The 114,723-nt window shown below is 56.9% G+C and carries 104 protein-coding genes, 1 tRNA gene and 1 other annotated feature (2 of these 106 only partly in view); of the genes, 58 read left to right on the forward strand and 47 right to left on the reverse strand.

Annotation, left to right across the window (positions count from 1 at the left end; genetic code table 11):
- From yczE to ACSVHP_RS06700, 3 genes are all read left to right on the forward strand, one after another.
- Positions 1-229 carry the 3' end of a membrane protein YczE gene (yczE, locus tag ACSVHP_RS06690; protein ID WP_234675181.1) on the forward strand. Its footprint begins 383 nt before the window's first position, so 229 of the gene's 612 nt are visible here — the last part of the coding sequence; its start codon lies off the left edge, out of view; the stop codon is at positions 227-229.
- Between the two features lie 78 nt (positions 230-307).
- Positions 308-1,378, forward strand: a complete 1,071-nt coding sequence (locus ACSVHP_RS06695; protein WP_447551352.1) for a LacI family DNA-binding transcriptional regulator — start codon at positions 308-310, stop codon at positions 1,376-1,378.
- Between the two features lie 103 nt (positions 1,379-1,481).
- Complete coding sequence (locus ACSVHP_RS06700) at positions 1,482-4,568, forward strand: beta-galactosidase (protein WP_447551353.1); 3,087 nt, start codon at positions 1,482-1,484, stop codon at positions 4,566-4,568.
- Between the two features lie 20 nt (positions 4,569-4,588).
- Here ACSVHP_RS06700 and ACSVHP_RS06705 read toward each other — a convergent pair whose 3' ends face one another.
- A complete protein-coding gene (locus ACSVHP_RS06705; protein WP_447551354.1) occupies positions 4,589-6,148 on the reverse strand; it encodes an EAL domain-containing protein in 1,560 nt (519 codons plus the stop codon).
- 234 nt (positions 6,149-6,382) lie between these two features.
- Here ACSVHP_RS06705 and ACSVHP_RS06710 point away from each other — a divergent pair, with 234 nt between their 5' ends.
- On the forward strand, positions 6,383-6,643 hold the full coding sequence (locus ACSVHP_RS06710; protein WP_234675199.1) for a type B 50S ribosomal protein L31: 261 nt from the start codon (positions 6,383-6,385) through the stop codon (positions 6,641-6,643).
- A gap of 2 nt (positions 6,644-6,645) precedes the next feature.
- Positions 6,646-6,786 (forward strand): type B 50S ribosomal protein L36, encoded by a 141-nt coding sequence (gene ykgO / locus ACSVHP_RS06715; protein WP_003859006.1) that lies wholly within the window; start codon positions 6,646-6,648, stop codon positions 6,784-6,786.
- Here ykgO and ACSVHP_RS06720 read toward each other — a convergent pair.
- Entirely contained in the window at positions 6,783-7,493 is a 711-nt protein-coding gene (locus tag ACSVHP_RS06720) for a GNAT family N-acetyltransferase (protein ID WP_447551355.1), read from the reverse strand. The two genes, ykgO and ACSVHP_RS06720, sit on opposite strands and share 4 nt — an antisense overlap.
- 98 nt (positions 7,494-7,591) lie before the next feature.
- Between ACSVHP_RS06720 and pdxR the strand changes: the two genes are divergently transcribed.
- A complete protein-coding gene (gene pdxR / locus ACSVHP_RS06725) occupies positions 7,592-9,043 on the forward strand; it encodes a MocR-like pyridoxine biosynthesis transcription factor PdxR (RefSeq protein ID WP_447551357.1) in 1,452 nt (483 codons plus the stop codon).
- On the opposite strand, the gene ACSVHP_RS06730 is transcribed toward pdxR, so the two are convergent.
- The 6 genes from ACSVHP_RS06730 to acrA form a co-directional block, all read right to left on the reverse strand.
- A complete protein-coding gene (locus ACSVHP_RS06730; protein ID WP_234675186.1) occupies positions 9,018-9,482 on the reverse strand; it encodes a YlaC family protein in 465 nt (154 codons plus the stop codon). The two genes, pdxR and ACSVHP_RS06730, sit on opposite strands and share 26 nt — an antisense overlap.
- Positions 9,483-9,596: 114 nt before the next feature.
- Positions 9,597-10,148, reverse strand: a complete 552-nt coding sequence (maa, locus tag ACSVHP_RS06735) for a maltose O-acetyltransferase (protein WP_447551358.1) — start codon at positions 10,146-10,148, stop codon at positions 9,597-9,599.
- A 210-nt stretch (positions 10,149-10,358) separates the two neighbouring features.
- The gene (locus tag ACSVHP_RS06740; protein WP_014069157.1) at positions 10,359-10,577 is read right to left on the reverse strand and encodes an HHA domain-containing protein; all 219 of its coding nucleotides are present in this window, start codon (positions 10,575-10,577) and stop codon (positions 10,359-10,361) included.
- A 27-nt stretch (positions 10,578-10,604) separates the two neighbouring features.
- Positions 10,605-10,979 (reverse strand): Hha toxicity modulator TomB, encoded by a 375-nt coding sequence (gene tomB, locus ACSVHP_RS06745; protein WP_176611029.1) that lies wholly within the window; start codon positions 10,977-10,979, stop codon positions 10,605-10,607.
- 513 nt (positions 10,980-11,492) lie between these two features.
- Positions 11,493-14,639, reverse strand: a complete 3,147-nt coding sequence (acrB, locus tag ACSVHP_RS06750; RefSeq protein WP_234675188.1) for a multidrug efflux RND transporter permease subunit AcrB — start codon at positions 14,637-14,639, stop codon at positions 11,493-11,495.
- Between the two features lie 22 nt (positions 14,640-14,661).
- A complete protein-coding gene (gene acrA, locus ACSVHP_RS06755) occupies positions 14,662-15,855 on the reverse strand; it encodes a multidrug efflux RND transporter periplasmic adaptor subunit AcrA (RefSeq protein ID WP_417313653.1) in 1,194 nt (397 codons plus the stop codon).
- 140 nt (positions 15,856-15,995) lie between these two features.
- On the opposite strand from acrA, the gene acrR reads away from it, so the two are divergent.
- Together acrR and mscK are read left to right on the forward strand one after the other, a co-directional pair.
- On the forward strand, positions 15,996-16,649 hold the full coding sequence (acrR, locus tag ACSVHP_RS06760) for a multidrug efflux transporter transcriptional repressor AcrR (protein ID WP_447551359.1): 654 nt from the start codon (positions 15,996-15,998) through the stop codon (positions 16,647-16,649).
- A 108-nt stretch (positions 16,650-16,757) separates the two neighbouring features.
- A complete protein-coding gene (gene mscK / locus ACSVHP_RS06765; RefSeq protein WP_447551361.1) occupies positions 16,758-20,111 on the forward strand; it encodes a mechanosensitive channel MscK in 3,354 nt (1,117 codons plus the stop codon).
- Here the strand turns inward: mscK and rsmS are convergent.
- Together rsmS and priC are read right to left on the reverse strand one after the other, a co-directional pair.
- Positions 20,108-20,305: a pleiotropic regulatory protein RsmS gene (rsmS, locus tag ACSVHP_RS06770; RefSeq protein WP_447551362.1), complete on the reverse strand. Its 198-nt coding sequence runs from the start codon at positions 20,303-20,305 to the stop codon at positions 20,108-20,110. The genes mscK and rsmS overlap by 4 nt on opposite strands.
- Positions 20,306-20,317: 12 nt before the next feature.
- Positions 20,318-20,845: a primosomal replication protein N'' gene (gene priC, locus ACSVHP_RS06775; protein ID WP_417313651.1), complete on the reverse strand. Its 528-nt coding sequence runs from the start codon at positions 20,843-20,845 to the stop codon at positions 20,318-20,320.
- 50 nt (positions 20,846-20,895) lie between these two features.
- Between priC and ACSVHP_RS06780 the strand changes: the two genes are divergently transcribed.
- The 14 genes from ACSVHP_RS06780 to ACSVHP_RS06845 all read left to right on the forward strand — a co-directional run bounded on the left by ACSVHP_RS06780 (position 20,896) and on the right by ACSVHP_RS06845 (position 36,292).
- Positions 20,896-21,273, forward strand: a complete 378-nt coding sequence (locus ACSVHP_RS06780; protein WP_417313650.1) for a DUF454 family protein — start codon at positions 20,896-20,898, stop codon at positions 21,271-21,273.
- A gap of 152 nt (positions 21,274-21,425) precedes the next feature.
- Positions 21,426-21,977, forward strand: coding sequence for an adenine phosphoribosyltransferase (gene apt, locus ACSVHP_RS06785; protein WP_000127359.1), 552 nt, complete (start codon positions 21,426-21,428; stop codon positions 21,975-21,977).
- 88 nt (positions 21,978-22,065) lie between these two features.
- Positions 22,066-23,994, forward strand: a complete 1,929-nt coding sequence (gene dnaX / locus ACSVHP_RS06790) for a DNA polymerase III subunit gamma/tau (protein WP_447551363.1) — start codon at positions 22,066-22,068, stop codon at positions 23,992-23,994.
- Positions 23,324-23,388 (forward strand) — a sequence feature (DnaX frameshifting element). Its footprint overlaps the gene before it by 65 nt.
- A 54-nt stretch (positions 23,995-24,048) precedes the next feature.
- On the forward strand, positions 24,049-24,381 hold the full coding sequence (locus ACSVHP_RS06795; protein WP_010428194.1) for a YbaB/EbfC family nucleoid-associated protein: 333 nt from the start codon (positions 24,049-24,051) through the stop codon (positions 24,379-24,381).
- A gap of 365 nt (positions 24,382-24,746) precedes the next feature.
- Entirely contained in the window at positions 24,747-25,277 is a 531-nt protein-coding gene (locus ACSVHP_RS06800; RefSeq protein WP_447551364.1) for a fimbrial protein, read from the forward strand.
- Between the two features lie 42 nt (positions 25,278-25,319).
- A complete protein-coding gene (locus ACSVHP_RS06805) occupies positions 25,320-26,006 on the forward strand; it encodes a fimbria/pilus periplasmic chaperone (protein ID WP_447551365.1) in 687 nt (228 codons plus the stop codon).
- A 36-nt stretch (positions 26,007-26,042) separates the two neighbouring features.
- Entirely contained in the window at positions 26,043-28,607 is a 2,565-nt protein-coding gene (locus tag ACSVHP_RS06810) for a fimbria/pilus outer membrane usher protein (protein WP_447551366.1), read from the forward strand.
- Between the two features lie 30 nt (positions 28,608-28,637).
- Positions 28,638-29,171, forward strand: a complete 534-nt coding sequence (locus ACSVHP_RS06815) for a fimbrial protein (protein WP_447551368.1) — start codon at positions 28,638-28,640, stop codon at positions 29,169-29,171.
- Positions 29,172-29,191: 20 nt separating this feature from the next.
- Entirely contained in the window at positions 29,192-30,295 is a 1,104-nt protein-coding gene (locus tag ACSVHP_RS06820; protein WP_447551369.1) for a type 1 fimbrial protein, read from the forward strand.
- Positions 30,296-30,372: 77 nt separating this feature from the next.
- Entirely contained in the window at positions 30,373-30,978 is a 606-nt protein-coding gene (gene recR, locus ACSVHP_RS06825) for a recombination mediator RecR (RefSeq protein WP_008499298.1), read from the forward strand.
- Between the two features lie 111 nt (positions 30,979-31,089).
- On the forward strand, positions 31,090-32,964 hold the full coding sequence (gene htpG, locus ACSVHP_RS06830) for a molecular chaperone HtpG (RefSeq protein WP_447551370.1): 1,875 nt from the start codon (positions 31,090-31,092) through the stop codon (positions 32,962-32,964).
- Positions 32,965-33,194: 230 nt separating this feature from the next.
- Complete coding sequence (gene adk / locus ACSVHP_RS06835) at positions 33,195-33,839, forward strand: adenylate kinase (protein WP_014069168.1); 645 nt, start codon at positions 33,195-33,197, stop codon at positions 33,837-33,839.
- A 124-nt stretch (positions 33,840-33,963) separates the two neighbouring features.
- Positions 33,964-34,926, forward strand: coding sequence for a ferrochelatase (gene hemH / locus ACSVHP_RS06840; protein WP_447551373.1), 963 nt, complete (start codon positions 33,964-33,966; stop codon positions 34,924-34,926).
- 61 nt (positions 34,927-34,987) lie between these two features.
- Complete coding sequence (locus ACSVHP_RS06845; RefSeq protein ID WP_234676514.1) at positions 34,988-36,292, forward strand: inosine/guanosine kinase; 1,305 nt, start codon at positions 34,988-34,990, stop codon at positions 36,290-36,292.
- Positions 36,293-36,475: 183 nt separating this feature from the next.
- On the opposite strand, the gene ybaL is transcribed toward ACSVHP_RS06845, so the two are convergent.
- Positions 36,476-38,152 (reverse strand): YbaL family putative K(+) efflux transporter, encoded by a 1,677-nt coding sequence (ybaL, locus tag ACSVHP_RS06850; RefSeq protein ID WP_447551374.1) that lies wholly within the window; start codon positions 38,150-38,152, stop codon positions 36,476-36,478.
- Between the two features lie 231 nt (positions 38,153-38,383).
- A complete protein-coding gene (locus ACSVHP_RS06855; RefSeq protein ID WP_447551375.1) occupies positions 38,384-39,592 on the reverse strand; it encodes an MFS transporter in 1,209 nt (402 codons plus the stop codon).
- Positions 39,593-39,755: 163 nt separating this feature from the next.
- Here ACSVHP_RS06855 and ushA point away from each other — a divergent pair, with 163 nt between their 5' ends.
- The gene (ushA, locus tag ACSVHP_RS06860) at positions 39,756-41,408 is read left to right on the forward strand and encodes a bifunctional UDP-sugar hydrolase/5'-nucleotidase UshA (RefSeq protein WP_447551376.1); all 1,653 of its coding nucleotides are present in this window, start codon (positions 39,756-39,758) and stop codon (positions 41,406-41,408) included.
- 543 nt (positions 41,409-41,951) lie between these two features.
- Here ushA and ybaK read toward each other — a convergent pair.
- The 3 genes from ybaK to copA form a co-directional block, all read right to left on the reverse strand.
- Complete coding sequence (ybaK, locus tag ACSVHP_RS06865; protein ID WP_447551377.1) at positions 41,952-42,431, reverse strand: Cys-tRNA(Pro)/Cys-tRNA(Cys) deacylase YbaK; 480 nt, start codon at positions 42,429-42,431, stop codon at positions 41,952-41,954.
- A gap of 201 nt (positions 42,432-42,632) precedes the next feature.
- A complete protein-coding gene (locus ACSVHP_RS06870) occupies positions 42,633-43,427 on the reverse strand; it encodes a TraB/GumN family protein (RefSeq protein ID WP_447551379.1) in 795 nt (264 codons plus the stop codon).
- A gap of 50 nt (positions 43,428-43,477) precedes the next feature.
- A complete protein-coding gene (gene copA / locus ACSVHP_RS06875; RefSeq protein WP_447551380.1) occupies positions 43,478-45,976 on the reverse strand; it encodes a copper-exporting P-type ATPase CopA in 2,499 nt (832 codons plus the stop codon).
- 107 nt (positions 45,977-46,083) lie between these two features.
- Between copA and cueR the strand changes: the two genes are divergently transcribed.
- Entirely contained in the window at positions 46,084-46,494 is a 411-nt protein-coding gene (gene cueR, locus ACSVHP_RS06880) for a Cu(I)-responsive transcriptional regulator (RefSeq protein ID WP_234674899.1), read from the forward strand.
- Here cueR and ACSVHP_RS06885 read toward each other — a convergent pair.
- The 3 genes from ACSVHP_RS06885 to ACSVHP_RS06895 all read right to left on the reverse strand — a co-directional run bounded on the left by ACSVHP_RS06885 (position 46,491) and on the right by ACSVHP_RS06895 (position 48,846).
- Complete coding sequence (locus ACSVHP_RS06885) at positions 46,491-46,943, reverse strand: NfeD family protein (RefSeq protein ID WP_417313464.1); 453 nt, start codon at positions 46,941-46,943, stop codon at positions 46,491-46,493. The two genes, cueR and ACSVHP_RS06885, sit on opposite strands and share 4 nt — an antisense overlap.
- Positions 46,940-47,854 carry an SPFH domain-containing protein gene (locus tag ACSVHP_RS06890; protein ID WP_234674901.1) on the reverse strand — a complete coding sequence of 305 codons (915 nt, stop codon included), beginning with the start codon at positions 47,852-47,854 and terminating at the stop codon, positions 46,940-46,942. Before ACSVHP_RS06890 ends, ACSVHP_RS06885 begins: the two co-directional genes overlap by 4 nt.
- Before the next feature lie 137 nt (positions 47,855-47,991).
- Positions 47,992-48,846, reverse strand: coding sequence for a hypothetical protein (locus ACSVHP_RS06895; RefSeq protein ID WP_447551381.1), 855 nt, complete (start codon positions 48,844-48,846; stop codon positions 47,992-47,994).
- A 342-nt stretch (positions 48,847-49,188) separates the two neighbouring features.
- On the opposite strand from ACSVHP_RS06895, the gene fetA reads away from it, so the two are divergent.
- Both fetA and fetB read left to right on the forward strand, forming a co-directional pair.
- On the forward strand, positions 49,189-49,866 hold the full coding sequence (gene fetA, locus ACSVHP_RS06900) for an iron efflux ABC transporter ATP-binding subunit FetA (RefSeq protein WP_447551382.1): 678 nt from the start codon (positions 49,189-49,191) through the stop codon (positions 49,864-49,866).
- Entirely contained in the window at positions 49,853-50,635 is a 783-nt protein-coding gene (gene fetB / locus ACSVHP_RS06905) for an iron efflux ABC transporter permease subunit FetB (RefSeq protein WP_234674904.1), read from the forward strand. Before fetA ends, fetB begins: the two co-directional genes overlap by 14 nt.
- Positions 50,636-50,688: 53 nt before the next feature.
- Here fetB and ACSVHP_RS06910 read toward each other — a convergent pair whose 3' ends face one another.
- From ACSVHP_RS06910 to tesA, 3 genes are read right to left on the reverse strand one after another with little or no spacing between them, the layout of a single operon-like run.
- Positions 50,689-51,543, reverse strand: a complete 855-nt coding sequence (locus ACSVHP_RS06910) for a tetratricopeptide repeat protein (RefSeq protein WP_447551383.1) — start codon at positions 51,541-51,543, stop codon at positions 50,689-50,691.
- A 59-nt stretch (positions 51,544-51,602) separates the two neighbouring features.
- Positions 51,603-52,373: an SDR family oxidoreductase gene (locus tag ACSVHP_RS06915; protein ID WP_234674906.1), complete on the reverse strand. Its 771-nt coding sequence runs from the start codon at positions 52,371-52,373 to the stop codon at positions 51,603-51,605.
- Between the two features lie 19 nt (positions 52,374-52,392).
- A complete protein-coding gene (gene tesA, locus ACSVHP_RS06920) occupies positions 52,393-53,028 on the reverse strand; it encodes a multifunctional acyl-CoA thioesterase I/protease I/lysophospholipase L1 (protein ID WP_234674907.1) in 636 nt (211 codons plus the stop codon).
- Between tesA and ybbA the strand changes: the two genes are divergently transcribed.
- The 3 genes from ybbA to ACSVHP_RS06935 all read left to right on the forward strand — a co-directional run bounded on the left by ybbA (position 52,996) and on the right by ACSVHP_RS06935 (position 57,420).
- Positions 52,996-53,682 (forward strand): putative ABC transporter ATP-binding protein YbbA, encoded by a 687-nt coding sequence (ybbA, locus tag ACSVHP_RS06925; protein ID WP_234674908.1) that lies wholly within the window; start codon positions 52,996-52,998, stop codon positions 53,680-53,682. The genes tesA and ybbA overlap by 33 nt on opposite strands.
- Complete coding sequence (gene ybbP, locus ACSVHP_RS06930) at positions 53,679-56,093, forward strand: putative ABC transporter permease subunit YbbP (protein ID WP_447551385.1); 2,415 nt, start codon at positions 53,679-53,681, stop codon at positions 56,091-56,093. The genes ybbA and ybbP overlap by 4 nt, the downstream gene beginning before the upstream one ends.
- A gap of 181 nt (positions 56,094-56,274) precedes the next feature.
- Positions 56,275-57,420 carry a porin gene (locus ACSVHP_RS06935; RefSeq protein WP_234674910.1) on the forward strand — a complete coding sequence of 382 codons (1,146 nt, stop codon included), beginning with the start codon at positions 56,275-56,277 and terminating at the stop codon, positions 57,418-57,420.
- A gap of 123 nt (positions 57,421-57,543) precedes the next feature.
- Here the strand turns inward: ACSVHP_RS06935 and mnmH are convergent, their stop codons facing one another.
- The 7 genes from mnmH to ppiB all read right to left on the reverse strand — a co-directional run bounded on the left by mnmH (position 57,544) and on the right by ppiB (position 62,262).
- Positions 57,544-58,614, reverse strand: coding sequence for a tRNA 2-selenouridine(34) synthase MnmH (gene mnmH / locus ACSVHP_RS06940; RefSeq protein WP_447551387.1), 1,071 nt, complete (start codon positions 58,612-58,614; stop codon positions 57,544-57,546).
- 84 nt (positions 58,615-58,698) lie between these two features.
- Entirely contained in the window at positions 58,699-59,766 is a 1,068-nt protein-coding gene (gene purK, locus ACSVHP_RS06945) for a 5-(carboxyamino)imidazole ribonucleotide synthase (RefSeq protein WP_447551388.1), read from the reverse strand.
- Positions 59,763-60,272, reverse strand: a complete 510-nt coding sequence (gene purE, locus ACSVHP_RS06950) for a 5-(carboxyamino)imidazole ribonucleotide mutase (protein ID WP_234674913.1) — start codon at positions 60,270-60,272, stop codon at positions 59,763-59,765. The genes purK and purE overlap by 4 nt, the downstream gene beginning before the upstream one ends.
- A 163-nt stretch (positions 60,273-60,435) precedes the next feature.
- The gene (locus ACSVHP_RS06955; RefSeq protein ID WP_234674914.1) at positions 60,436-60,621 is read right to left on the reverse strand and encodes a hypothetical protein; all 186 of its coding nucleotides are present in this window, start codon (positions 60,619-60,621) and stop codon (positions 60,436-60,438) included.
- 69 nt (positions 60,622-60,690) lie between these two features.
- Positions 60,691-60,900 carry a YdgH/BhsA/McbA-like domain containing protein gene (locus tag ACSVHP_RS06960; protein WP_234674915.1) on the reverse strand — a complete coding sequence of 70 codons (210 nt, stop codon included), beginning with the start codon at positions 60,898-60,900 and terminating at the stop codon, positions 60,691-60,693.
- Between the two features lie 141 nt (positions 60,901-61,041).
- Complete coding sequence (lpxH, locus tag ACSVHP_RS06965; protein WP_447551389.1) at positions 61,042-61,764, reverse strand: UDP-2,3-diacylglucosamine diphosphatase; 723 nt, start codon at positions 61,762-61,764, stop codon at positions 61,042-61,044.
- A 3-nt stretch (positions 61,765-61,767) separates the two neighbouring features.
- Positions 61,768-62,262, reverse strand: a complete 495-nt coding sequence (ppiB, locus tag ACSVHP_RS06970; protein ID WP_010428247.1) for a peptidylprolyl isomerase B — start codon at positions 62,260-62,262, stop codon at positions 61,768-61,770.
- Between the two features lie 174 nt (positions 62,263-62,436).
- Here ppiB and cysS point away from each other — a divergent pair, with 174 nt between their 5' ends.
- Positions 62,437-63,822, forward strand: coding sequence for a cysteine--tRNA ligase (cysS, locus tag ACSVHP_RS06975; RefSeq protein WP_234674917.1), 1,386 nt, complete (start codon positions 62,437-62,439; stop codon positions 63,820-63,822).
- Positions 63,823-63,922: 100 nt separating this feature from the next.
- Here the strand turns inward: cysS and ACSVHP_RS06980 are convergent, their stop codons facing one another.
- The 6 genes from ACSVHP_RS06980 to folD all read right to left on the reverse strand — a co-directional run bounded on the left by ACSVHP_RS06980 (position 63,923) and on the right by folD (position 69,175).
- Entirely contained in the window at positions 63,923-64,744 is an 822-nt protein-coding gene (locus tag ACSVHP_RS06980; protein ID WP_447551390.1) for a DUF2145 domain-containing protein, read from the reverse strand.
- Positions 64,741-65,178 (reverse strand): STM0539 family protein, encoded by a 438-nt coding sequence (locus tag ACSVHP_RS06985; protein WP_447551392.1) that lies wholly within the window; start codon positions 65,176-65,178, stop codon positions 64,741-64,743. Before ACSVHP_RS06985 ends, ACSVHP_RS06980 begins: the two co-directional genes overlap by 4 nt.
- A gap of 83 nt (positions 65,179-65,261) precedes the next feature.
- Entirely contained in the window at positions 65,262-66,278 is a 1,017-nt protein-coding gene (gene malI, locus ACSVHP_RS06990) for a Mal regulon transcriptional regulator MalI (RefSeq protein ID WP_447551393.1), read from the reverse strand.
- 83 nt (positions 66,279-66,361) lie between these two features.
- Positions 66,362-67,861, reverse strand: coding sequence for a PTS transporter subunit EIIC (locus ACSVHP_RS06995; protein WP_447551394.1), 1,500 nt, complete (start codon positions 67,859-67,861; stop codon positions 66,362-66,364).
- Positions 67,862-68,094: 233 nt separating this feature from the next.
- Complete coding sequence (gene ybcJ / locus ACSVHP_RS07000; RefSeq protein WP_010428256.1) at positions 68,095-68,307, reverse strand: ribosome-associated protein YbcJ; 213 nt, start codon at positions 68,305-68,307, stop codon at positions 68,095-68,097.
- 1 nt (position 68,308) lies between these two features.
- Positions 68,309-69,175, reverse strand: coding sequence for a bifunctional methylenetetrahydrofolate dehydrogenase/methenyltetrahydrofolate cyclohydrolase FolD (gene folD, locus ACSVHP_RS07005; protein ID WP_447551396.1), 867 nt, complete (start codon positions 69,173-69,175; stop codon positions 68,309-68,311).
- 315 nt (positions 69,176-69,490) lie between these two features.
- On the opposite strand from folD, the gene fimA reads away from it, so the two are divergent.
- From fimA to sfmF, 6 genes are all read left to right on the forward strand, one after another.
- Positions 69,491-70,039, forward strand: coding sequence for a type 1 fimbrial major subunit FimA (gene fimA, locus ACSVHP_RS07010; RefSeq protein ID WP_417316283.1), 549 nt, complete (start codon positions 69,491-69,493; stop codon positions 70,037-70,039).
- Positions 70,040-70,104: 65 nt separating this feature from the next.
- A complete protein-coding gene (gene fimI, locus ACSVHP_RS07015) occupies positions 70,105-70,650 on the forward strand; it encodes a type 1 fimbrial protein subunit FimI (protein ID WP_447551398.1) in 546 nt (181 codons plus the stop codon).
- Between the two features lie 43 nt (positions 70,651-70,693).
- Entirely contained in the window at positions 70,694-71,386 is a 693-nt protein-coding gene (fimC, locus tag ACSVHP_RS07020) for a type 1 fimbria chaperone FimC (protein WP_447551400.1), read from the forward strand.
- Between the two features lie 14 nt (positions 71,387-71,400).
- Complete coding sequence (locus ACSVHP_RS07025; protein WP_447551402.1) at positions 71,401-73,965, forward strand: fimbrial biogenesis usher protein; 2,565 nt, start codon at positions 71,401-71,403, stop codon at positions 73,963-73,965.
- Positions 73,958-74,965: a type 1 fimbria D-mannose specific adhesin FimH gene (gene fimH / locus ACSVHP_RS07030; RefSeq protein ID WP_447551403.1), complete on the forward strand. Its 1,008-nt coding sequence runs from the start codon at positions 73,958-73,960 to the stop codon at positions 74,963-74,965. Before ACSVHP_RS07025 ends, fimH begins: the two co-directional genes overlap by 8 nt.
- Positions 74,966-74,979: 14 nt before the next feature.
- Entirely contained in the window at positions 74,980-75,501 is a 522-nt protein-coding gene (gene sfmF / locus ACSVHP_RS07035; RefSeq protein ID WP_417316273.1) for a fimbria assembly protein, read from the forward strand.
- A 52-nt stretch (positions 75,502-75,553) separates the two neighbouring features.
- On the opposite strand, the gene fimZ is transcribed toward sfmF, so the two are convergent.
- From fimZ to ACSVHP_RS07050, 3 genes are all read right to left on the reverse strand, one after another.
- Positions 75,554-76,186, reverse strand: a complete 633-nt coding sequence (gene fimZ / locus ACSVHP_RS07040; RefSeq protein ID WP_417316271.1) for a fimbria biosynthesis transcriptional regulator FimZ — start codon at positions 76,184-76,186, stop codon at positions 75,554-75,556.
- Positions 76,187-76,997: 811 nt separating this feature from the next.
- On the reverse strand, positions 76,998-77,714 hold the full coding sequence (locus ACSVHP_RS07045; protein ID WP_447551405.1) for a helix-turn-helix transcriptional regulator: 717 nt from the start codon (positions 77,712-77,714) through the stop codon (positions 76,998-77,000).
- Positions 77,715-77,738: 24 nt separating this feature from the next.
- Entirely contained in the window at positions 77,739-78,437 is a 699-nt protein-coding gene (locus tag ACSVHP_RS07050) for an EAL domain-containing protein (protein ID WP_447551407.1), read from the reverse strand.
- 268 nt (positions 78,438-78,705) lie between these two features.
- On the opposite strand from ACSVHP_RS07050, the gene ACSVHP_RS07055 reads away from it, so the two are divergent.
- A tRNA-Arg gene (locus ACSVHP_RS07055) sits at positions 78,706-78,782 on the forward strand.
- 233 nt (positions 78,783-79,015) lie between these two features.
- Complete coding sequence (yahO, locus tag ACSVHP_RS07060) at positions 79,016-79,291, forward strand: DUF1471 family periplasmic protein YahO (RefSeq protein WP_447551409.1); 276 nt, start codon at positions 79,016-79,018, stop codon at positions 79,289-79,291.
- Positions 79,292-79,337: 46 nt separating this feature from the next.
- Here the strand turns inward: yahO and ACSVHP_RS07065 are convergent, their stop codons facing one another.
- The 3 genes from ACSVHP_RS07065 to ACSVHP_RS07075 all read right to left on the reverse strand — a co-directional run bounded on the left by ACSVHP_RS07065 (position 79,338) and on the right by ACSVHP_RS07075 (position 82,747).
- Positions 79,338-80,183, reverse strand: a complete 846-nt coding sequence (locus tag ACSVHP_RS07065) for an EAL domain-containing protein (protein ID WP_417314488.1) — start codon at positions 80,181-80,183, stop codon at positions 79,338-79,340.
- A gap of 47 nt (positions 80,184-80,230) precedes the next feature.
- Positions 80,231-82,168, reverse strand: coding sequence for a methyl-accepting chemotaxis protein (locus tag ACSVHP_RS07070; protein ID WP_447551412.1), 1,938 nt, complete (start codon positions 82,166-82,168; stop codon positions 80,231-80,233).
- Positions 82,169-82,306: 138 nt separating this feature from the next.
- Positions 82,307-82,747, reverse strand: coding sequence for a winged helix-turn-helix domain-containing protein (locus ACSVHP_RS07075; RefSeq protein WP_417314484.1), 441 nt, complete (start codon positions 82,745-82,747; stop codon positions 82,307-82,309).
- 560 nt (positions 82,748-83,307) lie between these two features.
- Here ACSVHP_RS07075 and ACSVHP_RS07080 point away from each other — a divergent pair.
- The 9 genes from ACSVHP_RS07080 (at position 83,308) to ACSVHP_RS07120 (ending at position 94,379) form a co-directional block, all read left to right on the forward strand.
- Complete coding sequence (locus tag ACSVHP_RS07080; RefSeq protein WP_447551413.1) at positions 83,308-84,099, forward strand: winged helix-turn-helix domain-containing protein; 792 nt, start codon at positions 83,308-83,310, stop codon at positions 84,097-84,099.
- Positions 84,086-84,550, forward strand: coding sequence for a hypothetical protein (locus tag ACSVHP_RS07085; RefSeq protein ID WP_447551414.1), 465 nt, complete (start codon positions 84,086-84,088; stop codon positions 84,548-84,550). Before ACSVHP_RS07080 ends, ACSVHP_RS07085 begins: the two co-directional genes overlap by 14 nt.
- Before the next feature lie 278 nt (positions 84,551-84,828).
- Positions 84,829-85,911: a YncE family protein gene (locus ACSVHP_RS07090; RefSeq protein ID WP_447551416.1), complete on the forward strand. Its 1,083-nt coding sequence runs from the start codon at positions 84,829-84,831 to the stop codon at positions 85,909-85,911.
- A gap of 51 nt (positions 85,912-85,962) precedes the next feature.
- Positions 85,963-88,149, forward strand: a complete 2,187-nt coding sequence (locus tag ACSVHP_RS07095) for a TonB-dependent receptor (protein ID WP_447551418.1) — start codon at positions 85,963-85,965, stop codon at positions 88,147-88,149.
- A gap of 108 nt (positions 88,150-88,257) precedes the next feature.
- Entirely contained in the window at positions 88,258-89,646 is a 1,389-nt protein-coding gene (pheP, locus tag ACSVHP_RS07100) for a phenylalanine transporter (protein WP_447551456.1), read from the forward strand.
- A gap of 272 nt (positions 89,647-89,918) precedes the next feature.
- Positions 89,919-91,157, forward strand: coding sequence for an MFS transporter (locus ACSVHP_RS07105; protein WP_234674934.1), 1,239 nt, complete (start codon positions 89,919-89,921; stop codon positions 91,155-91,157).
- A gap of 15 nt (positions 91,158-91,172) precedes the next feature.
- On the forward strand, positions 91,173-92,198 hold the full coding sequence (locus ACSVHP_RS07110; RefSeq protein ID WP_447551419.1) for a sugar phosphate isomerase/epimerase family protein: 1,026 nt from the start codon (positions 91,173-91,175) through the stop codon (positions 92,196-92,198).
- Positions 92,191-93,333 carry a Gfo/Idh/MocA family protein gene (locus ACSVHP_RS07115; RefSeq protein ID WP_447551421.1) on the forward strand — a complete coding sequence of 381 codons (1,143 nt, stop codon included), beginning with the start codon at positions 92,191-92,193 and terminating at the stop codon, positions 93,331-93,333. The genes ACSVHP_RS07110 and ACSVHP_RS07115 overlap by 8 nt, the downstream gene beginning before the upstream one ends.
- A 74-nt stretch (positions 93,334-93,407) precedes the next feature.
- Positions 93,408-94,379: a LacI family DNA-binding transcriptional regulator gene (locus ACSVHP_RS07120; RefSeq protein ID WP_447551422.1), complete on the forward strand. Its 972-nt coding sequence runs from the start codon at positions 93,408-93,410 to the stop codon at positions 94,377-94,379.
- Position 94,380: 1 nt separating this feature from the next.
- On the opposite strand, the gene ACSVHP_RS07125 is transcribed toward ACSVHP_RS07120, so the two are convergent.
- Positions 94,381-95,625, reverse strand: coding sequence for a mechanosensitive ion channel family protein (locus ACSVHP_RS07125; protein WP_447551423.1), 1,245 nt, complete (start codon positions 95,623-95,625; stop codon positions 94,381-94,383).
- Between the two features lie 67 nt (positions 95,626-95,692).
- On the reverse strand, positions 95,693-97,129 hold the full coding sequence (locus ACSVHP_RS07130) for an MFS transporter (RefSeq protein WP_447551424.1): 1,437 nt from the start codon (positions 97,127-97,129) through the stop codon (positions 95,693-95,695).
- Positions 97,130-97,236: 107 nt separating this feature from the next.
- On the opposite strand from ACSVHP_RS07130, the gene ACSVHP_RS07135 reads away from it, so the two are divergent.
- The 5 genes from ACSVHP_RS07135 (at position 97,237) to ACSVHP_RS07155 (ending at position 100,485) form a co-directional block, all read left to right on the forward strand.
- The gene (locus ACSVHP_RS07135) at positions 97,237-98,106 is read left to right on the forward strand and encodes a helix-turn-helix transcriptional regulator (RefSeq protein WP_417313049.1); all 870 of its coding nucleotides are present in this window, start codon (positions 97,237-97,239) and stop codon (positions 98,104-98,106) included.
- Positions 98,103-99,137, forward strand: a complete 1,035-nt coding sequence (locus ACSVHP_RS07140; RefSeq protein ID WP_447551426.1) for a DUF2157 domain-containing protein — start codon at positions 98,103-98,105, stop codon at positions 99,135-99,137. Before ACSVHP_RS07135 ends, ACSVHP_RS07140 begins: the two co-directional genes overlap by 4 nt.
- Positions 99,138-99,273: 136 nt before the next feature.
- Positions 99,274-99,612: a type II toxin-antitoxin system RelE/ParE family toxin gene (locus ACSVHP_RS07145; protein WP_447551457.1), complete on the forward strand. Its 339-nt coding sequence runs from the start codon at positions 99,274-99,276 to the stop codon at positions 99,610-99,612.
- A complete protein-coding gene (locus ACSVHP_RS07150; protein ID WP_234674942.1) occupies positions 99,584-99,871 on the forward strand; it encodes a helix-turn-helix domain-containing protein in 288 nt (95 codons plus the stop codon). The genes ACSVHP_RS07145 and ACSVHP_RS07150 overlap by 29 nt, the downstream gene beginning before the upstream one ends.
- Positions 99,872-99,894: 23 nt before the next feature.
- Entirely contained in the window at positions 99,895-100,485 is a 591-nt protein-coding gene (locus ACSVHP_RS07155; protein WP_447551428.1) for a hypothetical protein, read from the forward strand.
- A 28-nt stretch (positions 100,486-100,513) separates the two neighbouring features.
- Here ACSVHP_RS07155 and nfsB read toward each other — a convergent pair whose 3' ends face one another.
- The 3 genes from nfsB to ACSVHP_RS07170 all read right to left on the reverse strand — a co-directional run bounded on the left by nfsB (position 100,514) and on the right by ACSVHP_RS07170 (position 102,234).
- On the reverse strand, positions 100,514-101,167 hold the full coding sequence (nfsB, locus tag ACSVHP_RS07160; RefSeq protein WP_234674944.1) for an oxygen-insensitive NAD(P)H nitroreductase: 654 nt from the start codon (positions 101,165-101,167) through the stop codon (positions 100,514-100,516).
- A 118-nt stretch (positions 101,168-101,285) separates the two neighbouring features.
- Entirely contained in the window at positions 101,286-101,654 is a 369-nt protein-coding gene (locus ACSVHP_RS07165; RefSeq protein ID WP_447551429.1) for an MmcQ/YjbR family DNA-binding protein, read from the reverse strand.
- Positions 101,644-102,234 carry a TetR/AcrR family transcriptional regulator gene (locus ACSVHP_RS07170; RefSeq protein WP_234674946.1) on the reverse strand — a complete coding sequence of 197 codons (591 nt, stop codon included), beginning with the start codon at positions 102,232-102,234 and terminating at the stop codon, positions 101,644-101,646. Before ACSVHP_RS07170 ends, ACSVHP_RS07165 begins: the two co-directional genes overlap by 11 nt.
- A gap of 190 nt (positions 102,235-102,424) precedes the next feature.
- Between ACSVHP_RS07170 and ACSVHP_RS07175 the strand changes: the two genes are divergently transcribed.
- Together ACSVHP_RS07175 and ACSVHP_RS07180 are read left to right on the forward strand one after the other, a co-directional pair.
- A complete protein-coding gene (locus ACSVHP_RS07175) occupies positions 102,425-103,528 on the forward strand; it encodes an MBL fold metallo-hydrolase (protein WP_447551430.1) in 1,104 nt (367 codons plus the stop codon).
- 32 nt (positions 103,529-103,560) lie between these two features.
- The gene (locus ACSVHP_RS07180) at positions 103,561-103,902 is read left to right on the forward strand and encodes a RamA family antibiotic efflux transcriptional regulator (protein ID WP_234674978.1); all 342 of its coding nucleotides are present in this window, start codon (positions 103,561-103,563) and stop codon (positions 103,900-103,902) included.
- 74 nt (positions 103,903-103,976) lie between these two features.
- Here the strand turns inward: ACSVHP_RS07180 and ACSVHP_RS07185 are convergent, their stop codons facing one another.
- Complete coding sequence (locus ACSVHP_RS07185) at positions 103,977-104,225, reverse strand: DUF1158 domain-containing protein (protein WP_234674948.1); 249 nt, start codon at positions 104,223-104,225, stop codon at positions 103,977-103,979.
- Between the two features lie 499 nt (positions 104,226-104,724).
- Here ACSVHP_RS07185 and ACSVHP_RS07190 point away from each other — a divergent pair, with 499 nt between their 5' ends.
- The 3 genes from ACSVHP_RS07190 to ACSVHP_RS07200 all read left to right on the forward strand — a co-directional run bounded on the left by ACSVHP_RS07190 (position 104,725) and on the right by ACSVHP_RS07200 (position 111,772).
- Positions 104,725-107,445 (forward strand): cation-transporting P-type ATPase, encoded by a 2,721-nt coding sequence (locus tag ACSVHP_RS07190; protein WP_447551431.1) that lies wholly within the window; start codon positions 104,725-104,727, stop codon positions 107,443-107,445.
- A gap of 106 nt (positions 107,446-107,551) precedes the next feature.
- Entirely contained in the window at positions 107,552-108,628 is a 1,077-nt protein-coding gene (locus ACSVHP_RS07195; protein ID WP_447551433.1) for an efflux RND transporter periplasmic adaptor subunit, read from the forward strand.
- Positions 108,629-108,637: 9 nt separating this feature from the next.
- The gene (locus tag ACSVHP_RS07200; protein WP_447551435.1) at positions 108,638-111,772 is read left to right on the forward strand and encodes an efflux RND transporter permease subunit; all 3,135 of its coding nucleotides are present in this window, start codon (positions 108,638-108,640) and stop codon (positions 111,770-111,772) included.
- On the opposite strand, the gene ACSVHP_RS07205 is transcribed toward ACSVHP_RS07200, so the two are convergent.
- A complete protein-coding gene (locus ACSVHP_RS07205; RefSeq protein WP_417315204.1) occupies positions 111,723-112,844 on the reverse strand; it encodes a YbdK family carboxylate-amine ligase in 1,122 nt (373 codons plus the stop codon). The genes ACSVHP_RS07200 and ACSVHP_RS07205 overlap by 50 nt on opposite strands.
- A 480-nt stretch (positions 112,845-113,324) precedes the next feature.
- Here ACSVHP_RS07205 and ACSVHP_RS07210 point away from each other — a divergent pair, with 480 nt between their 5' ends.
- Positions 113,325-114,723: the 5' end (the start) of an autotransporter outer membrane beta-barrel domain-containing protein gene (locus ACSVHP_RS07210; protein WP_447551436.1), read on the forward strand. The gene runs 1,409 nt beyond the window's last position; 1,399 of the gene's 2,808 nt are visible here — the first part of the coding sequence; it begins with the start codon at positions 113,325-113,327; the stop codon falls past the right edge of the window.

The following is a 114,723-nucleotide window of genomic DNA, read 5'->3' on the forward strand; positions in this document are numbered from 1 at the left end:
CGACGGCCTGATGACGGGCATTCACGCGCGTTTCGGCTGGTCCATCCGCAGCGTGCGGACGGCCATTGAGGTGTCGGTGCTGCTGATCGGTATCGTGCTGGGCGGATCCTTTGGGTTCGGTACGGTGCTGTATGCCTTAACCATCGGCCCGCTGATCCAGCTCTGTCTGCCCTGGTTCCGCCACAGGCCGCGTGCGCCGAAGATCGCCGAGCCCGAGCGCGTTGTTTAATTTTGCGAAGCGCTCACAGGTAATGCGGGCCGCGCTGTGCCACAATAGCGGGCATCCTTTATCACGATGCCCGAACGCATGAAAACTATCACGCTTTACGACGTTGCCCGCCTCGCGGGCGTGTCCTACCAGACCGTTTCCCGGGTGATTAACGATGCGGCGCATGTCTCCGCCAAAACCCGGGAAAAGGTGCAGCAGGCCATGGCGGAACTGCACTACGTGCCCAACCGCGGCGCGCAGATGCTGGCGGGCAAACGCACCCGCACGCTGGGTCTGATCACCACCGATCTGGCGCTTCACGCCCCTTCCCAAATCGCCTCCGCGGTTAAAACCCGGGCGGGAGAGGAGGGGGCAAGCGTGTTGATTTCGATGGTCGAAAACCCGGGCCACTGCCAGGCGGCGGTGCAGGAGCTTCTGGCGCAGCGCGTCGAGGCGCTGCTGGTTAACGTGCCGCTGGAGGATGCCGATGCGGAGCAACTCAGCGCGCTGGCCTCCCCGGTGCCGGTGCTGTTTCTGGACGTTTCGCCGTCGGCGCGGGTCAATAGCCTGGTTTTTGACGCGCAGCAGGGGGCGAAGCTCGGGGCAGAGCATCTGCTCGGGCTGGGCCACCAGCGCATTGCGCTATTGAGCGGCCCGGAAAGCTCGGTCTCTGCCAGAGCGCGGCGCACGGGCTGGCAGAGCATTCTCTCGGAGGCGGGTCTGGAGCCTGCCGGGATAGCGTACGGTGACTGGAGCGCCGCCTCCGGTTACGAAAAAGGCCATCAGCTGTTAGCGGGACCCACGCTGCCGGACGCTATTCTGGTGGCTAACGATCAGATGGCGCTGGGGGTGATGCGAGCCTGCGCCGAAAAGGGTGTTGCGATACCGGGGCAGATCTCGGTGGTGGGTTTTGATGACACCACGGACAGCGCCTGGTTTTCCCCGCCGCTCACCACGATCCGACAGGCGTTTCGCGAGGCCGGAGAGCGCAGCGTGGAGTGGCTGCTGGCCCCGTCTTCTGGCGAGGCGAACTGGCAACATCAGCTGCCGGTGACGCTGATTGCCCGCCACTCCAGCGCCCGCTGCACGCCGCAGCAGGCGAGCCGCGAGGATCTGGCCCAGCAGCTGAAAAGCCTGGCGCGGCTAGCGGAGCAGCTGGCCCGCGGCTAGGACTTTTGTGATCTCACTCGCTTCGCGGCGATCGATCGCTTTACCATTAAGTGTTTCCCGGGCATGTTGACTAAAATTGTGAGCGCTTCGCAAAGAGGTTATTATGTCCAACACATCGCCGCCGATCCTCAGCACCCTTCTGGCCCGTCGCGACTGGGAAAACCCTGGCGTGACGCAGTGGAACCGTCTGGCTGCCCACGCGCCGTTCCATAGCTGGCGTGATGAAAACGATGCCCAAAACGATCGTCCTTCCCTCAGCAGGCGCTCGCTTAACGGTGAATGGCGCTTCAGGTTTTATAACGCTCCCGAGCAGGTGCCCGAGTCATGGGTGACGGAAGATTGCGCCGATTCAGTCCCTATGCCCGTGCCGTCTAACTGGCAAATGCAGGGTTTTGATACGCCCATCTACACCAACGTAACCTATCCCTTTGCGGTGAACCCGCCGTTCGTCCCGCAACAAAATCCGACGGGCTGTTATTCGCTCACATTTGATGTGGACGAGGCCTGGCTTGAGCGTGGGCAAACCCGCATTGTTTTCGACGGGGTGAACTCGGCGTTTTACCTGTGGTGCAACGGCAGCTGGGTAGGCTATTCCCAGGACAGCCGCCTGCCAGCGGAGTTTGATCTCAGCGCGGTGCTAAAGCCCGGGCAAAACCGGCTGGCGGTGATGGTCCTGCGCTGGTGCGACGGCAGCTACCTGGAAGACCAGGACATGTGGCGCATGAGCGGGATCTTCCGCGACGTCACGCTGCTGCATAAGCCCGATACCCGCATTGCGGATTATCACTACGCCACCGAACTGAACGCCGAATGCGATCGGGCGATGCTCAGGGTTGAGGTTGCGCTGGAGGGGGCACAGTACGCCGAATGCGCGGTTGCCGTGACCCTGTGGCGCCACGACGAGAAGTGCGCCAGCGCGACCGCGCATCCTGGCTCGGCGATTGTTGATGAACGCGGCGGCTGGGCCGAGCGCGTTACGCTGTCGATGCCGGTGGTAGATCCAGAACTATGGAGCGCGGAAATCCCGTCGCTCTACCGCCTGACGATAACGCTGGTTGACGCGCAGGGGCAGGTGATTGAGTACGAGGCCTGCGACGTGGGCTTCCGAAAGGTGGAAATCAGCAACGGCCTGCTCAGGCTTAACGGTAAACCGCTGCTGATCCGCGGGGTGAACCGTCACGAGCACCATCCGGAAAACGGGCAGGTGATGGACGAAGCGACCATGCGCCGCGACATCGAACTGATGAAGCAGCACAACTTTAACGCCGTGCGCTGCTCCCATTATCCCAACCATCCCCTGTGGTACAGGCTCTGCGATCGCTACGGCCTGTACGTGGTTGACGAGGCCAATATCGAAACCCACGGCATGGTGCCGATGAGCCGCCTGGCGGACGATCCGCGCTGGCTGCCGGCCATGAGCGAGCGCGTCACCCGCATGGTGCAGCGCGATCGCAATCATCCGTCGATTATTATCTGGTCGCTGGGAAACGAGTCGGGCCACGGCGCAAACCACGATGCGCTTTACCGCTGGCTGAAAACCACTGATCCGACCCGCCCGGTGCAGTATGAGGGCGGCGGAGCGAACACGGCGGCAACCGATATTGTTTGCCCGATGTACGCCCGTGTCGATCAGGATCAGCCGTTCCCGGCGGTGCCTAAATGGTCCATCAAAAAGTGGATCGGCATGCCGGAGGAAACGCGCCCGCTGATCCTCTGTGAATACGCGCATGCAATGGGCAACAGCTTTGGCGGCTTTGCGAAGTACTGGGAGGCGTTTCGCCGCCATCCGCGCTTGCAGGGCGGGTTTGTCTGGGACTGGGTTGACCAGGCACTCAGCAAAAAAGACGAGCAGGGCAATGCCTTCTGGGCCTACGGCGGGGATTTTGGCGATACGCCAAACGACCGTCAGTTCTGCCTGAACGGGCTGGTGTTCCCGGATCGCACTCCGCATCCGGCGCTGTTTGAAGCCCAGCGCGCGCAGCAGTTCTTCACCTTTACTCTGGTGAGCACGTCGCCGCTGGTCATTGAGATCGCCAGCGATTATCTGTTCCGCACGGCCGATAACGAACGTCTTTCGTGGACGATGACGCGCGATGGCGAGGTCATCGAGCGCGGCGAGGTCGCGCTTTCGATTGCGCCGCAGGGGACACAGCGTCTGGCGATCCCTGTGCCCGCGCTGCCGCCGCTGCCCGGCGAGGTGTGGCTCAACGTGGAGATCGTCCAGACCCGCGCAACGCCGTGGTCAACGGCAAACCATCGCTGCGCCTGGACGCAGTGGCAGCTTCCCGCGCCGCTGTACGTTGCGCCCGCGAAGTCGGCGGGCACCGCGCCCGTATTAACGGTTAACGACCACCAGTTTGAGATTGCCCATCGGGAGCAGCGCTGGATCTTCGATCGCAAGACCGGAAACCTGATCCAGTGGTGGAATGCGGGGCGCGAAACCCTGCTGTCGCCGCTTGAAGATAACGTCACCCGCGCGCCGCTGGATAACGATATTGGCGTAAGCGAGGCGACGCGGATCGATCCGAATGCCTGGGTTGAGCGCTGGAAAGCGGCGGGAATGTACGAGCTTACCGCCCGCCTGGTGCAGTGCGACGCGCAGCAGCTGGGTCAGGAGGTGTTGATAACCACGCTTCATCTCATCGAATATCGCGATAAGGCGCTGTTTGTCAGCCGCAAGGCCTGGCGCATTGACGGTCACGGCGTGCTGCACGGGGATGTGCAGGTCGAGGTGGCATCGGATATTCCGAAACCGGCGCGTATCGGCCTGACCTGCCAGCTGGCACAAACGCCCGACAGCGTGCGCTGGCTGGGGCTGGGCCCGCTTGAAAACTACCCGGATCGTAAGCTGGCGGCGCAGCAGGGGCGCTGGGAATTACCGCTGGAGGCGATGCAGACCCCGTATATCTTCCCGACGGAAAACGGTCTGCGGTGCGACGTGCGCGAGCTTGAATTCGGTGCGCACAGGCTCGCCGGGGATTTCCACTTCTCTCTCAGCCGCTACGGCCAGCGTCAGCTTCATGACGCGTCCCACTGGCATTTGCTGCGTGAAGAGCCGGGCTGCTGGCTGAACCTGGATGCCTTCCACATGGGCGTGGGGGGCGATGACTCCTGGAGCCCGAGCGTGTCGTCGGAATTTCTCCTGCCTCGTCGCCAGCTGCGTTACACCTTCAGCTGGCGTCAAAAATAGTCTCTCTGTGCGCACCCGGACTACGGGTGCGCGAGATTGGTTTCAGCCCACAGAATAAATTCCGTTTTCGGCAGCGCCTTGCTGTAAAACCAGCCCTGGCCGTACTGCACGCCGTGTCGATGCAGCCAGGCAAGCTGTCCCGCCGTTTCAATGCCCTCGGCCACCATCGCCAGATCCAGTGATTTCGCCATTTCGATAATGTGCGGCGTCACGTTTTTGTACTCCAGCGCATCAACGAAAGACTTATCGATTTTCAGGGTATCGACGTCCAGATCCTGAAGGTAGCTGAGGCTGGAATAGCCCGTTCCAAAATCATCAATGTGTACCGCATGGCCCGCACGGCGAAACGCGGCGATGGCGGGGGCGCTGATTTTCGGGTCGGCAAATCCGCGCTCGGTAAGCTCCAGCGCAATCTGCTGCGGATGCAGGTGCCACTTATTCAGCAGCCGACTCAACAGCGGCAACAGCTTGCCGGAGAGCAGATCGGCAGGTGCAAGGTTAATGGAGATATGCTGATCAGGATGTTGCTGTAACCAGCCGCCCATATCTTCGAAGACCTTCTCAATAACCAGCTGGGTGAGCTGGGTGATCAGCCCGGTCTGCTCGGCCAGCGGGACAAAAATATCGGGCGACAGATGGCTCCCGTCCGGCTGCGGCCAGCGGATGAGCGCCTCGGCCCCGACCAGCTTTCCGCTGCCGAGTGCCACAATCGGCTGATAATGAACCACAATTTCGCGGCTGTTGATCGCATCCAGCAGGCGATTTCGCGGAGATTGCAGGCGTCGCAGAATGCGCAAAACAAACAGCGCGGCAACCAGGCTGACCAGAAAACCAAACGGCAGCCAGAAGAGCAGCTGCTCATGCCAGTTTTTATCGAGTGGCTGAAGGGTTGCCCAGGCGACGACGGTTAAGCCCAGTTCAGGCACTGGCTTTGAGATATACATCGAGCCTTTATATTGCAGACGCGTCGCGTCTTTATTTTCCAGCTGCTTACGCACATGAGGATCCAGCGGATTGCTGCTGGCGAACACGAGGTTACTGGCGGTGCCGATCAGCGCCGCGTTGATGGGAAGCGCGCCAAAGGGGATAACGTCGACCAGCGATGAGGGATCGACCATCACCACGTAATTTCCCCGCCCGAGCGCGGCCATGTAGTGATGTAAGCCGAGATCGTTTTGCTGCGTAAGCCAGGCGTTGTAACCGTCGCTGGTGATTCGCATCGGCGGAGGATACGGCGCTGAATGGCTGGCGACTTCCAGCGAGGAACAGACGGGCCTGAGATTGTCGAGGTACATCACCTCCTGGATATAGCGCCAGGAGAAGGCCACCCGGCGCATCTCGCGCAGATGCGGGCGGCTGCACGGCAGGCCGGTAAAGTTGTGGAGTTCCGTCAGCGCGTCTTTGGCCTGCTGCACCACCCTATCCGTGCGGATCAGTACGCGCGACGAGTAGCTGTCCAGCGCGTCGATAAATATCTCTTCAGCCTGTCGGTGCGCCAGCCAGACGCTGAGGCAAATGGGAACCAGCACGGAAAAGATCAGAATGCCGGTCACCAGGCTGACCAAATGTCGGGTTCTCATGCAGCAATGTCCTTTCTCGAATGCCCGCTCCCGGAGCATTGAGCCTGCGCGCCAGAGGAGAAATAATTTATCGCGAAATGATACAGTTATAGCACGTGGCGGGGGGACGTTTTTAGTCCGGGACGAGATTATCAGAAAAAAGATCGGTTGAGCGATCTGCCGGGCAGGGGTTGTTTTTGTAAAATGACTCGGGTAGTATTTTGTTATGTTATAACAATACATGAAGAGGCTATGATGAAACCTGGTATCCACCCGGCCTATCGCACCGTTGTGTTTCACGACACCAGCGCGAATGAATATTTTAAAGTAGGTTCGACCATTAAAACCGACCGCGTGATTGAACTCGACGGCGAAACGTTTCCCTACATCACCATCGAGGTGTCGTCAAAATCGCATCCGTACTATACCGGCAAGCAGAAAACCTTCTCGACGGAAGGCAGTGCGGCGCGCTTCCGTCAGCGTTTTGGCGGCTTCCTTAATGCGAAACGAGGCTAACCATGCAGGTACTTAACTCGCTGCGCAGCGCCAAACAGCGCCATCCCGACTGCCAGATAGTCAAACGCAAAGGTCGCCTGTACGTCATTTGCAAATCCAATCCGCGCTTTAAAGCCGTACAGGGACGTAAGAAAAGACGCTAAAAGCGCGTTTCTCGCCAGCTTTCCAGGGATCGTACCTGCTTGCCATCGGCGGTAAAATTGTCGGTGGCAAGCCAGCTTTCAAAGGCGCTTTCCAGCGCAGGCCACTCTTTATCAATAATTGAAAACCAGTCGGTATCCCGGTTGTGTCCTTTAATTACCAGCGCCTGACGAAAACGTCCTTCATACTGAAACCCCAGACGCAGCGCCGCCCGGCGTGACGGCTCGTTGAAGCTATTACACTTCCACTCATAGCGGCGATAGCCCAGCGTCGTGAACGCGTAACGCATCAGCAGAAACTGCGCCTCTGTCGACATTGGCGTGCGGCTCAGCAGCGGGGAGAAATGCACGTGCCCGACTTCCATCACGCCATTTTTAGGATCGATTCGCATCAGCGCCAGCGATCCCACCGGCGCGCCCGTCTGGTTGTCGATCACCGCCAAATGGATCGGATCGGGTAAATCGCAGACGCTGGCGATCCACTGTGCAAATTCACCGACCGTTGCATCCGGCTCGCGCAGCAGCCACGTCCAGCTGCGGGTATCTTCTGCCCGCTGGTGGGCGGTGAACAGCGCTTCGGCGTGCTCCACACGCAGCGGCTCCAGGCGGCAGTAGCGCCCGTTAAGCTGCACTCTGGACGGATGCTGGCGCGGCTGCCAGTCAACAAGCGGCTCTCCGACAGGTTGCCCAAACTGATTGAATGTATTCATGTTATTCCCCGTGGCGTTGAAAGAAACTCAGGTTAGGCAATTACTGGTTCCATAAGAAGATCCACCAGGCTATGTTTTTATGGAACCACGGAGGAGAAATGAACATACCCGGCGACGATTTTTATGCACTGCTTTTGGAAACGCTGAACGCGCGGGGAGCCGACACCCTGCAACGCACGCTCTACCTCGGCCTGCGGGAGGCCATCCTGAGCGGCAGGTTACAGGCGGAGAGCCGTCTGCCCGGCTCCCGGGTTATCGCCGGGCAGCTTGGGCTGTCGCGCAACACCGTCAACGCCGCGCTGGAACAGCTCACGCTCGAAGGGTATTTGATGCGAAGCCGCCAGGGCACGCGGGTGACCCGCCTCGCACCGCGCGAAATTACGCAGGAAGTGCCTGCCGTGACCCTCGCAACGCGCGTTGCCCGTCTTCCCGCGCCCACGCCGCGCGGCACGCCGGTCCCCGCGTTTACGCCGGGCACGCCCGCAATCAACTATTTCCCGCTGCCGCTCTGGCGACGGCTCTACGACCGCGTTCTGCGTGAAGAGGGGAGCGCGCTGCTGGGCTATGGCGATCCGGCGGGCGAGCCCTCCCTGCGCGAGGCCATTGCCCGCCATCTTGCCCTGTCGCGCGGCATTAACTGCGATGCCAGCCAGATTGTCATCACCGAAGGGGCGCTCGAAGGGGTCAATCTTTGCACTCTGCTGCTGAGTGAACCGGGGGATACGGCGTGGGTTGAGGATCCCGGCTATGCGGGGGCGAAAACCGCCTTTTCCAGAACCGGATTGACGATGGTCGGAATGCCCGTTGATGAGGAAGGGATGTGCTGGGAAGGGCGGCAGGCGAGCCGCCCGAGGCTCATTTTTACCTCGCCATCGCACCAGTTTCCTTACGGCAGCGTGCTCAGCGCGCGCCGTCGCCTGGCCCTGCTGACCCTGGCGCAGCAGCAGGACGCCTGGATCGTCGAAGACGATTACGACAGCGAGTTTCGCTACAGCGGGGAGCCGGTTCCGGCGATGTCGGGCATGGTCAAACAGGCGCCGGTGGTCTATCTGGGCACCTTCAGCAAAACGCTGTTTCCGTCCCTGCGCATCGGTTTTATGGTATTGCCCCCGTCGCTTGCGAAGGCCGCGAGTCCGGCGATTGGGTCGTTGCTGCGGGGTGGACACCGGGCCGAGCAGCGAACGCTGGCGCTGTTTATCGAAGAGGGACATTACGCGCGGCATCTGGCCGCGATGCGTCGGTTATATCGCAAGCGCTATCGACAGTTACGCGAGGTGTTGAACGCCGAACTGCACGTTAGCCATCGCGTGCTGGCGGGAGAGGGGGGAATGCATCTGACGGTGGCGATAGACGGTATCGATGATAACGCGATTGTGCAGCAGGCAAAGGCGTATCACCTCGCGCCTGCCGCATTGAGCGGGTATTACCTTGATTCATCAACCGGACAAACCGGCCTGGTGCTGGGCTACGGCAATACCTCGGCGTCTCAGTTCACGCCGGGGATCCGGCGTTTACAAACGCTCATTACGCAGCAGCGCGGGAGAGCGTAAAGACGTCATAAAACGACAGGTCGCCTTTGGTGGAGACCATTTTCTGGAGCTTCTCTTTTTGCCCGCTATCGACCTGCGGCGAACGCAGAATGCTGTCGATAAGCTCCGACGGCACGTAGCGGGTGTTGTACCACTCGCCGTTATAGCAGACGCGAAAATCGAGCACGTCGATATCCTCGTAGCGATAGCGCGGGTTGACGTCAAAAAAGAAGAACGCGTTGAACACCACAAACAGCACCACCAGAAGCCAGACGGAATCGACCAGCGTTTCGGAGCGCAGCATCACAATCAGGGTGGCCAGCCAGGCGGCGTACATCGCCACGAAGAGGCCCGGATGTTTGCGGATAAAGCTGATGCTAAAGCGCGGGCGATTGTCGCGCTTTTCGCGGATATTAAGGTCGTCGATGGTGGCGGTGAGCAGGCGCTGTATCTCGGTCATTTTTTGCCTTCATGAGTAATAAAATACAGGGATCTGCCTAGTGTAAGGGAGCCGATGGGGTGAAAAAAGTAACAGTTACGCGGGGAAAGATCATAACAGTTACCCGGCACGGCCTCAGAGCATTTTTATGATTCTGGCGGGGTTACCGCCCACCACCGCGTTAGCCGGAACATCTTTCGTGACCACCGCCCCGGAGGCCACCACGACATTATCGCCAATCGTCACGCCGGGGTTAATCACCGCGCGTCCACCGATCCAGACGTTATGCCCGATGGTGACCGGCTTGCCGAATTCCAGGCCGCTGTTTCGCTCGGTTGGGTCCAGCGGATGGGTTGCGGTATAGATATGCACGCCCGGCGCCAGCATACAGTTGTCGCCAATGTGGATAGGGCAGACGTCGAGCATCACGCAGTCAAAGTTCGCGTAGAACGCTTTGCCGAGGTAAATATTGTAACCATAATCACAGCGGAAGCTGGGTTCGATATAAGCACCTTCACTTTTTCCGAGTAATTCGGCAAGGATCTCACTGCGCACTTTTTTATCATCAGGCGCGGTGTGGTTATAGCGGTGGATCAGATGGCGAGCGCGCAGGCGATCCGCGCGTAGCGTTTCGTCGCCAGGGCGATAAAGTTCCCCGGCAATCATCTTCTGTTTTTCTTCACTCATGGAAGCCTCCTGGTTAATGTCATCCTCTATAACCTACTGAGGCTTAACCAGAAAGGGAACGTTCCCGACAGAGTGATGTGATGACAATCACAACATTGTTGCTGATGAGCACATTTGGTACGGGGGCCTGTCTGATAAACAGGAATCGTCATGCGAAAGGTGAATTCAGCTTAAAAAGTGGTGTACTGCCTCAAAGGTCAATATTCGTCATTAACGAACAAACTTCCATACAGAAGAGGGAATTTTGTCATAAAGCTTATTCATGGTGAGCTCGGCAAGACGATGGTCAGCGGCTGAATAAAATACAGCCAGTTCATTATCTGAAAGCTCGTATTTGTTTTTTTCAATAACACGTTCGAGGGTGTCAATTGACTGACAACGTCGCAAGCGCAGCAAATAATCGATTTTAGTGAGTGGTTTATCAGACATAAATTTACCTTAAACTTTGTAATAATTTTAACAGGAAAGGCTAACAGGATTGGCTCTGCTCACGTTGGTAAAACAGCGGAATAGGCGATTTCCTGATTTACGCCATTTCTGCAAATCCTGTGCGTTAATGCCGTAGCTGCTGAACAACATAAAGGTGTCATCCAGGTATTCGTCAATTTGCTCAATCAGCTTATTATCTTCATTGTACTTAATTTTATAATTAAGTGCGAAGGTCGCAATATGCTCGATCAACTCATTTAACTGTAAATTGATAGCAGAGGTCGGGTCGTTCACCCAGCCGTGATTACTTTCATCAAGATTGGCAAGACAGTCATGGTACAAGGATTCGCAGAGAAATTTCAACTGCGCGATATCATGCCTTTTTGGCGAGTACTCGTCCATAGCGCATCCCCTTTTGAGTGATTTCTTACTCACCGAGCATTTATGTCGGGATGGATACAACTTGCTTAGCCGCAACGGGTGCTGTGTTCCTGATAGCTTAACTATAAGCCACTCCTTTCAAGATTTCACCGCGCTATTACGAAAAATTACAAATAAAAGGCGTGGTTGCGGACGCTTAGTCAGGAGGCAAAGGCAAATGTACCTTTTAAATCGTAATCCGGGCAGGCTTGTTTTGCCCTTCCTTATGATTCATCGGGTTAGTGTAAAGCTTCAAATGGAGTATTTTTTCGGACTTCCTGCAAATTCTTTGATTTGTTAGGAATATTCCTAATAATCTACGGTAAGAATTATAATTAAAAAAACCTTAAGATTGTCGATTAAGTTAAGTCTTAAATATGATATGTCTTATTTGGATTGCAGAAAATAAATAGACTTGCAATAAGTGTATTTTATGAATTTTCCTGAAAAAGAAAAAGGCCGCAAATGCGGCCTTTTTTAGGTATGAAACCGGTATCAGTGGTGTTCTACTGAGTGGGTGTGCTCAATATCTTCATTCTTGCGGCTAAAGCGGCGGCGTACCACCACGAAGAACACCGGCACGAAGAAGATCGCAAGCACCGTCGCGGTGACCATACCGCCCATTACGCCTGTACCTACTGCGTTCTGCGCGCCGGAGCCCGCACCCGAGCTGATAACCAGCGGCATAACGCCGAGGATGAACGCCAGGGAGGTCATCAGAATTGGACGCAGACGCATACGTACCGCATCCAGCGTCGCCTCAATCAGCCCTTTACCCTCTTTCTCCATCAGATCCTTGGCGAATTCTACGATAAGTATCGCGTTCTTCGCCGACAGGCCAATGGTTGTCAGCAGGCCCACCTGGAAGTAAACGTCGTTCGTCAGGCCACGGAAGGTGGCGGCAAGCAGCGCACCGATAACCCCCAGCGGAACCACCAGCATAACGGAGAACGGAATCGACCAGCTCTCGTACAGCGCTGCCAGACACAGGAACACCACAATCAGTGAAATGGCGTACAGGGCAGGGGCCTGGTTACCGGACAGACGTTCCTGATAGGACATCCCCGTCCAGTCATAGCCGATACCCGCAGGCAGTTTGCCCGCCAGCTCTTCCATCAGGTTCATCGCTTCACCGGTGCTTCGACCCGGTGCCGCCTGACCCAGGATTTCCATGGATGGCAGACCGTTATAGCGTTCCAGACGCGGTGAACCGTATTCCCAGTGCGAGGTCGAGAAGGCCGAGAACGGCACCATCTGCCCGTTGCTGCCGCGCACGTACCAGTTGTTGATATCGTTCGGCAACATACGGTATTCCGCTTCGGACATCACGTACACCTTCTTCACACGACCGCGGTCGATGAAGTCGTTGACGTAGCTACCGCCCCAGGCCGCGCCCAGCGTGGTGTTGATGTCGCTGATGGAAACGCCCAGCGCCTGCGCTTTTTCCTGGTCGATATCGATTTTGTACTGCGGCGTATCTTCCAGGCCGTTAGGACGCACGCCGACCAGCAGGTCAGGGTGTTTCGCCACTTCGCCGAAGAGCTGGTTACGCGCCTGCGTCAGTTTTTCGTGACCCAGACCGCCCTGGTCGATCAGCTGGAAGTCAAAGCCGGTCGCCGTACCCAGTTCAACAATCGCTGGCAGGTTAAAGGCGAAGACCATCGCATCTTTGATCTGCGAGAAGGCGCCCATTGCGCGGCCGGTTATCGCTTCAACTTTGTTCTCTGAACCCGGACGATCCGCCCAGTCTTTCAGGGATACGAAGGCAATACCGGTGTTCTGACCACGACCCGCAAAGCCAAAGCCGTTAACCGCAAACACGGATTCAACGTTCGCTTTTTCTTTGGTGAGGTAGTAATCGGTCACTTCATCCAGCACTTTCTGGGTACGCTCTTGCGATGCACCCGCCGGAAGCTGCGCCATCGTCAGGAACACGCCCTGGTCTTCGTCAGGCAGGAACGAGCTTGGCAGACGAACGAACAGGAACGCCATGCCCACCACGATGATGATATAGAGCAGCAGATAACGACCGGTGCTGCGCAGGATGTTGCCCACGCTGTCGGTGTAGTGGTGCGTGCTCTTATCAAACATGCGGTTAAACCAGCCAAAGAAGCCTTTATGCTCGCCGTGACCGCCTTTCTGAATCGGCTTCAGCATGGTCGCACACAGCGCTGGCGTCAGGATCAACGCAACCAGCACCGACAGCGCCATCGCCGACACGATGGTGATGGAGAACTGACGGTAAATCGCACCGGTGGAGCCACCGAAGAAGGCCATCGGGATAAATACCGCCGACAGCACCATCGCGATACCGACCAGCGCGCCCTGGATCTGACCCATAGATTTACGGGTCGCTTCCTTCGGCGGCAGGCCTTCTTCCGACATCACACGCTCGACGTTCTCGACCACCACGATGGCGTCATCCACCAGCAGGCCGATGGCGAGCACCATCCCGAACATCGTCAGGGTGTTTATCGAGTAGCCAAACAGCGACAGGATCGCGAAGGTCCCGAGCAGTACCACCGGCACGGCGATGGTTGGGATCAGCGTCGCGCGGAAGTTTTGCAGGAACAGATACATCACCAGGAATACCAGGATGATCGCCTCTACCAGCGTTTTAACCACTTCGTGAATCGAGATTTTAACGAACGGCGTGGTGTCATACGGGTAAACGATTTTCAGACCTGACGGGAAGAAGGGTTCCATCTTCTTCAGCTCTGCACGGATCGCCGTCGCGGTGTCGAGGGCGTTCGCCCCGGTCGCCAGTTTGATACCCAGACCCGACGCAGGCTTACCGTTGAACTTAGCGATTACGTCGTAGTTTTCACCGCCCAGCTCCACTTTTGCCACGTCACGCAGGCGAACCTGAGAACCGTCCTGATTCACCTTCAGCAGAATTTTGCTGAACTCATCGGCGGAAGTCAGACGGGTCTGCGCAATGATAGAGGCGTTAAGCTGCTGGCCTTTCACCGGCGGCGTACCGCCTAGCTGACCGGCGGCCACCTGGGCGTTCTGCGCTTTAATGGCGCTGATCACGTCAACCGGCGTCAGCTGGAAGTTGTTCAGTTTGTTCGGATCCATCCAGATACGCATCGCGTACTGGGAACCGAACAGCTGCACGTCACCCACACCAGAAGTACGGCTGATGGCGTCCTTCATGTTGGCGCCCACGTAGTCGGAAATATCCTCCTGCGTCATGGTGCCGTTGGTGTTGATAACGCCGACAACCATCAGGAAGCTGCTGGACGATTTCTCGACGCTCACGCCCTGCTGTTGTACTTCCTGCGGCAGCAACGGCATTGCCAGTTGCAGTTTGTTCTGCACCTGAACCTGCGCGATATCCGCGTCAGTGCCTGACTGGAAGGTCAGGGTGATCTGAACGGTACCGGTTGAGTCACTGTTTGAGGACATGTACATCAGGTTATCGATACCGTTCATGTTCTGTTCGATAACCTGCGTAACGGTATCCTGCACCGTTTTCGCATCAGCACCCGGGTAGGTTGCGGAGATTGTCACCGCCGGTGGCGCAATCGTTGGATATTGCGCGACAGGCAGCTTCAGGATCGCAAGTCCCCCGGCTAGCATGATGATTATGGCGATCACCCATGCGAATATGGGGCGATCGATAAAGAAATTAGGCATGTCTTAACGGCTCCTGTTTAAGTTAAGACTTGGTTTGTTCTGACTGACCGTTGGCTGCGGCTTTTTGTTGATTGTCAGAAGCGACTTCCTGCGCTTTTACCTGGGCGCCAGGGCGGACTTTTTGCAGACCAGTGATAATGACGCGATCGCCATCTTTCAGACCTTCCGTCACCAGCCATTTATCGCCAATCGCCTGCGTTGCAGTGATATTGCGCGTTTCGACTTTGTTATCAGCACCCACCACCAGCGCGCTCGCATCGCCACGCGGCGTACGGGTCACACCCTGCTGAGGCACCAGAATGGCGTTCGGATTAGTCCCTTCTTCCAGACGTGCGCGAACGAACATCCCTGGCAGCAGATTCTTATCCGGGTTAGGGAAAATCGCACGCAGGGTGATCGAACCGGTAGTCTGGTCGACGGTCACATCAGAAAATTCCAGTGTGCCCGTTTGGGAGAACTTGATACCGTCATTGGTAATCAGCTCCACTTTGGCTTTGCCGTTTTCTTGCTTCAGCGTGCCGTTAGCCAGCTCTTGCTTCAGACGCAGGAAATCGTTGCTGGATTGAGTGACGTCAACGTAGATAGGATCAAGCTGCTGAACGGTAGCCAGCGCATTGGTTTGGCCGTTCTGTACCAGCGCACCTTCCGTGACGGAAGATTTACCCACGCGACCGCTGATAGGGGAGGTCACTTTGGTATACGCCAGGTTGATACGGGCAGTTTCAACAGCCGCTTTTGCCGCAACAACGGCAGCGCTGGTCTGTTGTGCATCGGCCAGGGCAGTATCGTAATCCTGTTGGCTGATGTACTGCGTACCGAGCAGCTTTTTGTAACGGTTCAGCGTGACCTGAGAGATTTTCGCAGCGGCTTCAGCCTTCGCTAAATCGCCTTTGGCGCTTTCATAAGACGCCTGATAGGTTGCTGGATCAATCTGATACAGAGACTCACCGGCTTTCACGTCACCGCCTTCGGTGAAGTTACGTTTCAGGATGATGCCACTCACCTGAGGACGAACTTCAGCAATGCGGTAAGCGCTGGTGCGGCCGGGTAATTCTGTTGTGATTTGTAGAGGTTCGGATTTGAGCGTAACGACACCAACTTCTGGCGCCTGCTGTTCTCCCTGTTGAGCCTGTTTCTCATCACATCCTGTTAGCGCTAAGCTGCCTGAGAGCATCAGAACGACCGCCAGAGGCGTTAACCCTCTGTTTTTGTTCATATGTAAACCTCGAGTGTCCGATTTCAAATTGATCAATGGTCCTAAGTCAAAAACCCATTGCTGCGTTTATATTATCGTCATGCTATGGTACATACATTCATAAATGTATGTAAATCTGACTCCTGTAAATTCACTCACCTATGGCACGAAAAACCAAACAACAAGCGCTTGAAACTCGTCAACACATACTTGATGTGGCGATGCGTTTGTTCTCTCAGCAAGGTGTCTCGTCAACCTCACTGGCTCAGATTGCTCAGGCCGCGGGTGTTACGCGGGGGGCGATTTACTGGCACTTCAAAGACAAATCAGATCTGTTTAGTGAGATTTGGGAACTTTCAGAATCCAGCATTAGCGACTTAGAAACTGAGTATCGGGCAAAATTCCCCGACGATCCACTCTCAGTATTGAGAGAAATTCTAGTATATATCCTTGAAGCCACGGTCGTTGAAGAGCGTCGTCGCCTTATGATGGAAATTATCTATCATAAATGTGAGTTTGTTGGCGAAATGGCGGTGGTTCAGCAGGCACAACGCAGCCTGTGCCTGGAAAGCTACGACCGCATCGAATATACGCTAAATGAATGTATTCAGGCAAAATTGTTACCCGCAAATTTGCTCACCCGCCGGGCGGCCATCTTAATGCGCAGCTACGTGTCGGGACTGATGGAAAACTGGCTTTTCTCCCCCCAGTCATTTGACCTGAAAAATGAAGCCCGCGATTACGTCGCCATTTTGCTGGAAATGTATCAGTTCTGCCCAACGCTTCGCGGCGAGTCGCCTTCGCTGTCCGCCTGAGTTTTTCCAGGAAATATCTCATAGATTCAGTATCGCGCTATTCTGCTTAAGACGGGCGTGATATTCTGCACGCCGGACTATTTTCGGTCATTCTCAGACATCCAATTCATGACTATGCTGCACTTTAGATGCTCGCAAAACCCTGTTTTTGCTTTTGTTTTTCTCATGCTGTTTTTCTTCGCGGCAACCCCTTCTTCCTATGCTCGTTCGGACAGCGCAACGGATATTCCTTCGCGTGCGGATGTCCAGGCGCAGCTTGATTCTCTGAGCAAACAAAAAGCGCTGTCTCCACAGGACAAGCTTGTTCAGCAGGACTTAACCGAAACGCTTGAAACGCTTGATAAAATTGAGCGAGTTAAGGCCGAAACTATCCAGCTGCGGCAAAAAGTGGCGCAGGCGCCGGACGTGATGCGTAAAGCCACCGACGCGCTGAGTGCGTTAAGCGATGTGGATAGCGATGATGAAACGCGGAAAACGCTGGCCACGCTCTCCCTGCGCCAGCTTGAGTCGCGCGTTGCCCAGCTGCTGGACGATCTGCAAACCGCGCAGTCCGATCTCTCCACCTACAACAGCCAGCTTGTATCGCTGCAAACCCAGCCGGAGCGCGTGCAGAACGCGATGTACTCGGCTTCCCAGCAGCTTCAGCAAATTCGTAATCGTCTGAACGGCACCACGGTGGGGGACGGGGCGTTACGTCCGACCCAGCAAACGTTGCTCCTCGTTCAGCAGTCTCTGCTCAACGCGCAAATTGAACAGCAGCGTAAGAGCCTGGAAGGAAATACGGTTTTACAGGATACGCTGCAAAAACAGCGCGATTATGTGACCGCCAATATCAACCGTCTTGAGCATCAGCTCCAGCTTTTACAGGAGGCGGTTAACAGCAAACGCCTGACCTTGACGGAAAAAACGGCGCAGGAGGCGGTATCGCCGGACGAAACGGCCCGCATTCAGGCCAATCCGCTGGTTAAGCAGGAGCTGGACGTTAACCATCAGCTCAGCCAGCGCCTGATCCAGGCGACGGAAAACGGCAACTCGCTGGTTCAGCAGAATATTAAGGTCAAAAACTGGCTGGACCGCGCGCTCCAGGCCGAACGCAATATTAAAGAGCAGATCGCGGTACTGAAGGGCAGCCTGCTGCTGTCGCGCATTCTCTACCAGCAGCAGCAGACGCTGCCGTCCGCCGATGAGCTGGAGGACATGACCAACCGCATCGCGGATTTACGTCTGGAGCAGTTCGACGTTAACCAGCAGCGCGACGCGCTTTTCCAGAGCGACAGCTTTGTCGCCAAAGTGGAAGAGGGCCATTCCAGCGAGGTCAATCCTGAAGTTCACGACGCGCTGTTGCAGGTTGTCGATATGCGCCGCGAGCTCCTCGACCAGCTCAACAAGCAGCTTGGCAACCAGCTGATGATGGCCATCAACCTGCAAATCAACCAGCAGCAGCTGGTGAGCGTATCGAAAAACCTCCAGGAGATCCTGACCCAGCAGATTTTCTGGGTAAACAGCAACAAACCGATGGACTGGGACTGGATCAAGTCCTTCCCGGAAACGCTTAAATCCCAGATTAAAAGCATGAAAATCACCGTGAACTGGGAGAAAGCCTGGCCAGCGGTGATGATCGCGTTCCTGGCTGGACTGCCGTTACTGCTGATTGCCGGACTGATCCGCTGGCGTCTGGGATGGCTAAAACAGTACCAGGCGAAGCTGGCGCATGAGGTGGGGCAGCTGCGTAACGACAGCCAGCTGCATACGCCAAAGGCGATCCTGATTGATTTAATCCGCGCGCTGCCGGTGTGCCTGCTTATTCTGGCGGCGGGTCTGATCCTGCTCACCATGCAGCTGAATATCAGCGATCTGCTGTGGGCGTTCAGTAAAAAGCTGGCGCTGTTCTGGCTGGTGTTCGGCCTGTGCTGGAAGGTGCTGGAAAAAGACGGCGTGGCGGTGCGCCATTTCAACATGCCGGAACAGCTGACCAGCCACTGGCGTCGTCAGATTGTCCGCGTCAGCCTGGCGCTGCTGCCGCTGCACTTCTGGTCGGTGGTCTCTGAGCTCTCCCCGCTGCATCTGATGGATGACGTGCTGGGACAGCTGGTGATTTTCCTGAACCTGCTGCTGATCGCCGTGCTGATGTGGCCGATGTGCCGCGACAGCTGGCGCGATAAAGAGTCGCACAATATGCGTCTGATCACCGTGACCGTACTGGCGATTATTCCGCTGGCGCTGATGGTGCTGACCGCAACGGGGTATTTCTATACTACCCTGCGTCTGGCGGGCCGCTGGATTGAAACCGTCTACCTGGTGATTATCTGGAACCTGCTGTTCCAGACCGTGCTGCGCGGTCTGAGCGTGGCCGCGCGCCGCATTGCCTATCGCCGCGCCATTGCGCGTCGTCAGAATCAGGTGAAAGAGGGTGCGGAAGGCGCAGAGCCGCAGGAAGAGCCGACGATTGCCCTTGAGCAGGTCAACCAGCAGACGATGCGTATCACCATGCTGGTGATGGTGGCGCTGTTCGCGGTGATGTTCTGGGCGATCTGGTCCGATTTAATCACCGTGTTTGCTTATCTCGACAGCATTACCCTGTGGCAGTACAGCGGCACGGAAGCGGGTGCCTCGGTCATGAAGAGCGTCACCATGGGCAGCCTGCTGTTTGCCATTGTGTCGTCGATGGTCGCCTGGGCGTTGATCCGCAACCTGCCGGGGCTGCTGGAAGTGCTGGTGCTGTCGCGACTGAACATGCGCCAGGGCTCCTCCTACGCTATCACCACCATCCTGAACTACGTGATCCTGGTGGTGGGGGCGATGACGGTCTTCGGCTCGCTTGGGGTGTCTTGGGACAAGCTGCAATGGCTGGCGGCGGCGCTCTCGGTTGGTCTGGGCTTTGGCTTGCAGGAGATCTTCGGTAACTTCGTTTCCGGCCTGATTATTCTGTTCGAACGTCCAGTGCGCATTGGCGATACCGTGACTATCGGGACCTTCTCCGGGACGGTCAGCAAGATCCGTATTCGTGCGACCACCATTACCGACTTCGATCGTAAAGAGGTGATCATCCCGAACAAGGCGTTCGTGACCGAGCGCCTGATCAACTGGTCGCTCTCTGATACCGTTACCCGCGTGGTGATCCGCCTCGGCGTGGCCTACGGATCGGATCTGGATAAGGTAAAAGAGGTGCTGCTGCGCGCGGCGATGGAACATCCGAAGGTGATGCACGATCCGGCGCCGTCGGTCTTCTTCACCACCTTTGGCGCCAGCACGCTGGATCACGAGTTACGTCTGTACGTGCGTGAACTGCGCGACCGCAGCTACGCCGTGGACGAACTGAACCGCACTATCGATCGTCTGTGTCGTGAAAATAACATCAACATCGCCTTCAACCAGCTTGAAGTCCATCTGCATAACGAGAAGGGTGACGAGCATACGGAAGTGAAGCGCGAGATTAAGGGTGATGACCCCACTCCGGCTTAATCTTTTTTCCCTTTTCCCTCTCCCTGTGGGAGAGGGTTAGGGTGAGGACAGCAGGCCTTCACCTTTCCTTCAAAATCTCTGCGCACAATCTCCAGCGCCTTAAGCACCGTTTCCGCCGGCAGTTCATGGTTTTCCAGCAGCATAATTAAGTCCACGGCCAGCTTTACTTCATCCGGGGCGTTTTCCAGCGACATCAGGTGCTCCTTTTAGCGGGTCAGTCGTTCTATGACGCGTTCAATCTCATCCAGCGCCTGACGGCAGCGAACGATGCGTCCTTCCAGTGCGGTGATTTCCCGCATTAATAATTGCTGTTCTTCCAGCGTTTCGCTGTTATTCAGCCGGGCTTCGCGCTCGCGCTTCATCTCGAACAGGCGGCGCTCGAACTCCTGATTTTCCAGCCGCTTGCGCTGCCATTTGCCGAGGCCCGGCGACGGCGAGTCCCAGGCGCGGAGCGGCCAGGCCGCAATCTCACGGTGCAACGCGGTGACCTGTTCGGTCAGATGCTCCGCAAGCCAGGCAACCTGCTCCTGCTGTCCGCTCTCGACCGCATGGCGGAGTTCATCAAGGTTTGTCTGCGCTTCAGCGAGGTAATCCTGAATCAGCGTGCTGCGTGTGCGAAAAAGCTGTCGGTCGAAGCGCGGTTTCAGCGTCGCGTGCCCCATCAGCGGGGTGGCCTGCTCACGCAGGAGGGCCAGCTGATTTTGCAGCGTATTCAGAAGCAAGGCTGTTTTCAATGCGCTCTCCAGTGGTAAAGTAGCCGTTCAGTTTGATAACGATTCGCATTATGCAGCGTACTATTTTAATCATCATTGGCTGGCTCGCGGTAGTGCTTGGCACGCTGGGCGTGGTTTTGCCGCTACTGCCCACCACGCCGTTTATTCTGCTGGCGGCCTGGTGCTTCGCCCGCTCGTCGCCGCGCTTTCACCACTGGCTGCTGTATCGCTCATGGTTTGGCGGCTACCTGCGCCACTGGCAAAAACACCGCGCGATGCCGCCTGGCGCAAAGCCGCGCGCGATCCTTTTCATCCTGGTGACCTTCGCCATCTCGCTCTGGATGGTGAAGATGATGTGGGTGCGGATCCTGCTGCTGGTGATCCTCACCGGCCTGCTACTCTTTATGTGGCGGATCCCCGTGGTGGATGAAAAGCAACAAAAGCACTAACGCCTCATAATGTCTGTTGCAATTATCCCGCGCAGCCAGTAAATTCGACCGTTTTCGAGCACAGGCGCACCTGGTTAAAGGTTAATCAATTGTTACTTTAACCCCTCTTCGCGTGCCCTGTGAGTAACACTGTTTCATTTAGGCACAAACCGATGACCGCAACTGCACAGCAGCTTGAATATCTGAAAAACAGCATCAAAAGCATCCAGGATTATCCAAAGCCTGGCATTCTTTTCCGTGATGTCACCAGCTTGCTGGAAGACCCGAAAGCGTACGCGCTCAGCATTGAACTGCTGGTCGAGCGTTATAAGAACGCCGGGATCACCAAAGTAGTAGGGACTGAAGCCCGTGGCTTCCTGTTTGGCGCACCGGTTGCGCTGGCGATGGGCGTGGGTTTTGTGCCGGTTCGTAAACCGCGCAAGCTGCCGCGCGAAACGATCGCCGAGAGCTACGAGCTGGAATACGGCACCGATCAGCTGGAGATCCACGTTGATGCGATCAAACCAGGCGACAAAGTGCTGGTGGTGGACGATCTGCTGGCGACCGGCGGCACTATCGAAGCAACCGTGAAGCTGATCCGCCGTCTGGGTGGGGAAGTGACCGACGCCGCATTCATCATTAACCTGTTCGATCTGGGCGGCGAGCAGCGCCTCGAAAAACAAGGTATTACCAGCTACAGCCTTGTGCCATTCCCGGGGCATTGATCCCGATTGTCACAACCTCGCTCAATGGGTGAGGTTGTGATAGCATTCCCCTCCATAAATTCACCTTCCAGCGTTGCAGAGCCTGCCCATGAGTTATCAGGTGTTAGCCCGTAAATGGCGACCACAAACCTTTGCTGACGTTGTCGGTCAGGAACATGTGCTGACGGCCCTGGCGAACGGCTTGTCGCTAGGTCGCATCCATCACGCCTATCTTTTCTCCGGTACCCGCGGTGTCGGTAAAACCTCTATCGCCCGTTTGCTGGCGAAAGGTCTGAACTGCGAAACCGGGATCACCGCCACGCCGTGTGGCGTGTGCGACAACTGCCGTGAAATCGAGCAGGGCCGTTTTGTCGATCTGATTGAGATCGATGCCGCGTCGCGCACCAAAGTGGAAGATACCCGTGACCTGCTGGATAACGTCCAGTACGCCCCGGCGCGAGGCCGCTTCAAGGTCTACCTGATCGATGAAGTTCACATGCTGTCGCGCCACAGCTTCAACGCCCTGTTGAAAACGCTGGAAGAGCCGCCCGCGCACGTGAAGTTCCTGCTGGCGACCACCGATCCGCAAAAGCTGCCGGTGACGATCCTGTCGCGCTGCCTTCAGTTCCATCTCAAGGCGCTGGACGTTGAACAGATCCGCGCCCAGCTTGAGCACATTCTCGACGAAGAGAAGATTGTCCACGAGCCGCGCGCGCTGCAACTGCTGGCGCGTGCCGCAGACGGCAGCCTGCGCGACGCCTTAAGTCTTACCGATCAGGCGATTGCCAGCGGTGACGGAAAGCTTTCAACCGATGCCGTGAGCACCATGCTCGGCACCCTGGACGACGATCAGGCGCTGTCGCTCATTGAAGCGATGATTGCCGCCAACGGCGAGCGCGTAATGTCGCTGGTCAACGCGGCGGCCGCGCGCGGCGTCGAGTGGGAAGGACTGCTGGTTGAAATGCAGAGCCTGCTGCACCGCGTGGCGATGCTGCAACTCTCTCCGTCGGCGATTGGCGCGGACATGGCGACCATCGAACAGCGTATGCGCGAGCTGGCGCGTACCGTGCCGCCAGCCGACGTGCAGCTTTATTACCAGACGCTGCTGATTGGCCGTAAAGAGCTGCCGTTCGCTCCTGACCGCCGCATGGGGGTTGAAATGACCCTGCTGCGCGCGCTGGCGTTCCACCCGCGTAAACCGTTGCCGGAGCCGGAAGTGCCGCGGCAATCCTTCGCCCCGGTGGAGCCGACGGCGGTGATGTCGCCGCAGCAGGTATCGCCACAGCCGACGCCGCCGCCGCAGCAAAACGTGCCGCTGTCGGATGCCACCAGTTCGGTACTTGCCGCACGAAGCCAGTTGCAGCGTGCGCAGGGAGTAACCAAACCAAAAAAGAGTGAACCGGCAGCGCCAGGACGAGCGCGGCCGGTGAACAACGCCGCGCTTGAACGACTGGCTTCGGTAACGGAGCGCGTTCAGTCGCGCCCTGCGCCCACCGCGTTCGAGCAAAAAGCCCCGGTGAAGGAAGAGGCTTACCGCTGGAAAGCGACCACTATTATCGAAACGGTAAAAGAAGAGGTCGCCACGCCGAAAGCGCTGAAAAGGGCGCTGGAGCATGAAAAAACGCCAGAGCTGTCGGCGAAGCTGGCTGAAGAATCTATCGAGCGCGACGCCTGGGCCGCTGAGGTCAGCAAACTCCAGCTGCCGAAGCTGGTGGAGCAGGTCGCGCTCAACGCCTGGAAAGAGCAGGAGGGCAATCAGGTCCGCCTGCATCTGCGTCCGGGCCAGCGCCATCTCAATTCCCCTGGCGCACAGAAAGCGCTGGCCGAGGCGCTTGCCGCATTACAGGGGGCGCCGGTTGAATTGACTATCATTGAAGATGATAATCCGGCGGTGCGAACGCCGCTTGAGTGGCGGCAGGCGATTTATGAAGAAAAACTCGCGCAGGCGCGTGAGTCGATTATTGCGGATAACAACATCCAGACCCTGCGTCGTTTCTTCGATGCCGATCTGGATGAAGAGAGTATTCGCCCCATTTGATCGTGAGTCTGACTTACGGTTGTAATCATTAAACGTGAAAGAAGAGAGAAGCCTATGTTTGGTGGTAAAGGCGGTCTGGGTGGACTGATGAAGCAGGCCCAGCAGATGCAGGAAAAAATGCAGAAGATGCAGGAAGAGATCGCTCAGCTGGAAGTCACGGGCGAATCTGGCGCGGGTCTGGTCAAAGTGACCATCAACGGTGCGCACAACTGCCGCCGCGTTGAAATCGATCCAAGCCTGCTCGAAGACGACAAAGATATGCTGGAAGATCTGGTCGCGGCGGCATTTAACGATGCAGCGCGCCGTATCGACGAAACCCAGAAAGAGAAAATGGCCTCTGTCTCCAGCGGTATGCAGCTGCCGCCTGGCTTCAAAATGCCATTCTGATGAAAAAAGCGGCGTTCAACGCCGCTTTTTTTTAACCTCATTTTTTACCCTGCGCCTTCCCCTCACGTTTTTTAATCTGCGACATAAATACTTTCGATCATTATATAAATCTGGATGATCAATATTTCCTGGTAATAGAATATAAATATTGTGAATATGTTCGATTTTTTCAGTGCAAAACGCTGTTTGAACTATCAATAACTGTCTTTTTTTCCGTAAAGCGGATCTAAAATGCTAATTTAGCGGCTGGTGTAAATATTCATTTTACGCAAAGGTTTTTTGAGGATTATTATATTTCCCGTGCTTCGAAGCAACGTTCTATCTATTCTACGAATATTAAATATTGTTCTAATAAAGGATTTATTATGAAACTTAACCTGTTAAATGGTTCTTGTCTTTTCATCGCAGCCTCTCTGGGATATTCCTCATTAAGTCTTGCAGCAGATAATCAAATAACGTTTACCGGAAAAGTTCTGGATACCGCTTGTACGGTAACCGTTAATGGTGGCAATTCAAAGGTCGATTTAGGGGGCACGTTAAAATCGGATATTAGTAAACAAGGCAATACCGGCGCGCCAAAAAGCTTTACCATCGCATTAAGCGCGTGCCCTGCGGATGGCCCAACCGGCGCTTATATTAAATTCTCCGGTGAAACTGACGGGAATAGCAGTTGGTTCAAAAATACCGAAACCAATTCTCCCGCGACTAAGGTTGCGGTATTAATTAAACAAGGTAATACGACGGTAAGTGCTGATGATGGTAATGATGTTATTTCTATTCCGGCGACCGGTGGCGATGTGAATGTCGATTATACCGCACAATTAATTGCGACAGCGGATGGCGCAACAAAAGGCGGCGTATCAAGCACCCTGACTTATAACATTTCCTACCAGTAAGAAGATAAGGGAGGGGGATGCCCCCTCCCTGAAGGATAGTTTATGAAAGTAAATACACTGGCGACCGGGCTTACACTCGCGCTATTTATTACGCTTCCCGCCAAAGCAAGTTTGCTGATTGGTGGAACCCGTCTGGTGTTTGATGGGGCCCGCCAGGCGGCCACGCTGTCTGTTGAAAACAAAGATCCGGTCACGAATCTCGTCCAATCGTGGCTTTCCGCTACGGATAGCACGTCCCCCGGAAAAGACGCTTTTATTATTACGCCCCCGCTGTTCCGCCTGGCGTCAGGGGAGCAGGCGGCTATTCGGGTTGTGCGTTCAGGCAAACCGCTGCCTGAAGATCGTGAATCAATGCTGTGGCTTAACGTCAAAGGAATTCCCGCGTCAACGGAGGGAGTCGAGAAAAATGCGCTACAGATTGCGATTAATTCACGCATTAAACTGATTTACCGCCCGGCCATGCTACAAGGAATGACTCCTGCTCGTTCTGCGGACAAATTAGAATGGCGTGTTAACGGCACCGCGCTTGAGGTGAGCAATACCACACCGCATTATATGAATTTCTCCTCTCTGACCGTGAACGGAGAAGTGCTCTCCGAACTTTATTTCGTTGCACCGTTCTCGAAAATGACGATCGATAAGAGAAAGTTCCCTGCTCATGGAAAAGTGACATGGAAAATATTGGATGATTATGGCATGAGCACTAAAGCATATTCACAAACGTACTGATTTGTTAAATGGAAGAAACAGGTTTGGACGGATTTTATGAGTCTGATCGCCCGATACACCGCATTCTCAATTTTAAAATGCTGGCCAATGATTTTTCTGTCCCAGACTGATGCTGTCGCAAAAGAATTTTTCAATCCGCATCTTCTTGAGACAACGGATACATCCGTTCCTGAATTGGATCTCTCTTTATTTGCTCAGGATAATGCGCCGCCAGGAGATTACAATGTCGATATCTTTATTAATGACAGTTATGTCGATACCCGAACGTTAACCTTTACCCAGTCTGTTGAGGAAAAGGGAATGCCACCCGTCCTGAGGGCCTGTCTTGAACCCGCACTCCTCCGGCAGTGGAATATACGCACCGATAAATATCCAGAGCTGTCTCAAACGGCTCGGGGCTGTGCGCCGTTGCATATTATTCAGGACGTGAAAGAGCATCTGGATATTACTCGCCAGCGTTATACGCTCTCCGTGCCGCAGGTCGATATGCAGAACACGACGCGGGGATATGTATCAGAAGATCGTTGGGATGACGGTATTTCAGCCGGATTGCTGAATTACAGCCTGTCCGGGCAAGTGGTTACGCCACGGCAGAGCGGCACCAGTACGAACAGTCAGTTTCTTTCTCTCCAGCCCGGTTTTAATGCAGGCCCCTGGAGGTTGCGAAATTACTCTACCTGGAGCCATGACGAGGACGGTCAACGCTGGAACAGTGTTTACACCTATCTTTCCCGGGATATCCACGCTTTGCGAAGCCAGATGGTGGTTGGCGAAAGTAATACCCGGTCAGATATTTTCGACAGTATGGGCTTTACGGGTGTGATGCTTTATTCAGATACAGAAATGCTGCCCGACAGTTTGCAGGGGTTTGCCCCCGTAGTGCGGGGGATTGCCCAAACAAATGCCGAAGTGTCGATTTATCAAAATGGATACGTGATTTATAAAACAGCGGTTTCACCTGGTGCATTTGCCATCAGCGATATCTATCCGACCGGGAGTTCTGGCGATCTCCTGGTGGTGGTCAAAGAGTCCGACGGATCTGAGAAACGATTTTCAGTGCCCTATGCCTCTTTGGCCATTTTGCAGCGTGAAGGTCAGGGCCGTTATTCCGCTGTAGTGGGTAAAACGCGCAGTGAAAGCCAGCAATTCCGGGCGTTTAACTTCGTTCAGGCTTCCGGAGCAAGAGGCATTCGTGGCGGGGTTACGCTGTACGGTGGATTTATCCAGGCTGAAGATCGCTACACCAACCTGCTGGTCGGGGGCGGACTGAATCTGGGGGAGGCGGGGGCGTTTTCACTGGATGCTTCGCAGGCCTGGGCTCTACTCACGTCTGAAACGTCAGCCCAACCTCCGCGCGCGCAAGGGCAGTCTTATCGTCTGCGCTACAGCAAAACGCTACAGGCTACGGATACCGCCTTATCCGTTGCAGGCTATCGCTATTCATCCAATGGATATTATTCATTTCAGGATTTTAGCGATAGCTGGAATTCAGGAAACGATACGAATGATGTTGGCAGACAACACCGTCGCGTTGATGCATCCGTTTCACAAAGCACCGACTGGGGCGGCTTCACCCTGTCGCTGATCAGAGAAACGTTCCGGGATCGATCGCGAACGGATTCGTTAAGCATTGGGTATAGCAATACCATCGGGAAGCTTTCGTATTTTATTAACTATGCCCATAACAAAAACGATGCGTGGGAAAACCGTGACGATGCCACCAGTGATGATGCTATCGCCATCAACGTGAGTCTGCCGTTTAGCGCATTCAGTCACGATGACCAATGGCAGCAGGTCTCGGCCAATTATTCTCTTAATACCGATGCTAATCATCACGCGACGCATAATGTGGGTCTGAGCGGCGCTCTGCTGAAAGACAACGCATTAAGCTGGCAGGCGTCAGAGGGCTATGCTGCCAGTTCGAAAAAATCCAACGGCAATCTTAGCGGCAGCTATCAGGGCGGGTATGCCGATATCTCCGCTGGCTATGGATACGATGAATACAATAACCGTTACAGCTATGGCGTCAGGGGCGGGGCGGTTATCCATTCTGGAGGCGTTACCTTTGCGCGGGCATTAAATGAAAGCATCGCGTTAGTACAGGCGCCAGGCGTGGTGAACGTGCCGGTGGCCGGGCAGACGAACGTTCATACTGACTGGCTGGGCAATGCGGTGATCCCCTATGTCAGGCCTTACCATATCAACGACGTTACACTGGACGCGTCTGATAACGATATTGCTCATGCCGACATGGATAACATGAATAAAAAGCTCGTTCCGACCCGCGGGGCGATTGTGCTCGCACGGTATAAAACCTGGATCGGCTATAAATCGATGATGACCCTCCGTTATCGGGGGAGGGCAGTCCCATTTGGTGCCATCGTGACGACGGAAAATAGTGATAACGAACCGGCACGTACCAATATTGTGGGTGATGATGGCCAGGTTTATCTGGTGGGGCTACCGGCGAAAGGGACATTACAGGTTAAATGGGGCGATACGTCGGATAAACAATGCTGGGTTGATTATCAACTGCCGAAAGCGGGATCCCTTAATAATATTATTTTTTATCAGGGACAGTGTCGTTCGTTTGGGGCGTAAGTAAATAAAAGAAATACAGGAAGGGGTGATATGACGCTGTGGCGATATGGAATGCTTTTATTATTGATATATGCCTGGCCGGGGGCTGCTTTTAATAGCCAGGATACGGTTAACTTTACGGTGAAGGGCAATATTATTCAGCCTCTGTGCACGGTGAATGTCCCCTCACGGATTGATTTAGGCAGCTATGCGCGTCAGGATCTGTCCGTGGCGGGTGCTAACAGCGCCAATGTGCCGTTTACTATCACTCTGACGGACTGTTCCAGGGGGCTAACGCAGGCTGTCGTTTCCTTCTCAGGTACGCCCTATGACGATGGCGCATGGGGAACCGCGCTGTATGCAAATCAGGTGGCAGAAGGGGCAAAGGGACTGGGCTTGCAGCTCTATAACAACGACGGCAACGCGCGGGTCAATCTTGCCAATGGGGTGAGCTACCCCTTTCAAATTGATGAGCAGACGGCAGGCGGAGCATTACATATTATTGCCCGAATGTATTCACCCGAAGGTAAACCCACCGCCGGGGATTTTCACACCGCTATCACGCTTAATTTTTCCTATCACTAACGCATCGCAGGAGAAAACCCATGCAGTTTATTTATCTGTTGGGCATCGTCTTATTTTTATTATCGTTTTCGTCCCATGCAGACTGCACGCGTGATAAGAACGATGGCGTGTCGGTTTCAACCATTTCCTTGCCCGACCATATATTGATTAACAGCGGGAGTTATACCAGAGGAACGATTTTATACGATTCAGGATTTATTGCGGGCAGCGACGGTAAAGTGACCATAAAAGATTGTTACCAGAACTATTATGTCGGATTTATTTATCTTTCTGCTCCGCAAACGGGAAGTATGATTGGAGAAAATATCTACCCGACAAATCTTGAGGGGGTGGGTGTCAGGGTTTATACCCTTAACCAGGCCGGGCCTTACGACAGCTCACGGGCAATTGATAATAGCTGGCAGGCTGGCGACGGAGGGATGTTGTACTCAAGCCACACCCTGAATAATTCATCCTATCAGCTGCAACTGGTTGCCACAGGAGGCGCTATTCGCAGCGGTACGTTAACGCTGCCGTCACCGCTCGCAAGAGTGGATTTCCGGGAAAACAAAACGATGACCAGTTCGGGTGACGTTGCATCGAGCCTGTCCGTGTCTGGCAGCCAGGTCGATGTGAAAGCAATGGGATGCATTGCCGATCGCGCCGCGCTAAATTTTGATATGTCCGATATCAACGTAACGCGGTTTAACACCGCATCGCGCGTGGGGGGCGTGACGCAGGCACTCACTCTGTCCTGCGAGCCAGGTACCAACGTCGCAGTCACCGTTCAGGCGCCGTCGGTCACTGACGGGGATAATCAGAATAATACCCTGATTGCGCTATCAGAGAGCGGAGCATCCGGTGTGGCGCAGGGCGTCGGGGTACAACTCAATTTGCGGCTGGCGTCAGGACGCTATGACAGTGGGCAAAACGGCCTCCCTCTCAATACGCCTGTCGCCATCCTGACCTCGCAGCGCGTCACCCACGGTAGCGAGGGTTACACGGCGTTTTCTGATCCGGGGGAACCGGGGGGCGCATTAGCCAGTGAAACGCTGACCTTTACGGCGGATTATTACAAAACGCAATCTACCGTGACGCCGGGTAAGGCCAATGCGGCGGGCACGCTGAACTTCATCTACAACTGAGCGATGTTTTGTGGAGTGACAGATGCTACTCTATGCCACTTTATTTCTTGTATCCAGCTTCAGAAAGGAAGGCTTTCATGCAAACCAGTCCGCTGCTCACGCAGTTAATGGAAGCATTGCGCTGTCTGCCGGGCGTCGGTCCGAAGTCGGCGCAGCGCATGGCGTTTACGCTGTTACAGCGCGACCGCAGCGGCGGGATGCGCCTGGCGCAGGCCTTGACCCGCGCCATGTCAGAAATCGGTCACTGTGCGGATTGCCGCACCTTTACCGAGCAGGACGTGTGTAACATCTGCACTAACCCGCGTCGCCAGGAAAACGGTCAGATTTGCGTGGTAGAGAGTCCGGCGGACATCTATGCCATCGAGCAGACAGGGCAGTTTTCTGGCCGCTACTTCGTGCTGATGGGGCATCTCTCTCCGCTGGACGGCATCGGCCCGGACGATATCGGTCTCGATCGTCTGGAGCAGCGCCTTGAATCGGAAACGATCAAAGAGGTGATCCTCGCCACCAACCCGACGGTGGAAGGGGAGGCAACCGCCAACTACATCGCTGAACTGTGCTCGCAGTACGGCGTTGACGCCAGCCGTATTGCCCACGGCGTACCGGTGGGCGGCGAGCTGGAGATGGTCGACGGCACCACGCTGTCGCACTCCCTGGCCGGCCGTCACAAGATTATTTTCTGACCAAACGGAGGTTGCATTCGTGGCCTCCGCTTGAAATTTTCCCCGCTTATCCCCATCTCACACTCAACGTTTTTAAAACCCCATTAAATGGCATTGTTGAGGTCGAAATAGATGAAAGGACAAGAAACCCGTGGTTTCCAGTCAGAAGTAAAACAGCTTCTGCACCTGATGATCCATTCCCTTTATTCCAATAAAGAAATCTTTCTGCGCGAGCTGATTTCCAACGCCTCCGATGCGGCGGACAAGCTGCGTTTCCGCGCGCTGTCTAACCCGGATCTGTACGAAGGCGACGGCGATCTGCGCGTGCGTGTCTCCTTTAACAAAGAAGACCGCACCCTGACCATTGCCGATAACGGCATCGGGATGACCCGCGACGAGGTGATCGATCACCTGGGCACCATCGCCAAATCCGGCACCAAAGCGTTCCTGCAATCGATGGGTTCTGACCAGGCGAAAGACAGCCAGCTGATCGGTCAGTTCGGCGTGGGCTTCTACTCGGCGTTTATCGTGGCGGACAAAGTGACCGTCCGTACCCGCGCGGCGGGCGAGAGCGCGGAGAGCGGCGTATTCTGGGAATCTCAGGGCGAAGGCGAATACACCGTTGCAGATATCACCAAAGCGGATCGCGGAACCGAAATTACCCTGCATCTGCGCGAAGGCGAAGACGATTTCCTCAACGACTGGCGCGTGCGCTCCATCATCAGCAAATATTCCGACCACATCGCGCTGCCGGTTGAAATTGAAAAACAGGAAGAAAAAGACGGCGAAACCGTCATCTCCTGGGAGAAAATCAACAAGGCGCAGGCGCTGTGGACGCGTAACAAGTCTGAAATTAAAGACGAAGAATACAACGAATTCTACAAGCACATCGCCCACGACTTTACCGATCCGCTGACCTGGAGCCACAACCGCGTGGAAGGTAAGCAGGAGTACACCAGCCTGCTGTACATCCCGGCGCAGGCGCCGTGGGATATGTGGAACCGCGATCACAAGCACGGCCTGAAGCTGTACGTGCAGCGCGTGTTCATCATGGATGAAGCCGAACAGTTCATGCCGAACTACCTGCGCTTTACCCGCGGGCTGATCGACTCCAACGATCTGCCGCTGAACGTGTCCCGTGAAATCCTCCAGGACAGCACCGTGACCCGCAACCTGCGTAACGCGTTGACCAAGCGTACCTTGCAGATGCTGGAGAAACTGGCGAAAGACGACGCGGAAAAATATCTGACCTTCTGGAAACAGTTCGGCCTGGTGCTGAAAGAAGGCCCGGCGGAAGACACGGCGAACGTGGAAACGATCGCCAAACTGCTGCGCTTCGCCTCTACGCATAATGACTCTTCCGAGCAGAACGTGTCGCTGGAAGAGTACATCTCCCGCATGAAAGAGGGTCAGGAGAAGATTTACTACATCACCGCCGACAGCTACGCGGCGGCGAAGAGCAGCCCGCACCTGGAGCTGCTGCGCAAGAAGGGCATCGAAGTGCTGCTGCTTTCTGACCGCATCGATGAGTGGATGATGAACTACCTGACCGAGTTCGACGGTAAAACTTTCCAGTCCGTTGCCAAAGCCGACGAGTCTATCGACAAGCTGGCCGACGAGGTGGACGAAAGCGCGAAAGAAGCTGAAAAAGCGCTGGAGCCGTTCGTTGAGCGCGTCAAAACTCTGCTGGGCGACCGTGTGAAAGAGGTACGCTTCACCCACCGTCTGACCGACACCCCGGCGATTGTCACCACCGACGCCGACGAAATGGGCACCCAGATGGCGAAGCTGTTCGCCGCGGCGGGCCAGGCGGTACCGGAAGTGAAATACATCTTCGAGCTGAACCCGGATCACCCGCTGGTGAAACGCGCGGCGGATACCCAGGACGAAACCCGCTTCGCCGAGTGGGTCGAGCTGCTGCTGGATCAGTCCCTGCTGGCCGAGCGCGGCACGCTGGAAGATCCTAACCTGTTCATTAAACGTGTGAATGCGCTGCTGCTGGCGTAATGAAACACCTGCCCCTCACCCTGCCCTCTCCCCACGGGGGAGAGGGTGTTCAAATTCCCTCTCCCCCGTGGGGAGAGGGTTAGGGTGAGGGGACATCAGACAGCACCCTCCCAAATTATCTCCCTCCATTAACCGTTTCAGCTTCCGCGCCTTCCTTGAGCCACGTCCGTTCTGATGGTATTGTTTAGCGCTTTTGAAAAATTGAACCAACTTTTGAGGGGATTTTCGCAATGCGTATTATTCTGCTTGGCGCTCCGGGCGCGGGTAAAGGAACTCAGGCTCAGTTCATCATGGAGAAATACGGTATTCCGCAAATCTCTACCGGTGACATGCTGCGTGCCGCAGTTAAATCTGGCTCCGAGCTGGGTAAACAGGCTAAAGACATTATGGACGCGGGCAAGCTGGTAACCGACGAACTGGTTATCGCGCTGGTGAAAGAGCGTATTGCTCAGGAAGACTGCCGCAACGGTTTCCTGCTGGACGGCTTCCCACGCACCATCCCTCAGGCTGACGCCATGAAAGAAGCGGGCATCAACGTTGACTACGTTCTGGAATTTGATGTACCAGACGAGCTGATCGTTGACCGTATCGTTGGCCGTCGCGTTCACGCTGCATCAGGCCGCGTTTACCACATCAAATTCAACCCGCCTAAGGTTGAAGGCAAAGACGACGTGACCGGCGAAGAGCTGACCACCCGTAAAGACGATCAGGAAGAGACCGTGCGTAAGCGCCTGGTGGAATACCATCAGATGACCGCACCGCTGATCGGCTACTACTCTAAAGAAGCGCAGGCGGGTAACACCAAATACGCGAAAGTCGACGGCACCCAGGCCGTGGCTGACGTCCGTGCAGAGCTGGAAAAAATCCTCGGCTAATAGCACCGTTCTCACCCGGGTTCTCCGGGTGAGAAAATTTCTCATTTTCCTTTCGCTGTAATTGGTTTCGTTTAACCGCATTTCCGCTACAATTGACAACCATTCAAATGGTTAAGAGGCGTGAATGAGTCAGGCGAAAACCGGCATCTTGCTTGCCAATCTGGGCACCCCAGAAGCACCCACCCCTGAAGCGGTAAAACGCTATCTGCGGCAGTTTTTAAGCGATACCCGCGTTGTGGATACCCCAAGATTGCTGTGGTGGCCGCTGCTGCGCGGCGTCATTCTGCCGATCCGCGCCCCGCGCGTGGCAAAACTGTATCAGTCCGTCTGGATGGAAGAAGGCTCTCCGCTGATGGTTTACAGCCGTCGTCAGGAAAAAGCGCTGGCCGCCCGCCTGCCGGATATGCCCGTTGCGCTGGGGATGAGCTACGGCAAACCTTCCCTTGCCAGCGCGGTGGACGTACTGCTTTCGCAGGGCGTTGAGCATATCGTCGTGCTGGCGCTCTATCCGCAGTACTCCTGCTCGACGGTTGCCGCCGTCTGGGACGAGCTGGCGCGGATCATGGCGACGCGTCGCCGTATTCCGGCCATCACCTTTATTCGCGATTACGCCGATAACGAACTGTATATCAACGCCCTCGCCAGCAGCGCCCGCGCGTCGTTTGAAAAACACGGCGAGCCGGACCTGCTCCTGCTCTCCTATCACGGCATTCCTCAGCGTTTCGCCGACGAAGGGGACGACTATCCGCAGCGCTGTCGCGATACTACCCGCGAGCTGGTCTCCGCCCTTGGCCTGCCGCCTGAAAAGGTGATGATGACCTTCCAGTCGCGCTTTGGCCGCGAGCCGTGGCTCACGCCCTACACCGATGAAACGCTCAAAATGCTGGGCGAAAAAGGCATCAAGCACATTCAGGTGATGTCGCCGGGCTTCTCGGCGGACTGTCTTGAAACGCTGGAAGAGATCGCCGTGCAAAACAAAGAGTTCTTCCTGGAAGCGGGCGGGGGAAAGTACGAATACATTCCTGCGCTTAACGACTCCCCTGAGCATATCGAGATGATGGCGTCGCTGGTGAAGAACAGCCGCTGATCGCGCTTATGGCCGGGTTTGTGCTACCATTCCCGGCCCATATTCTTGCAAAGCTCAGACCATGAAATTTCCCGGTAAACGCAAATCTAAACACTACTTTCCCGTCAACGCCCGCGATCCGCTGCTGCAACAAATTCAGCCGGTAAACGAAACCAGCGCCGCCTGGGTAGTGGGTATCGATCAGACGCTGGTGGATATCGAAGCGAAAGTGGATGATGCGTTTGTCGCGCGCTACGGTCTGAGCGCCGGGCACTCGCTGGTGATTGAAGACGACGTCGCCGAAGCGCTGTATCAGGAGCTGGTACGCGAAAATCTCATCACCCACCAGTTTGCGGGCGGCACCATCGGCAACACCATGCACAACTACTCCGTGCTGGCCGACGACCGTTCCGTGCTGCTCGGCGTGATGTGCAGCAACATCGAAATCGGCGGCTATGCCTACCGCTATCTGTGCAATACCTCCAGCCGTACCGATCTCAACTACCTGCAAGGCGTCGATGGCCCAATTGGCCGCTGCTTCACGCTGATCAGCGACTCCGGCGAGCGCACCTTTGCCATCAGCCCGGGCCATATGAATAAGCTGCGCGCCGAGAGCATTCCGGAAGCGGTGATCGCGGGGGCGTCTGCCCTGGTGTTGACCTCCTATCTGGTGCGCTGCAAGCCCGGCGAGCCGATGCCCGAAGCCACTATGAAGGCGGTGGAATACGCTAAGAAATACAACGTGCCGGTGGTGCTGACGCTCGGCACCAAGTTTGTGATTGCCGATAACCCGGAGTGGTGGCAGGCGTTCCTGAAAGAGCATGTCTCGATTCTGGCGATGAACGAAGAAGAGGCCGAAGCCTTAACCGGCGAAAGCGATCCGCTGCTGGCCTCAGATAAAGCGCTGGACTGGGTGGATCTGGTGCTCTGTACCGCCGGGCCGGTCGGTCTGTACATGGCGGGCTTCACTGAGGAAGAGAGCAAGCGTAAAACCCAGCACCCGCTGCTGCCGGGAGCGATTGCCGAGTTCAACCAGTACGAGTTCAGCCGCGCGATGCGCCATAAAGATTGCGAGCATCCGCTGCGCATCTACTCGCACATCGCCCCATACATGGGCGGGCCTGAGAAGATCATGAACACCAACGGCGCGGGCGATGGCGCGCTGGCGGCGCTGCTGCACGACATCACCGCTAACGCCTATCACAAAACCAACGTGCCGAACTCCAGCAAGCACAAATTCAGCTGGCTGACCTATTCGTCGCTGGCGCAGGTGTGTAAATACGCGAACCGCGTGAGTTATCAGGTGCTGAACCAGCACTCTCCGCGCTTAACGCGCGGCCTGCCGGAAAGGGAAGACAGCCTCGAAGAGGCGTACTGGGACAGGTAAAAGCAAAACGGCAACGTGGTTGCCGTTTTTAATGTTTGTTCCCTCTCCCTGTGGGAGAGGGCCAGGGTGAGGGCATCAGACCGCACAAGGTAAAAGCAAAACGGCAACTTCGGTTGCCGTTTTTAATGTTTGTTCCCTCTCCCTGTGGGAGAGTGCCAGGGTGAGGGCATCAGACCGCACAGGCTAACCCGTCACCACCTCACCAACCGGCGGCTTCTCCAGCAGCGTCAGCATCGTATTCGCAATCTCACGCTCGCCCATCACCACCTGATTCGCACCGCGCTCGGTAATATACTCAACCTCGTCGTCGTAATGCGCGCGGGCGATAATCTCAATGGTCGGGCACTTCTCGCGGGCAGAAGCGACAATTTCCCCGGCCTCGTAGCCGTTCGGGATGGTCAGCAGCAGCCAGCGGGCGCAGTCCAGATGCGCCAGATTCATGATCTCTTCGTTAGCCGCATTGCCCAGCACCGCGCGGATCCCACGGGCGCGCAGCTCGTCGACGCGGGTGCGGGACGTTTCAATCACCACCAGCGGAATGCCCTGCGCCATCAATTTTTCGCCCAGCAGGCTGCCGACGCGGCCAAAGCCCACCAGCAGCGCGTGGTTACAAATATCTACCGGGATCTGCTTCTCTTCTTCAATCGCCTCTTCCAGCGTCTGCTCTTCGAGGGTTTCGGTTTTTTCGAGGTATTTTTCCAGCAGGGCGAACAGCACCGGGTTCAGCATGATGGAGAGGATCGCCCCGGCCAGCACCAGATTCTGTCCGGTCTGCGGCAGCAGGTTCAGCGCCATGCCGAGGCCCGCGAGGATAAAGGCAAACTCACCGATCTGCGCAAGGCTGGCGGCAATCGTCAGGGCGGTACGCGGCGAGTGGCCAAACATGCGCACCAGGAAGAAGGCCGCCACCGACTTGCCGAAGATGATAATTGCCAGCGTCCCCAGCACGGCCAGCGGCTGCTCTACGAGGATCATCGGGTCAAACAGCATGCCGACGGAGACAAAGAACAGCACGGCGAACGCGTCGCGCAGCGGCAGGGTATCGTGAGCGGCGCGGTGGCTCAGCTCGGATTCGTTCAGCACCATCCCGGCGAAGAACGCGCCGAGGGCGAAGGAGACATCGAACAGCTCAACCGCCCCGAAGGCGATGCCCAGCGCCAGCGCAAGAACCGAGAGCGTAAACAGCTCGCGGGAGCCGGTAGCGGCGCTGCGGGACATGATCCACGGCACCAGTCGACGCCCCACCAGCATCATGATGGCGATAAACGCCACTACCTTGCCGATGGTGATGCTCATATCCAGCGCCAGCGAGGCAAAGCCGATGTTATCTTTTTCCATCATCCCGGCAACGGCAGGCAGCAGCACCAGCGTCAGCACCATCACCAGATCTTCAACAATCAGCCAGCCAATTGCGATTTGCCCGCGCTGGCTGTCAATGAGCTGCCTCTCCTCAAGCGCGCGCAGCAGCACCACGGTGCTGGCGGTGGAAAGACACAGACCAAACACGATACCGGTCATCAAAGACCAGCCAAGCAGGGCCGAAAGCGCCATCCCCAGCAGCGTCGCCACCCCTATCTGGGCGATAGCGCCGGGTATGGCGATATTCTTTACCGCCATCAAATCCTTCAGTGAGAAGTGCAGACCCACGCCGAACATCAGCAAAATCACGCCCAGCTCCGCCAGTTCAGGTGCCAGTTTGGTATCCGCCACAAAACCTGGCGTAAACGGCCCCGCCAGCACGCCCGCTAACAAATAGCCCACAAGAGGAGAAATACGCAGTTTATTGGCAATCATGCCGAGGATAAAGGCGAGCACAAGACCACCAACAATGGTGGTGATAAGCGGTGTGGCGTGATGCATTCGTTCTCCTTTCGTTTGGGTGATCCATATCTGGCGTAAATACCAAAAGGGCTAGTAATAGTTTATGACAATTTTTATCGTTATGTTTATGAACAATTGTTGAAATTTGAATAAAACAGCAATAAGCGTGAAAAAAAGCAGATTTTGATAAATTCAGAGGGGGGAAAGAGGAAAAAGCCTTACGGCATCAGGCAGTTTGGTCGCCAAAGTAAAACTTTGGCGACCGAAAAATTACGCTTTGTGACGGTTGTCAGGCAGGAATATGGTCAACATCCCTAAAAGAGGCAGGAAAGCGCAGATTTTATAGACCAGGAAGATACTGGTGTGATCGGCAACCATACCCAGCACGGCGGCCCCTAAGCCACCCATGCCAAACGCGAAGCCAAAGAACAGGCCAGAAACCATGCCGATACGCCCCGGCAGCAGCTCCTGCGCGTAGACCAATATCGCAGAGAAGGCCGACGCGAGGATAAAGCCAATGATCACGGTTAAAATCCCGGTCCATTCCAGGCTGGCGTAGGGTAAAACAAGCGTAAACGGCGCGACGCCGAGGATAGAGCCCCAAATCACGTATTTGCGCCCAATCTTATCGCCCACAGGCCCGCCAATCACCGTCCCGGCAGCAACGGCAAACAGGAAGGCAAACAGGTGGAACTGGGCGTTTTGCACCGATAATCCGAACTTTTGCATCAGATAAAAGGTGTAATAGCTGCTGATGCTCGCCATATAGAAGTATTTCGAGAAAATCAGCACCAGCAGGACCGATACCGCCAGCACGACCTTATTGCGCGGTAGCGGATTCACCACTTTCACGACCGGTTTGCCCTTATTAACGCGATGCTGCGCGGCGTACCAGCGGCTGATCTGCGCCAGCACCACAATCGCCAGCAGCGCCGCCAGGACGAACCACGCCACGTTGCCCTTGCCGTAAGGAGCGATGATCACCGCCGCCAGCAGCGGGCCGAGGGAGCTGCCGAAGTTACCGCCCACCTGGAACAGGGACTGCGCCAGCCCGTGACGGCCGCCGGACGCCATTCGCGCCACGCGTGACGACTCCGGATGGAATACCGACGAACCCGTACCCACCAGCGCGGCGGCAATAAGAACGGCTTCGAAGCTGCCCGCCATCGCCAGCAAAACAAGACCGCTCAGGGTGAAGCACATGCCAATCGGCAGCGACCACGGCATCGGATATTTATCCGTCCAGTAGCCTACGACCGGCTGTAGCAGCGACGAGGCCAGCTGGAAGGTCAGGGTGATCATACCGATCTGGACGAAGGTTAATGAAAACTCGGACTGCAACAGCGGATAGATAGCCAGAATTAATGACTGAATCATATCGTTGAGCAGATGCGAGAGGCTGATTGCGCCTAATACTTTGAAAGACGTGCGCGACGCCGCAGCGCCCGGCGCGGGCTGGGTTGATTCACTGATTGCCATAAATACCACGTTAATTGTTATTAGAGATGCAGGGTGTAATTATTATCCGACTAACATACCCGCCCGCGACATTTGAAGAAAGTCGCAATTCTGAAAACATATTTGTCTATTCTTGTGAGTCACTGTAATTTTTGCGTTTATCTATGGGTCAGGGAGAGAAGAGATGAAGTTAATGAAGCGTGCCGTTGCGCTGGCGCTGCTTGCCGCATGGGGGCTGACAAGCCTGCCGGCGCAGGCATACGAAAAAGATAAAACCTATAAAATCACGATCCTGCATACCAACGATCACCACGGCCATTTCTGGCGCAGTGAATACGGCGAGTATGGCCTGTCTGCGCAAAAAACGCTGGTGGACGGCATTCGCAAAGAGGTGGCAGCCGAAGGCGGCAGCGTGCTGCTGCTGTCGGGCGGTGATATTAACACCGGTGTGCCGGAGTCTGATTTACAGGATGCCGAGCCCGATTTTCGCGGCATGAACCTGATTGGCTATGACGCGATGGCGGTCGGCAACCACGAGTTTGATAACCCGCTGAGCGTGCTGCGCCAGCAGGAGAAGTGGTCTAAATTCCCGTTCCTCTCTGCCAATATTTACCAGAAAAGCACCGGCGAGCGCCTGTTCAAACCCTACGCGCTGTTTAAGCGTCAGGATCTGAAAATCGCGGTTATCGGTCTCACCACCGACGACACGGCGAAGATCGGCAATCCCGAATATTTTACCGACATCGAATTCCGCAAACCGGCCGACGAGGCGAAGCTGGTTATCCAGGAATTGCAGATGAACGAAAAGCCGGACGTGATTATCGCGACTACCCATATGGGGCACTACGATAACGGCAACCACGGCTCGAACGCGCCGGGCGACGTGGAGATGGCGCGCAGCCTGCCCGCTGGCTCGCTGGCAATGATTGTGGGTGGTCACTCGCAGGATCCGGTCTGCATGGCCTCCGAGAATAAAAAGCAGGTGGATTACGTGCCGGGCACGCCGTGCGCACCGGACCGTCAGAACGGTATCTGGATCGTTCAGGCGCACGAGTGGGGCAAATACGTGGGGCGTGCGGACTTCGAATTCCGCAACGGCGAGATGAAGATGGTGCACTACCAGCTTATCCCGGTGAACCTGAAGAAGAAAGTGACCTATCAGGACGGGAAGAGCGAGCGCGTGCTCTATACACCGGAAATCGCCGAGAACCCGCAGATGCTCTCCCTGCTGACGCCGTTCCAGAACAAAGGCAAAGCGCAGCTGGACGTGAAAATCGGCACGCTTAACGGTCGTCTGGAAGGGGATCGCAGCAAAGTCCGCTTCGTGCAGACCAACATGGGTCACCTGATCCTGGCGGCGCAAATCGCGCGCACCGGGGCCGATTTCGGCGTGATGAGCGGCGGCGGTATTCGTGACTCCATCGAAGGCGGCAACATCACCTATAAAGACGTGCTGAAGGTGCAGCCGTTTGGCAACGTGGTGGTCTATGCCGACATGAGCGGCAAAGAGGTGATTGATTATCTGACCGCCGTGGCGCAGATGAAGCCGGACTCCGGCGCCTATCCGCAGTTTGCCAACGTCAGCTTTGTGGCCAAAGAGGGCAAGCTTAACGATTTGAAAATCAAAGGTGAGCCGGTCGATCCTGTGAAGACCTACCGTATGGCGACCCTAAGCTTTAACGCCACCGGCGGCGACGGGTATCCCCATATCGATGACAAACCGGGCTACGTGAATACCGGCTTTATCGATGCGGAGGTGTTGAAGCAGTTTATTCAGCAGAACTCGCCGATTGACGTGAATGCGTACGAACCGAAAGGTGAGGTGAGCTGGCAGTAGTGTTGTGCGGCCTGATGCCCTCACCCTGGCCCTCTCCCACAGGGCTTCCCCACCAAATGTAGGCGCTAAACCATTCCCTCTCCCCTTGGGAGAGGGTTAGGGTGAGGGGGAACATACGGCTCTGTTGGTCATTCCGTTCACCTTGGGTTCCTTGCTTCTCTGTCACCACACTACTTGTGAACGTGCCATGGGGGCTCGCCGCCGCCCCCCTGGCAACCCGGGCTCCCGGCAAGAAAATCGCCGCTTCGCGGTACCCTCAGCTTATTCCTTCATGCTATCGGGTCGGGCACCAGCCTGCATCCATGCAGGCTATGCCCTCTCGGCGCGTCCATGCGCCTCGCCCCGGCATTACGGAAACGCTTCGGCGATTTACAGCCGGACCAGGGTGTTGCTGTAACGCTGTTATCTATATGAAATTATTCTCATCGCTTTATGAGAAAAATTACTGAGGAACCCTCTCCCACCGGGAGAGGGCGCAAACACAAAAAACGGTAACGCCTGTTACCGTTTTGCTTTTACCTCGTAGCCGCCACCCGGCTTTTTTTACTCCCGACGCGCGATATCCGCAAATTTCGCATCCAGCATTTTCGCCAGATCTGCCGCCGCCAGTTCGATATCCAGCCCGCGCTTGCCGCCGGAGATAAAGATGGTGCTAAATTCCTGCGAAGGGGCGTCAATCAGCGTTGGCAGGCGCTTTTTCTGTCCCAGCGGGCTGATCCCGCCCACCAGATACCCGGTCGTGCGTTGCGCAACCATCGGGTCGGCCATATCAACCTTTTTCGCCCCTAATGCTTTAGCGACCTTCTTCAGATCGAGCTGCCCGGCAACGGGGGTGACCGCAACGGCGAGGTGCTTCATATCCCCGTTCACCGCGACCAGCAGCGTCTTGTAGACCTGGTCGGCGTTCAGCCCCAGCTTGCGCACCACTTCGTCGCCAAAATTGGTTTCATTTGGATCGTGATCGTAAGTGTGGATCCGGAAGGTGATTTTGTTTTTTTCGAGTAATTTAACGGCGGGAGTCATACCTATCCTTCTTACGACAGACGATTTATGCGTAAAGCATACGCCTGACGTTTGTCTAAAAAATAGCACCATCTTGCGCATATAGTGTTGGCAGTGATGGTCACTTTGAGCGACAATCGGCTCAACCGAAGGTCTCCTTCGGCATAATAAAAACGATGAAATTCCTCTTTGACGGGCCAATAGAGATATTGGCCATTTTTTTTATTTCAGCAACGACGGCAAATTTCCTTCTCCGTACAAATGCAGCGCCCCGACGGCCACCACGTAGCGCCCGGCGGGCAGGGCATACAGCGTTTCTCGCCAGGCCCGGTTACGCTCGTTCATCAGCACATCGTACAGCGACTGGCTGAAGGTGGCGGGCAGCACGGGCTTATCATCCGCAGGTGGCGACTCCAGCCACCAGCCCACCATTACCTGCAATAACCGCGCGTTGGTATGCCAGTGCGTCAGGGTGTCGTCCAGCAGCAGCAGGCCATCGTCCGGAAGCTGGCGCAGCAAATCAACCTGACTGTCCGCCCCTTCAAGCTCGATAATCGGCAGATCCTGCGCGCGGGCGACGTTGAGCAACTGGTAATCAATGCCGTATTCCCCGCGCAGGCCCAGACGCTGCGCCTGGGTCGCCTGGAGCACCATCGCAATTTGCCACAGGGGCTGGGTTTCCAGCATCGACAGGGATAAACCGAGCTCGTCCGCCGCGCGGGTCAGCCCGGCAAGCTGGTCTTCGCTCAGGCGTTCATTCAGCGGGGGAGGAATGTCCAGCCCGGCAAAGGGAGATTCGCTGCCGGAAATATCCGCTTCGACCACCAGCGCATCGGCTTTGCGCAACAGGTTGAGCAGAGCGGGCGGGAGAGGCGACATCCCGGAGGTGCCCATATGGATGCTGCCGACCAGATGCAGATGCTGCCCGCCGGGCAGTGAAATATCGATGCCGGGCCAGGCGTAGCGACGGGGAAACAGGGCGCGAAACGAGGTTTTTATACGATTAAACAGGCTCATACGCGCTCCATAAACGGAAAGGTTCATGCTAGCGCGTACGAGTACAAGGTTCAATCTTTCGGTTTAAACCGCAGCAGGCGGTTGGCGTTGCTCACCACGGTGATGGAGGAGAGCGCCATCGCCGCACCCGCCACCACCGGGTTCAGCAGCGTGCCGGTCAGCGGCCATAAAATCCCGGCGGCAATCGGAATGCCGAGAGAGTTATAGACAAAGGCCCCGAGCAGGTTTTGCTTCATGTTGCGCAACGTCGCTTTCGCGATAGACAGCGCGTCGGCTACCCCCATCAGGCTGTGGCGCATCAGGGTAATGGCGGCGGTTTCAATGGCGACATCGCTGCCGCCGCCCATCGCAATCCCCACGTCCGCCTGCGCCAGCGCCGGGGCATCGTTAATGCCGTCACCGACCATCGCCACCTGACGTCCCTGGCCTTGCAGCTTTTTGATGGCATCGGCTTTGCCGTCCGGCAGCACGCCCGCAATCACCTCATCAATACCCGCCTCTTTCGCGATAGCGTTGGCGGTGGTCGGGTTATCCCCGGTCAGCATTACCAGACGATAGCCCGCGCGGTGCAGACGCTGTAGCGCCTCGACGCTGTCCTGACGCAGCGGGTCGCGAACGGCAAACAGCGCGGCGGCTTTACCGTCAACGGCCAGCAGCACCGGCGTTGCGCCCCGTGAGGCCTGCGCTTTCAGCGCATCGTCAAGCGCGGCGGTCTCAATACCGTTCTCGTGCAGCAGTGCCTGGTTGCCGAGCAGCAGCGCGTGATTGTCCACGTCACCGCTTACCCCCAGCCCGCGCAGGGTGCGGAAATTATTGACCTGCGGCAGCGAAGGCTCTGCCGCTTTATCCAGAATGGCGCGCGCCAGCGGGTGGCTGGAACCCTGCTCCAGCGCGGCGGCGAGGCGCAATGCGCCGGCTTCGCTAATGCCTGCGGTGGTGATCGCCACGACCTGCGGTTTCCCTTCGGTCAGCGTGCCGGTTTTATCAAATACCAGCGTATCGAGGGTGCTTGCGCGTTGCAGGGCGTCGGCGTCACGAACCAGTACGCCAAATTCGGCGGCGCGACCGACGCCGGAAATAATCGACATCGGCGTTGCCAGACCCAGCGCGCAAGGGCAGGCGATAATCAGCACCGTGGTGGCAATCACCAGGGTGTACACAATCTGCGGTGCCGGGCCAAAGACGTACCAGATAGCGGCGCTCAGCAGGGCAATACCCACCACCACCGGCACGAAAATGGCGGAGATTTTATCGGCGAGCTGGCCGATTTCCGGCTTGCTGCTCTGCGCCTGGCGCACCATGCGAATAATGCGCGACAGCGTGGTGTGGCTGCCGACGGCGCTGGCGCGAAACAGCACGCTCCCGTCTTGCACGACCGTCCCGGCGTGAACCGCATCGCCTGTGGATTTCTGCTGCGGAACCGGCTCCCCGGTAAGCATGGCTTCATCCAGCCAGGCTTCTCCCTGGGTGATTTCACCGTCAACCGGGACGCGATCCCCGGTGGTCAGGCGCAGCGTCATGCCCGGCTGCACGTCAGCCAGCGGGACGCTCTTTTCTCCTGCATCCGTGACGACGCGCGCCGTCGGCGGGGTTAAATCGAGCAATCTTTCCAGCGCCTTCGAGGAGCGCTGACGCGCCCGCGCTTCAAGCATATGGCCGAGGTTAATCAGACCGATAATCATCGCGCTGGCTTCGTAATAAAGGTGGCGCGCCTCCATCGGGAACCACTGCGGCCAGACGTTGACGCTCATGGAGTAGAGCCACGCCGCGCCCGTACCGAGGGCAACCAGCGTATCCATCGTCGCGGTGCGGTTTTTCAAACTTTTCCAGGCGCTGGTATAGAAGTGACCGCCCGCGAAGACCATCACGGCGAGGGTAATCAGCCCGATCGCCAGCCACAGGGAACGGTTATCGTCGGTGACCATCATGTTGTCGCCGATCATTCCCCAGACCATCACCGGGATCCCCACCAGCAGCGCGACAATCGCCTGCCAGCGGAAGCGTTTCATGGTGGCGATGGCGGTTTCCTGCTGGCGCTCGCGGCGTTTGGCGTCATCCTCGATGGCCTCTGCGCCGTAGCCCGCTTTTTCTACCGCCTGCACTAAATCTGCGGTGGAGGCACTGCCCATCACCAGCGCAGTACGCTCCGCAAGATTGACCCGTGCCTGCGCGACACCCGGCACCGCCTGCAAGGCGTTTTGTACCCGGGAAACGCAGCTGGCGCAGCTCATGCCGTTGATCAGCAGCTGTTGGCTGTCATCAATATCATCAGCTACCGGAAGCTCAGGAGTGGCCGCTGTCAGTGCTTCCGACGGGAGTGATGACTCTGCCAGCGGTTTAGCCTTTGGGTGGCTTAGCTCCGCCCCGTAACCGGCCTGTTTAATGGTCTCGATCAGCGCGTCGGCGCTGGCGCTACCGATTACCGCAGCGTGATCGATCGTCACGTCCGCGCTTTCAACGTCAGGACGCTGTTCCAGACTTTCTTTAACGCGTTTGACGCAGTGGCCGCAGGAGAGGCCGTCCAGCGTCAGATCAATGGTGTGAGACATAATAAAACTCCCGTATAATGACTGGTCAGTTATTGACCTTTTTAACGCTTTTCGCTAACTGTTATAAAGGTTAAACCTTCCATCAAGGGGAAGGTCAAGGGGGAAATGTGAATATCAGTGACGTTGCGAAAAAAACCGGATTAACCAGCAAAGCGATTCGCTTTTACGAAGAGAAGGGGCTGGTCACGCCGCCGCTGCGCAGTGAAAACGGCTACCGCAGCTATACGCAGCTGCATCTCGACGAGCTGACGCTGCTGCGCCAGGCCCGGCAGGTGGGGTTTAATCTGGAAGAGTGCGGCGAGCTGGTGCAGCTGTTTAACGATCCGAAGCGCCACAGCGCGGACGTAAAAAAACGCACGCTGGAAAAGGTGGCGGAAATCGAACGCCACATTGCCGAGCTACAGGAGATGCGCACCCAGCTGCTGTCCCTGGCGGCGTCCTGTCCGGGCGATGACAGCGCCGACTGCCCGATTATCGACAATCTTTCCGGCTGCTGCCACCGCAAGGCCCACGCTTAACGGGCTTTCACCCGCAGGGTGATCCCCTCTACCGCAATGACCTCTACCCGCGTCCCCGCGCTGAGGTCATCGTCTGCGACTACCGGCCAGGAGCTGTCCCCCACGCGCATGTGGCCGCGCCCGTTAACCAGCGTAGTATCCAGCGTAAAGTGCTTACCGATAATCTGCTGCCCGCGCTGGTTAAGATACGCGTCGGCGGGTTTTTGCTCTTTCACCTGGCGGTTCAGCCAGCGCCACCACAGCCACGCGGCCACCAGCGTCAGCACCGCAAACATCGCTCCCTGCCATGCCCAGTCGAGGGGCAGCAGCCAGACGAGCAGCCCGGTTAACACTGCCGCGACGCCGCTCCAGAGCAAATAGCCGTTGCCGCCGAGCATCTCGGCGGCCAGCAGCAGGCCGCCAAGACTCAGCCAGAAGGCATGAGGATGTGCGACGATGAGTTCAATCATTTTCTGCGCTCGTTTCCGCTGTCTTTGATCAGTTCAGAGATACCGGCAATCGACCCCATCAGGCTGCTGGCATCGAGCGGCATCATCACCACTTTGCTGTTGTTCGCAGAGCCGATCTCTTTCAGGGCATCGGTATATTTCTGCGCGACGAAGTAGTTCACGGCCTGAATATCCCCGGCGGCAATCGCTTCGGACACCATCTGGGTCGCGCGGGCTTCCGCCTCTGCCGAACGTTCACGCGCTTCGGCTTGCAGGAAGGCAGACTGGCGCTCCCCCTCGGCTTTGAGGATCTGCGACTGTTTTTCCCCTTCGGCCTTCAGGATCTCCGCCTGACGCACGCCTTCGGCCTCAAGAATATAGGCGCGCTTGGTACGCTCGGCTTTCATCTGGGCGTTCATGGAGGCGATCAGCTCCGCCGGTGGGCGCACGTCGCGGATCTCAATACGGGTGACTTTGATCCCCCACGGGTTCGTCGCCTGATCGACGATGTGCAGCAGGCGGGTGTTGATGCTGTCGCGCTGTGAAAGCATCTCGTCCAGTTCCATTGAGCCGAGGACCGTTCGAATATTTGTCATCGTGAGGTTTACGATAGCGAGTTCGAGGTTGCTGACCTCATAGGCGGCCTTTGGCGCGTCGATCACCTGAATAAAACAGACCGCATCGATGGTGACGTTGGCGTTGTCCTTGGAGATCACTTCCTGGGAAGGAATATCCAGCACCTGCTCCATCATGTTGATTTTACGACCAATCCGGTCCATGAAGGGGACGATAAGGCTCAGGCCAGGCTGAAGCGTTTTGGTGTAGCGGCCAAAGCGTTCGACGGTCCACTGATAGCCCTGCGGAACAATTTTGACGCCCGCGCCAACGATAACCAGCGCGACGAAGATAAGGACAGGAATAACGATGAGCATAAAACCTCCTGTTTTGAATGCTGCAAAGAGAAACTGCGGGAGTGTTAGCCGTAAGTATATCGGCTATCGCTCAGAAATTCGCCCCTGTAAAGAGGTGGGAAAACGGACAGCCCCGCCCGATGAGCAGGGCGTGGGGGTTACGCTTCGGAATGGGTATAGCTGAAATCGGTAATGAACCCGTCACCCGCCTCGGCGATGGCCCGGGAAAGTCCCTGATAATAATTTTCCAGCCCGATGGCCTCGATCTGCTGGATCTGCTCGCGAATAGGTGCGCAGAACAGCACCGCGTTCCCCGCTTCTACGCGTTTGTTGTTTGGCGGGAGATCGCCTGCAATGGCTTTAAACCAGGTTCGGATCCCCTGCTTTAAGTTGTTCGGCGCTTTGGCCAGATTATCGATCCCGGTCAGGACTTGCAGGGTCGGGAACTCGTCGGCGAAAACGGCGGTTTTCATGCGATCGAAGAACTGGCTGAACAGCTCGAAGGATCCGAGGTCGGTCACGCGCGGTTTGGTGGTTTTGCCGTTCTTGTTGCCGATTTTACTGGTGGTGTAGGCCGGTGACGGCACCGCATTGAACTTCTCCAGCTCCAGCCCGAACAGCAAATTACAGTGGGCGCGACGTTCTTTAAGCGGGTAGGAGAGAAGCACATCAATAAACTGGGTCGCTTTTACATCCGCGAGGTCATGGTTGATAAGCCACTGGGTGCGGGAAAACTCGGCCGGAGACACAAACCAGGCGGGCACCTCGGTGAAGCGTCTGGATTTCCCTTTACCATCAAATTCAAGGAACTCAGAACCATTATTAAAGGCGAAATAGCAATTTTTAAAACTGCCAATAGTGGTATTGACGATAAGCGCTTTCTTCACAAAATCGACGACTTCTGCACCGATGACAAAACGTGTGAGTTCCGAGGTTTTGATGACTTCCATTAATGTTTCTACATCAGGAACGCCTGGCTTAAGGGAAGGGAACTCATAAAATATATGTGTCATGTTGCATACTTCCTATAGTTATAAGAATGACATATTGCTGGCGAAAAATTCTAACACTACTCACTGTCTGAGGCCATGCGCCCCCGTGGCGAGAAAACCGGCGAGATCACAAATGGAAGAAATACGTTACTTTTTAATGTCAACATGTCAAACCTTGTTGACATCATGAAGACTAATATTTTTAAACACTATGTGTCTTTTGAGTGTTTTGATGGCGTTAACGTTAAACACTTAAGTAAGTCTGATGGAAGAAACGTAAAAAGATAAGCCGCAGATATTGAGGACTTATTCAATAAGCCGCGCGCATAATAGCGCTTCTGGGATGCAGTGAATGGAAATACGATGAGTGATAAAAACATTATTTTGCATATCAAGGATGTAGGCTATCGCGTTGGCGAAAACAGGATCCTTGAACACGTTAACTTTTGCCTTTCGCCGGGTGAGTTCAAGCTGATCACCGGCCCGTCAGGCTGTGGCAAGAGCACGTTACTTAAGATAGTGGCCTCGCTGCTTAGCCCAACGGAGGGTTGCGTGCTGTTTGAGGGCGAGGACGTCAGCGCGCTTTCACCGGAGCGCTATCGCCAGCAGGTCTCGTATTCGGTGCAAACGCCTTCGCTGTTCGGCAACACGGTCTACGACAACCTTATTTTTCCCTGGCAGATCCGCCAGAAAACCCCGGAGCCTGAGAAGTTTATCGACGACCTGGCCCGCTTTGGGCTCTCTCAGGAGACGCTTACCAAAGCCGTTAACGAGCTGTCCGGCGGCGAAAAGCAGCGCGTTTCCCTGATCCGAAACCTTCAGTTTTTACCGAAGGTTCTGCTGCTGGACGAAGTCACCAGCGCGCTGGACGAGCACAACAAGCAGAACGTGAACGAGATAATTCACCGCTACGCGCGCGAGCAAAATATTGCCGTGCTGTGGGTGACGCACGATTCAAACGAAATTAGCCATGCGGATGACGTCATCAGGCTTCAGGTGCAGGGCGGAAAAATGCAGGAGGCAGACCGTGGACGGGCATAACATCACCAACGAATCGCTGGCGTTTTCAATGGTGCTGGTGCTGGTGGCGATTCTGATCAGCTACCGCGAAAAGCTGGGGCTGGAGAAGGATATCGTCTGGAGCATCTGCCGGGCGGTGGTTCAGCTCATTATTGTCGGCTACGTGCTGAAGTACATTTTCAACGTCAACCACGCGGTGTTAACGCTGCTGATGGTTCTGTTTATCTGCTTCAACGCCGCCTGGAACGCGCAAAAGCGCAGTAAGTACATCGATAAGGCGTTTATCTCGTCGTTTATCGCCATTACCACCGGTACGGCGCTCACGCTTACCGTGCTGGTACTTTCTGGCTCTATTGAGTTCGCGCCGATGCAGGTAATCCCGATTTCCGGGATGATCGCCGGGAACGCGATGGTGGCGGTCGGGCTGTGCTACAACAATCTCGGCCAGCGCTTTAGCAGCGAACAGCAGCAGATCCAGGAGAAGCTCAGCCTGGGCGCCACGCCGAAGATGGCCTCAGCCCGGCTTATCCGCGAGAGCATTCGCTCTTCGCTGATCCCAACGGTGGATTCGGCGAAAACGGTCGGGCTGGTAAGCCTGCCGGGAATGATGTCGGGGCTGATTTTTGCGGGGATCGATCCGGTTAAAGCGATTAAGTATCAGATTATGGTGACCTTTATGCTGCTCTCAACGGCGAGCCTGTCGACCATTATTGCCTGCTATTTGACCTATCGGAAGTTCTACAATTCCCGCCATCAGCTGGTGGTGACGCAGTTGAAACAAACGAAATGAAGTGAAGTAGGTTTTGTAGGCCCGGTAAGCGCAAGCGCCACCGGGCTTTTTTATCAATACAACAGCGCGTACAGCTGACGACGGTACTTCGACGCCAGCGCATCACCCGTCCCCAGAGCCGCAAGAATTTCCTGGAACATCTTGCGCGCCTGGCCGTCGGCGGCGGTTAAATCCTTCTTCAGATGGCTGAACAGCAGCTCCAGCGCCTCTTCGTTACGGCCCACCTGATGCAGCTGTAAAGCCAGCTGGCTGGCAAGCGCCGCGTCGTCCGGGTTATCGGCCACCTGCTGCTGCAACTGCTGGATTTCCGGCGTATCCGCCGCCTGCTTCAGCAGCTCAATCTGCGCTACCAGTCCCTGATAGCGGGTGTCCTGATCCTGCATCGGCACGGTTTTCAGCACCGCTTCCGCGTCGTCCGGACGGTGCAGGGCGATCTGGGTTTCCGCCAGCAGTAGGCCAATTTGGCTGTCCTGGTTTGACAGCTGCCAGGCGTCTTTCAGCAGCGGAAGCGCCTCTTCGTATTTGCCTTCCTGCATTAGCGCCGCGGCCTCCTGCGCTTTCAGCTCCTCTTCGCGCGGCAGCACCTTATCCAGCAGGGCGCGAACGGCCTCTTCCGGCTGCGGACCCTGGAAGCCATCAACGGGCTGACCGTTCTGGAACAGATAGACCGTTGGGATCGCGCGCAGGCCAAACTGAGAGGCCACCATCGGCTCGGCGTCGCAGTCCAGCTTCGCCAGAATGAACTGACCGTTGTACTGCGCGGCAAGGCTTTCCAGAACCGGCGTCAGCTGCTGGCAGTGTTGGCTGCGTTCAGACCAGAAGTAGAACAGCACCGGTTTGGTCATCGACTGTTCGAGGGTCTGATGCAGGTTAGCTTCAGTAATGTTTACGATATTCTGTGCGGACATACGTCATTCTCTGTTTATCAGTTTGTTCTTACATGGGGGACAAGCCGCGAGGCTTCAACTCAACCCTGCAAAATTTTGTCCATCATCCGGCCAGGCAGCAGGCGTTTCAGCCAGCCTACCGCGTGAGTCACCAGCGTGACCGGATAACGCATTTTCGGACGATCGCTTTCAAAAGCATGGCGCACTTTGGCGACAACCGCTTCCGGACCGAGGGTAAAACGTGCGGCAATGCCGGGATTTTCAACCGGTTTATCCGCCTGCGTCTGGTTAACATTCTCGGTGAAACGGGTGCGGATTGGGCCAGGCTCAATCAGGCTGACGTTGATCCCGCTGTGGCGCAGCTCCATGCGCAGGGCGTCGGACCAGGCTTCCAGCGCATATTTGCTGGCGGCATAGGCGCCACGGCCCGGCGTGGAGATAAGCCCCATCACGGACGAGGTCATCACGATCCGCCCCTCGCCGTGAGGGAGCATGGCGGGCAGTAAGCGCATGGTGAGCTGATGCACGCCGAAGAAATTGGACGAGAACTGCTGCTCCAGCTGGTCGCGGGAGAGGGTTTGCAGCGGGCCGTAAACGCCGTAGCCCGCATTGTTGAAAAGACCGTATAAACGGTTGTCGGTCAGAGCGATGACCTTATCAGCCGCTTGCTCTACGCTTTCGGGGGAGTCCAGATCCAGCTGCACGCCGGTAAAACCCATCCCGTTCATGCGCTCGACGTCTTCGGGTTTGCGGCAGGCCGCCAGAACCCAAAATCCCTGCCGTTTTAACTCAAGGGCGCTTTCAAGGCCAATTCCGCTGGAACATCCTGTTATTAAGACCGATTTTTGCATAACTTTACCTGTCAGGATCTCAGCTGTTTGACGAGTCGTGTTTAACTAAAGGAGCCAGCCGCGTTGCCATCCAGTCGGCAATAAACGGCTGCGCATCGCGATTGGGGTGAATACCGTCGTCCTGCATCCACTGGGGTTTGAGATAGACCTCTTCCATGAAAAATGGCAGCAGCGGAATATCAAACTCTTTGGCAAGCTTAGGGTAAATCGCGCTAAAGGCTTCATTATACCGACGACCGTAGTTGGCAGGCAGACGAATTTGCATCAGCAGCGGTTTGGCGTTGGCGGCCTTGATGTCCTGCAAAATGGTGCGCAGCGTTTGCTCCGTTTGCTGAGGCTGGAAGCCGCGTAACCCGTCGTTACCGCCCAGCTCCACCAGCACCCAGCGCGGCTGATGCTGTTTGAGCAGGGCAGGCAGGCGCGACAGACCCTGCTGCGAGGTATCGCCGCTGATGCTGGCGTTGATAACGGTCGTTTTGGCCTGCCATTTATCGTTGAGCAGCGCAGGCCACGCGGCGGTGGCCGCCATGCGATAACCCGCGCTCAGGCTGTCGCCCAGAACCAGTAACGTATCCGCCGCTGCCGCGCGGAAGGTCATCAGAATCAAAAAAAGGAAGGGCAAATGCCAGCGGAAAACATTGTTGAAGTTCATCATCTTAAGAAGTCCGTGGGTCAGGGGGAACACCAGCTGTCCATCCTCACCGGAGTTGAACTGGTTGTCAAACGCGCTGAAAGCATTGCGCTGATCGGCGAGTCGGGTTCCGGTAAATCCACGCTGCTGGCGATTTTAGCCGGGCTGGATGACGGCAGCAGCGGCGAGGTGAATCTTGTCGGCAAGCCGCTGCACGCGCTGGACGAAGAGGCGCGCGCCGCCCTGCGCGCCAGACATATCGGCTTTGTTTTTCAGTCCTTCATGCTCATTCCTACGCTTAATGCGCTGGAAAACGTCGAGCTGCCCGGCCTGCTGCGCGGGGAAAATACCCGCGAAAGCCGGGAACATGCCAAAGCGCTGCTGGAACAGCTCGGGCTGGGCAAGCGCCTTGACCATCTCCCGGCGCAGCTTTCCGGCGGCGAGCAGCAGCGCGTGGCGCTGGCGCGCGCGTTCAACGGCCGCCCGGAGGTGCTGTTTGCCGATGAACCGACCGGCAACCTCGATCGCCAGACCGGGGACAAGATCGCCGATCTGCTGTTCTCGCTTAACCGCGAGCACGGCACCACGCTGATTCTGGTGACGCACGATCCGCAGCTTGCCGCCCGCTGCGACCGCCGCCTGCGTCTGGTGAACGGCCTGCTCCAGGAGGAAGCATGATAGCCCGCTGGTTCTGGCGCGAATGGCGCTCGCCTTCGCTGCTGATCGTCTGGCTGGCGCTAAGCCTCGCGGTGGCCTGCGTGCTGGCGCTCGGCAGCATCAGCGATCGCATGGAGAAAGGCTTAAGCCAGCAAAGCCGTGAATTTATGGCCGGTGACCGGGCGCTGCAAAGCTCGCGTACCGTGCCCGCCGCCTGGATTGACGAGGCGCGCAAGCAGGGGCTGAAGGTCGGGGAGCAGATTACGTTCCAGACCATGACCTTTGCCGCCGACACGCCGCAGCTGGCGAGCGTGAAGGCCGTGGATGATATCTACCCGATGTACGGCGAGCTGCAAACCAGCCCGCCGGGGCTGAAGCCCGAGCCCGGCACGGTGCTGCTCGCCCCGCGCCTGATGGCGCTGCTGAACCTGAAAGCGGGCGACAGCATTGACGTCGGGGACGCCACGCTCAAAATTGCAGGGGAGGTGGTGCAGGAGCCGGACTCGGGCTTTAACCCGTTCCAGCTTGCGCCGCGCCTGCTGATGAACACCGCTGACGTGGCGAAAACCAACGCCGTGCAGCCGGGCAGCCGCGTGACCTGGCGCTATAAGTTTGGCGGCACGCCCGCACAGCTCGACGCGTACGAGAAATGGCTGCTGCCGCAGTTAAAACCGGAGCATCGCTGGTACGGGCTGGAGCAGGACGAAGGGGCGCTGGGCAAATCCCTTGAGCGTTCCCAGCAGTTCCTGCTGCTCTCGGCGCTGCTCACCCTGCTGCTGGCCGTGGCGGCCGTCGCGGTGGCGATGGGGCACTACTGCCGCAGCCGCTACGATCTGGTGGCTATCCTCAAAACCCTCGGCGCGGGCAGGGCGCAGCTGCGCAAGCTGATTGTCGGCCAGTGGCTGATGGTGCTGGCGCTGGCGGCGGCGACCGGCGGCGCGATGGGGCTGCTGTTTGAAAAGGCGCTGATGGTGCTGCTAAAACCGGTGCTGCCCGCCGCGCTGCCACCCGCGAGCCTCTGGCCGTGGCTGTGGGCGGTAGGGGCGATGGTGGTGATTTCCCTGCTGGTGGGGCTGCGCCCTTATCGCCTGCTGCTCGCCACGCAGCCGCTGCGCGTTCTGCGTCGCGACGTGGTTGCCAGCGTCTGGCCGCTGAAATATTACCTGCCCGCCATTGTGGCGGTCACGGTCGGGCTGCTTGCCTGGCTGATGGGTGGCAGCACGCTTCTGTGGGCGGTGCTGGCGGGGGCGGTAGTCCTGGCGCTGCTGTGCGGCGTAGTGGGCTGGCTGCTGCTTAACGTGCTGAAAACGCTCACCGTCAAATCGCTGCCGGTGCGCCTGGCGGTGAACCGTCTGCTGCGCCAGCCGTGGTCGACGCTGAGCCAGCTTTCTGCGTTCTCGCTGTCGTTTATGCTGCTGGCGCTGCTGCTGGTGCTGCGCGGCGATCTGCTCGACCGCTGGCAGCAGCAGCTGCCGTCGGAAAGCCCGAACTATTTCCTGATCAACATCGCCCCGGAGCAGGTGACGCCGCTGAAAGCGTTTCTCTCTGAGCACCACATCGTGCCGGAGTCGTTTTACCCGATCGTCCGCGCCCGTCTGACGCAAATCAACGGCCAGTCGACGGAGGGCAATAAAGACGAGTCGCTCAACCGCGAGCTGAACCTGACCTGGCAGGATAAACGCCCGGATCACAATCCGATTGTCGCCGGAACCTGGCCGCCGAAGGCCGGAGAGGTGTCGATAGAGGAGGGGCTGGCGAAGCGTCTGAACATCGGACTGGGAGACAGCGTGACCTTTACCGGCGATACCCAGGACTTCAGCGCTAAAGTGACCAGCCTGCGCAAGGTTGACTGGGAGAGCCTGCGGCCAAACTTCTTCTTTATCTTCCCGACGGGGGCGCTGGACGGGCAGCCGCAGAGCTGGCTGACCAGCTTCCGCTGGGAGAAAGGCAACGGGATGCTGACCCAGCTTAACCGCGAGTTCCCGACCATCAGCCTGCTGGATATCGGCGCGATCCTCAAACAGGTCGGGCAGGTGCTGGAGCAGGTGAGTCGGGCGCTGGAGGTGATGGTGGTGCTGGTAACGATCTGCGGCGTGCTGTTGCTGCTGGCGCAGGTGCAGGTGGGGATGCGCCAGCGCCATCAGGAGCTGGTGGTTTACCGCACGCTCGGCGCGGGCAAGCGGCTGCTGCGCACCACGCTGTGGTGTGAATTCGCCCTCCTCGGGCTGGTGGCGGGGCTGGTGGCGGCCATCGGCGCGGAAACGGCGCTGGCGGTGTTACAGACCAGAGTGTTCGACTTCCCGTGGGAACCTGACTGGCGTCTGTGGATTACGCTGCCAATCTGCGGCGCGGTGCTGCTCTCCCTGTGCGGCGGCTGGCTGGGGACGCGCCTGTTGAAAGGCAAAGCGCTGTTCCGTCAGTTTGTCAGTTAGTTCAATGCCGTGATGATTACGCACCGGTTTATATGCTGGTGCGTAATCACTTAACAGCACAAATCGATAATACCCTCTCTTTTAGTAGCACAAATCATTAAAAACCCGCCCACACAGACTGGTTAATTCCAGTTAATATTTACGCGCTAATTTTTAGCTGCGTGTTTCTCAAGGAAAAATAATGACTATAAAAAAAACAGCGCTGGCGGCAACGATCGGCGCGGCAGTGGCATTAACGTCTTTCGCAACGCAAGCGGAAATCACTGTTCTTAAACAAGATCCTCAGGCGGGCGATCCGCTGAGCCGTTTAAACTTCACCGTTGGCGGCAGTATCCGTCCACAGTTCCAGAACATGACCGGCGATGACGGTAAAAACAGCTACAAGCGCAACGGCTTTGACGGCGGTACCCGTTTCCGTTTCGCGGCTGATTATTACCTGTTTGATGACATCAGCTGGGTGAGCTACTACGAGCTGGGCGTGAACATTCCTGCGCAGTTCAACTGGGATCACCACTACGCTGAAGGCGCACACGACACCTCTCGTCGTATGCTTTATACCGGTCTGAAGAGCGATACCTGGGGTACGCTGACCTTCGGTCAACAGAACAGCGTTTACTATGATGTGGTTGGCGCGAAAACCGATATCTGGGACTACGACATGATTGGTCAGGCTCCAGGTAACGGCATCAACGGCGACTACGACGGCTCTTATCGTTCACGCAAGATGCTGAAATATAAGAAAACCGTGGGCGATGCTGACATTTATGCATCCTACCTGTTTGAAGACAGCGAATACCTGCCGGGCAACGGCCTGCGCTACAAGCGTAAAGGCGGCGGTTCACTGGGTCTGGATTATCACCTGACCACCGACCTGACCTGGGGCGCAGCATGGAACTATACCCGTGCGGACATGCGTAACCCGGACAACGGCGACAGCAAGGCTTATGACCAGAACATCCTCGGTACAGCGCTGAGCTGGACGCCGGATAACTGGACCTTCTCCGCAGGCGGCGGCTGGTATCAGAACTTCCTGACCACCAAAAAAGTGTCCACCAACGACTACTTTGCCGGTGACGCATGGGGTATTGAGTACTTCGCGGGCTACAAATTCCCAATCGGCCAGTATGCGGTTAAATCCATCCAGCCTTACTTCATGGGCGATCGCATCGAGTACGTGAACGGTCGTAACTACCAGCGTATCGACAACGGCGTGGGTATCAGCTTCCAGCTGGACTACGGCTTCCGTGTGGATTACGAGCACGTGTTCACGTCAAGCACCGACAACCTGGGCGACATGAACCTGGTGCGTCTGCGCTACGACTTCTAAGCCGTTATGTTGGGTGCGGTCTGATGCCCTCACCCTGACCCTCTCCCGCGGGGAGAGGGAACAAACATTAAAAACGGCAACCTGGGTTGCCGTTTTGCTTTTACCTCACCACCCGGCTTTTTTTCAGCGATTAAGCCAGTCGGCGACCTCGCCGTACGTCCCGCGATACACAATCTTCTCCGCCTTTTTCTCCAGCTGATAGCCGTACATCGGGTCGTAATAGTCTTCCAGAAGCGGCGCAAGCCAGCTGAAGTGCGCGTCGGTGCTGCCGGTGCGCCGCTGATCTGCGAGCGAGGAATCTAACAGCGCGGTGAACTCCGCATACCGTTGCAGCCCCAGACGGCGGCGGATGGCGTACAGGCCGTGGTGCAGATACTCGCTGTACTCTTTCCAGCCTGCTTCCTCGCCGTACGCGGCGGAAAAATCCGCCCACATATGGTCGAAATACTCCTCGCGCAGGCGTTCAAGGCGGATATCAAACGGATCCTCGACAACCACAATCGGGGCCTCAACCATGCGGTCGCGCAGGCACTCCGGCAGGTGGTTGGAGCCGATCATCCGGCCTTCGTCTTCCAGCACCCAGCGCGCCGCGTCTTTTTTCAACAGCTCGACGGCAAGGTGGTTTTCAAAGCTCGCCTGGGAAAGCTGCGGCGTCAGCGTGCGGCCAAACGACGAGCCGCGATGGTGCGCCAGCCCTTCCAGATCCACGCCCTGAGCGTGCTGTTTCACCAGCAGCGTCTTGCCGCTGCCCGTGCAGCCGCCAATCAACACCATCGGCTTTTGCACCTGTTCCTCGGTGGCGCGCATCGCCGCCTGGCGCAGCATCTTATAGCCGCCTTTAACCAGCGGATATTCAACGCCCGCCGCTTTCAGCCAGGCCTGGGTGATGTGCGAGCGCTGGCCGCCGCGGGCGCAGCAGAGATAGCCGTCCGGATGTTGCAGACACGCATCGCGCCAGGCAGCGATCCGATCCTCACGGGTCTGGCCGTTCACCAGGCTGTGACCGAGCGCCAGCGCGGCCTCTGGCCCCTGGCGTTTATAGCAGGTGCCCACGGCGGCGCGTTCGTCGTCGTTCATCAGCGGCAGGTTAAGGGCGGCGGGCATCGCGCCCTGTGCAAATTCGATCGGCGCGCGAACGTCGATTAAAGGGGTATCGGACGCGAGGATCGCGCGATAGTCCGTTCCATCGTTCATGGTTATTCCAGAAGAAAACTAAGCAGCAATGGGCGGGATTGTACGCCGGGGAAAGGGGAGGTCAACTCCCCGGCGGAAGGCGGGCTATTTAAGCTTTGACTGCGCCCAGACAATACCGCTCGCGTATTCTGGCGGCAGCAGCGGCACGATGGCCTCCAGCGTGGCGCTCAGGCGGTCGGTATCGGTGTCGTTCAGGTTGAGATGACCCACCTTACGACCCGGCCGCACCTCTTTGTCGTACCAGTGCAGATGCACCAGCGGCAGCTTCAGCCAGGCGTAGTTCAGATCGGTGCCGATCAGGTTGATCATCACCGACGGGCTGTTCACCACCGGCTGCGGCAGCGGCAGGTCGGTAATGGCGCGCAGGTGCAGCTCGAACTGGCTAATGGACGCGCCGTTCTGGGTCCAGTGGCCGCTGTTGTGTACGCGCGGCGCCAGCTCGTTGATCAGCAGCCCGGCAGGGGTGACAAAGCACTCCATCGCCATCACGCCTACGTAACCGAGTTCATGCATGATGGCAGAGAGCATCTCTTCCGCCTGCGCCTGCTGCCCGGCATTGGCCTGCGGGAAGGCGACGCTGGTGCGCAGAATGCCGTCCTGATGCAGGTTGTGGGTCAGCGGATAGAACACGGTGCTGCCGTCGTGCGCGCATGCGCCCACCAGCGACACTTCACCGCTAAAGTTAATGCCCTGCTCGACGATGCACTCGCCGTAGCAGTCGTCCGGCAGTTCTGCGATTTCGTTCTCACGCAGGCGCCACTGGCCGCGACCGTCGTAACCGCCCACGCGGCGTTTGACGATAGCCAGCTCGCCCAGCATGGCGAAGACGTCATTCCACTCGCTTTTATCGGACAGGAGCTGCCACGGGGCGGTCGGCAGACCGAGCTTATCGAACAGCTGCTTTTGCGTCAGGCGGTCGGCAATGATTGGGAAAACGTCGCGGTTCACAAAGGCGTTATGACGCGCCAGCTCGCGGGTCAGCGCGGTTTCCGGCCAGCGTTCGATTTCGGCGGTGATGACGCTCTGGTGAAACGGCACGGCTTCCGGCTCCGCGTCCAGCCCGACGGGCCAGACGGCAATGCCCAGCGGCTCGCCGGCCTGGCGCAGCATCCGGCCTAACTGACCGTTACCGAGGACGCAAACCTGCTTCATGCCTCACCTCGCGGATCCGGGTTATCCAGCACCTCGTCGGTCTGGGCTTTACGCCAGTCCGCCAGACGCTGATGCAGTTCGCTATCGTGGGTGGCCAGAATTTGCGCGGCGAGCAGCGCGGCGTTGGCGGCACCGGCTTTGCCGATCGCCAGCGTACCGACGGGAATACCGCGCGGCATCTGAACAATAGAGTAGAGGCTGTCGACACCGCTCAGCGCGGCGCTCTGTACCGGTACGCCCAGTACCGGCACCAGCGTTTTGGCGGCAATCATGCCAGGCAGATGTGCTGCGCCGCCCGCGCCCGCGATAATCACCTCGTAGCCGTTCTCTTCGGCGCTTTCGGCGAAGCTGAACAGCTTATCGGGAGTGCGGTGTGCAGAAACCACTTCAACGTGGTGCGGAACATTCAGGATTTCGAAGATTTCGGCGGCGAACTGCATGGTAGCCCAGTCGCTTTTGGACCCCATCACGATGGCGACACGCGCCGGATTATTGCGGGAAGACATGCGTCTTAAAACTCCTGTGGTGCGAAACACACTGCTTTCGAGGGCACAGAGAATAGCATGTAATACCGGCAAGGAAAACGGTTGCGCGGTTAAAACTTAAGCCGTTGGCGACCAACTTACATAACAAAACAGACCGCATTTGGGCGGTCTGTTTAGCGGGGTTTTACTGAAGATTACCTGCGGTCAGGTTCTTTTTATCGAAGGCGTGTCCGACGTCAATATGGTTCACCATGCTGGTGTCGAGATTTGAACCCGCTTCCGGGGTGGCGACGTGTTTCTCTGCCGCCATCGCGCCCGTTGACAGGACAGCCGTCAGAAGCAGGGCGCTCGCGATGCTGATATTTTTCATTCTCTTTTCCTTCTTCATCATCTTGTCGCTGTCGCGCGTCTGTTTCCTGGCGGCACGGCAATCAGGGGATTATTTAGTCAGTTCGGCAGTCATGTGAACGCGGTTGTTGAACTGCGCGCTGGTGATTTTATAAGACGCACCTTCCTGCGCTGCCTGGGCCGCGATTTTGGCTTCTGCGCGGTCAAGGGTGGACGCTGTTGCGCTCACGCTTTGAGCGAAAGAACCGAAAGAGATCAGAGACAGAGCGGCAACTGCAACGAAAGTTTTGATGGATTTCATGGTCGTATTCCTTAAGTGGTTTGTCTTGGGTAGGGCGTGTTGCCCTGATGTGATAAATAATAGACCCACCACGGACTGATTAAAATCGAAACAATTTGCCGATATCGTTCAAAAAATTAGAATGAATATTGCGCGGGATATTCAGAAGGGAAAGGCGATGAGCTCGACGTTTTCAGGCGTGATTTTGATCATCGATCCTTCGCTGTGCCACGCGCCCAGAACCACGCGATGCGCGGGCTCGCCGTTGGCCGTCAGGCTGTGAACGTCGGGTCGATGGGTGTGACCGTGGAGCAGCCACTGGACGCGGTGCTTTTCCATGACGTTCACCACCGCCTGCGGGTTAACGTCCATGATGGACATCGATTTGCTGCTGTTGGCGGCTTTGCTGCCCGCGCGCATCTTCGCGGCGATACGATTGCGGATAAACAGCGGCAGGGCCAGGAACAGCGTCTGGATCCACGGCGTGTGGACTTTGGCGCGAAACGCCAGGTAGCCGGTATCGTCGGTGCAGAGCGTGTCGCCGTGCATGATCAGCACCTTGCGGCCATAGAGGTCGAGCACCTGTTCTTCCGGCAGCAGCGTCATGCCGCTTTCGCGAGCGTAGCGCTTGCCGAGCAGGAAATCGCGGTTGCCGTGAATGAAGTAGCAGGGGACGCCGGAATCCGTGAGCGCCTTCAGGGCGGCGGCGATGTCACGGTGAAGCGGAATGGGATCGTCATCGCCGATCCAGGCTTCAAAGAGGTCGCCGAGAATGTAGAGCGCGTCGGCGCTTTTCGCTTCACCGCGTAAAAAACGCAGAAAACCGGCGGTGATCGCCGGTTCTTCTGTTTGCAGATGCAGATCCGCAATAAAGAGTGTCGCCACGAATTACTCGCTGACGGTCACGCTTGTAATCACAACGTCTTCTTTAGGAACGTCCTGGTGCATACCGCTGCGGCCGGTAGAAACGGCTTTGATCTTGTCAACCACGTCCATGCCTTCAACCACTTCTGCGAATACGCAGTAGCCCCAACCTTGCAGGCTTTCGCCGGAGAAGTTCAGGAAGTCGTTGTCAGCCACGTTGATGAAGAACTGCGCGGTTGCAGAGTGAGGCGCCTGAGTACGGGCCATTGCCAGCGTACCACGGGTGTTTTTCAGACCGTTGTTGGCTTCGTTTTTGATCGCTTCTTTCGTTTCTTTCTGGTTCATGCCAGGTTCGAAACCGCCGCCCTGGATCATAAAGCCATTGATCACACGGTGGAAGATGGTGTTGTTGTAGAAACCTTCGCGGCAGTAGTCCAGGAAGTTTTTAACTGTTTCAGGCGCTTTGTCATCAAAGGTCTTGATTACGATATCGCCATGATTAGTGTGGAAAGTAACCATTTTTGCATCCTGTTCCGTTATTGTGGTGCGTCGACCCGCATTTGGGTCACATATAGGGGCTTGTTATAGCATAACCACAGGATGCGATCACCTTGCATTGTGTGCTGCTTCGGGTTTGAATTACGGGTAGAATACCCGGTTTTCGTCCACACACGTGTTTACATGGAATCTTCGATGTTAAAAATCTTTAATACAATGACGCGCCAGAAAGAGGAATTTAAACCTATCCATGCCGGGGAAGTCGGCATGTACGTGTGTGGTATTACGGTTTACGATCTCTGTCATATCGGCCATGGCCGTACCTTTGTGGCGTTTGACGTGGTGTCCCGCTACCTGCGTTTTCTGGGCTACAACCTGAAGTACGTGCGCAACATCACCGATATCGACGACAAAATTATCAAGCGCGCTAATGAAAACGGCGAAAGCTTTGTCGCGCTGGTGGACCGTATGATCGTTGAGATGCACAAGGATTTTGACGCCCTCAACATTCTGCGTCCGGATAGCGAGCCGCGCGCGACCCACCATATTCATGAAATTATCGACATCACCGAAAAGCTGATCGAACGCGGTCACGCCTACGTGGCGGACAACGGCGACGTAATGTTCTCCGTGCCGACCGATCCGGCCTACGGCAAGCTCTCGCGTCAGGATCTGGACCAGCTCCAGGCCGGCGCGCGCGTTGACGTGGTTGACGTGAAGCGTAACCCGATGGACTTCGTGCTGTGGAAGATGTCGAAAGAGGGCGAGCCAAGCTGGCCATCCCCGTGGGGCGAAGGGCGTCCGGGCTGGCACATTGAGTGCTCGGCGATGAACTGCAAACAGCTGGGTAAACATTTCGATATTCACGGCGGCGGTTCAGATCTGATGTTCCCGCACCACGAAAACGAAATCGCCCAGTCCACCTGCGCCCACGGCGGCGAGTACGTTAACTACTGGATGCACTCCGGCATGGTGATGGTTGACCGCGAGAAGATGTCTAAATCGCTGGGCAACTTCTTTACCGTGCGCGACGTGCTGAAGTACTACGACGCGGAAACCGTGCGCTACTTCCTGATGTCCGGACACTATCGCAGCCAGCTGAACTACAGCGAAGAGAACCTGAAGCAGGCGCGCTCTGCGCTGGAGCGTCTGTACACCGCGCTGCGCGGCACCGACAAGTCCGTGGCAGCGGCGGGTGGCGACGCCTTCGAAGCGCGCTTTGTTGAGGTGATGAACGACGATTTCAACACCCCGGAAGCCTACTCCGTACTGTTCGACATGGCGCGTGAAGTGAACCGCCTGAAGTCAGAAGATATGGCGGCGGCCAACGCGCTGGCGTCGCATCTGCGTAAACTCTCTTCCGTGCTCGGCCTGCTGGAGCAGGAGCCGGACGTGTTCCTGCAAAGCGGTGCGCAGGCGGACGACGGCGAAGTGGCGGAGATTGAAGCGTTGATTAAGGCGCGTCTGGAAGCGCGTCAGGCGAAAGACTGGGCGGCGGCCGATGCGGCGCGTAACCGTCTTACCGAGATGGGCATTATTCTGGAAGATGGCCCGCAGGGCACGACCTGGCGTCGTAAGTAAGATTGTCCCGCCCGGTGGCGCTTACGCTTACCGGGCCTACAACATCACGAACGTAGGCCGGGTAAGGCGTAGCCGCCACCCGGCTTTTTTCTGCGCAGAATTACAACGATTCTACGGGCTGCCAGACGCAGACCCGCTCCCCCAGATTCCGATGCTCACATTCAGGTATTTCCCGGCTGTAGCGGGCCATAAAATGAATGAGGCTATCGCCACTGTTTAACCCCACTTTCCCCTCTTTTAACAGCTCTGTTGGCTGATCGTCAGTAAACACATTGCGGGTAAAAAGCCTGGCCCCTAAGCGTTCAGCGGTGCTGACGCTGACGATGGAGGGCTGGTAGCCCTGATCCAATAGCCAGCGGCGAGCATCGTTACGCGACCAGAGGTTTCCATCATTTGCGCGAGCAAATACCTCAAGCATCCAGCCGTTCGAATTCTGGTACACCCCGGAGAAAGGCCATGCGACAAGATTGTAACGGCGGCTGTGGAAGAGGTTCAGCTTTATCGGGCTGTTCATGAGCGTCTGTAATGCCGCGCCGAGTGCGGGATGGGGCCGCAATATCGCAATCTGTGGGTTCACCAGATCGTCTGCCAAAAACTCATACAATCCTTGCACGAAGAGCGAAGAATCTGCGGTGCCGCAGAGATTCAGGCTGTGATAAACCCGCCAGCTATTATTTGCCTGCTTCAGGGCATAACCTGCATGTGACCAGGTTAAATTGCGGCTGGACATATCCTGCCCCTGGCGAACCAGGATCGCGACTGGCTCAGGTTGGCTATTTAATGCCTCTTTTAGCTGTTGAGCCTGATGCATTACGGTTGCTACCACCTCAGGGGCGTTGTCTGTAGGATGACAATCCGCGCTATAAGCATACGCGTTGAGCGAAGCGCTACTCAGCCAGGCGGCCAGTAAAAGCCGCTTCATTTTGCAGGTAGGGGTTGGTTATCAGAGAGCGATGAATCTTCCTGATTAACCATATGGCTCAGCACTTTTCCGTCTTTTTTCAGATATGCACCTGTGCCATCTGGGGTCTTCTCAAGCATCAGGGTGTCACCTTTCTTGAGCTTGCCCTCTTCAGCGACGGTCAGTGGCACTGCCAATTTAATCTCCTTCCGATCGGGGGTGACGGCGGTGAGTACCGCTGTTTTCTGCGTTTGGTTTTTTTCGACGGATTTCATAACAAGCGTGATGGGCAAAACGACAGGGGACAGGATAATACCGCTGACTAAAGCCGAAGCGCCAATGCTGGCAATGCCAGAGGAGAGGGCATAGATCGAAGCAGACGAGGCATCCCGGCTATGACTCGCGCTGGAAAACGTCAGCAACGCCAGCATGGCGGCAAATACCGATTTACGCATAATAATTCCCTTTATTGTTTTGGTCTCGAAGCACGGAAATATAGCAGAGCGCCGCAGAATTCAGGACCGGGCGTAATTCCGATTTACGCCGACTCCCGCGCAATCAGCTGCCCTGACAGCGTAATGCGCTGGGTTTCCAGCCCCGGCTCTTTCAGCTTGCGGATAATCAGCCCGGCGGCCTGACGCCCGGTTTCTTCACTGGCGGATGAAACGTAGGTGAACGAGGGGGAGGTGAGGTTGACGTGCAGCATATCTTCAAAGCCGACCAGCGCGACCTGCTGGGTTAAAAATACATCTTTGCCGACGGTGCGCCCCACCTGATGAATGCCGGAGATTGAGCCGATCATTGCATCGGGGGAGTGGCAGAGCAGGGCGGTAATGGTGTTGTTTTTGTCCAGCAGCTGGCGCGTGATAGCCCCTGCCGCCTGGGTATCGTCGCTACAGGCCGGGGCGGACTCTTCCCGATTCACCAGCCCGTACTGCGCCATCGCGCTGCGAAAGCCGAGCAGGCGCTGTTCGCGGATAAGACAGCCTTCCCGTCCGCCAATGTAGGCGATGTTGCGGTGGCCTCGCTCAATCAGATAGCGGGTGGCGAGACTCGCCGCCTGGCGGTTATCCCGCATCACCAGATTGCACGGCTCATTGAGCAGCGACTGGGAGACCACCACCAGCGGCAGCGGGCAGTCGCGGATTTGCGCGGGCAGGGTAGAGGTGCGGGTGTCCGAGGCCAGATAAACCACCCCGGCGACGCCCTGCTGTTTAAACGACAGCAGGGTGCGCTCAAGATGTTCATGGTCGTTTAGCGGCTGGCCGAGAAAAACCATAAATCCCTGTTTTTCCAGCTCCTGAACGATGCTCGCCATCACTTTGATGGAGAAGCTGTCGCTGAAATCACGCAGGATCAGGCCGATAAGGTTGGAGGTGTTGGCGCGAAGATTGGCGGCAGCGGTATTGTGGACATAGCCAAGCGCATTGATGGCAGCATGAACTTTCTCAATCGTCGCCTCTGAGATTTTCCCTTTCTGGCGCAGGACCAGCGACACGGTGGAGACCGACACGCCCGCCTGCTTTGCGACATCAATAATGCTGACTTTCTTCAAAACCGCTCCCTGTAATGTGCTGATTATCAGCCAGATAAAACACGTCCTCCAGAGTACAGAAGACGTGTCTTTCAGGCATCTTATTATTTGCCGATCATGGTGGACATGGTCTGGGCGATAAACTGTGCTCTGGCACCGAAAATCACCTGAATCCCCTTGTCACCGACGAAGACCACGCCGCGCGCGCCGAGTCCGTTAAGGCCGTCTTTATCCACCTCGTCGCTTTTCGCTACTTCAAGACGCAGACGGGTGATGCAGGAGCCCACGGAGTCGATATTCTGCGCGCCGCCCAGCAGGCCGATGATTTCCGTCGCAAGCTCAGTGTCGGTCTTATCGTTGGCGTTGGCGGTCACTTCGGTGCGGCCCGGCGTTTTCACGTCGAAGCGGCGGATCACTAAGCGGAAGGTGAAGTAGTAAATCAACGCCATCGGAATACCGATGATAATGGCGCTCAGGAAGTTGGTCTGATAGCCGTTAAACGACGGCAGGATGCCGAATGACAGGTAGTCGATAAAGCCCGCCGAGAAGGATTTGGCGATATGCGCATGGAGCAGGTACATGGTCATGTACGCCAGGCCCGCCATGATGGCGTTAAAGATATAAAGAATTGGGGCGACGAAGATAAAGGTGAACTCCACCGGCTCGGTGATCCCGGTCAGGAAGCAGGTCAGCGCCGCAGAGAACAGAATACCGGCCGCGATTTTTTTGTTCCTGGTGTGCGCCTCGTGGTACATCGCGAGGCAGGCCGCAGGCAGCGCGAACAGCATCAGCGGGAACTCACCCTGCATGAACTTACCGGCATTCTGGTAGGTATCGCTGCTGAAGGATTTCACCCCTTCTTCCAGCATCTTGAACCAGATGGTCTGGTCGCCGTGGATCACCTGGCCCGCCTGGGTGGTGTAATCCCCGAATGAATACCAGAAAGAGGGATACCAGATATGGTGCAGGCCGAGCGGGATCAGCGCGCGTTCAACAAGACCAAAGATAAAGGTCGATGCCGCCTGGTTATCGCCGTTGACCACCACGGACAGCGCGTCGATGCCGGACTGAATATGCTGCCAGACGTAGGGCAGCAGCAGGCCGAGCACGAACGACAGAAACGCGGTGGCGATGGCGACAAAGCGCTTACCGGAGAAGAAGCCGAGGAATTCCGGCAGCTGCATGGTGTGGAAGCGGTTGTAGCACCAGGCGGCGAGGATGCCGCAGATCAGGCCGCCGAAGACGCCCATCTGCAAGGTCGGGATGCCGACCACCATCGCGTATTTCCCGCCCTGGGACGCCATCTCCGGCGTGATGCTCAGCACCGTGCTGATGGTAATGTTGGTGACGAACACCGAGACCGCCGCCGACAGCGCGGCAATGCCGGACTCCGACGCCAGACCCACGGCGGAGCCAATGGCGAACAGCATTGGCAGGTTATCAAAGATCACCCCGCCCGCGTTCATCATCAGCGGCAGGTGGAATTTATCGCCGAAGGCCAAAAGCAGACCGGCGGCGGGAAGCAGTGAGATTGGCAGCATTAAGGCGCGGCCAATCATCGATAACTTAGACAACGATTTAACAAACCCTGATATCAGACTCATGCTGACTTCCCCCGAGAAGCGCTTTTTTAGCGCTGTTATTGTAAGTAGAACGTTTTAGTAGAACGTTCTACTTATCGTGGGGAAAGCGTGAAAAACGTGCAACTTAATTTTCACATTTCAACAAACGAAATAGTGATTATTTGAAGTGGATCGATAATTAACCGTGATGGGTATGGGGGGATTTTTATCCCCTCTCCCGGTGGGAGAGGGTTAGGGTGAGGGCATCAGACGGCTCAGGCAGTAACGGTCACGCTCTGGCCTTCAAAGCTCACGGTCTGGCCCGCGACAATCTTGCAGCGCTTGCGGGTTTCTACCGCGCCGTCGACTTTCACGCGCCCGTCGGCGATAACGATTTTCGCCTGCGCGCCGCTTTCGCTCCAGCCTTCCAGCTTCAGCAGATCGCACAGCTCAACGTGCGGGTGTTTACCTAATGAAAAAGTTGCCATGTTACGCGTCCTCTACGTCGTGATACTCCTCGCATGCCTGCAAGGTATTCTGAATCAAAGTTGCAACGGTCATCGGGCCTACGCCGCCCGGGACCGGGGTAATGTATGATGCGCGCGCCGCGGCGTCTTCGAAGACGACATCGCCCACCACTTTGCCGCTCTCCAGTCGGTTAATGCCGACGTCCACCACAATCGCACTCTCTTTGATCCACTCGCCGGGAATAAAGCCCGGCTTACCAACTGCCACGACCAGCAGGTCGGCGTTTTCAACGTGGTGGCGCAGGTTTTTGGTGAAGCGGTGGGTCACGGTGGTGGTGCAGCCCGCCAGCAGCAGCTCCATGCTCATCGGACGCCCGACGATATTGGATGCGCCAATCACCACGGCGTTCAGGCCGTAAGTATCGATATTGTAACGCTCCAGCAGGGTGACGATGCCGCGCGGGGTACACGGACGCAGGCGCGGTGCGCGCTGGCACAGGCGACCGACGTTATACGGGTGGAAGCCGTCAACGTCTTTGTCCGGCGCGATACGCTCCAGCACCTTCACGTTGTCGATGCCCGCAGGCAGCGGCAGCTGAACCAGAATGCCGTCGATCTCGCGGTCAGCGTTCAGGGTGTCAATAAGTTCCAGCAGTTCGGCTTCGCTGGTGGTTTCCGGCAGATCGTAAGAGCGGGAAAGAAAGCCCACCTCCTCACACGCTTTGCGTTTGCTGCCGACATAAATCTGCGAGGCCGGGTTGCTGCCAACCAGCACAACAGCCAACCCTGGAGCGCGTTTTCCGGCCGCTCTGCGCGCCTTCACTTTTTCCGCAACCTCAGAGCGCACCTGCTGCGCAATCGTTTTACCGTCAATAATCTTTGCTGCCATCAGAGAGAAGATTCCGTCTGTAACGTTAGAAGGGGGGATTGCCTATATTTTGTCAGAAGCGAGCGCCGCTGTCAGTCACCCATTGCGAGATTTCGATTTTCTCTTTCCCGTCCGCACGCAAAGTCCCCGTGCTTATCAGGGTAATTTCCTAACCGGAAATAGGACGTTGCCAGGATAACCCACAGTCTTTTGACATATTTAAACATGGCGTAGCAGGCTACTTTATTACTCAGGAAATAACTCTCATATCAGGCAGAGATATTTCTATTTCCGGAATATACCGGGAAGGACATTTCTAATATTAAAGGAATAGTTATGAAAATCAGCAATATTGCTTGTGCCGTTTTTGCGACGCTGGCTATGGCAAGTGCAGCGAATGCAGCAACCACAACTGTAAACGGTGGCACAGTCCATTTTAAAGGCGAATTAGTGAATGCCGCGTGTTCGGTAAATACTAAATCAGCCGATCAGACGGTAAACCTGGGACAATATCGTACTGCACACTTCACGAAAGTGGGTGATACCTCTACGAATGTGCCGTTCACTATCGAACTGAACGACTGCGATCCTGCCGTAGCGTCTACCGCTGCCGTTGCGTTCACCGGTCAGACTGACGCTACCGACAAAACGCTGCTGGCTATCTCTTCTGGCTCTAACGCCAACAGCGCAACCGGCGTGGGTATCGAAATCCTCGACACCACTTCCGCAACGCTGACCCCGGATGGTTCAACCTTCTCTGCTGCACAGACTCTGATCGAAGGGACTAACACCCTGAACTTTGCTGCACGCTATAAAGCGACCGCTGCAACGACCGAGCCTGGCCAGGCGAACGCTGACGCCACCTTCGTAATGAAATACGAATAAAACCGCTTTCAGGGACGGACCGGGTCTCACGGATGAGACCATCTACGTGCGAACGAGGGCTACGGATGACCTTTGTCAGGTGGTTTATTTTGCTTTGTCTGGTGGCTGCCACCCCGGCAATGGCGCACCGGGTCGTGGTTGACGGCGGGAAAGTGCATATGAAAGGCGAGCTGGTCAATGGTGCCTGCGCCGTTGCGCCGGAAAGCCAAAATCTGCGTGTGGATATGGGGCAGTACCGCACCAATGCCTTTACGGGCGTGGGCAGCTTTTCTACGGTCAACGTGCCTTTCACGCTAAGGCTGGTGGATTGCAGTGCCGACGTGTCGCAAACGGTAGGAGTGATGTTTCAGGGCATAACGCCAGCTGAAGATCCTCAGGTGTTTCTGGCGACCTCCGGACCCGGTGAAAACCCGTCAAGCAGCGGCGTAGGGCTGGCGATTTTTGACCCGCAGCAGCAGCTGATTATCCCCAACGTGCCGGCGAATTATGGGCTGCCCATCACCACCAGCGATCTGGCGTTTCACTTTAGCGCCCGCTATCGGGCCGTTTCCGAACATCTGGTTCCGGGAAATATCCAGACCGACGTTTGGTTTGCGTTGATTTATCCATAACAGCGAATTCACCTGAGAATAAATAATAAAAGGACGAGTTGGAATGACGACTTTAATTAAACCAGGACTGTTTCTCTCCTTTATTTTGATAGCATTTTCGACAACGGCTCAGGCATCCGGCGGTATTGCGCTGGGGGCGACGCGCGTTATTTACGACGCGGATGCAAAACAGACGTCGCTTGCCGTAACTAACAGCAGCAAGGAAGAGCGTTATTTAATTAACGCGTGGATCGAAAACGACCGCGAGCAGAAAGATAAAAGCTTTCTGGTCACGCCGCCGCTCTTCGTCAGCGAGCCAAAAAGTGAAAATACCCTGCGCATTATTTATACCGGTCCACAGCTGCCTGCGGATCGTGAATCGCTCTTTTACATGAACGTAAAAGCCATCCCGTCGGTGGATAAGGCCAATCTTGAGGGTAAAAATGTCCTTCAGCTGGCGATTCTTTCCCGCATCAAGCTGTTTGTACGCCCGAAAAATCTGGCGATGGAGCCGGAAGATGCGCTGTCGAACCTGCACTTTGAACGCGTGGGGAACCACCTGAAGGTGAGCAACGCCTCGCCGTATTACATCACGCTGGTCAATCTGCAAATGGGCGGCAAGAAGCTCAGCAACCTGATGGTTGCGCCAAAAAACTCCACCCAGCAGGCGCTCCCGGCAGGGGCGGGCGGCACGCTGTTGTGGCAGAGCGTCAATGATTATGGTGCGATTACACCGACGCGCAGCGTCAGCCTATAAGCAGAGGCTGAATTATGAATCTTCAGGGATGGCGCTACTGCCCGGTTGCACTGGCTGTAATGGCCTCGTTCATGCCGCAGACTGGCCGGGGCGAGAGCTACTTCAACCCTGCCTTTTTGTCTGACGAAACGGCAAACGTCGCGGATCTGTCGCGCTTTGAGAAAGGCCACCACCAGGCGCCCGGCGTGTATCGCGTCGACATCTGGCTTAACGACGACTTTTTCGCCACACAGGACGTTAATTTTGAGTCGGCGACGGAGAAGGTCCAGCCGCTCGCGGGCGGGCTGTCGCCGTGCATCACGCGCGGGATGCTGGAGCGCTTCGGGGTCAACCTTACCGCGTTTCCTGAACTGGCAGAGGCCGACAAGCAGAGCTGCGTGCCGCTTCAGACCGCCATTCCCGGCAGTGAAATCGCCTTTAACTTCGCCTCACTGCGCCTGAACATCAACCTGCCGCAGGTGGCGATGCAGAACAGCGTGCGCGGCTATATTCCCCCGGAACAGTGGGACGAGGGGATAACGGCGGCGCTGTTTAACTACAGCTTTACCGGCAACCGGGGGAGCGAGGACGACAGCTATTATCTGAACCTGCAAAGCGGGCTGAACTACGGGGCCTGGCGGCTGCGCAACAACGGCGCGTGGCGCTATAGCAGCGGCAACAGCTCGCACTCCAGCCGCTGGCAAAATATCGGCACCTCGTTGCAGCGCACGGTGATCCCGCTGCGAAGCGATCTGGTGCTGGGCGACAGCAACACCGGCAACGACGTGTTCGACAGCATGGGCTTTCGCGGGGCGCGGCTCTACTCCTCCGACAGCATGTATCCGGACAGCATGCAGGGCTACGCGCCTACCGTTCGCGGGATCGCGCGCACCCCGGCAAAAGTGGTGATCCGCCAGAACGGCTACGTGATCTACCAAAGCTACGTGCAGGCCGGGGCTTTTGCCATATCCGATCTGAACCCTACTTCGTCAAGCGGTGACCTCGACGTGACCGTTGAAGAGAAGGACGGGAGCCAGCAGCGCTACAGCGTGCCGTACTCCACCGTGCCGCTGCTCCAGCGTGAAGGACGTCTGAAATATGACGTCGTCACCGGGAATTACCGCAGCGGTAACAAGGATCAGGACACGCCGTACTTTACTCAGGGCACGCTGATCGCCGGTTTACCGGAAGGTTACACCGCCTATGGCGGTACGCAGCTCGCGTCTGACTACACCGCGCTGGCGCTCGGGTTAGGTAAAAACCTGGGCGACTGGGGGGCAGTCTCCTTTGATATCACCCACGCGCGCAGCCAGCTCGCGGATGACAGCCGCCACGAAGGGCAATCCCTGCGTTTCCTGTACGCAAAATCCCTCAACGGATTCGGCACAAACTTCCAGCTGCTGGGTTATCGCTATTCGACCAAAGGGTTCTACACCCTGGACGATGTGGCCTGGCGCTCGATGGAAGGCTACCAGTACGGCGATACCAAAGATGAAAACGGCGTGCCGGAGGTGCAGAGCTATCACAACCTGCGCTGGAATAAAAAAGGGCGCTTGCAGGTCAACATCTCCCAGTCGCTGGGGGATTACGGCTCAATGTATCTTTCCGGCAGCGAGCAGTCCTACTGGGGAACCAGCGACGTCAGCGCCTGGTATCAGCTGGGCTATGCGGGCGGATTCAAAGGCGTGAGCTACTCCCTCTCCTGGTCGTGGAACCAGGCGCTCGGCATGAGCGGCACCGACAAAATTATCTCGTTTAACGTGTCCGTGCCGTTAAGCCTGTTCACCGGTCACGGGTATCACCGCGAAACCGCCATCGACCGCGCCTATGCGACCACCTCCGTCAGCCGCAACAGCGAAGGAGAGAGCAGCTGGCAGGCCGGGGTGAGCGGAACCCTGCTTGAAGACCGAAACCTGAACTACAGCGTGATGCAGGGCCACTCCAGCCACAACGGTGCGAGCGGCAACGCCACGGCGAACTGGCAGGCGACCTACGGCACCCTCGGGGCCGGGTACAACTACAGCCACAACCAGCACGATCTTAACTGGCAGCTCTCTGGCGGCATCGTGGGTCATGCCGATGGCGTAACCTTCAGCCAGCCGCTCGGCGACACCAACGTGCTGATCAAAGCCCCCGGCGCGTCGGGCGTGAGCGTCGAAAACCAGACCGGGGTCAAAACCGACTGGCGCGGTTACGCCGTGATGCCGTACGCCACCGTCTATCGCTACAACCGTATTGCACTGAACACCGACACCATGAGCAACAGCATTGATATTGAAGATAACGTCAGCAGCGTCGTGCCAACCAAAGGCGCGCTGGTGCGGGCAAACTTTGATGCACACGTCGGCGTACGCGCCCTGTTTACCGTACTGCGTGCCAACCAGCCGGCGCCGTTCGGTGCGGTAGTGCGTGAGAACACGAGCGGCGTGACCAGCATGGTCGGGGACGAGGGGCAGATCTACCTGAGCGGCCTGCCGCTCGTGGGCGAACTGCTTGTGCAGTGGGGCAATGGGGCAAATTCCCAGTGCCGCGCGCCTTACTCCCTGCCGGAAACGAGCCTGCAACAGGCCATTACACTTAAGGAGCTCCGCTGTGAGTAAACTGCGTACCCTGATCCTGGCGCTGCTGGTGTCTCTGCCAGCCACCCAGGCGCTGGCGACCGTTTGCCGAAACTCGACCGGGGTTGCAACGGACATCTATTACGATCTCTCTAACACGTTTAACGCGTCGAACAACCAGATTGGCAGTATCGTCACGCTGGCACAGAAATCGCAGTTGATCGGTGTTTATGCGACCTGCCCGGCGGGGACAACGGGCACGACCACCAAGCGTAGCTACGTCACCGATTTTCCCGTGACCACGACAATTGATGGTTATAAATATCTGCGTCTTAACGAATATCTTGACGGCGCGATGAAAATCACCGACAGCTATGCCGGGGCGTTTTATCCGCCTGCCAACTATATCCAGATGGGGAGTGACGCGAACGTGCCGAGGCAGCAGCCGTTTGCGGTGGAGGATTCCAATCTGGTGTTCCGCTTAAAGGTTACCCGCCGGTTTATCAACATGGTGGTGATACCACGCACGGTGATGTTCCGCGTCTATGTGACCACGACCGCTGGCGATCCGCTCTCCACGCCGGTCTATACCATCAGCTACAGCGGGACGATTAACGTGCCGCAAAAATGCGAGATCAACGTCGGCAGCATCGTGGAGTTTGATTTTGGCGATATCGGCGCCTCGCTGTTTAGCGCGGCGGGGGCGGGAAATCGGCCGGAAGGGATCAACAAGCAGAGCAAAACCATCGGCATTAAATGTACCAACGTTGAAGCGAAAGCCTATCTGACGATGCGCGTTGAGGCGGAAAAATCCTCCGGGAATATGATGGTGTCAGATAACCCGGACGTCGGGTTTATTGTCGCCGATTCGTCCGGCACGCCGCTGACGCCTAACAATATCAGCAGCGTGATCCCGTTCCGCCTGGATGATAACGCCACGGCGCAGGTAGCCATTACCGCGTGGCCGGTGAGCGTGACCGGCAAAAAACCGGCGGAAGGGCGCTTTACCTCGCGCGGCTATCTGCGCGTCGACTATCAATAAGGGAGGCGCATAGAATGCATAAACTCTTAACCTGCGCGCTGGCGGCGGGCGCGCTGTGGCTTCCGCTCGCTCAGGCGGCTAACCCGCTGGGGGAAATTAACATTCAGCTTTACGGCAACGTGGTTGATTTTACCTGCGTGGCGGAGGGCAGCGACGCCAGCAAAACGGTGCCGTTAGGCACCTGGGCCACAAAACAGCTCAAAACCGCAGGCAGCAAAACGCAGGCGATGCCCTTTACGCTGAAGCTGACCGGCTGCCCGCCGGGGGCCGCGTCGATTACCTTCTCCGGGAAAGCGAACGCCCAGGACACTCAGCTGCTGGCGCTTAACGACGCGAGCAACGCGACCAACGTTGCGGTGGAGATCCTGGACGGGGATAAAACGCGGCTGCCGCTGCTCCAGGCCAGCCGGGAGGTGGTAATCGATGCCAATGGCGACGCGGAACTCTCTTTTTATGCCCACTACATTGCCACTGCAAATAACCCGCAGCCAGGCCGCGCCGACGCCGATGCAACATTTATGATTAATTATAATTAAATTCAGAATGCTCCCTGAAACGTAAAGGCGAAACAGGGAGTATTCTTAAATATTAAAGCAGCTCATGATCTTTAGCATAATCGATTAGCTCAACGATAGACTGCAATCCTAATTTTGAATAGATATTCGATTTATGTGCGCTAATAGTTTTGTTGCTAAGTAATAGCTGCTGTGCAATTTCCTTGTTGGACATTCCATTTGCCAGGTAGCGCAGCACGGTCAATTCCCGATTCGATAATGGCATATCGCCGGTGGCACCATGCTGGTTAGTCAGATGATTAATAAAGCTTAATGTGTCGGATGGGAAGAATGAATATCCGGATAAAATCATCTCGACCGCATTATAGATATCCCCCAAATCCTTTCTCTTGCTGACAAAACCATTTGCACCGGCTCGCATAGCGCGTCCGGCATAAAATGCTTCAGACTTGGAAGACAGAAATAGTACTTTGATGTCTTTATTTAAGTTCCTGATTCTCTTGAGTAAAGAGAAGCCATCAATGCCGGACATTTCGATATCCATGATCACCAGATCGATGGGGTGATTACGAATACAATCAAGCACTTCATGGCTGTCGCCGGACTTGAGCTTGACCACGATGTTTTTATTCTTCTCCAGCAGAACTTCTATCGACATTCTGACTATGGGGTGTTCGTCCATGATGATAACGGATGCCGGTTTCATTTTTTTATGCCTCAGATTGTTAAAAGCGTTATGCAGAGTTTGCTGAAACTCTCGGAAGGCCGGAAGGATAATTAACGAGATCCTTATACGGTAGTATTTCCCTGGAAAATCGAGAGCGTCCTTTGTTTTCTTACGATGATGATGTTGTCATTTCACAATTAACCCGTATCGATGACGGTGGTAGAAAGTCTTTTCTTATTCATATTTGGAACGCGTCTTATTATAACGTGTAAGTTTTCTCCGAAAAGCCTGTAAATTATTGAAAGCTTATTGTTATGTATTATCTTCTGGATCTCACAGAGTAATTTTTCAAAATTAGTTGAAATAACCCTCTATTGCATTTAATGCCGTTTATCATCTTTATGTAATAACAAAAAATAACAGATATCCCTGTATGTTGATCGTTTGTTAATAACGGAAGGACTTTTAGCGACGCCAGGGCCCTGGATGTTAACAGACTTTTCGCCCCCCAACTCGCGTAACACCTTCATTTGAAGGCCGCTCTTCTGGGCGGTAAAAACAGCATTATTCAACAGCGAGATATATCAGGCACGAGTCTTTGCGATCGTCACGATGGCTGCCGATCTGCTTGTTTTTACATCGTTATCATCTCATTAACTCAATAAATAAATCCTTAACGCTTGGGTGAAAAAACTGCATGTTAATCCTTTTCCAGTATTAAGCGTTGCCAAATGATGAAAATTAGGAATAGTTTTACTTTTGATATTTTTGTTAAAAATTTACATAAAATTAACAATATGTATAAGTAAATTCCTAAAGGTCTTTAGGAATGAAGAGGTTAGTGACCAGGTTAAAAGGTAAATTCAGTCAGGTGAGTGAGAAGGTGGAATAGCTCCTGGCGATGAGTCAGCCCCAGTTTTTTTAAGATGCATCCCAGACGATAGATAATGCGGCTGTAGGGATGGTTTTGCAGCAGGGCAATCTCACGTAAGGATTTTCCCTGCGCTAACAGCTGGAGAAGGGGCCACTCGTGGCGGGAGAACCACTCGTTGCGCGAAGGCGCGGCGGCGGGAGGCTCAAGCAGGGCATGCTGAAGCGCCTGCGCGGTAAGCTGGCGCTCCATGACGTGAAAAGGGCCGGCGGCTTTGCAAAACAGGCGTGCGTCATAGTCATCGGCCCTGATAAGCAGATGGGGCGTGAGAAAGGGCGCATACAGGCTTTGCCGTCTGAGCGCGTCCAGCATCTCAATCAGCGTCGTGGTGCGGCTGTCGATATCCACCAGCAGCCTGGCAGAGGGCCAGTGGCTGGCCGCACCAAGCGCCTCATCCAGCGTTTCATAGTCCAGGCATTGATTGAGTAGCGATTGCCCCTGCAACAGCCCGACGCGAAGGTAATTATCCCGGGTCACCAGAACCAGAAAGGGGGCGTCGGTTTTGCGCGTCTGGCGTATTGACTGGCTTAAGAACTCAAGGCGGTCGAAGAGAGGAGGAGGATACAGTGCCTGCGTAAATCCCGGCGAATCACCTCCAGTTCGACGCCGCCTGTAGCGGCGTACGGTCATTCGCATGGCTTCCCTCCTGGCGATGACGGGCTAATTCTCCGGCCAGTGCCAGGCGGGCCAGTGATAGCCCTGACCCAGTCCTGCTCCTGCCTGAAGCGCGCATGTGCGGTCGTGCTCTGTTTCTATCCCTTCAATGAGAACCTGATCGGCAATCGTCGAGCAGAGAGTGACCAGTGATGAGAGCGCGGGTGTAGCGCGCAGCCGCCAGAATGCGAACTTATCGATTTTGACGCCGCACAAAGGCAGCTGCGAGGATAAAAACGGATGAATCAATGCTTCATCAACGTCATCCAGCCAGATGCGATGGCCCTGCATCGTTAACTGTTGCAGACGCCGGGCAACGCGCGCGGATAATTCGGCAGACAGGCTAAAAAGACAGCCCGGATCGACGATCTCAATATTCAGCGGTGGGCAGTTAAGCTCCAGCAATTGCTGAAAAATGTCGCCTCTTGTAAATACGGTTATCGGCAGGTTGATAAAAAGGTTGCTGGCATTTCTGGCGTTTTTAAGCGCGGCGAGCTGCGCGTCCAGCAGCCTGAGCGACTGCTCGGCCGTTTGATCGCTAAAGAAACATTCGCTTTGAGCGTCGGGCGACAGCACGCTGAGCACTTCTGCGCCCACCGGGCGAGAAGAGGAGAGGGACACGATAGGTTCAAGTTTAATGCCGATAATGTCGCGGGAAATATGCTGTAAGCGAGGGGAGGTATAGGTCTGATTTGGCTCTGCCACGCCGTTGTCCTGTTGTCTGCAAATCCAGGATACAGTGTGGCGAGAGCGGATGTCAGATAACACCAGGCGTTACTTAATTGCAGCCAGGCTTTTTCGCAACGACAACCCCCGCACAAAAGCGGAAAATGGAGAAAAAACAGACGTATTAACAGCTAAGTAGCGGGGTTCGACACAGAAGAGCGGCAATCACGCCGAAAGGCATTGACTCACTTGCCATTGACCGTATAATTCCACGCGTTTCACCGCCACGAAGTACACACTTCTCAGTGCGCCCTTAGCTCAGTTGGATAGAGCAACGGCCTTCTAAGCCGTAGGTCGTAGGTTCGAATCCTACAGGGCGTGCCATTCTGATCCAGACACTTACGCCTCTCTGCTTCCTCTGTGGACATATTTGGGACACCAACCCCGAAAATCGAGTCAATCTGCTTCGCATGCTCCGTTACCCGCTCATTCTCCTTAACGATCGTTAGTATTTTCCTCCACATGGTAATTCCTGGGTTTCTCAACCATGCTGATTAAACCTCGCTATTTTCGGTGAGGTTTTTTGTTGTTGCTGATTAATCTCAAGGAAAAAGGTTATGAAAAAGACGACTGCTATTTTGTTGGGAACGGCGTTCCTGTTTGCTACCAATGCCTTTGCTGCTGAACTGCTGACGAAAAACGAGTTCGAGAAAGTGGAATCTCAGTACACCAAAATCGGGACGGTAAACACCTCCGGTGAAGTGTCGGTAGATGACGCGAAAAAAGAGCTGATTGAAAAAGCGGATAAAGAGGGCGCGGATGTGCTGGTGCTGACGTCCGGCAATACCAACAACAAAATCCACGGTACGGCGAACATCTACAAGAAAAAATAATTAATGCCCCATCCCGGACGGCGGGGTGGGGCGTTGCTCATGCGGTCTAACTGGCGTAGCCGTGCTGCGCCACCGTCATTCTGATCAGCTCACCCGCCGGAATCGGCCTGGCAAAATAGTAGCCCTGCATAAACGCGATCGCTTTTTCCCGCAGGTAGTCCACCTGATGCTGCGTTTCTACCCCTTCGGCAATCACCGTCAGCTGCATTTTTCTCGCCAGCTCAATCAGCCCCTCCACCAGTCGCGTATCGCCGTTCTCGATAATCTGGCTGATAAACAGCTTATCAATTTTGATGAATTCCGGGGCCAGGGCGGCTATCCACGACAGGTTCGAATACCCGGTTCCAAAATCATCCAGCGCGATAGCGATATTGGCTCTGCGCAGGGTGGCAAACCACTCGCACAGCTCCGGGGTGAAATGCAGCGGATGTTTCTCGGTGATTTCAATAACCAGCTGAACCTGGCTGGCGGCAAGGCGCTGGAGCAGCTCGACGGTATCGGTTTCAAAACGCGGGTCGAGGCAGTTCCAGGCGCTCAGATTCAGCGAGATATACATCCCTTTTGGAAACAGATGAATGTGGTATTGCAGATCCGAAATCACCTGCTGGATAAGCTGATGGGTCAGCGGGGCGATAAGGTTTTGCTTCTCGGCCAGCGGAATAAAGGTGTCCGGGGAGATGTGACCGTACAGCGGATGCCTCCATCGCGCGAGCACTTCAACCCCGGCGATTTTACCCGTCTGGCTGTCGATAATCGGCTGGTAGACGGGCGTTATCTGGCGCTGAGCGATAGCGGAAGCGAGCGCATTTGCCGGGGCAAGGGCAAAGAAACGGGCCATCAGCGAGCTAACGCCCGTGAGCAGGGCAGGGTACTGTTTGGTTGAGGTCATCATCGCGAGGTTCCGTTGCGGTTGCCTGGGGCAGGCAACCGCGAGTGTTATCAGAATTTGACCCAGTCATCCTGGTCTTGAGTCGAAGGGCGTTTTACCGGGTTTAACACAGACACCGTGCCCCCTCCGGTGCGACGCGCTTCGCCGCGCGCGCTCGGGTTTTTCGACACGCGGAAGATAGACACCACTTTTTCAAGCTGGACGGCCTGATCTTCCAGCGAGCTGGCCGCGGCAGAAGACTCCTCAACCAGCGCGGCGTTTTGCTGGGTGGTGGTGTCCATCTCGGCCATCGCCTGGGCAATCTGGGCAATTCCCCGGCTTTGCTCGTCGGTGGCGGCGGCAATTTCGCCCATGATGTCGCGCACCTGCGCCACGGAGGTCTCAATTTTGGACATCGCCTCGCCCGCGCTTTCAACCAGGTTAAACCCGGTATCCACGTGCACCACCGACTCGTTGATCAGGTTTTCGATCTCTTTGGCGGACTGGGCGCTGCGCTGGGCGAGGGTGCGCACTTCGGCGGCTACTACGGCAAAGCCCTTACCCTGATCCCCCGCGCGCGCCGCTTCTACGGCGGCATTCAGCGCCAGAATATTGGTCTGGAAAGCGATGCTGTTAATCACGGTGGTTATCTCAGAAATACGGTGCGAGCTGCTGCGCACGTTTTTCATGGTGTCGATAACCTTGTGCGAAATCTGGCTGCCCTGGCTGGCGTTTTGCGACGCTTCTTCTGCCAGCAGGCGCGCATGGTTAGCGTTTTCCGCGTTCAGCGCCACGGTAGAGGTCAGCTCTTCCATGCTGGCGGCGGTTTCAACCACGGCGGCAGACTGCTGCTCGGTTCGCGCAGAGAGATCCATATTCCCGGCGGCAATTTCCGAGGAAGAGCGGGCCACGCTGTCCACGCCGTCGTGTACCTCGTTGATGATCCGCTTTAGATTTTCGTTCATGGTGGACACCGCCTGCATCAGCAGACCCGGCTCGTCGCTGCGGCTGCTGGTCAGCGTGCTGGTTAAATCGCCTTGTGCAATGCTTTCAGCCACGTGCAGCGTTTCGTTGAGCGGACGCGTGATGGAGCGGGTGATCGCCAGCGCCAGCAGCAGGCCTAAGATAATCCCAATCGCCGCGACGATAATCATCTGAGTCTGAATGCTATCAACGGTATCAAACACTTTTTGCTGCTGGCTGGCGAACAGATCCTGAATGGATTTCGTCAGGGTAAGGGCTTTTCCGGTGAGGGCGTCCGACAAGGCGCTCTGCGTGCTCCAGACGTTGCTGTAATTGTCCAGCTCGCCGCCGACGCGCTTCATATCGACAACGGCAGACTCAAGCCAGGCTTTTTGCGCGTCGGGCACGGCAGAGATCAGCTCATCGGCGTCTTTTTTACCCGCTTCCAGGCGCTTAAGAATGCCCTGACGCAGCGCATCCGTCGGGTGCTGTTTGTACAAGCTCACCTGAGAATCGATGTCGCTCAGAATGAAAGACATCTGGGCGGCAAGCAGCGATATCGCCGGCGGCAGGCTGCTGTCCTGTCCAAGCAGGGATGCGCTATCACCGTTATCACACAGATTTTGCGTGTTCAGCTTGCCTTCACTCACCTTCTTTTCGCCCAGGGCTTTGGTGAAAAGCGACAGCGTGTCAACGTAGCTGTTCATGGCGTTTGCGGTAGCGTCGAGCCTGGCTTTTCCGTCCGGCGTCCAAGTGAATTTTTCCAGTTCAGACACCGAGCCCTGCATACGCTGGATAGCCGCGTTGACCTGGTCCAGATATTTTTGATCCAGCGTGTACTGATAGTTAGTCCGGTTAAGCCGCACGGCGGAAAGGGCATTGAACAGGTCGGTGGTGTGACCGTTCTTATCCACTTTGTCCTGAATATTAAGTAATCCAAACAGGCCGGTCGTCAGGATCGCGAGAGTGATTAACAGAACTGTTGCGAAGCCGAAAAATAATTTCTTACTGACTTTTAAATTGATAAAGCGGTTTACGATATTCATATTGTTTTCCAGTCCCGGAAATTACCGGGCAATAGAGCTGTTGGTGCTATCATCAAAGGGAGATAAACGAGTCGGATGAAAGAAGATAAAAAAATGCCCCTCACACTTACATGATCAGGGCGAATGCCTGAGTTGACATCACTCACTCAGGGTATCTGTCTTCTCCTCTTTTTTAACAGAATGAGCCGGGAGTTCACTCATCCTATAATAAACCGGGATTACATCCGGATAATTCACGATGTAACCACGACCTCTAATGTTTTGTATAAAATTCCCTGGCAGGCCCAGCTGGCTCAATTTACCGTTCAGATTATGAAGAACTTGCCATAAGCGCTGCGTTGAGGGGCTAAGATCGTGCGCCTCCCAAATCTCTTCAAACAGTTCTTCTTTTGTTATAGGTTGCGTTCTGCCATTTATCAGAAGATAAAGAAAAAGCCTTAACATCGTTTCATTAAAATAGATCGACGCAAACGCAATGCTCTTATCCGCGTGGCTGCCCGACAGTCGGTAAAGCCTGCGATTCGCAATATCAAAATGAATTTCATCACCGATCATAAATCCATACAGACGATAGCCCATCTTATATACCTGCATTAATTTGTGACTTAACCGTACCACGACATATAAGGGTGGTGAAAATCCATACGCTTTGTGTGGGGGATTATATTGCTGCCCTCCAGGCTTTCCAATCCACAACCCGATGCATTATATGAAACCGTTCGTTTAGCATCCGTTGATGATATGTTTGACGTTATAAATCAAATTTCCCACTTTTTGTTCTGCCGTTAAATTCCCGGTTGACTGTTTATTCTGATTTTGCGTTATGAGCGCGTTGCTCAACATTAAATTCCGAATTTGATTATCTTTACAGGATAAGAACGAACTTGCCGCCCGCTGCCTTGAAGAGAAACCCGGCGTTATACTTGATGGACACCACAATAGACCCGAAGCGCCTTCAGGAGGAGTGATGTTATTTGATTTATACTGATTCATAACGGGCCGGGCGACGTGAGCGCCGGGCAGGATGTGAATTTTAACTCTATGGTTTATAATGATAAAAATCTGAATCAGAGTTTATTCCCGCGCGATCGGCTTAGCGTGAACACGATGTTCTTCTGCAAGATGCACATGGTCATGTCATGAAAAACGTTTTTCTTATTAACGAAACGATCCTCTTTGAGCCGGAACATCGTCGCCTGGGGCCGCGAAAAGAGTATCCGCAGCGGGCCCTTACCCTGCATGGCCCGGTAAACGAATGCCTGCTGCAACTGCTTGAGCACAATGAGCAAGTGCTTACTCAGCGCTATCTCTTTTCTGCCGTATGGGAAAAGCAGGGCGCGGTGGTGACCACAAACGCGCTTTATCAGACGATTGCCTCCATCCGCAAAGCGCTCAAAACGGCCGGGCTGGAAGAGGACATTATTAAAACCCTGCCCAAAGAGGGCTTTAAGTGCATCGCGCGGATCCGGACCGGCGAATTAGCCGACTTCTCTGAACCGCAGAAAATCGCAGAAGAGCCGCGACCAGACGTCACATCCTCCAAAATCGCAGAAACCGCCGCTATCGCCAGAAAAATGCCATTACGCCCGCTGTTCTATTCTCTGGCAGGGCTGCTGTTTATTATATCCTGCGGGGTGTTTTACTGGACCTGGAAAAGCGAGCCGCCTGCGTTAGCGAAATATCATCCTGTCGGTCGGCTTAACGGCTGTGAAGTTTTCTCCTCCTGGTACGATCGGGATAAAAGCCAGCGCGCCTTTCAGACATTATCCCGCCGTTATCCGTTGCAGTGTCAGCCCGGCGAGCGCGCCTATATAACCCTCAGCCATGCCCAGCGCGGCGTCACCGTTATTATTTGTGATAATGATCCGCAGGATAGTCAGGCACGCTGTCACTCTATTTATTACAGGCAGATATATCATGAAGATGAATAAGGACATCCTGTACGGGGCGCTGGCGGGCGCGGCAATTATTTTGCCGCTGTTGGGGGCGGGCTATATCCACTACCAGCGGGATAATTACAGCTGCGAGATCCACACCGTTATTGTTGACGAAAACAGAGTGCTGGACGTTATTCTTAACTTTAACTTCGATCACGGTACGGGGTTTTATGAATCCGCCGGGGAGCTAAATGAAAAGGGCGAGCCGCCGACCTCGGTCAGTAATAAAATTCTCTTTAACTACTGGCGTGAAGATGGGGCGGTGATCCTGGTGTCGGACGAAACCAATCCGCTGCCCACGCGCTATCAAAAATTCAGAAAAGATATTCCCGATTTCTTCCAGCATCGCGAGCGCGGCCTTCGCGTTCAAATAACCCCGGCCAATGCGGTCAGCGATATTTTCACCTACGGCGGCGCGCCCGTTTTTTATTGTTCAAAAAGCTAACACGGGGGGAAAACCACGCCTGGTCTGCGGCTATTTTGTTAATCCCCTGAACTATTTACGCTTGCTTACAGAAGAAGAATGAGTATAGTTCTCATTCTCTTTAGTGTTTGCGGCCACGATGGATCTCTCCCGCAGCAGCAGTGAGTGCCTGGCTCACAGGGAACACTGAGTAAATACGGTGGACTTTGCACTGGCCTCGGCGCCCGTCATGACACAGATCGCATAGCGACATACGACGCAAATTCCCGCCCGACTTTCTACGATAAAGGATGTTCCTGATGACCCAAAAAATGTCTGCGCTGGCATTGCTTGTTGCTGTCTCGCTTTCCGGCTGTGCGGCTTCGCACACTGCCTCTACGCCTGCGCCTGCGGCGAAAACCACGGTAACGGCCCCTGAGAATACCGCCGTGATAAAACGCGATCTGGCCGACGGTCTGTACGAGATGGTGCTCAACCAGAAGGGCGATGCGCTGTACGTTGCCAGTTCAGAAGGGTTTAAGGACGTGCAGGGTGGGGTGATCTATAAGCTCGATCCCGCCACGCTGAAAACGCTTGGTCGCAGCCATACTGACCTGAAAAACTTCGCGATGACGATTTCCCCGGACGGCCAGACGGTGTACGTCACCAACTCGCTTGACGGCGGTATCAGCGCCATCAGCACCGCCGACGGCAAAATCAAAAAGCGCCTGATGTTTACCGAGCGCAATAAAGAGGGCTTCCCGTTCGGCGCGCGTGAAATTCTGCTGCACGACGGGCTGCTGTACGTCGGCGGCGTGGGCGATCCGGCGGTGATTTGGGTGGTCGATGCCGACAGCCTGAAGCTCAAGAAAACCATCAAAAACGCGGGGCAGTGGGTGACCGGCCTGCTGTGGTCTGCGCAGACGAACAGGCTGTACGCGGCCAACGGCGGCGGCGAGATCCTGGTGATTAACCCGCACAGCAACAAAATCGAAAAACGCTGGAAGCCGCTCGGCGACAAGCCTGCGCTGCTGCTGAACATGGCGGAAGATCCCGCCACCGGGCGTCTGTTCGTGACCGATAACTCCAAAGCTAAAACCACCCTGGTGCTGAACATCCGCACGGGCGAAACGATCAAACAGCTGGACGTGGGCGATTCGCTGGCGGTGAAATTCAACGCCAAACGCAACGAGCTGTACATCACCCAGCGCGAAAGCGGCAAGCTGCTGAGCCTGGACGCGACCACCTACGCCGTGAAGCAATCCTGGGATCTGCCGCCGAATCCGAACAGCCTGCTGCTGTCGGCGGACGGCCAGACCCTGTACGTCACCGTTAAGCAGGCTTTCAACAAAGACCATTCGACTAACGGGCCGGACAGCGTTGTCCGTATTGCACTTCACTAAATATTCAGGCCCGGCGACGGGCCATTTTTGCGCGATTTTAATGAGTTAATGATGAACAACACCAATATGCATAAAACGCTTCTGGCGCTGGCTATCGGCGCGGTTACGCACTCCGCCTTCGCGGCGGACGGCAAAAAAGAGGACACCATCGTTGTCCAGTCCGCGCCTGCCGGCGATTTCAAACCCGGCGGCGATAATCTTGTTCCGGCCTTCCTGGACGGGCAGGTGGCAAACGGCGGACGCATGGGGATGCTCGGCCAGCAGAACACGATGGACGTGCCGTTCAACATCATCAGCTACACCTCAAAGCTGGTGGAAGATCAGCAGGCGAAAACCATTGCCGACGTGGTCGCTAACGACGCGGGCGTGCAGTACGTTCAGGGCTACGGGAACAGCGCCGAAAGCTTCCGCATTCGCGGCCTGAAGTTTGACGGCGATGACATGACCTTCGGCGGCCTGTCCGGCGTGCTGCCGCGTCAGGTGGTGGACGCGCAGATGGTGGAACGTATTGAGATCTTCAAAGGGGCGAACTCGCTGATGAACGGCGCGGCCAGCTCCGGCGTGGGCGGGATGATCAACCTGGAGCCGAAGCACGCGGGCGAAACCCCGCAGGCGAAGATAGGCGTCGATTACACCTCCGATTCGCAGATTGGCACTACGCTCGATGCGGGTCGCCGCTTTGGCGACAGCGACCAGTTCGGCGCGCGCGTAAACCTGGTTCACCGCGAAGGGGAAACCGGGATCCCGAACGACCGTCGTCGCACCACGCTGCTCTCCACCGGGCTGGATTACAAAGGCGACAACTTCCGCACCTCGCTGGACGTGGGCTATCAGAAGAAGACCTTCCACGGCAGCCCGACCAGCGTCAATATTTCTGCGGTGGATTTCGTGCCGGAGCCGCCGAAAAACGACCGCAACTTCTCGCAGAAGTGGGCGTATAGCGATATCGAAAACGAATTCGGCATGTGGCGCAGCGAGTACGACATCACCGATAGCTGGACGGCCTACACCGGGCTGGGGGCGCAGCACGCGCACGAAGAGGGGCTGTACAGCGCACCAAAACTGCTGGATAAGAGCGGTACGGCGACCGCCAGCCGCCTCGACACCAACCGCATCAGCGACTCCGTCAGCGGGATGGCGGGCATTCGCGGCAGCTTCGATACCGGGTTTATCTCCCACAAGGTCAACGTCGGCTATTCGGCGATGACCAAAAACGAAAAAATAGCGTGGAAGATGTCGGCGGCGGCGGATAACCCGACCACCAACATCTACCACAACACCGGCGTGAACGCCCCGGACAGCACCAACTTCAACGGCTCCGGCGGCAAATACAGCGATCCGCTGACCAGCGGGCGCACCCGCACCCAGGGCTGGCTGCTGAGCGATACCCTCGGCGTGCTCGACGACAAACTGCTGTTCACCGCCGGGGCGCGCCATCAGAAAGTGGTGATCCGCGGCTATAACAAAATCACCGGCGCGGAAAACGACGCGGACGGCTTCGACGGCAGCCGCTGGATGCCAACCTACGGCGTGGTATACAAGCCGTGGGAGCAGATCTCACTTTACGCCAACCACACCGAAGCGTTGCAGCCTGGCAAGACCGCGCCAAACACCGCCACCAACTACGGCCAGAGTACCGGGATCGTCCACTCTAAGCAGAACGAGGTCGGGGTGAAGGCCGACTTCGGGCGCGTGGGCGGCTCGCTGGCGCTGTTCGAGATCAAAATGCCGTCGGCTATTCTCGACAGCGAAACCAAACACTACGGCCTGGATGCGGAGCAGCGTAACCGCGGGGTGGAGCTGAACGTCTTTGGCGAGCCGATGCTCGGCATGCGTCTGAACGCCAGCGCCACCTGGTTGCAGGCGGAGCTGACCAAAACCAACAACGGGCTGAACCAGGGCAACGACGCCATCGGCGTGCCGAACTTCTACGCGGTGCTGGGCGCGGAGTACGACATCAAGCCGATCGACGGGCTGACCGCCACCGCGCGCGTCAACCACTCCGGCTCGCAGTACGCCGATCTGGCGAACAGCAAAAAGCTCGACAGCTATACCACGCTGGATCTGGGCGTGCGCTATCGCTTCGCGGTGAACCACAATGAGAATCAGATGACGCTTCGCGCGGGCATCGACAACGTAACCGACGAAAACTACTGGGCATCCGTGGACGATTCCGGTACCTACGTCACTCAGGGCGAACCGCGCACCTTTAAGGTGTCGGTTGGCTACGAGTTCTGAGTTCCACCCTCGTTATCCGGGGCAGGGAAGCCCCAATCCTTTCAGCTTGCTACCACCAGCATGAAGTGTTAAAACGTGCCCCTTCTAAAAAAGAGACAGGGAATGGATGTGAAAGACGCGTCATCCGCTTCAGGCAGTGAGAGCCCTGAAGCCTCGTCGGAACAAAATCCGACGCTGCAACGTGGTTTGCAAAATCGACATATTCAATTAATTGCCCTCGGCGGCGCCATCGGTACAGGACTGTTTCTGGGGATTGGTCCTGCGATCCAGATGGCGGGGCCGGCGGTACTGCTGGGTTACGGCATCGCCGGGATTATCGCCTTTCTGATCATGCGCCAGCTCGGTGAGATGGTCGTTGAAGAGCCGGTGTCAGGCTCCTTCGCCCACTTCGCCTACAAATACTGGGGCCCGTTTGCCGGGTTCCTCTCCGGCTGGAACTACTGGGTAATGTTCGTGCTGGTGGGAATGGCCGAGCTGACCGCCGCTGGCATCTATATGCAGTACTGGCTGCCGGACGTGCCGACCTGGGTCTGGGCCGCCGCCTTCTTTATTATCATCAACGCCGTTAACCTGGTGAACGTGCGCATGTACGGTGAAACCGAGTTCTGGTTTGCGCTGATCAAGGTGCTGGCGATTATCGGCATGATCGGCTTTGGCCTGTGGCTGCTGTTCTCCGGCCACGGCGGCGAGCGCGCTACTCTCGACAACCTGTGGCAGCACGGCGGCTTCCTCGCGACGGGCTGGAAGGGGCTTATTCTGTCGCTGGCGGTGATCATGTTCTCCTTTGGCGGGCTTGAGCTGATTGGTATTACCGCCGCCGAAGCGCGCGATCCGCAGAAGAGCATTCCGAAAGCGGTGAATCAAGTGGTGTACCGCATTCTGCTGTTCTATATCGGTTCGCTGGTGGTGCTGCTGGCGCTGTACCCGTGGGTAGAAGTCAAATCCGACAGCAGTCCGTTCGTGATGATTTTCCACGATCTAAACAGCAACGTGGTGGCATCGGCGCTTAACTTCGTCATTCTGGTCGCTTCTCTGTCCGTTTATAACAGCGGCGTGTACTCCAACAGCCGTATGCTGTTCGGCCTCTCCGTGCAGGGCAACGCGCCGAAGTTCCTGACCCGCGTCAGCCGTCGCGGCGTGCCGGTGAACTCGCTGATGCTGTCGGGCGCGATTACGTCGCTGGTGGTGCTGATCAACTACCTGCTGCCAAAGTCCGCCTTTGGCCTGCTGATGGCGCTGGTTGTCGCCACTCTGTTACTGAACTGGGTCATGATCTGCCTCGCGCACCTGCGTTTTCGCGCCGCGATGCGCCGCAAAGGGCGTGAAACCCAGTTCAAAGCGCTGCTCTACCCGGCGGGGAACTACCTCTGCATCGCCTTCCTGGCGATGATCCTCGTGCTGATGTGTACGATGGACGGTATGCGCCTGTCGGCCATGCTGCTGCCGGTGTGGGTGGTGTTCCTGTTTGTGGCGTTTAAGCTGTCCCGTAAAAAGTGATCTTCGTTTTCCCCTCTCCCTGTGGGAGAGGGTCAGGGTGAGGGCAACAGACCGCACCTCGTTTTGCCCGGTGGCGCTGCGCTTACCGGGCCTACAGCCACCACGTAGGCCCGGTAAGGCCTCGCCGCCACCCGGCCCTTCCCACACTGCTCCCATCTTTATCGTGACCCCCCTCCCAAATCTGTTTCGATCCGCAGGATCTTTATTTTGTAATCGATTACTTTTTATCTGAACTGTTTTGTAATCGATTACTTTTGCGGGTGAGGCTCATCATGGTGTCAACAACTGAAAGTAGTGAGAAGGCGATAGTGCAGCACCGGATGCTGGTGCCGCGCCTGTCGCTGATGATGTTTATGCAGTTTTTTATCTGGGGTAGCTGGTCGGTCACGCTCGGGCTGGTGATGACCCAGCACAACATGTCGCTGCTGATTGGCGATGCGTTCTCCGCCGGGCCAATCGCCTCTATCCTCTCGCCGTTTGTGCTCGGGATGCTGGTGGATCGCTTCTTTGCCTCGCAGAAGGTGATGGCTGTGATGCACCTCGCCGGGGCAGCGATCCTGTGGTTTGTGCCGGGGGCGCTGATCGCAGAAAACGGCGCGCTGCTGATTGGCCTTCTGTTTGGCTACACGCTCTGCTATATGCCGACGCTGGCGCTCACCAACAACATCGCGTTTCACAGCCTGCGCAACGTGGATAAAACCTTCCCGGTGGTGCGCGTGTTCGGCACTATCGGCTGGATTGTCGCGGGGATCTTCATCGGCGTCACCGGCGTGGCCTCAAGCGTAACCATCTTCAGGGTTGCGGCGACCTGCTCCGTGCTGCTGGCAATCTACAGCCTGACGCTGCCCCACACGCCAGCGCCCGCCAAAGGGCTGCCGGTCAAGGTGCGCGATCTGTTCTGCGCCGACGCCTTTGCGCTGCTCAAAACCCGCCACTTCTTTATCTTCTCGCTCTGCGCGATGCTGATTTCCGTCCCGCTGGGTACCTACTACGCCTACACCGCCTCCTATCTGGCGGATGCCGGGATCGCGGACGTCAGTACCGCCATGTCCTTCGGGCAGATGTCTGAAATCTTCTTCATGCTGATCATCCCGCTGCTGTTCCGCCGTCTGGGGGTGAAAATCATGCTGCTGATCGGGATGCTGGCGTGGTTCGTGCGCTACGCCATGTTTGCCCTCGGCGTGAGCGAAGAGGGGCGCATCCTGCTCTATCTCGGCATTCTGCTCCACGGCGTGTGCTATGACTTCTTCTTTGTGGTCGGCTTTATCTATACCGACCGCGTGGCGGGCGAAAAGGTAAAAGGGCAGGCGCAGAGCATGATCGTGATGTTTACCTACGGGATCGGGATGCTGCTTGGCTCGCAGATTTCGGGCGCGCTGTATAACCAGCTGGTGGCGGGCCAAACCGTGCCGCAGGCGTGGGTGACGTTCTGGTGGATCCCAGCGGTGGCCGCCGCCGTGATTGCACTGATCTTCATGCTGACGTTTAAGTACGACGACGACAAAGCGTAATTCTCAGGAGGCGGTATGAGAACGATTAAGGGACCGGGCATTTTTCTCTCGCAGTTTATCGGGGCGCAGCCGCCGTTTAACTCGCTGGACGGGCTGGCGGGCTGGGCCGCCGAAAAGGGCTACAAGGCCCTGCAAATTCCCTGCAACCATCCGCACATTTTTGATGTGGAAAAAGCGGCCGAAAGCCAGGCGTACTGCGATGAGATAACCGCCCGGCTGGCGCACTATGGGCTGGCGATCAGTGAACTGTCGACGCATCTGGAAGGACAGCTGATGGCGGTTAACGAGGCTTACAGCGACGCCTTCGATCACTTTGCCCCGGCGTCGGTGCGCGGCAACGATGACGCGCGACGGGCGTGGGCAACGGAGAAACTGAAGCAGGCGGCGAAGGCCTCGGCAAGGCTTGGGCTCACCGCGCACGCGACCTTTTCCGGCTCGCTGGCCTGGCCCTTTTTCTACCCCTGGCCGCCGCACAACGCGCAGCGTTTTGAGGAGGCGTTTGAGGAGCTTGCCCGCCGCTGGCGACCGATTCTTGATGCGTTTGACGAGCAGGGCGTGAACGTCTGTTTTGAGCTACATCCGGGCGAAGATCTGCACGATGGCGTCACCTTCGAGCGTTTTCTGGCGCTGGTGGACAACCATCCGCGCTGCAACATTCTCTTTGACCCAAGCCATATGCTACTGCAACAGATGGATTATCTGCGCTTTATCGATATCTACCATTCACGTATTAAGGCGTTTCACGTCAAGGACGCCGAATTCAGGGCGAGCGGACGCAGCGGGGTATACGGCGGCTATCAGCCGTGGATCCACCGCGCCGGACGCTTTCGCTCGCTGGGCGACGGGCAGATCGATTTCAAAGGCATCTTCAGCAAGCTCACCGAGTACGACTACGACGGCTGGGCGGTGCTGGAGTGGGAGTGCTGCCTGAAAGAGGGCGACGCCGGGGCCAGCGAGGGGAGCGCGTTTATCCGCCGCCACATTATCCCGGTTTCGGATCGGGCATTTGATGATTTCGCCGCCGGAGGCCGCCATGATTAACGTCGGCATTATCGGCAGCGGGTTTATCGGCCCGGCGCACATCGAAGCCCTGCGCCGCCTCGGGTTCGTGCAGGTCGTTGCCCTGTGCGACGGCTCTCTTGCACAGGCGCAGGAGAAGGCGCGTCTGCTTAACGTGCCGCACGCCTACGCCAGCGTGGAGGCGCTGCTCGCCCATCCCGATCTTCACGTCGTTCACAACTGCACGCCGAACCATCTGCACGCGGAGATCAACCGGCAGATTTTACGCGCGGGCAAGCACCTCTTTTCCGAAAAGCCGCTGTGCATGACCCCGGACGAGGCGCGCGAGCTGGTAGTGCTGGCGGAGCAGGCGGGCGTTATCCACGGCGTCAGCTTTGTCTATCGCCAGTTTGCGATGGTGCGCCAGGCCGCCAGCATGATGCGACATGGCAGCGTCGGACGGCTGTTTGCCGCGCACGGTAGCTATTTGCAGGACTGGATGCTGCTGGAAACCGACTACAACTGGCGGGTAGATGCCGCGCTCGGCGGGGCGTCGCGCGCGGTGGCGGATATCGGCTCCCACTGGTGCGACACGGTGCAGTTTGTCACCGGGCGGCGTATCACCGAGGTGATGGCGGATCTCGCTATCGTCTGGTCAACGCGTAAAGCCAGCGTCGGGGGCAGTCAGACCTTCACTCATGACGAGCACGCCCGCTATGAAGACAAACCCGTCACCACCGAGGATTTCGGCTCGGTGCTGTTCCGCTTTGACGACGGCAGCAGGGGCAGCTTTAGCGTGTCGCAGGTCAGCGCCGGGCGCAAAAATCGTCTGGCCTTTGAGTTAAACGGCAGCGAGCAATCCGTGGCCTGGGATCAGGAACTGCCGCAGCAGCTGTGGATCGGACATCGCACGAAGGCCAACCAGACGCTCACAGACGATCCGGGGCTGATGAACCCGGACGTGGCCGACAGCGCCCACTTCCCCGGCGGGCATATCGAGGGCTGGCCGGATGCCTTTAAAAATATGATGGCGCAGTTCTATCGTGCGGTGCAGGCGGGCGAAATGCCGGCACACCCGCTGTTCGCGACCTTCCACGACGGCGCGGACGTGATGTATATCATTGATGCGATTGTAAAAAGCCATCAGCAGCAGCGGTGGATACGCATCGAACGATGACGGCTGCCCGGTTCGCCGGGCGCTGAATTTATGGTAGCCTGCACAAAACGCTAACCGCAGGATGTGTCGTCGCTATGTCTATTCAGAAAATCGCCCAGCTGGCCGGGGTTTCCGTGGCAACCGTGTCGCGCGTGCTCAACAACAGCGATACGGTGAAAGCGAAAAACCGCGAACGCGTCCTGAAGGCCATTAAAGAGAGCAACTACCAGCCAAATCTGCTGGCGCGCCAGCTGCGCACCGCCCGCAGCTACATGATCCTGGTGATGGTTTCGAACATCGCTAACCCGTTCTGCGCCGAGGTGGTAAAGGGCATCGAGGAAGAGGCCGAGAAAAACGGCTACCGCATTTTGCTCTGCAACTCCGGGTCCGATATCGAACGCTCCCGCTCCGGCCTGAGCCTGCTGTCGGGGAAAATCGTCGACGGCATTATCACCATGGACGCCTTCTCTAAGCTGCCCGAGCTCGCCGCGCTAATCGGCAACGCCCCCTGGGTGCAGTGCGCCGAATACGCCGATAACGGATCGGTTTCCTGCGTCGGCATTAACGACGTCGACGCGTCGCAGCACGCGGTGAGCCAGCTTGCCGACGGCGGGCGCAAACGCATTGCCATGATTAACCACGACCTGAGCTACAAATATGCCCGCCTGCGCGAGCGCGGGTATAAGAGCGTGCTGCATCTGCGCGATCTCGACTATCAGGTGGTGGAATATGCGAGCGATCTGAGCCCGGCGGCGGGGGGGGCGGCGATGCAGGCGCTGCTTAAAGAGAACCCGCCGGATGCGGTGTTTGCGGTTTCCGACACACTGGCGGCCGGGGCGCTGCGGGCCATTCAGCAGGCGGGGCTGCGGGTGCCGGAAGATATCGCGGTGGCTGGTTTTGACGGCACGGAGCTTGCGGAGATGATTTCCCTGTCGACCATCGAACAGCCGTCGCGGGATATCGGGCGCAAGGCCGTCGATCTATTGCTGAATAACATCGACAACCCGGATGCGCCCGCGCAGAGGGTGATGATGGACTGGCGCTATATTTCCCGCGCCAGCACCTGATCTATTTTGTCAGCGCACCCGCCAGCGAGCGAATATCGTTCCCGGTCGGTGTCTGATGAACGCGTAAACCAAACTCGTCGACCACCGCGAAAATATGGTCGAAAATATCGGCCTGAATTTCTTCATATTCCGCCCAGACGACGGTGTTGGTAAACGCATATATTTCTACCGGCAGACCATTCGCATCCGGGGCAAGCTGGCGCACCATTAAAGTCATATCTTTGCGAATGCGCGGATGGTTGCGCAGATATTCATTCAGGTAGGCGCGGAAGGTGCCGATATTGGTCATCTTACGCAGGTTAAGCACCGATTCGCCTTCCGCGTGCTGCTGATTCCACACGCTGATCTCCTCGTGACGCGCCGCCATATACGGCTTCAGCAGCTTCGCCCGAATCAGGCTTTGCTGCTCCTGCTCGTCGAGAAAATGAATGCTGGTGGTGTCGATATTCAGGCTGCGCTTGATGCGTCGCCCGCCCGAGGCCGACATGCCGCTCCAGTTGATAAAGGCGTCCGACACCAGCGCCCAGGTGGGAATGGTGGTGATGGTGTTATCGAAATTACGCACCTTCACGGTGGTCAGGCCGATATCCGTGACCGTACCGTTGGCGCCGTATTTCGGCATCTCCAGCCAGTCGCCGAGCTTCAGCATGTCGTTGGCAGAGAGCTGAATTCCGGCGACCAACCCCAGGATCGGATCCTTAAAGACCAGCATCAGCACCGCGGCCATGGCGCCCAGACCGCTTATCAGGATCGCCGGGGACTGACCAATCAGCAGGGAGATAATCAGTATCCCCACCAGAATGGCGCTCACCAGCTTAATGCCCTGGAAAATGCCCTTCAGCGGCAGCTGCGAGGCGGTTGCCATTTTCTGCGACAGATTGAAAATCACGTCCAGCAGCGAGAAGAACGAGAGCAGGGCATAGACCATCACCCACAGCTTCGCGCAGGTGGTCAATAATTCGGCTGCTTCGCTTCCTTTTTGCAGCCACAGCACCGCCTGGACGTTGACAATAATCCCCTGAAGGGTAAAGGCCAGACGGTGAAATAGTTTATTTTGGGTGATTATCTGTAACCACAAATGGCTGCTGGCCTGCGCGCGCTTTTCAAAAGCCCGCAGCACCAGTTTGTGCAGAATAAAATGAACGATAAGGGCGGTAAGAAAAATAATACCAAAGATAATAATCAACGACGTGGTGTGGTTAATTTCAATCCCTAACTCTTCAACCTGAGCAATTAATTCCTGCATAATGTCTCCTGTATTGATGCAGCCGCCATAATGGCGGCTGCGAAACTATTATGCAAATTCAGAGCGATTATTTTACCGCCTGACAGGCCTTTACCACCGGCAGGTGCAGGCGATGACGCATCCGTATCGTGGCGAGCGCCAGCACCACCATCATTCCCGCTTCCACCGCCAGGAAGAGGTTAATCGCCCTGGCGTAATCCCCGTGATGGTTTTGCAGGGCGTGGAGCAAAATCGCGCCGAAAATTGCAGGCCCCAGCCCCAGCGCGGCCTGTTGCAGCGTGCTTAAAATGGCGCTGGCCGCTCCCGCGTCGTCCGGCTGAATATCGCGCATCCCGATGCGGTAAAAGCTGTTCACAATTAGCGCCTGCCCGTAGCCCACCAGCCCGGTCGCCGGGGCCAGCGTGAGGGCGGTGTTCTCCATTCCCCAGACGCGGAAGGTGGCAATCAGCGCCAGCAGGCCGGTTATCTGGATAGCCAGCCCGATCAGCAGAATATTGCTGGTGCTGTAGCGGGCAATCAGGCGCGGGGCGAACCACGCCGAGACAAAATAGGTCACGCCGAGCGCGATAAAGCTGTTCCCGGATTGCCACGGCGCCATGCCCAGACCGGTCTGCATCGTCAGCGCCATGCAGAACATAAAACCGGACCAGACGCTGAAAAAGAGCATCGCGATCAGCACGCCAAAACGAATGCTGCCAAGCTGCAACAGGCGCGGCGGGATCAGCGGATGCGCGCCGTCGCGCTCTTTTTGTCGCGCATTCATCGCCATCAGCCAGGCCAGCGGAATGACCGCAACCAGCGCGGCCTTCAGCGGCCACGACCAGTGCCACTGCGTGCCGAGCGCCATCGGGAACAGCAGACAGCAGAGGATCACCGCCAGCAGCGCGGTGCCCGTCCAGTCGATGCGCGACGGGGTATCGCGACGGGTTTCCGGCACGTAGCGGCGGCTCATCGCCAGCACCGCCAGACAAATCGGCACGTTAATAAAGAAGGCGTTACGCCAGCCCAGCCCGGCGATATCCGCCGACACCAGCCAGCCGCCGCCCATCTGGCCGACGATAAAGGCGATCCCGCCGATGCCGCCAAACAGGCTGATGGCTTTTGCGTGCGCGGTGCCTTTGAGGGTGACGTGCAGCGTCGCCAGGATTTGCGGCACGATCAGCGCCGCACCCGCGCCCTGAACAATGCGCGCCGCGAGAAGCTGCTCCACGCTGCCCGCCATGCCGCACAGCAGCGAGGCCAGACCAAAAATGGCGACGCCGATCATAAACAGGCGACGACGCCCCAGGTTATCCCCGAGCTTGCTGCCGAGCGCCAGACAGACGGCGAAGGCCACGCCGTAGAGCGCGACAATCAGCTCCAGCTCGGTGGCGGTGGCGTGCAGAGAGTGGGTGATGGAGTCCAGCGCCACGTTGGTGATTGAGGTATCAATCAGCGGCAGCATCTGGCCGGTTAACAGCAATATCAGGCCTGCGCGACCCGGTGAAACAACAGACGTATTCATGATGACTCCATTGCGTCATTCAACAGATGGTCGTAGCATCGACTATCTGATAAACGGGTACCAGTTCTTGCTTATACTGGTACTGGCACTACCACGCTGGGGGAAATATGGCGCTGATGTCCGAACCTGTCACCTCGCTTCAGGATGACACCCGCAAACAGCTCGGGGCTTTTTTACGCGCGCGTCGGGAGAGTCTCGACCCGCAGCGGCTGGGCCTCCCCCGAAGCGGCCGCCGCCGCACGCCGGGCCTTCGTCGCGAAGAGGTGGCGATGCTGGCCGACGTAGGCGTCACCTGGTACACCTGGCTTGAGCAGGGCAGGGAGGTCAAACCCTCGGGCGCGGTGATGGCCGCCATCGCGAAGGCGCTGCAATGTACCCCCACCGAATCCCGCCATCTGTTTGTACTGGCGGGCCTGCCGCCGGGCGAAGCGCCGCAGGCGGTCTGCTGCGAGGGGATCAGCGAAGGCACGCGCCGCCTGCTGGACACGCTGATGCCGAAACCGGCCAGCATTCAGAAACCCAACTTCGACATCGTGGCGTGGAACGACAGCTTTGGGCACCTGATGGGCGTCGATTTCAACGAAATCCCGCCCGAGGATCGCAACTGCATCTACCTCTATCTGACCCACCCCGCGTGGCGCAGCCGTCTGGGGCGACGCGACGACGTGCTGGCGATTTTTGTCTCTTATTTCCGCGCGGCGATGGCCGAGCACCGGGGCGATCCTTTGTGGGAAGCTAAACTGGCGCGCTTCTTCGCGGTGTCGGAGGAATTTAAATCCCTCTGGCACCAGCGCAACGACGTGCGCGGGGTGGAAAACCAGCTCAAGCTGTTTTCCCACCCCGAGCTGGGGGATTTTAACCTGCAACAGATGTACTGGTACTCCGCGCCGCGTAACGGCTCGCGGCTGCTGGTGTATCTGCCGGTGGACGAGGCAGGGGAAAACGCGCTGACGTGGCTGGCGGAGCAGGCCGGATGAACGTTACCCGCAAACAGGAACGCCTTCTGCGCCGCGCGCTTAGCGAGTGGGAGCAGGAGGGGGCGCTAACCGCCAACGATCATCAGCGTCTGGCGGGCACCCTCAAACGCGTCACGATGGACTGGCAGCGGCTCAGCCGTTACGCCTTCTGGACGGCGCTGGCCTGCGTCGTTATCGCTATCGGCAGCCTGTTCTCAGACAGCGAGCTGATGGCGCGCATTATCGAATTCTTCGCCTTCTCCTCACTTGCCCGCATCGGGCTGCCTGCGGTGGTTGCGGCGCTGTTTTACCTGTGGGGCTTTAGCCGACAGCGGCGTGAGATCCGCTGGCATTACAGCACCGAGGCGCTCCTTTTTCTTGGCGTGCTATTTACCGCCATCGCCCTCTGGCAGCTTGGTGAACGGCTCGATAACAGCAGCGGGCATGTTGCGCCGCTGTTTCTGGCAGGCTGTGCGGTTTACGGGCTGGTGGGATATTTCGGTCGCTCCGGGCTGGTCTGGCTGTTCTTTTTGCTCTCGCTCGGGAACTGGTTTGGCGCCGAGACCGGCTATATGTCAGGGTGGGGCGCCTACTGGCTGGGGATGAACTATCCGGTGCGCTTTATCTTCTTCGGCGGCGCGCTCCTGGCGCTGTGCTGGCTGCTGCGAGCGGTGTTGCAGGCGCGTCATCTCTACGCCACCAGTAAAGCTATGGGGCTGACGTATCTGTTTGTCGCCCTGTGGATCATGTCGATTTTCGGCAATTACGACATCGATAGCTGGTACGGCGTTACCCAGGCTTCACTGCTGCCGTGGGCGCTGCTGTTCGCCGTGGCGGCGGTGCTGTGCATTTACATCAGCCTCAAAACCGACGACGGAATGCTGCGCGGTTTTGGCCTGACCTTCCTCGCCATCAACCTCTACACCCGCTATTTCGAATATTTCTGGGACGGCATGAACAAGGTGGTGTTCTTCCTGATCCTGGCGGCGTCGCTGGCGGTGATAGGGCGCTACGCGGAGCGGATCTGGCACGCGGGTGCTTCGGTGAAATAAGTTTTTTGCGAGGGGCTACGAGAGAATGAACGGGAATTCGGCAGCGCCCTGATAAGGCGTGTAAGGTGAGTCACAAAGGCGAGATTAGCCTTTAATGCAAATTGCCTTATATGCTAACATCATCAGGGATGAAAACGTGTTCAGACTCATCGTTCATGAGGCTGTCAGAGAAGAGATCCTCTCTCTGCCCTCAGGAGTACAGGCGAAGTTAATTCGCCAGCTTGATAAATTACGCTCTAACCCAACCGCATTGCGGGAGCCGGACAGTAAACCACTGCCGGAGGGTTTGTTTGAAATCAGAACGGTCGGGATTATCCATCGCCGTGGGATTTATGTGTATCAGCGTGAGAAGACCCTTTTTCTCTTGCGCGTATTTATCAAGAAGACGCAGAAAACACCCTCTGCTGAGATCCGTCTGGCACTGAAACGACAACAGGAGATGCTGGATGAGCAAGAAAATTATCGACTGGGATGAGCTGAGAGCGGAGTTGCTCAGTCATTCTGACGTACAAGCCGCCTTTGATGCCGAAGAGCGTAAGGAGCGTCTGCGTGAAATGCTGGCGCAGTGGCGTAATCATGCAGGGCTGACGCGCGCTCAGGTTGCGGAGCGGATGGGGGTCAGTGCGCCAACCGTATCCCGTATGGAAGCCAATATTACTCGCGCAAGCCTTGATACCTTAACGCGCTATGCGCTGGTGTGTGGAGTAAAGCATCCGCAGATTACGCTTTATTAAGGGGCTGATAATGAATTTAACTGATGATTGATTCCGCAGACTTCAGCCAAAAATTAGGGCTTATCTCCCGAAACGTTGAGCACACCGAAGCCTTCCTGGTGCGCGGTACGCTGGCGTTTCATCTGCCGGGATTTTTGCTGCCAGTGGGCTATCGACTGCTGAAATCCCGTCACAGCGATGAGTATCGCATCATTACGACCGATGACGGCAAACCCTATACGGCGTATGCGGTGAAGCCGGCGTTTCATAAAGAGATCACTTTTCCCCACGGTGCGGCGACGCAGGTAATGGTGTGGCGCACGCCACGCGCCGTGCATCAGCGGGTGATTAGCGGCTTTCCCCAGCTCTTCTTTCAGTGGCTGCTTGGCGAATATGACATTGTTGTCTCTGACAGTGAGCAAACCGGTGACGGGCAGCGGTTCTGGCTGCGGATGATCGACTGGGCGTTTACCATGAATTATCAGATAAGCGTGGCAGACGGCACGGTGGGTGAGGAGTGGCAGTTAACGCCTGTCGGCTCATACGCTGAGCTTGAAGAGCGCTGGATAACCTTCGCGTGGGGTTACGATCGCGATGTGCATCCGCATCGCAGGCTGGTGATCAGTAAAACATAGCGGGCCGCATTGAGCGGCCCGTTGGCTTTTAGCACTCGGTCACAATCGTGCTCAGCGGCAGGCGGGACTTCGGCAGCGTAGCGTTGAAATCTTCCACGCTGTGGTGTCCGACCGGCACGACCACCAGGCTGGTGTAGCCTTTCTCTTTCAGGCCGAACTCTTCGTCGAGGATCGCCGCGTCGAAGCCTTCAATTGGCACCGCGTCCAGGCCCATAGCGGCCACGCCCAGCAGGAAATTACCGACGTTCAGGTACACCTGTTTTGCCATCCACTGGTCGTCATCTTTCAGATCGACACGGTGCATATCGGCGAAGAAGCGGCGGCCCTTGTTGTTGGCGGCTTTGGCTTCTGGCGTGTTGAAACGACCGTCAGCATCTTCCTGATCGACAACGCGATCCAGCCACGCATCGTCCATCGCGGTTTTGGCGCAAAACACCACCACGTGAGACGCATCCATCATTTTGCGTTCGTTGAACACGTAGGTACCCGCTGCGGATTTTGCCACGCGCGCTTTACCCTCTTCGGTGCTGGCAACGATGAAATGCCACGGCTGAGAGTTGGTGCTCGACGGGCTGTACTGCAACAGGGTTTTGATCTTCTCCGCTTCGTCTGCGGTCAGTTTTTTGCTTGCGTCGAACGCCTTGGTGGAGTGGCGTTTCAGAGCGACAGAAATGATATCCATATTAACTCCTGGTGTGTAAATGCGCCCCTCACGGGCGCGAAAGAGAGCAGATTACAGCGGGACGCGGGAAAAGATAAGTGCGATTCGAGCGCTTAAACTGTTCGCCTAAGACGAACAATCAGCAGGGGCGGATCCACTTCCGATCTTTTTTCGGCAGCTTATCGACGATCAGGTTCCACGAGTCGATAACCAGGTCGGTCACCAGCTCGGGGGTGATATCGTCGGTGCCGTACAGCGAAATCCAGTGCTTTTTATTCAGGTGATAGCCCGGCTCAATGCCGCGGTAGATCTGCTGATTTAACAGGGATTTTTCAGGATCGGATTTCAGGCTGACGTGCGGCCGACCGTGGGCGACGGCGATAATCATAAAAATCTTGCCGCCGACCTTAAACACGTCGAACTCCGGGCCAAACGGCCAGCAGTGCTCGGTAAACGGCTGCTCCAGCGCTACGCGTTTAGCGTGTTCCTGTAGGGCTTTACTCTCCATCGCTCTGTTCCTCGGCAAGCCCGCGCCACATGGCCTCAAAGCCCAGGGATTTAAAATCGGCGGCGCGGGACGGATCTCGGGTGGCAAATTCCATGGTGGTTTCAGCCAGCGATAAGAACATCGCATCACCGAAGGTTTTAAATTCGTCGGACATAAACACCGCGCGCACCGAACGGCGGCACAGCTCGTGCAGCTCCGGGAACATATCTTTTACCGCCTGTTCGGTCTCGGCGTTGAGCTTTTCACTGACGCCAATCTGGCGGATCGCGGCGTGGGCGACCGGGTTGCGGATCCCCCAGTCGACATAACTATTCCAGATATTTCGCGTATGTTCTTTTGGTAGACTGATAGTGCGATCGAGATTGGCGAGCATGGTCTGACAAAGATCCTGCTTCAGGTGCAGGTAGAGGGCGTTGAGCAGATCGTCTTTAGTGGCAAAATAGCGAAACAGCGTGCCTTCAGCGACGCCCGCGTTACGGGCAATAAGCGCCGTGGAGGCGGCAATACCCGACTGCGCAAAGGCAGCGGTCGCTGCTTCCAGTAAGGCCAGTTTTTTATCTTCACTCTTCGGACGTGCCACTAAATTCTTCCCCCTGTCAATCGCAAAAACAGTGATTGAAACATGCGCGTAGTCAGGCTGCAACGGCGCAGATCAAATATAAGAAAACGTCTTGACGACTTTATCGCCATACCTATAATGAGTGCTTACTCACTCATAATCAAGTTAACCCGCGCAAACCAACGGAAGGGGCGCGTAGCCGGGTCGGGATATGAAAAAGCCTCTGTTCATCTGCGTGGTGTTTGTCATGATTATTGCTTCAGCTGCGAGTTTACCTTTTATTCTGAACGCCGGATTTGGCCAGCCGCCGCAGGGTGAGCAGCTTTCCGAGGTGGAAGCCTCCCCGCACTATCGCGACGGGAAGTTCCACAATACGCTGCCGACGCCGGGTTTTACCGGTGAGCAAAATATGCTGGTGGCGTGGTGGCAGTTTCTGACCCGTAAAACCGAAAACGCCCGTCCGGCGCAGCCGCTGCCGCTGGTGAACACCGATCTCGCCAGCCTGCCGCTGGAGCAGGACACGCTGGTGTGGCTCGGCCACTCTTCGTGGTATATGCAGTTTGCCGGGAAACGCATCCTGATCGATCCGGTGCTCGGCAACTACGCCGCGCCGTTCTCGTTCCTCAATAAAGCCTTCGTGGGTGACTACCCGTGGCGCGCGGAGTCGATGCCGGATATCGACCTGCTGATTATTTCGCACGATCACTACGATCATCTGGATTACGCCACCATCAAGGCGCTGCTGCCGAAGGTGAAGCGCGTGGTCACGCCGCTGGGTGTGGGTTCACACCTGCGCTACTGGGGCATGAACCCGGAGATTATCGACGAGCGTGACTGGAACCAGTCGGTGCGCATCAGCGATGAGCTGACGGTGCACGTGCTCCCGGCGCGTCACTTCTCCGGGCGCGGCATCAAGCGCGACCAGACCCTGTGGGGCAGCTTTATGTTCGTCACGCCGGATCGGAAGGTCTATTACAGCGGGGATTCCGGTTACGGCCCGCACTTTAAGGCGATTGGTGAGCAGTTTGGCGAGGTGGATCTCGCCATTATGGAAAACGGCCAGTACGACCAGGACTGGAAGTACATCCACATGCTGCCGGACGAAACGGCGCAGGCGTCGGAAGATCTGAACGCCAGAGCGGTGGTTCCCGGCCACAACGGGCGCTTCGTGTTGGCGAAACATACGTGGAACGACCCGCTGATCCAGCTCGCCAAAGCCAGCAAAGATAAAGGCTATCGGCTGCTGACGCCGGAGCTGGGCGAGCCGGTCCGGGTGAGGGACACCACCCAACAATTTAGCCAGTGGTGGGAATAATGTTTAATCGAGGAGAAGAGGGGGAGAGCACCATGACTATTTCCGCTCAGGTCATCGACACCATTGTCGAGTGGATCGACGACAATTTACATCAGCCGTTGCGCATTGAAGAGATTGCCCGCCACGCGGGCTATTCCAAGTGGCATTTACAGCGGCTGTTTATGCAGTACAAAGGGGAGAGCCTCGGGCGCTACATCCGCGAGCGCAAGCTGCTGCTGGCGGCGCGCGATCTGCGCGAATCCGACGAGCGCGTCTACGACATCTGCCTGCGCTACGGGTTTGATTCCCAGCAGACCTTCACGCGCATCTTCACCCGCACCTTCCATCAGCCGCCCGGCGCCTATCGCAAAGAGAACCACAGCCGGGCGCACTGAGGTGCGTTACGCAGGCCGGGTAAGGCGATATCGCCGCCCGGCTTTTTTTTGCCCTGGCGACAGGAGATGGCCGCTTACGATCCGACTGAAATCCAGCGACGCCAGACGAAGCGCAGTATGAAGAACTCGATCGCGCCAAGCAGCAGAAACCACAGGCAGAAGAGAATGGTGTAGAGCTGGTTAAGATCGACCAGATGGAACGTGGTCATCATCTTTTTCGCCAGCACCAGCCCTAACGAGGGGGCGGGCAGCAGCAGACAGGAGAGCAGGGCCATCAGCAGGATGCCCCCGGCCGTCAGCAGCGATTCTAACGGGTGTTTCATATTAATGTTAATCGTCAGTTAAAAAAGCGATTGTCGGACATTACCTTTCGTAAAGCAATATAAACCCGGCTGCGGTTTTTACACCAAATGAATGCGTCATTCTGCACGCTATGGGCAAAATAAAAATAAATAACCCGATCCGCTTAAATTAATTTCGGCTTATGTAAATAAACGTCTGTCTCAGGCAAATAATTTTACAAAGGTATAGGTGCTATATCCAATTAACGTTGCAATAACAATGGCGGCGATAATGTATAACGCCAGGCGGCGCGCGCGATAAATGCCAAACATGGTGTCTCCTTGTTTAGAGAAGGTTTAGAAATATTTTGTAAGAATCATCTTATCAAATTAAGTTTACTGAGTTTTGAATAACCCGGCAGTAATTATTTTGCGGTAGATCAATTTTCTCCGCAACAAATAAAAATTGCAGTTATCAAATTTATTTAAGCCAGAAAGGAAATTTGGCTTCCGCCCACCGGATAGTGAAGGAATTGAATTAATGACTAAGATGAAAAATCCGCAGAATATGCCTCCCGCAGGAGGACAGGTTCACAACCAGCCCCACCAGCAGACGGTAGAGCAAGTGCTTGCTCACCTGCAAACGCAGCCAGCCGGGCTTGACCGCGCAGAGGCGCAGGCTCGTCTGAATCAATATGGGCCGAACGCGCTACCGGAAAAAAAGGGTAAACCTGCCTGGCTGCGTTTTCTCGCCCACTTTAATGACGTGCTGATATATGTCCTGCTGGCGGCCGCCGTGCTAACCGCCGTGATGGGACATTGGGTCGATACGCTGGTTATTTTAGGCGTGGCGGTAATTAATGCGCTGATTGGTCATATCCAGGAAAGTAATGCCGAAAAATCGCTGCAAAGTATTCGTAATATGCTCTCCAGCGACGCGCGCGTTATTCGTAATGGCAGTCATGAAACCCTTCCTACGACTGAAATAGTCCCGGGGGATATTATTGTTTTACGCGCGGGCGATCGTATTCCGGCGGATATGCGTTTGATTGAGGCGCATAATTTACGCGTGGAAGAAGCTATTTTAACCGGCGAATCCACCGTGGTGGATAAACACACGCTTCCCCTGGAAGGAGAATTGCCGCTGGGCGATCGCACCAACCTGGTCTTTTCCGGTACGACGGTGAGCGCGGGCGGCGGCGTGGGCGTGGTGATTGCCACCGGGCAGGACACGGAGCTGGGCCACATCAACCAGATGATGGCGGGCATTGAAAAGCACCGCACCCCGCTGCTGGTGCAGATGGACAAGCTCGGCAAAGCGATTTTCGCCATTATTCTGGCGATGATGGCCGCGCTGTTTGTCTTCAGCCTGGTGCTGCGCGATATCCCGATGGGCGAACTGCTGCTCTCCCTGATTAGCCTCGCGGTGGCCTCCGTGCCGGAAGGTCTGCCGGCGATTATCTCCATCATCCTCTCGCTGGGCGTGCAGGCGATGGCGCGCAAGCGGGCCATTATCCGCAAGCTGCCGACGGTAGAAACCCTGGGGGCGATGACCGTGGTCTGCTCGGATAAAACCGGCACCCTGACCATGAACGAAATGACCGTGAAGGCGATTATCACGGCGGACACCTGCTACCGCGTCGAGGGCAATAGCTACGAGCCGGTGGGCAACATCTATCTGGAAGGCAGCGACGAGCCGGTACAGATCCAGCCGGACACCCTGCTGGAGCAGTACCTGCGCACCGTTGACCTCTGTAACGACAGCCAGCTGATTAAGGACGAGCGCGGGCTGTGGGGCATCACCGGAGGCCCGACCGAAGGGGCGCTGAAGGTGCTGGCCGCGAAAGCAAACCTCGCGCCGGTCGTGACCACCTTAATCAACAAGATCCCGTTTGACTCTCAGTACAAGTACATGAGCACCCACTACCAGATTGGCGGCGAGGAGCAGATCCTGGTCACCGGTGCGCCGGACGTGCTTTTCTCCCTGTGCGAGCAGCAGCAGACCCGCAACGGCACGGAAATCTTCAACCGCGCGTACTGGGAATCTGAGATGGAGCGCTATGCGCGTCAGGGGCTGCGCATGGTCGCCGCCGCCTTCAAGCCGGCCAACGGTGAAGCGTCGCTGACCCATGACGACCTCAGCCACGGCCTGATCTTCCTCGGCATTGCCGGGATGATGGACCCGCCGCGTCCGGAGGCCATCGAGGCGATCCACGCCTGCCAGCAGGCCGGGATCCGCGTGAAGATGATCACCGGCGATCACCCGCAGACGGCGATGAGCATTGGTCAGATGCTGGGGATCACCAACAGCACCCAGGCGGTGACCGGGTATCAGCTGGAGAAGATGGACGATCGCGAGCTGGGCAATGCGGCGCTGGAGTATGACATCTTCGCCCGCACCAGCCCGGAGCATAAGCTGCGTCTGGTGAAAGCCTTGCAGGACAAAGGCGAAATCGTCGGCATGACCGGGGACGGGGTGAACGATGCGCCAGCGCTGCGCCAGGCGGACGTCGGCATCGCGATGGGCATCAAAGGCACCGAAGTGACCAAAGAGGCGGCGGACATGGTGCTGACGGACGATAACTTCGCCACCATTGCCAGCTCGGTAAAAGAGGGGCGTCGCGTCTACGACAACCTGAAGAAAACCATCCTGTTCATCATGCCAACCAACCTGGCGCAGGGGCTGCTGATTGTGATTGCGCTGCTGGCGGGGAATATCATTCCGCTGACGCCGGTCCTGATTTTGTGGATGAACATGGCGACCTCCGCCACGCTCTCCTTCGGCCTGGCCTTTGAAGCCGCCGAGCGCAATATCATGCGTCGTCCGCCTCGTCAGACCGGGCAGCACGTCATGGACGCCTTCGCCGTCTGGCGCGTGGCCTTCGTCGGCACCATGATCGCCCTCGCGGCCTTTGCGCTGGAAGCCTGGCTTGCGCCGCGCGGCCACAGCGCCGAGTTCACCCGCACCGTGCTGTTGCAGATGCTGGTCTGCGCCCAGTGGGTCTACATGATTAACTGCCGCAACACCGGCGGCTTCTCCCTGAACCGTGGCCTGCTGGCCAACAAAGGAATTTGGCTGGTGACCGGCGTGCTGCTCCTGTTGCAGCTGGCGATTATCTACCTGCCGTTTATGCAGATGCTGTTTGGCACCGAAGCCCTGCCGCTGCGCTACTGGGCCATCACCCTGGTGATTGCGGGCGCGATGTTCTTCGTCGTCGAGCTTGAGAAGCGACTGACCCGCAGGTTCCGTAAGGCTGCATAACCTTTTGCCCTCACCCTAACCCTCTCCCACGGGGAGAGGGAACTCAGACCTCCCTCTCCCTTTGGGAGAGGGTCGGGGTGAGGGGACAAACACCGAGACAATCTCCATGAAACTGACTTTCTTGCGCGCCGCCCTGGCCAGCGCGTTTCTCGTCTGTACCCTCCAACCCGCATTCGCCGCCGTTCCCGTGCGCACGGCCACCGTTGAGCAAACCGCGCACGCCGCGGAGCGCCAGATCCCCGGTCGTCTTGAAGCGATTCACACCGTCGAGCTGCGCGCCCGCACGGAAGGCGTTATCACCAAAATGCATTTTCGCGACGGGCAGTATGTGAAAAAGGGCGACCTGCTGTTCGAGCTGGACGACGCCGAGCCGCGTGCCGCCGTGCGTCTGGCGCAGGCCGAGGTCAAAAGCGCCGAAGCCACGCTGCGTCAGGCGCAGCAGCAGCTGTCGCGATTTGAAAGCCTGAAAACCGGGAACGCCATCAGCCGTAACGACGTGGACACCGCGCGGATGCAGCGCGACGTGGCGAGCGCGGCGCTGGAGCAGGCCAAAGCCCGCTTAGAGGCGCGCAACGTCACGCTGGCCTACACCCGCATCACCTCGCCGATTGATGGCCGGGTGGGGCACAGCCGGTTTCATCCGGGCAGCCTGGTGAACCCGTCCAGCGGCGTGCTGGTGGACGTGGTGCAGCTCGATCCGATCCGTATCGCCTTTGCGCTGGAAGAGGGGGCGTTTGCCAGCAAAGCGGGGCAACATGCGGATATTGCCGAGCTGAAAAAAGCCTGGCGGGCAGATATTGAGAGCGGCGACGGGCGCGAAAGCGGCGAGCTGACCTCGGTGGATAACCGCATCGATCCGCGCACCGCGAGCGTGATGGTGCGCGCCGAGTTTGCCAATCCGCGCCATCGCCTGCTGCCGGGCGGCAGCATCAACGTCTGGCTGCGCCCGCAGTCTGAACAGCCTGCGCTGTTTATTCCGGCGGCGGCGGTTGGGCAGAACGGCGACGGCTTTTTCGCGTGGATCGTGGATGCAAACAACGCCGCGCACAAACGCCCGCTGGCGCTGGGCGCACAGTCCGGCCAGCAGTATCAGGTGCTGTCGGGGCTACGCGCTAACGAGCGCGTGGTGACCGAGGGCGCGCAGCGTTTGCAGGACGGCATGACCGTCCAGGTACTGGAGTAAGGAGCCGCTATGCTGACGTTTTTCATTAAACGCCCGCGTTTCGCCATGGTGATCGCGCTGGTTATTACCCTGCTGGGGGCGATTGCGCTCAGGCTGATCCCGGTGGAGCAGTACCCGCAGATCACACCCCCGGTTGTGAATGTGTCAGCCTCCTGGCCGGGTGCCAGCTCGGCGGACGTGGCGGAGGCCATCGCCACGCCGCTGGAGACCCAGCTTAACGGCGTGGACCACATGCTGTATATGGAGTCTACCAGCTCGGACGAAGGGGCTTACAGCCTGAACATTACCTTCGCGGCGGGCACCGACCCGGATCTGGCGGCGATCGACGTGCAAAACCGCGTGGCGCAGGCCGTCGCGCAGCTGCCCACCGAGGCGCAGCAAAACGGCGTTCAGGTGCGCAAGCGCGCCAGCAATCTGATGATGGGGGTGAGCCTTTACTCACCGGGTAGCACCCACTCGCCGCTGTACGTGAGCAACTACGCCAGCACCCAGGTGCGCGAGGCGCTGGCGCGTCTGCCGGGCGTGGGGCAGGTGCAGATGTTCGGCGCGCGAGACTACAGTATGCGCATCTGGCTGCGTCCGGATCGCATGAACGCCCTGAACATTACCACCGATGACGTTGCCCAGGCGCTGCGTGAGCAGAACGTGCAGGGTGCTGCGGGGCAGGTCGGCACGCCGCCGGTGTTTAACGGCCAGCAGCAGACGCTGACCATCAACGGGCTGGGGCGTCTTAACCAGGCCGACGATTTCGCGAACATCATTATCCGCGCAGGCGAGCAGGGCCAGCTGGTGCGCTTGCAGGATGTCGCCACCATCGAACTGGGTTCCCGCAGCTACAGCTCCGGCGCGCAGCTTAACGGCCATGACTCCGCCTATCTCGGGATCTACCCCACGCCGTCCGCCAACGCCCTGCGCGTTGCCGACGCGGTGCGCGCCGAGCTGGCGCATCTGGCAACGCGCTTTCCCGACGATCTGACCTACGAGGTGAAGTTCGACACCACCCGCTTTGTCGCGGCGACCATCAAAGAGATTGGTGTATCGCTGGCGCTGACCCTGCTGGCGGTGGTGGTTGTGGTCTCGCTGTTTTTGCAAAGCTGGCGCGCGACGCTGATTGTGGCGCTCGCCATTCCGGTTTCCCTGATTGGCACCTTTGCGGTGCTCTATACGCTGGGCTATTCCGCCAACACCCTGAGCCTGTTCGCCATTATTCTGGCGCTGACGATGGTGGTGGATGACGCCATCGTGGTAGTGGAGAGCGTGGAAACGCTGATGGCGGAAGGGCAGAGCCGGACGGCGGCCACCGCGCAGGCGCTGCGCCAGATTGCCGGGCCGGTGATTGCCACCACGCTGGTGCTGCTGGCGGTGTTTGTGCCGGTGGCGCTGCTGCCGGGGATCGTCGGCGAGCTGTATCGTCAGTTTGCGGTCACGCTCTCGACCGCCGTCACCCTCTCAAGCCTGGTGGCGCTGACGCTGACCCCGGCGCTGTGCGCGCTCCTGCTGCGCCCGCGTCCGGCACGACCGGCCGCGATGTTCCGCGGGTTCAACCGTGGGCTGGACGCCACCCGCCGCGCCTATACGCGTCTGGTGAACGTGTTCAACCTGCGCCCGCTGCTGGCGCTGGCGGCAACCGTCGCGGCGGCGGCGGTGGTAGCGTTCAGCTTTATGGCGATGCCGAAAGGCTTCCTGCCGCAGGAGGATCAGGGCTACTTCTTTGCCAGCGTTCAGCTCCCGGAAGCGGCGTCCCTTGAGCGTACCGAAGCGGTGATGACGAAAGCGCGGGCGCTGATCGCCGCCAACCCGGCGGTGGAGGATGTGATTCAGGTGTCCGGGTTTAACATTCTCAACGGCACCAGCGCGTCCAACGGCGGGTTTATCTCGGTGATGCTAAAAGACTGGAGCCAGCGCCCGGCGCTGGATGAGGTGATGGGCGAGCTGCAACGCCAGCTGTTTGCCCTGCCGGAAGCGACGATCATGACCTTCGCGCCGCCGACGCTGCCGGGGCTGGGCAACGCCTCGGGCTTCGATCTGCGCATACAGGCGCAGGCGGGACAAAGCCCGGCGGAGCTGGAGCAGGTGACGCGCGGCATTCTGCTGAAGGCGAACCAGCATCCTCAGCTTAACCGCGTGTTTACCACCTGGAGCAGCAACGTGCCGCAGCTGACGTTAAGCGTTGACCGCGAGCGGGCCGCGCGTCTGGACGTGCCGGTGTCGCGCATCTTCAGCAGCCTGCAAACCGCCTTTGGCGGCACGCGGGCGGGGGATTTCAGCGTTAACAACCGGGTCTATCACGTGGTGATGCAAAACGAGATGCAGTGGCGCGAGCGCGCGGAGCAGATAAGCGATCTGTACGTGCGCAGCAACGGCGGCGAGCGGGTGCGGCTGAGCAACCTCGTCACCATCACCCCGACCGTCGGCGCACCGTTTTTGCAGCAGTACAACCAGTTCCCGTCGGTGTCGGTGAGCGGCTCGGCGGCGCAGGGGGTAAGCAGCAGCACGGCGATGGCGTCGATGGGCGAACTACTTGCTGAAAACCTGCCAGCCGTTTACGACTACGCCTGGAGCGGGATGTCGTATCAGGAGCAGCAGACCGGGAATCAGGCTGTCTGGATCGTGCTGGCGGCGGTGGTGATGGCGTGGCTGTTCCTGGTCGCCCAGTATGAGAGCTGGACGCTGCCCGCCAGCGTGATGCTCTCGGTGCTGTTCGCCATCGGCGGCGCGCTGGTGTGGCTGTGGGCAGCCGGATACGCCAACGACGTGTACGTGCAGATTGGCCTGGTGCTATTAATTGCCCTCGCAGCGAAAAACGCGATATTGATCGTCGAGTTCGCCCGCGCGCGGCGCAATGAAGGGCTGGCGATTGTTGATGCGGCGCGAGAAGGGGCCTCACGCCGCTTCCGGGCGGTGATGATGACCGCCGTGTCGTTCATTATCGGCGTGTTACCGATGATGCTGGCGACCGGTGCCGGAGCGCAGAGCCGCCGTATCATCGGCACCACGGTGTTCAGCGGAATGCTGGTGGCGACCGTTATCGGGATTGTCTTTATCCCGGCGCTGTTCGTGCTGTTCCAGCGCCTGCGCGAGTGGGGCCACGGCCTTACGGACTCGTCGCCCACAGCTCGCAGTGCTTCTGAACCAGAGAAATAAGCGAGCCGCCGTCGGCGATAAAGTCCCGCATTCGCTGCGCCTCGCTCTTGCCCTGTTTTAACATCAGGGCAATTTCTTTAATTGCGCTTGTCGCGCCGAGCTTATCGGCCGACGGCGCAACCTGCTCCAGCAGCCACGCAATATCCTCTGCAATCGTCTTCTGTTCCCCGGTGTGAACGTCGGTCAGTATGCCCTCCAGCCCGTAGCGGCAGGCCTGAAAGCGGTTAAAGCGGTAGAGCAGAAAATCTTTTTCCTGATGCTTATACGGACGCGTGGTCAGCAGCCAGTGCGACGTCGCCTGGATCAGCCCGGCAATGTTGAGGGCGTGGGCCAGGGTCAATGGCGTATCCATCACCCGCACCTCCACGGTGCCAAAATGCGGGCTGGGGCGAATATCCCAGTGCAGATCTTTAATGCTCTCGATCATGCTGGTGGAACTCAGGCGGCGGAACAGCCCTTCAAACTCCTGCCAGCTGTTCACAAACGGCATCTGGCCGTTGTCCGGGAAGCCGGAAAAGATATTCAGGCGCGACGAGGAGAACTTGGTGTCCGTCCCCTGCATGTAGGGGGACGACGCCGCGAGGGCGATAAAGTGCGGGACAAAGCGCGACAGGCCGTGCAGCAGGTAGATGGCATCGTCCCCGGTCCGACAGCCGACGTGAACGTGCTGGCCAAACACCGTTGCCTGCAAAATCAGATAGCCGAAGCGCTCCAGGGTGACGTTGTAGCGCTCGTCGGCGCACACCTCCTGGCGCTGCCATTTCTGGAACGGGTGCGTCCCGCCGCCGCAGATCTGGATATGCTGCGCCGCCGCCGCCCGCAAAATGCTTTGCTGCATCGCGGAGAACTGCGCGGCCGCCTGGTCAATGCTCTGACACACCCCGGTGGCGATTTCGAGCATACTTTCGGTGATGTCGTGCTTCACCTCGCCGCCTTTGATGTCGTCTTTGACGGCGGCGATCAGAGGAGAGGAGTCCTGGCTGAGATCGTAGCCCGGCGGATTGACCACCTGAAGCTCCAGTTCGATGCCGAGGGTGTAGGGTTCTGACGATTTGAAATCAGGTAGGGGCATGGCGCACTCCGTTGTCTATTTTAACGTAATTATAGACAAACAAAATCGCCTGAGGCGGAGGGGTAATTTACCGCGAGCGTGTGTGGCGATAATAAATATTGGTCAGCGTTTATTATTATTCGTTATGAAACGAGTGCCTGTTATCGGGGCAGCCAGTTTCGCGTTACTGAAAATTCCTGGTTTATATGATTTATTGAGGTGAAACAATAAATTAACATCAGTGAATTTCTTTTTTTATGATTAAAAATCAATAGCTTATGTTTCTATTCCTGTGGTTTAATTTCCTGTGCAATTACCTGCGTAATTAAAATTCTTAATTAAAAGGCGCGCTGTTTACGGCGTTATTCGGCCTTTCATATACTGTGCACTAAGGAATTACTCAAGGGACTTTCTCCGGTATTTACCTTCAACTAATAATCTTTTCCAGACACGGAAGAGGCTTCTTTTGCCTGATATTTCATACATCCTCTGGAGGTCGTTATGAAAAAAAAAGGAATTATCGCTCTCTCAGTCCGCTCTAAAAAATCGGCGCTGGCATGCAGTATCGCCGGGGTGCTGGGCGGCGCTTTCAGCATCTCTGCGAGTGCGGATATAGACAGTTGCAACGTGAGCGAGGCAGGAAAAGCGACCTGCACCTCCTGGCTTGGAGCAGCCGATGCGAAAAGCATTTTCGATCTCTGGGATACCGTCCTGATTGAATCAACCAAAGACGTTCTCTATTTGTCAGCGGAAGATCTGGGTACGATATCCAACAGCAATGTGACGCTAAAATCCACTGGCGGGGCGGGAATTTATCTCAACGGCGGCAGTGCAGCTTTGAGCGGAAATGTCCGAATTGAATCGTCAGGGAACGGGATCTATCTTGCGCAAACCAATGTTTGGCCACCGCGCGGCTCCACGCTGACGGTGGGGGATAATCTGAACGTCTATGCCGAAACGGGCATGGGCATTGCGGCAGAGATAGCCAACCATATTGACGGTAACCGCATTACCGTGGGCGAAAATGCGGTCATTCGTACTGCGGGCGATGCGTTCAGTAAATTGACGAATCGTTCTGATACCGGTTACGGCGTCTACGCCGGCGCGTCTTACTTTGATTTAACCTCTTCCCGCAATCACTCTTTTTTCACCTGGTCAGCCAGCGTCACGCTGGGGCACAACGCCTGGGTTGAAACCCTCGGCGAAAATGCGCACGGGGTCTATGCCAATAAAACCGGCCTGGTGGATACGGGGGATATCACCGTTCAGACCTGGGGTAAGGGAGCCTCTGGACTGGTCGCAGAAGATGGATATAAGGCCCCTCGTCCTGCCATGTCACCCATGCAGGCGGCAATGGGTGTGAGCGAATCCTTTCCCTCCGAAGAAATCGAAATCGATCGTTCCGGATGGGCAACGCATTTCGACGGTGGACGTATCTATCTGAACCGTGACGTCAACGTGCAGGTCAATGGTGAAGAGAGCTACGCCATGTTTGCCTCCGGGCATTTGGCTTATATCGGCTCCGGATATCTCGACGGTCCGCAAAGTGAAGGCGTTTATCAGGTTAAAGGCGACATGTTAACCGAACGCGAGGGGACGATTGACCTGCGTATGATCCAGGGTTCCGTGTTCTCCGGTATGGCTGACTCTACGCAGCTGAACGCGGACGGCCAGCTAAACACCACGGATAATGGCTACATCTACCTGAACATGAAGGGTGACACCAGCCTGTGGGATATGACCAGCAGCTCGGTAGTCACGCGTATGGATCTGAACGATGCCCGCCTGACCTATCGCGCGCCGGTTAGCGCAGAATCTTTTTCTCCTGCCTACCTGACGGTGGTGGAGAACTATTCCGGCAACAACGGTCTGCTGACGCTCAATACCGTGCTGGGTGGCG

The organism is Enterobacter sp. 186315 (assembly GCF_053290175.1).

Coding starts and splice junctions, on each gene's coding strand:
- sfmF (WP_417316273.1), top strand. CDS start 74,980: ATGCATAAACTCTTAACCTGCGCGCTGGCGGCGGGCGCGCTGTGGCTT.
- ybbP (WP_447551385.1), top strand. CDS start 53,679: ATGATAGCCCGCTGGTTCTGGCGCGAATGGCGCTCGCCTTCGCTGCTG.
- ACSVHP_RS06805 (WP_447551365.1), top strand. CDS start 25,320: ATGAAAGTAAATACACTGGCGACCGGGCTTACACTCGCGCTATTTATT.
- ACSVHP_RS07190 (WP_447551431.1), top strand. CDS start 104,725: ATGACTAAGATGAAAAATCCGCAGAATATGCCTCCCGCAGGAGGACAG.
- ACSVHP_RS06820 (WP_447551369.1), top strand. CDS start 29,192: ATGCAGTTTATTTATCTGTTGGGCATCGTCTTATTTTTATTATCGTTT.
- ACSVHP_RS07110 (WP_447551419.1), top strand. CDS start 91,173: ATGAGAACGATTAAGGGACCGGGCATTTTTCTCTCGCAGTTTATCGGG.
- ACSVHP_RS07080 (WP_447551413.1), top strand. CDS start 83,308: ATGAAAAACGTTTTTCTTATTAACGAAACGATCCTCTTTGAGCCGGAA.
- ACSVHP_RS06885 (WP_417313464.1), bottom strand. CDS start 46,943: ATGATTGAACTCATCGTCGCACATCCTCATGCCTTCTGGCTGAGTCTT.
- ACSVHP_RS07125 (WP_447551423.1), bottom strand. CDS start 95,625: ATGCAGGAATTAATTGCTCAGGTTGAAGAGTTAGGGATTGAAATTAAC.
- fetA (WP_447551382.1), top strand. CDS start 49,189: ATGAGTGATAAAAACATTATTTTGCATATCAAGGATGTAGGCTATCGC.
- ACSVHP_RS06800 (WP_447551364.1), top strand. CDS start 24,747: ATGAAACTTAACCTGTTAAATGGTTCTTGTCTTTTCATCGCAGCCTCT.
- tomB (WP_176611029.1), bottom strand. CDS start 10,979: ATGGACGAGTACTCGCCAAAAAGGCATGATATCGCGCAGTTGAAATTT.
- ACSVHP_RS07140 (WP_447551426.1), top strand. CDS start 98,103: ATGAACGTTACCCGCAAACAGGAACGCCTTCTGCGCCGCGCGCTTAGC.
- ykgO (WP_003859006.1), top strand. CDS start 6,646: ATGCAGGTACTTAACTCGCTGCGCAGCGCCAAACAGCGCCATCCCGAC.
- ACSVHP_RS07045 (WP_447551405.1), bottom strand. CDS start 77,714: ATGCGAATGACCGTACGCCGCTACAGGCGGCGTCGAACTGGAGGTGAT.
- ACSVHP_RS06960 (WP_234674915.1), bottom strand. CDS start 60,900: ATGAAATCCATCAAAACTTTCGTTGCAGTTGCCGCTCTGTCTCTGATC.
- ACSVHP_RS06810 (WP_447551366.1), top strand. CDS start 26,043: ATGAGTCTGATCGCCCGATACACCGCATTCTCAATTTTAAAATGCTGG.
- ACSVHP_RS06910 (WP_447551383.1), bottom strand. CDS start 51,543: ATGTCCGCACAGAATATCGTAAACATTACTGAAGCTAACCTGCATCAG.
- cysS (WP_234674917.1), top strand. CDS start 62,437: ATGTTAAAAATCTTTAATACAATGACGCGCCAGAAAGAGGAATTTAAA.
- acrA (WP_417313653.1), bottom strand. CDS start 15,855: ATGAACAAAAACAGAGGGTTAACGCCTCTGGCGGTCGTTCTGATGCTC.
- recR (WP_008499298.1), top strand. CDS start 30,373: ATGCAAACCAGTCCGCTGCTCACGCAGTTAATGGAAGCATTGCGCTGT.
- ACSVHP_RS06855 (WP_447551375.1), bottom strand. CDS start 39,592: ATGGCAATCAGTGAATCAACCCAGCCCGCGCCGGGCGCTGCGGCGTCG.
- ybaK (WP_447551377.1), bottom strand. CDS start 42,431: ATGACTCCCGCCGTTAAATTACTCGAAAAAAACAAAATCACCTTCCGG.
- ACSVHP_RS07195 (WP_447551433.1), top strand. CDS start 107,552: ATGAAACTGACTTTCTTGCGCGCCGCCCTGGCCAGCGCGTTTCTCGTC.
- htpG (WP_447551370.1), top strand. CDS start 31,090: ATGAAAGGACAAGAAACCCGTGGTTTCCAGTCAGAAGTAAAACAGCTT.
- rsmS (WP_447551362.1), bottom strand. CDS start 20,305: ATGTCGCTGGAAAACGCCCCGGATGAAGTAAAGCTGGCCGTGGACTTA.
- tesA (WP_234674907.1), bottom strand. CDS start 53,028: ATGATGAACTTCAACAATGTTTTCCGCTGGCATTTGCCCTTCCTTTTT.
- ACSVHP_RS07070 (WP_447551412.1), bottom strand. CDS start 82,168: ATGAATATCGTAAACCGCTTTATCAATTTAAAAGTCAGTAAGAAATTA.
- ACSVHP_RS06720 (WP_447551355.1), bottom strand. CDS start 7,493: ATGAATACATTCAATCAGTTTGGGCAACCTGTCGGAGAGCCGCTTGTT.
- fimC (WP_447551400.1), top strand. CDS start 70,694: ATGACGACTTTAATTAAACCAGGACTGTTTCTCTCCTTTATTTTGATA.
- ACSVHP_RS06695 (WP_447551352.1), top strand. CDS start 308: ATGAAAACTATCACGCTTTACGACGTTGCCCGCCTCGCGGGCGTGTCC.
- ACSVHP_RS07165 (WP_447551429.1), bottom strand. CDS start 101,654: ATGGAGAGTAAAGCCCTACAGGAACACGCTAAACGCGTAGCGCTGGAG.
- ACSVHP_RS06995 (WP_447551394.1), bottom strand. CDS start 67,861: ATGAGTCTGATATCAGGGTTTGTTAAATCGTTGTCTAAGTTATCGATG.
- ACSVHP_RS06955 (WP_234674914.1), bottom strand. CDS start 60,621: ATGAAAAATATCAGCATCGCGAGCGCCCTGCTTCTGACGGCTGTCCTG.
- hemH (WP_447551373.1), top strand. CDS start 33,964: ATGAGTCAGGCGAAAACCGGCATCTTGCTTGCCAATCTGGGCACCCCA.
- ACSVHP_RS06730 (WP_234675186.1), bottom strand. CDS start 9,482: ATGACCGAGATACAGCGCCTGCTCACCGCCACCATCGACGACCTTAAT.
- ACSVHP_RS07185 (WP_234674948.1), bottom strand. CDS start 104,225: ATGAAACACCCGTTAGAATCGCTGCTGACGGCCGGGGGCATCCTGCTG.
- ACSVHP_RS06890 (WP_234674901.1), bottom strand. CDS start 47,854: ATGCTCATCGTTATTCCTGTCCTTATCTTCGTCGCGCTGGTTATCGTT.
- acrB (WP_234675188.1), bottom strand. CDS start 14,639: ATGCCTAATTTCTTTATCGATCGCCCCATATTCGCATGGGTGATCGCC.
- ybcJ (WP_010428256.1), bottom strand. CDS start 68,307: ATGGCAACTTTTTCATTAGGTAAACACCCGCACGTTGAGCTGTGCGAT.
- mscK (WP_447551361.1), top strand. CDS start 16,758: ATGACTATGCTGCACTTTAGATGCTCGCAAAACCCTGTTTTTGCTTTT.
- ACSVHP_RS06845 (WP_234676514.1), top strand. CDS start 34,988: ATGAAATTTCCCGGTAAACGCAAATCTAAACACTACTTTCCCGTCAAC.
- ACSVHP_RS07200 (WP_447551435.1), top strand. CDS start 108,638: ATGCTGACGTTTTTCATTAAACGCCCGCGTTTCGCCATGGTGATCGCG.
- ACSVHP_RS07090 (WP_447551416.1), top strand. CDS start 84,829: ATGACCCAAAAAATGTCTGCGCTGGCATTGCTTGTTGCTGTCTCGCTT.
- nfsB (WP_234674944.1), bottom strand. CDS start 101,167: ATGGATATCATTTCTGTCGCTCTGAAACGCCACTCCACCAAGGCGTTC.
- apt (WP_000127359.1), top strand. CDS start 21,426: ATGACCGCAACTGCACAGCAGCTTGAATATCTGAAAAACAGCATCAAA.
- ACSVHP_RS06915 (WP_234674906.1), bottom strand. CDS start 52,373: ATGCAAAAATCGGTCTTAATAACAGGATGTTCCAGCGGAATTGGCCTT.
- ACSVHP_RS07155 (WP_447551428.1), top strand. CDS start 99,895: ATGATTGATTCCGCAGACTTCAGCCAAAAATTAGGGCTTATCTCCCGA.
- ACSVHP_RS06895 (WP_447551381.1), bottom strand. CDS start 48,846: ATGACACATATATTTTATGAGTTCCCTTCCCTTAAGCCAGGCGTTCCT.
- ACSVHP_RS07115 (WP_447551421.1), top strand. CDS start 92,191: ATGATTAACGTCGGCATTATCGGCAGCGGGTTTATCGGCCCGGCGCAC.
- ACSVHP_RS07095 (WP_447551418.1), top strand. CDS start 85,963: ATGAACAACACCAATATGCATAAAACGCTTCTGGCGCTGGCTATCGGC.
- ACSVHP_RS07075 (WP_417314484.1), bottom strand. CDS start 82,747: ATGGGCTATCGTCTGTATGGATTTATGATCGGTGATGAAATTCATTTT.
- adk (WP_014069168.1), top strand. CDS start 33,195: ATGCGTATTATTCTGCTTGGCGCTCCGGGCGCGGGTAAAGGAACTCAG.
- purE (WP_234674913.1), bottom strand. CDS start 60,272: ATGTCTTCCCGCAATAATCCGGCGCGTGTCGCCATCGTGATGGGGTCC.
- ACSVHP_RS07180 (WP_234674978.1), top strand. CDS start 103,561: ATGACTATTTCCGCTCAGGTCATCGACACCATTGTCGAGTGGATCGAC.
- ACSVHP_RS07105 (WP_234674934.1), top strand. CDS start 89,919: ATGGTGTCAACAACTGAAAGTAGTGAGAAGGCGATAGTGCAGCACCGG.
- ACSVHP_RS07150 (WP_234674942.1), top strand. CDS start 99,584: ATGAGCAAGAAAATTATCGACTGGGATGAGCTGAGAGCGGAGTTGCTC.
- ACSVHP_RS06780 (WP_417313650.1), top strand. CDS start 20,896: ATGCAGCGTACTATTTTAATCATCATTGGCTGGCTCGCGGTAGTGCTT.
- ACSVHP_RS07205 (WP_417315204.1), bottom strand. CDS start 112,844: ATGCCCCTACCTGATTTCAAATCGTCAGAACCCTACACCCTCGGCATC.
- ACSVHP_RS06710 (WP_234675199.1), top strand. CDS start 6,383: ATGAAACCTGGTATCCACCCGGCCTATCGCACCGTTGTGTTTCACGAC.
- copA (WP_447551380.1), bottom strand. CDS start 45,976: ATGTCTCACACCATTGATCTGACGCTGGACGGCCTCTCCTGCGGCCAC.
- ybbA (WP_234674908.1), top strand. CDS start 52,996: ATGCCAGCGGAAAACATTGTTGAAGTTCATCATCTTAAGAAGTCCGTG.
- pdxR (WP_447551357.1), top strand. CDS start 7,592: ATGAACATACCCGGCGACGATTTTTATGCACTGCTTTTGGAAACGCTG.
- ppiB (WP_010428247.1), bottom strand. CDS start 62,262: ATGGTTACTTTCCACACTAATCATGGCGATATCGTAATCAAGACCTTT.
- maa (WP_447551358.1), bottom strand. CDS start 10,148: ATGAGTGAAGAAAAACAGAAGATGATTGCCGGGGAACTTTATCGCCCT.
- ACSVHP_RS06815 (WP_447551368.1), top strand. CDS start 28,638: ATGACGCTGTGGCGATATGGAATGCTTTTATTATTGATATATGCCTGG.
- fimZ (WP_417316271.1), bottom strand. CDS start 76,186: ATGAAACCGGCATCCGTTATCATCATGGACGAACACCCCATAGTCAGA.
- ACSVHP_RS06740 (WP_014069157.1), bottom strand. CDS start 10,577: ATGTCTGATAAACCACTCACTAAAATCGATTATTTGCTGCGCTTGCGA.
- fimA (WP_417316283.1), top strand. CDS start 69,491: ATGAAAATCAGCAATATTGCTTGTGCCGTTTTTGCGACGCTGGCTATG.
- purK (WP_447551388.1), bottom strand. CDS start 59,766: ATGAAGCAGGTTTGCGTCCTCGGTAACGGTCAGTTAGGCCGGATGCTG.
- ACSVHP_RS06870 (WP_447551379.1), bottom strand. CDS start 43,427: ATGAGCCTGTTTAATCGTATAAAAACCTCGTTTCGCGCCCTGTTTCCC.
- ACSVHP_RS06700 (WP_447551353.1), top strand. CDS start 1,482: ATGTCCAACACATCGCCGCCGATCCTCAGCACCCTTCTGGCCCGTCGC.
- fimI (WP_447551398.1), top strand. CDS start 70,105: ATGACCTTTGTCAGGTGGTTTATTTTGCTTTGTCTGGTGGCTGCCACC.
- ACSVHP_RS07065 (WP_417314488.1), bottom strand. CDS start 80,183: ATGATGACCTCAACCAAACAGTACCCTGCCCTGCTCACGGGCGTTAGC.
- ACSVHP_RS07135 (WP_417313049.1), top strand. CDS start 97,237: ATGGCGCTGATGTCCGAACCTGTCACCTCGCTTCAGGATGACACCCGC.
- ACSVHP_RS07120 (WP_447551422.1), top strand. CDS start 93,408: ATGTCTATTCAGAAAATCGCCCAGCTGGCCGGGGTTTCCGTGGCAACC.
- ushA (WP_447551376.1), top strand. CDS start 39,756: ATGAAGTTAATGAAGCGTGCCGTTGCGCTGGCGCTGCTTGCCGCATGG.
- ybaL (WP_447551374.1), bottom strand. CDS start 38,152: ATGCATCACGCCACACCGCTTATCACCACCATTGTTGGTGGTCTTGTG.
- ACSVHP_RS06795 (WP_010428194.1), top strand. CDS start 24,049: ATGTTTGGTGGTAAAGGCGGTCTGGGTGGACTGATGAAGCAGGCCCAG.
- folD (WP_447551396.1), bottom strand. CDS start 69,175: ATGGCAGCAAAGATTATTGACGGTAAAACGATTGCGCAGCAGGTGCGC.
- ACSVHP_RS07130 (WP_447551424.1), bottom strand. CDS start 97,129: ATGAATACGTCTGTTGTTTCACCGGGTCGCGCAGGCCTGATATTGCTG.
- acrR (WP_447551359.1), top strand. CDS start 15,996: ATGGCACGAAAAACCAAACAACAAGCGCTTGAAACTCGTCAACACATA.
- mnmH (WP_447551387.1), bottom strand. CDS start 58,614: ATGAACGATGGAACGGACTATCGCGCGATCCTCGCGTCCGATACCCCT.
- ACSVHP_RS06935 (WP_234674910.1), top strand. CDS start 56,275: ATGACTATAAAAAAAACAGCGCTGGCGGCAACGATCGGCGCGGCAGTG.
- ACSVHP_RS06980 (WP_447551390.1), bottom strand. CDS start 64,744: ATGAAGCGGCTTTTACTGGCCGCCTGGCTGAGTAGCGCTTCGCTCAAC.
- ACSVHP_RS06705 (WP_447551354.1), bottom strand. CDS start 6,148: ATGAGAACCCGACATTTGGTCAGCCTGGTGACCGGCATTCTGATCTTT.
- ACSVHP_RS07085 (WP_447551414.1), top strand. CDS start 84,086: ATGAAGATGAATAAGGACATCCTGTACGGGGCGCTGGCGGGCGCGGCA.
- dnaX (WP_447551363.1), top strand. CDS start 22,066: ATGAGTTATCAGGTGTTAGCCCGTAAATGGCGACCACAAACCTTTGCT.
- ACSVHP_RS07025 (WP_447551402.1), top strand. CDS start 71,401: ATGAATCTTCAGGGATGGCGCTACTGCCCGGTTGCACTGGCTGTAATG.
- yahO (WP_447551409.1), top strand. CDS start 79,016: ATGAAAAAGACGACTGCTATTTTGTTGGGAACGGCGTTCCTGTTTGCT.
- ACSVHP_RS07175 (WP_447551430.1), top strand. CDS start 102,425: ATGAAAAAGCCTCTGTTCATCTGCGTGGTGTTTGTCATGATTATTGCT.
- ACSVHP_RS06985 (WP_447551392.1), bottom strand. CDS start 65,178: ATGCGTAAATCGGTATTTGCCGCCATGCTGGCGTTGCTGACGTTTTCC.